Consider the following 115,343-nt stretch of genomic DNA (forward strand, 5'->3'; position numbering starts at 1 on the left):
TGAGCGAGTACGCGGAGGACTGAGCAAGCCCCGCCTGTCAGGCGCAGCCGGACACCCGGGGCGGCGCCAAAGCGCTATGCTCAGGGCACGCCCACATTCGCGGCGTGCCCTGAGCGGAGACCTCTTTCATGTGGCATCTCGAAGCGCCCTGGTGGGAATTCGTGCTGCGCGGCCTGATTGTCTACGGCGCGCTGCTCATCCTGATGCGGATGTCCGGCAAGCGACAGATCGGTCAGCTCACGCCGTTCGACCTGGTCCTGTTGCTGATCATCTCGAATGCAGTGCAGAACGCGATGAACGCCGGCGACAACTCGGTGGCGGCGGGACTGATCCTGGCCGTGACACTGTTTGCCGCCGACGCGGGGCTCGGCTATGTCACATGGCTGAGCCGACGCGCCGAATCGTTTCTGGAAGGGAAACCGCAGATCCTGATCCACGACGGCAAGGTCTACGATGAGGTGATGCGGCGCGAGCGGATCAGCCAGCACGAACTGCACAAGACGCTGCGGCGTGCGGGCTGCGAGCACCTGCAGCAGGTGCACGTGGCGATTCTCGAAACCGATGGCAGCGTGAGCGTGATGAAACGCGAGACGCTGCCGCCGGACCGGCAAGGTCCGGGTTCGCTCTGGCGCGATCCCGGTGGTTCAGGACTGGATGCGCCGGTATAGCGTCTGACGCTACCCCACAAAAGGCCGCGCGCAATGATGGAGAACTCCCGTGGCTGTCAGCGTCTTCGATCTGTTCAAGGTGGGTATCGGCCCATCGAGTTCCCATACCGTGGGCCCGATGCGCGCCGCGCTGATGTTCGCGCAGGGGCTCGAGCGTGATGGCCTGCTGCCACAGGTGGCCAGCGTACGCATGGAGCTGTATGGCTCGCTCGGTGCCACCGGCAAGGGGCACGGTACCGACAAGGGCGTGATGCTCGGCCTGATGGGCGAGGCGCCCGATACGATCGATCCCGACACCATCGAGGCCAAGCTTGCCGCGGTTCGCCAGGCGCGCACGCTGACGCTGCTGGGCACGCACACGGTGCCGTTCGTCGAGCGCGACCACATTGCGTTCTACCGGCGCGAGGCCCTCGCCGAGCATCCCAACGGCATGAAATTCCACGCGTTCGACGCGGCGGGCACCCCGCTGCGCGAGGCGCGTTACTTGTCCGTCGGCGGCGGCTTCGTCGTGACCGCGGGCGCGCCGAACACGCAGGTGCTGGCCGCCGGCAAGCAATTGCCGCATCCGTTCACGAGCGGCCGCGCGATGCTCGATATGGCTCGCGAGAGCGGCAAGTCGATCGCGCGCCTGATGCTCGAGAACGAACTCACCTGGCGCACCGAAGCGGAAGTCATCGACGGCCTGATGCATATCTGGGACGTGATGCAGCGCTGCGTCGCGCGCGGTTGCCGCACCGAGGGCGAGTTGCCAGGGCCGTTCAAGGTGCGGCGGCGCGCGCCCGAGCTGCATCGCAATCTGACCGAGCGTGCTGAACGTACGCTGTCCGATCCGCTGTCGGTGATGGACTGGGTGAATCTGTACGCCATGGCCGTCAACGAAGAGAACGCTGCTGGCGGCCGCGTGGTGACGGCGCCGACCAACGGCGCGGCCGGCATCATTCCCGCCGTGCTGCACTACTACGATCGCTTCGTGCCGGGCGCCAACCGCGCGGGCGTGGTCGACTTCCTGCTGACCGCCGGGGCGATCGGCCTGCTGTACAAGCTCAACGCGTCGATCTCCGGTGCCGAGGTTGGCTGCCAGGGCGAGGTCGGCGTGGCGTGCTCGATGGCTGCAGGCGCGCTCACGGCCGCGCTCGGCGGCACGCCCGAGCAGGTGGAGAATGCCGCCGAGATCGGCATGGAGCACAACCTCGGGCTGACCTGCGATCCCGTCGGCGGTCTCGTGCAGATTCCGTGCATTGAACGCAATGCGATGGCCTCGGTCAAGGCTGTCAATGCTTCGCGCATGGCACTGCGCGGCGATGGCACGCACTATGTTTCGCTCGACTCGGTGATCAAGACCATGCGCGAGACCGGTGCCGATATGAAGACCAAGTACAAGGAAACCGCGCGTGGCGGGCTCGCCGTAAATATCGTCGAGTGCTGACGGGCTGGTACTGAAAGTCAGTGCCAATGGTCCGGCGCAAAAACTTGCGGATCGCGGGCGCGCGCGTATGATTTCCCCTGCGCCGTTGGCCCCGACCCACCAAGAAGAAAGCAACGCCATGCAGACCTTCCATCAGCTGTTCGACGACGTCTCGTCCACCTTCACTTACCTGCTGATCGACAAAGGCACGCGCGAAGCGCTGCTGATCGATCCGGTAGACCGACAGTTCGAACGCGATATGGCATTGCTGGCTGCGTCCGGCGCGCGGCTCGTATGGGTGGTGGAAACACACGCGCATGCGGACCACATCACGTCCGCCGGCCACGTTGCGCAGCAGACCGGCGCGGGTACCGCGGCGCCATCAGGTTGCGATATCAAGCCGGCACTCAAACAGTTGATCGATGGCGACACCCTGACCTTCGGCACCCAGGTCCTGCGCGCGATGCACACGCCGGGCCACACCGCCGGCAGCATGAGCTACCTGTGGGACGAACCCACGCCGGATGGCACCGTGCGCCGCGTGTTCACCGGCGATGCGCTGCTGATCGACGGCTGCGGCCGCACCGACTTCCAGTCAGGCGACGCGGGTACGCTCTACGACAGCCTGACGTTGAAGCTGTTCCGGCTGCCCGACGACACGCAGGTGTACCCGGCGCACGACTACAAGGGCCGCACCTCGTCGTCGATCGCGCGGGAACGCGCGCATAACAGCCGCGTGGCCGGGCGCTCGCGCGACGAGTTCATCGCGATGATGAAGACGCTCGATCTGCCGCGTCCGAAGATGATCGATATTGCCGTACCGGCCAACCAGCAGCTGGGCCTGCAGGGTCGTGAACGCGACGGCGAGCGCGTGCCGCACGGCGCCTGAACACAAGGGAACCAAGACATGTCCGAGTACACGACCGAAGTGCTGTGGGAGCGGGGCGATCAGGACTTTCTCGACAAGCGCTACAGCCGCCGGCATGTGATCCGTTTCGATGGTGGCATCGAGGTGCCTGGCTCGGCTTCGCCGCACGTGGTGCCGGTGCCGATGTCCGACCCGGCGGCGGTCGATCCCGAGGAAGCGTTCGTGGCGTCGCTCTCGACCTGCCACATGCTGTGGTTTCTCGGACTGGCGGCGAAGGCGCGCTTCCGCGTCGATCGCTATGTGGACAACGCCGTCGGCGTGATGGAGAAGAACGCCGAGGGCCGCATCGCCATCACCGTTGTCACGATGCGCCCGCATGTCACCTTCTCGGGCGAGCGGCTGCCCACGCGCGAGGAGCTCGATCATCTGCATCATGCCGCGCATGACGCCTGCTATATCGCGAACTCGGTGAAGTCTGAAGTGCGTTGCGAACCGGTTTATTGAACGCAGTAAATCGTGCTTATATCGCTTACCGCGCGCACGAATTTATTCAATTGACTTGCCTCCGGGCCGCTGCAAATACTGGCTGCGAGCGCGCGACAAGGTTCGCGCCGGGGAGCCGCCATGAGACAGGTCAGATTCTTAACCGTCGGCTTGAGCGTGACAGCGCTCGTGTTATCGACGAACGTAGCGCAGGCGCAAAGCAAGCCAGTCGCTTATCCCGCCAAGGGCCAGTCGACGCAGCAACAGGCAAGCGACGATAACGCCTGCAATGGCTGGGCGAAACAGCAGACCGGCGTCGATCCCGCCCAGCTCGCCACATCGCCGCCACCCGCGCAGGCCCAGTCCGGTCAGCGCGTGCGCGGTGCCGCGGGAGGCGCGGCAATGGGTGCGGTGGCAGGCGCGATCGGTGGCGATGCCGGCAAGGGCGCGGCAGCGGGCGCCGCCGTGGGCACCATGGCCGGTGGCATGCAGCACCGGCAGCAGCGCCGTCAGGCTGACGCGCAGAACGCACAGGTATCGGCGAACAAGGAGCAGGCCATGGGCAGCTACTGGCAAGCCTGGCGTGCCTGCATGAGCGGCAAGGGATACTCGGTGCAGTGAGGCCGGGGAGGCCGGGGGAGGCCCGGGTGGCCTCAGGCCTCCCAGCGCTCGCAGGTCAGCCGGACCGTATCGCGCAGGCTGTGCGCTTCCGCATCGGCCGCGCGTACCCAGCTCGCATCGCCATCGCGACGCTCGGCCAGCGCGCGGATATTGGCGAGCGCATCGAGCGAGCCCAGCGCCTCAGCATGCGGCACCAGGGCATCGCAGATCGAGACGATGTGCTCGGCAATCGGCATACGCGTCAACTCGTTCGGGTGGACGTATTCGCCATCGAGCCCGAACCGGCATGCCTGGAAGCGATTGAACGTGTAGACGAGGTAGTCATCTTCCTGCGGCATAAACGGCCGCGACAGCAACAGATACCGCGACAGCGCCTGAATATAGGCGGCGATATCGCACGCGCGCGTCACCGTGAGCGGCGTGTCCATGACGCGGACCTCGATCGTGCCGAACTCCGGCTTGGGACGAATATCCCAGTAGAAGTCCTTCATGCTCTCGATCACGCCGGTCTTGCGCATTTTCTCGAAGTACGCGCCGAAGCCCTCCCACGTCAGCACGTGCGGGGCGCGGCCGCTCATCGGAAACGCGGCCACCGAATTCAGGCGTGCCGACGCAAAGCCGGTGTCGACGCCCTGCACATAGGGCGACGAGGCGGCCAGCGCGATGAAGTGCGGTACGTAACGGCCAATCGCGTGGAGCAGGAACAGCGATTCGTCGGCACTCGGACAACCGATATGCACGTGCTGGCCAAACACCGTGAACTGCTTGGCCAGATAGCCATAGAGTTCGGAGATGTACTGGTAGCGCGGCGAATTGGAGATCGTGCGATCCGACCATTGCTGGAACGGATGCGTGCCGCCACCGCAGATGCCGAGATTCAGCGATTTCGATGCGGTGCTCATGAGGTCGCGCATCGTCGTCAGTTCGTCGAGCGCCTGCGCGTAATCGCGACAGATGCCCGTGCTGATCTCGATCATCGACGGGCTGAGCTCCGGCTTGATATCGCCGGCGTGCTGCGCGCCCTTGAGCGCGCGCAGAAGATCGGGGGCGAACGGCGCGAGGTCGTAGTCGTGACGATTGACGAGCTGCAGTTCCAGCTCGACGCCGAAGGTCAGTGCCTCGGAATGCTTGAACGGTTCGAGCGACATCAGCGCCCTCCTCCATTACTGCGTACCTCGCCCGCGAAACGCAGGGCCCAGGTCGCGATGAGCGGACTCACCAGTTGTTCGATCGCCAGCGCGCACAGGATGATCGAGGCCAGCGGGCCACCCGTGCTCGGATACAGCCGCGCGATATCGCTCATCAGCAGATAGGCGAGGCCGGACATCGGCGTGAGCGCGAGCCCGAGCGCCATGCACTGGCGCAGGCTCAGCCCCGAGAACGAGCCCAGCGACACCACACCCACGAGCTTGGCCACATGCCGCATCACCACGAGCACCAGCGCCAGCATACCGCCGACGACCCAATCATGGGCGGTGAGCGGCAGACCGAGCGAGACCACCATCACGATGATCAGCAGGCTGCCCGCGCTGCCGAAGTGCGTCGGCCAGACATGCGGCTGACGATCCTGGTGCTTGAACACGATGCCCGCGAGCAGCAGCGTGAGCGGCATCGACAGCTTGAGCAGGCGCGTCAGCGCCAGCGTGAAGAGCACGAGGCCCACGAGCACGAGGAAGCTGTAGTGATCGTCGGCCGACATGCGCGTGTAGACGGTATGGCCGAACTTGCCCACGATCCATGCCAGCAGGCACGAGCCCACCAGCAGATAGAGCGGATGCAGCAGCGCGGCGCCGAGGTTGCCGTATTCGGAGTGGAGCCAGCCGGTGGCCACCTGCACGATGGTGGCGGCATAGATACTGTTGAGCGCGGCCATCGCCATCAGCCGTTCGGTCACCTGCCCCTCCGCGCGCAGTTCGTTCTTGAGCTGCAACACGATGGTCGGCGAGGTACTGACCGCGATCCCGCCAGCGAGGATGGCCACGCCCGGCGAGGCGCCCATCCATTGCAGCACCCAGGCCACGAGGCCCCAGGTCAGCAGGCTTTCGGCGGCGCTGGTAAACAGCAGCCAGCGGTTGGCGCGCAGCCACGACAGCGAGAGCCGATGGCCCAGTTCGAACAGCGCCAGCGCGAGTGCCATGTCGATCAGCACGCGCGTCTGCGCAATCATGTTGTCATCGACGATGCTGCGTCCCAGCGTGCCCGCGAACAGGCCAACCACCGCATAACCGACGATGCGCGGGAAGCCCAGCCAGCGCCGCCCGAGTTCGCCGGCGAGACCGGCGCCGATCAGCGCCAGGCCAACCCAGAACAGGCCGCCGGGGACAAAGGGGAACGTGGGGAAAAGTTGACTCAGTCCATTCATGGGCGACATGGTAACGGAAGCACTTCAACTTGATTGTCGGGGTTTGTCCGACAGTGTTTGCATTCCGCGCGCATGTTGCGTGAACAGCAAGCAAAAAGCACCATCGTCGCCGATGGTGCTTTTGTAGTTTTTTCAGATTGGTACGCTGGCCAACCGAGCGCCAGCGCGTGGACGGCGTCTAGTGGCGGGTGCGCCGCGTGCTCAGACGCCCCAGATCTTCCACGCCGGCCGCGTCTCCTTGAGGGCTGCTTCCACCTTGACGTAGAGCGCGCGCGTGCGCCCCTTGTCGGCGTTCAACGAGCGGGCGCGGTCGAACCAGCCGAGCGCGACTTCGCGTTGCGCAAGGCCCAGCGCCGCCTGTGTGGCGAGCAGGTAGGTTTCGGCGTCCCAAAAGTCGCCGGTGTCACGCGCGGCGAGCGCAGCCGTGAAATCGGCCAATGCCTCCTCGTAGCGCTCCTGGCCCACGAGGATGCGTGCACGCTGCGCGCGCGGCGGGGCCTGATCGTAGGCATCGCCCTCGGTCAGCGCGATCGCGGTTTCGAACAACGCCAGCGCGCGTTCGGTATCGCCGAGGTCGCGCCAGATCCCGCCGAAACGATTGTGCAGCCAGGGATCCTCGACCACTAGCGCACGCCGTTGCAGGGCTTCGATCTCGTCCAGCGCATCGGCGCGATCGTGCGGATCCATGGCAGGCGAGCCCGGCGCCAGTGGCACGGCACGCAGCGCGGCATAGTGCGCGCGCGAGTGGGCCATGGCGTGGCCCGCTTCGCTGCGCGCCTCCACCGGCAGTGCATCGAGCCGCGCATCCATCTGCGCCAGCGCGTCGCCGGCCGTCGCGGCCGCCGCGCTGCCACCGATGCGCGCCCACGCGCCCATCATGCGGCTGAACGCCCAGCCCACACGCGACGGGTCGCGTTCGACCGGATAGCGTGCCAGCACCTCGGCCGCCAGTTCCACCACCTTCGGCCACTGATTCGCGCCGGCATGGGCATCGAGCATGTCGATCCAGTGCTCGACAAACTCGCTTGCCGCCATACCCTTGTGGTGCAGCGCGAGCCGCTCCTCAAGGTGGGCGGCATCGGCCGGCAGGCTGCGCGCGAGCAGTCCGCACAGCTGCGAATAGAGATGGGCATCGGCGTTGCCGCCGTGGCCGTTCGCATCGCCATCGCCAGTCGCGAAATACTGTTCGAAGCGCTCGAGGCCAGTCCGGCATGCCTGCACGAGGACCGGCTGCAGCGCGGTGCGCGCGGCGGGCACCTCGTCGATAAAGTCGCGCAGCGCCGCGGCCGCATGGTAGTAGCCCGCGCCGTCGTCGCTGTCGGCGCGCAGCGCAAAACCCTGCCACGCCGGCGGCGCGCTCGGCTCGTCCCCGTTTTTGCCTGCCGCACTGGCCTGATGGCGCCAGCTCAGTTCCCGTACCTGCGCCTGCGGGTCAGGCCGTTGGCGCAGATAGACGGCTAGGTCCTCCAGCGCACCGGCCCGGTCGTACGCCAGCCGCAGCGGCGCGCGCAGGCGGCGTGCTTCGGGATGATCGGGCGCGTCGGCCAACACGCGCGCGGCCTGCTCGGCGGCAAGCGCGTCGCCAGCATCGGCATCGAGGTCGAGCAGATCGGGGGAATCCAGAGCGATGCGCCCTAGACAGATGCGCAGCAGCGGCTCGGCCGGCGTTCCCGTGGCCTCGGCCTGGGCAAGGTGGGCCTGCACCAGCGGCAGGATGTCGGCGGCGCCGAGATCCGGGGCGCGATAAAGCAGGTCATGCCAGTAACGGCCCGCGCGCGCGAAGTCCTCGAGTTCGTAGGCGGCCAGGCCGGCATAGAAATGCGCGGCCCATTCGCCGGTGGCCAGCCCATTGCGCTGCGCGGCCTCGTGCAACCAGGGCTGCGCCTCGCGCCGGCGCTCCGCGCGCAGCAGCAGCGTGCCGTACTGATGCGCGATCAGGCCGAGCGAGGCCAGCCGGTGCACGGGCGCCAGTGTGGTGGCTGCCGTGGCGTCAGCAGACGCGTCATCGGATGAAATGGGGGCCAACGCGGAGGCCAACGCGGGGTCGCCGGCGGAGGCGCCAAAGCGCGCCACGGCTTCGTCGAGCGCAGCCAGCGCGGCCGGCAAGTCGCCGGCATCGGCCAGCAACTGCGCGCGCAGCGTCGCATGATCCACCACGTCCGGCTGGTTCTGCCAGAGCTGCCCGGCAATTCGGAGCGCTTCATCCTGGCGTCCCGCCTCGGCCAGCGCCACCGCGCGCTCGTAGCTCACATCCTGCACCGACGGCTCCTTCGGAGAAAATTTCAGCAAGTGCGGAATTATGCGCCAGCCGCGCCTTGTCTTAGCGAGAGAACAAGAGGGAAAAGGCGCCTGTTTCGGCTTGCCATCGGCCCGGGAACCCGCACACCCGCACCGCATTTGGACGGTTGGCGATTTCGGCACGGGTCGGTGCCGGGCTATAAAGAGCGCTCCGTTTCAGGGGAGATCGCCATGCTTCGATGGGTTGCCAAGGGCCTGCTGCTCTTGATGTTAGGCGGCGCGACCGTCGCCGTGGTCGTGCGTCTGCACCGGTCCGCCGCACCCGATGCTGCGCCGCCGGCGGACGGGAATCAGGCCGGTGGCGCCCGGGATCAGGCAGCACAGGGGTTGCCCCCGATTCAGTCTCCGATGCCAGCGCCAGTCCAGCCGCCCGGCGCGAACGACCTCGGCGATGTGCAGGCCATCGGCCACGCGCTGGTGGCCGCCACGCATCCGGCCGAACGCGGTGCGCTGCTCGCGCGGCTCGATCCGTCCCAACTGCGCGCGGTGCGCCAGTTCCTGACGCTGAATCCGCCAACGTTCGACGGTCCGCAGCACCACATCGCCATCTTCGACGCCGAGCGGTACGGCAACTGGCTGACCGCGCGTGCCGACGTCGATGCCCACCTGCGCAATGGCGCCATGGTCGAATTGCTGGCCGACTATATGCTGCAGTCGAGTCGTGGCGCGTCGAGCCCCGGTGACGCGCTCGATGCCCGCGCGGTGGCCACGCTGGCGACCTTGCCCGATGCAGTGGAAGTGGCGGAAGTCCTGGTGGCGCGTGGATTGCGCGCGACGGTAGAGGAGCGGCTGAACGTGCTCGAGCACGGCGCGGCGGGTGACGAAGGCACCCTCGATACGCTGGAGCAGGCGCGTCTCGCCCTGATGATCGCGGCGGACGACATGGAAACGACGCAGCACGCCGATTAAGCGAGAGACAGAAAGGGACGAAAAAAAAGAGCGGGCACAAGGCCCGCTCTCTTCATGACCCGCGGCGGTGACTTACTTGCCGCCAACCGTTTCCAGCACGGTCCACTTGCCGTCCGCAACCTTGTAGACGGTAATGCCGCCGTCCTTCAGGTCGCCACGCGCGTCATAGGCCAGCGTCTTGGTGGTCACGCCAGGCATGCTGGTGGCGGCCAGCACCGGCAGATAACGCGCCGGATCGGCCGAACCGGCCTTGATCATCGCGGTCATCATCGCGGTGGCGCCGTCATAGGCGTACGGCGAGTACGTCTGGACCTTGCCGCCAAAACGCTTCTCGTACTTCTTCTCGTAGGCGCTGCCACCGGGCATCTGCTCCAGCGGCAGACCCGCCAGCGATACCACGGTGCCGTCCGACGACGTGCCGGCGAGCTTCAGGAAGTTGTCCGTCTTGGACATCTCGCCCGACACCAGCGGCGCCTTCATGCCCAGTTCCTTGATCTGCTTCGCCATCGGCGCCGATTGCGTTTCCGCGCCGCCATAGAAGATCACGTCCGGGTTGCTGCGCTTGATGTTGGTCAGCACGGCCTTGAAGTCCACCGCCTTGTCGTTGGTGTACTCGCGGCGCACGATCTTGCCGCCGGCGGCCTTGGCGGCCTTCTCGAACTCGTCGGCCAGACCCTGGCCGTACGCGGTGCGGTCATCGACGATCGCGATGTTCTTCGCGCCGAGCTTCTTCACCACGTACGCACCGATCACCGAACCCTGCTGGGTGTCGGACGTCATCATGCGGAACGTGGTCTTGAAACCCTGCTTGGTGTACTCGGGCGCCGTCGCCATGGCGATCTGCGGAATGCCGGCGCGGTTATAGACCATCGACGCCGGAATGCTGGTGCCGGAGTTGAAATGGCCGAGCATGCCCTGAATGCCGGCGTCGACGAGCTTCTGCGCGACGACCGAGCCAGTCTTCGGATCTGCCTGGTCGTCTTCCGAGACCAGAACGAACTTCACTTCCTTGCCGCCGATCTTCGGCTTGGTGGCATTCATGTCCTCGATCGCGAGGACCACGCCGTTCTGCATATCCTTGCCGTACTGCGCCTGGCCGCCGGTCATCGGTGCGGCAAAGCCGAGCTTGATTTCCTGTGCCTGGGCGAATGCGGCCGAGGCCATGGTCAGGCCGGCAACGGTCATGGCGATCGTCATGGCCGTCTTGTGGAAGGTCGTGTTCATCAGTTCTCCTTGGTCCCATCTGTGCCGATGTGGTCGGCGTTTATTGCGGTCCGAGGTGGCAGCCCCAAACCGTTCCCTGGTTGCGCGACGGCGGCGGGATCACCGCGCCGTCACCCCCTTAGACATGCCGACGGCCGAGGATCTCAACCGATCGTCATCAAGCTTGCATTGCCTCCGGCCGCCGCCGTGTTGACCGACAGCGAGCGCTCGATCAGCAAACGCTCGAGCGCGATATTCGGTTCACCGTGCGCCAGCCCCTGCACACCGACGATCGGACCCGGGCGCGCAGCCACCTGCTCGCAGACGGTGCGCAACTGATCGGAGTCGCCGTGGTGCAGTACAGCATCGAACGTGGCATCGGCGGACGACCAGTCGCCACGATCGGCAACGAGGCGGACGCGCGATTGTACTGCCTTGGGCAGCCGTGCCAACAGCCCCTTCGCCAGCGGGATATCGGCCCAGGTGGCTTCCGCGCCAACGGCCAGCACCGCCGCCAGTTGCAGCGCCAGATCGGACTCCTGTTGCGCAAGGCAGAGCACGCGCTCGCGCGGCAGCAGCGAGTAGGTATTGCGTTCACCGGTCGGTCCGGGCAGCGTGACCGAGAGGCCCGCCGGCGATGCCGCGGCAAACTGCACGCAGGCAGCCGCCAGTGCCGACTCGCCCGCACCCTGCGCCCACACCTGCAACGCGTCCAGCGCCTCGCTTCCCAGGCGCGGCACATCGGGCGCACCGTTTGCATCGGAGCCGCGCACCGTACGCGCTACCGCGTCCTGCGGGCACACCGACAGCAGGCGGTGCAGGTATAGCGGGCCACCGGCCTTGGGGCCGGTGCCGGACAGACCCTCGCCACCGAACGGTTGCACGCCAACGACGGCGCCGACGATATTGCGGTTGACGTAAAGATTGCCGACGTGCGCGCGATCGACGATGCGCGCGATGGTTTCATCGATACGCGTATGGATGCCGAGCGTCAGGCCGTAGCCGGTGCCGTTGATCTGGCCGATCAGCGTGTCCAGCGCGGCGCGCGGATAGCGCACCACATGCAGTACGGGGCCAAACACCTCGCGTTGCAGTTCCTCGATGCTGTCGAGCTCGATCAGCGTCGGCGGCACGAAAGTGCCATGACGGCATGCGGCGGATTCGATGACGGCGGCATCGGCCTGATGCACGCGGCGCCCCTTGGCACGCATCGCATCGATATGGCGCACGATATTGCCGCGCGCTTCCTCGTCGATCACGGGACCCACGTCGACCGACAGGCGGTCCGGATTGCCCAGCGTGAGTTCGCGCATCGCGCCCTTGAGCATCTCCAGCACGCGGTCGGCCACATCTTCCTGCAGGCACAGCACGCGCAGCGCCGAGCAACGCTGACCGGCGGAGTCGAAAGCCGACGACACCACGTCGCCCACCACCTGCTCGGCCAGTGCCGACGAGTCGACGATCATCGCGTTCTGGCCGCCGGTTTCGGCGATCAGCGGAATCGGACGGCCGGCCGCGTCGAGGCGGCCCGCCACGTTACGCTGCAACAGGCGCGCGACCTCGGTCGAACCCGTGAACATCACGCCCTTCACTCGCGCATCGCCCACCAGCGCCGCGCCCACGGTTTCGCCGCGGCCCGGCAGCAGTTGCACGGCACCAGCCGGCACCCCGGCCTCGCGCAGCAGGCGCACGGCCTGCGCGGCAATCAGCGGCGTCTGTTCGGCCGGCTTGGCCAGCACCGGGTTGCCGGCAGCCAGCGCAGCTGCCACCTGGCCGGTAAAGATCGCGAGCGGGAAATTCCACGGGCTGATACAAACCACGGGACCCAGCGGACGATGCGTATCGTTGGAGAAACCTTCGCGCACCTGCACCGCGTAGTAGCGCAGGAAGTCGACGGCCTCGCGCACCTCGGCGATGGCGTTCGAGAACGTCTTGCCGGCCTCGCGCATGATCACGCCCATCAGCGACTGCATCTGCGCTTCCATCAGATCCGCGGCACGCTCGAGCGCGGCGGCGCGCACGTCCGGCGGCGTCGCCTGCCAGATCGGCGCGGCGTTGACCGCGGCCGCCAGCGCGGCTTCCACCTCTGCCGGCGTGGCCTCGCTCACGTGGCCCACGACGTCGCGATGGTCGGCCGGATTCAGCACCGGCGCGAACGCGGCATCTGCGCGCGCTGCGTCGTTGCCCAGCAGCGGCTCGGCGCGTACCTGATCGCTCGTGCTGGCCAGCAGTGCCGAGGACAGCGAGGCAAGGCGATGCTCGTTGGACAGGTCGATGCCCGCGGAATTGGCGCGCGCATTGCCGTACAGCGTGCGCGGTTGCGGAATGCGCGGATGCGGCTGGCCCAGCACGCCTTCGTCGCGATGCATGGCTTCGACCACGGCCACCGGGTCCGCCACCAGTTCGTCGAGCGCGATCGTTTCGTCGGCGATGCGGTTCACGAACGACGTGTTCGCGCCGTTCTCGAGCAGACGACGCACCAGATACGCGAGCAGCGTTTCGTGCGTGCCCACCGGTGCATAGATCCGGCACGGGCGGCCAAACTTGCCGTCGGCGAGCGGCCCTACCACCTGGTCGTACAGCGGCTCGCCCATGCCGTGCAGGCATTGAAACTCATACTGGCCCGGATAGTAGTTCTGGCCCGCAATCTGATAGATCGCCGACAGTGTGTGCGCGTTGTGCGTGGCGAACTGGGGATAGATCGCATCGGGCACCGACAGCAGCTTGCGCGCGCAGGCGATGTACGACACGTCGGTGTAGACCTTGCGCGTATAGACCGGATAGCCCTCGAGGCCGTCCACCTGCGCACGCTTGATCTCGCTGTCCCAGTACGCACCCTTGACCAGACGGATCATCAGGCGATGGCGGCTGCGACGCGCGAGGTCGATCAGGTAGTCGATCACGAACGGGCAGCGCTTCTGGTAGCCCTGTACCACGAAGCCGATACCGTTCCAACCCGCGAGGTCGGGCTCGAAGCAAAGACGCTCGAGCAGATCTAGCGAGATCTCGAGGCGGTCCGCCTCTTCTGCATCGATATTGATGCCGATGTCGTACTGGCGCGCGAGCATCGTCAGCGATTTCAGGCGGCCATACAGTTCGCCGATCACGCGCTCGTGCTGCGCGCGGCTATAGCGCGGATGCAGCGCCGACAGCTTGATCGAGATGCCCGGGCCTTCATAGATGCCACGGCCGCGCGAGGCCTGGCCGATCGCGTGGATCGCCTGCTCGTACGACGCCAGGTAGCGCTGCGCGTCGGCCTCGGTCATCGCGGCCTCGCCAAGCATGTCGTACGAATAGCGGAAGCCTTCGGCTTCGTACTTGCGCGCGTTGGCCAGCGCCTCGGAAATGGTTTCACCGGTCACGAACTGCTCGCCCATCAGGCGCATCGCCATGTCCACGCCCTTGCGGATCAGCGGCTCGCCGCCCTTGCCGATGATGCGCGTGAGCGCCTTCGACAGCCCGGCCTCGGTATGCGTGGCCACGAGCCGGCCGGTCAACAGCAGGCCCCAGGTGGCGGCATTGACGAACAGAGACGGGCTCTGGCCCAGGTGCGACTGCCAGTTGGCGCCGCTGATCTTGTCGCGAATCAGCGCGTCGCGCGTGGCCTTGTCGGGGATGCGCAGCAGCGCCTCGGCCAGGCACATCAGTGCCACGCCTTCCTGCGACGACAGCGAGAACTCCTGAATCAGGCCCTGCACGAGGCCTTCACGGCCGGTGCCCACCTTCTGCTCGCGCAGGCGGCTCGCGAGCGTCTTGGCCATCTTGATGGCGGCCTCGCCCTGCTTCTGCGGCAGGCGAGCCTGCTCGAGCAGCACCGGGACGCATTCGGTTTCGGGACGGCGATAGGCCGAAGTGATGGCGGCACGCAGCACCGATTGCGGCTGGATGCTCTGCGCGAACTCGAGGAACGGTTGCGGCACGGCGTCGCCGCCCACTTCAGCGCCATCGACGCCGTCGGCCTCGCTCACGCTGGCGGCACCCGCGTCGCTCGGCTGATAGCCGCGCTCCACCTGCTCCAGGTAGGTGAAGATGGCCTGCTTGATCAGCCAGTGCGGGGTGCGGTCGATGGATTGGGCGACGCGCTTGAGGCGTTCGCGCGATGCGTCGTCGAGTTTGACGCCGAGCGTGGTGGTGGCCATGCGAGGAATTCTCCGAGGAATGCACGAGCAGGCCGGCGACAGCATGAGACAGCCTGCGGAATTTCCCGCATGTTACGCGCGTCGCGTCCTGAGGTGCAACCTAGTGCAACCCCTTAGTTGCAACCACGGTCTCCGGGTTGCACTTTCGCCACACAGATAGTGTCGGTCAGATACGCAACGGGTCGATTTCCAGCTGCCAGCGCACGCCGCGGCCGGCGTCACCGAGGTCGTCGAGCGATGGCAGCCATCCGGCCACGAACCGTTGCAGCAGCGGGCGGGAGCCCGCTTCGATCAGCATCTGCGCGCGCTCCTTGTTGAACACGCGCACCATCGACATCGGCACCGGATCGTGGAGTTGCACCTCCTCACCACCGGCGCAACCCTCGGCCCTCTCGCGCGCCGCGCGCAGAAAGGTCAGCGAGCGCTCCAGCTCGCGGTGCTCGGCCGTCAGCAACACCTGGTACGCAAACGGCGGCAGGCAGGCCTGGCGCCGCTCGCGCAGCTGGCTTGCGGCAAAGCCGTCGTAGTCGTGGCGCGCCAGCGCCTGCAGCGCCGGTGCGTCGGGATAGCGGGTCTGGATCAGCACCTCGCCCGCCAGCCCCGCGCGGCCCGCGCGCCCGGACACCTGCATCAGGGACGCGAACAGATGCTCGGCTGCGCGAAAGTCGTGGCTGAACATCGCCGCGTCCGGATGGACGATACCGACCAGCGTCACGCGCTGGAAATCGTGGCCCTTGGCGACCATCTGCGTGCCCACAAGGATATCGACCTCGCCCGCGTGCACGCCGTCGAACATCGCCTGGGCACTGCCCTTGCGGCGCGTCGAGTCAGCATCGATACGGGCCACGCGCGCCTGCGGAAAACGCGCGGCCAGCGCCTCTTCGATACGTTGCGTGCCACGCCCCAGCGGGGCGATATCCACATTGCCGCAGTCCGGGCAATGATGCGGCACCGGCGACTCCAGGCCGCAGTGGTGGCAACGCAGACGCCGCTCGGGGCGATGCAGCACCAGGTACGCCGAGCAGCGTGGGCAGCCGGACAGCCAGCCGCAGCTATCGCATGCGAGCACCGGCGCATAGCCGCGCCGGTTCAGGAACAGCAGGCTCTGCTCGCCGCGCGCCAGACGGGCGTCGATCGCCTCGAGTAACGGCTGCGACAGCCCCTCGTGCATGGGCCGCTGCCGCTGTCGCTCCACGTTCAGATCGATCAGGCGAACGGTGGGCAACGCGGCGTCGGCCTGCGCGCGGGCGCGCAGCACGAGCTTGCGATACGCGCCCTGCTCCGCGCGCCACCATGTTTCCATGGACGGCGTAGCCGAACCGAGCACGACCGGGATCGACAGTTGCTTGGCGCGCCAGACCGCAAGATCGCGCGCCGAGTAACGCAGGCCTTCCTGCTGCTTGTAGGACGTGTCGTGTTCCTCATCGACCACGATCAACCGCAGGTTTGGCGCCGATGCCATGATCGCCATGCGCGTGCCCAGCACGATGCGCGCCTCGCCCGTGTGAGCGGCGAGCCATTGCAGGCTCCGCTCCTGATCGGCCAGGCCACTGTGGAGAACTGCCAGCGGCAGCGCCGGAAACCGCGCCGCGACACGCGCCTGCAGCTGCGGCGTCAAGTTGATCTCGGGCACCAGCATCAGCACCTGCGCGCTGGGGTCGGCGGCCAGCACCGTCTCCATCGCGTGCAGATACACCTCGGTCTTGCCGCTGCCGGTCACGCCGTGCAGCAGGAACGGCGCATAGCCGGTGGCGTCGCCGATCGCCTTCACCGCGGCGAGCTGTTCGTCGTGGAGCGCGGGACGCGCGGACGGCGCCTGCGCGGGCGCGACCTCGAGCAACGGCCCCAGCGATCGCGAGACTTCCACCCAGCCGGCCTCTACCCATTCGCCGAGCCGGGCGGGCGCGGCGCTGCAAAGGGTACGCGCGACCGAGAGCGGCATCCAGCCATCGGCGCTCTCGGTGTCGGTGTCGGGACCGGCCGCATCGAAGTGGGGAGCCGCGGCAATCAACGCTTCGGCCAGCGCCTGTACGGTCTTCGCGCGCGGCGGCAGTGCGGCGCGCAGCGCTTCGGCCTGACCGGGCCGCACGCGGTAGCGCACGGTCCTTGCGCGGTCACCGAGGCGCGACCACGTGTCGGGATCGCGCAGCGATGGCGGCAACGCCGGCAACATCACTTCGCCAAGGCGCCGCTGGTAGTAGCCTGCGGCAAAGCGCGCGAGCGCGAGCCACGCAGGCGCCAGCGGCGGCAACCAGTCGACACGCGCCGCGATCGGACGCAGGCGGTCGGCGGGCACGTCGGTGCTGTCAGCCAGCGCGACCACCACACCCACCGCGCTGCGGCGGCCGAACGGCACCACTACGAGTTCGCCGGGGGCGATCGAGGCACCCGCCGGGTCGGCCGCGAGGTAATCGAAACAGTCGTCCGCAGGCGTGTCGATCGCAACACGCGCGATCGGCAAATGTGTGCCCATTGTCTGTGGTCCGGCCGCGACGCACGCCGCGTCGTCAGCCTTGTTGGTCACCATGGAATTGTCCGCGGCGGTGCAGGTCTGGTGCGCGGTCATTGTGCATGGCGGTGAGCGACAAATCCTGTGTGCGGCGCAACATCAACTTAAAGTAAAACTTCAAATGTGACCCTAAGTCGATGATAGATGAACGGTTTTGCCTGCCCATCCGCCTGCCTGTGGATAACTTTGTTGAAAAGTCGGGCGATCTACCCGCCAAGCCTCGCGAAACAAGGCTTCCATCGCTTTCCAAGGCCCGTTTGAAGAACATGCAAAGCCTTTAAAATCAATGGGTTGCCCATATCCCCCGACAGGGCTAAGGGGTAACCCGCTCGTGCACTGCCGCAAACCTATCGGTGTGCATAAGTCAAGCCTTGACACGCGCTGCGGGGCACCTTTTTGGCGAATGCGGACGAAAATAGTTTACTTGACACCGCGTAGGATGCGCCTCTCAGGCTACCAACGCCCGACATGTGCACGTTTCGCTGCGGCGCGGGGTAACGCAATACATCGCGCGCCCCCGTGCGGTGCCCGCTTTCCGGCTTCAGGACTGGGCGCGCAGCGCGCGGCTGTACGTGTGCACTTCGTCGGCGAGGATCGCCACGTTCTCGGGAGGCGTGAACTGCGAGATGCCGTGCCCGAGGTTGAACACATGGCCATCGCTACCGCCACCGGCCGCGTAGCTGTCGAGTACGCCACGTACCTGCGCGCGAATCGCCGCTTCCGGCGCAAACAGCACGGTCGGATCGATATTGCCCTGCAGCGCCACGCGGCCTTCGGTGCGGCGACGTGCCTCAGCCAGATTGACGGTCCAGTCGAGCCCGATCGCATCCGGTCCAATCGCGGCAATCTGCTCGAGCCACAGCCCGCCACCCTTGGTGAAGACGATTGCCGGGATCTGCTGGCCGTCGTGCTCGCGCCGCAGGCCCTCGAGCACCCGGCGCATGTAGGCCAGCGAGAATGCCTGGTACATACCGTCCGCCAGCGCGCCGCCCCAGGTGTCGAAGATCATCACAGCCTGCGCACCAGCCTCGATCTGCGCATTTAAATAGGCCGCCACGGCCTGCGCGTTGATCTCGAGGATGCGGTGCATCAGGTCGGGCCGCCCATACATCATGCTCTTGACCGTGCGGAAGTCGTCGGAGCCGCCGCCCTCGACCATATAGCAGGCGAGCGTCCACGGGCTGCCGGAAAAGCCGATCAGCGGCACACGTTGCTTGCCATCCTGCACGAGCGCGCGTCGGATCTCCGACACCGCATCGAACACATAGCTCAGCGAATCCATATCGGGCACCGCCAGGCGAGCGACATCGGCCTCGTTGCGGACCGGATGCGCGAAACGCGGACCTTCGCCCTGCGCGAACGACAGCCCCAGGCCCATGGCATCGGGCACGGTCAGGATGTCCGAAAACAGGATGGCGGCATCCAGCGGGTAGCGGTCGAGCGGTTGCAGCGTGACTTCGGTCGCGTAGGCCGGGTTCTTCGCCAGTCCGAGGAAGCTGCCCGCGCGCGCGCGCGTGGCGTTGTACTCGGGCAGATAACGGCCAGCCTGACGCATGAGCCAGAGCGGCGTGTATTCGGTCGGTTCCCGGCGCAACGCGCGCAGGAAGGTGTCGTTCTGCAGTGCGGTCATGTTGATCCTCGTGAGACCGCCATTCTACGGGACACCTCGCGCGCGGACACCCTCCGCTGCACCTGCTGTCGTGCCGTTACCGCAGTGACCCCGTCACGGCATCAAGGTCATTCCTCGTCGGCGATGGCGCGGAACGCTTCGGCCGCGCGCCGCATCCACTCGCGCGCACGCGGTGCCTCGGACTGCAGGCGCGCGAAACCATGGGTCATGCCACTGGCCTCGATCGTGACCACCGGCGCGTCGTGGCGAACAAGGAAGTCCGCATAGGCGAGTCCATCGTCGCGCAGCACGTCATTGGCGGCCACCAGCACCACGCTCGCGGGCGGCTGGCGCAGCGGCGCCGCAGCCATCAGGTACATGCGCGCGTCAGTGTTGTCGGCGCCGCGCGCCAAGGCTTCCGCCCCGATGAATTGGGTCCAGAACCAGTGCATCTCGTCGTGGGTAAGCCCTACGCCTTCGCCAAACGCGCGGTAGCTTTCGGTAGTGAGCACCGGCGCCGCTACCGGATAGATCAACAACTGGGCCTTTACTACGTCCGCACTCGCGGCGGCATTGACTTCGGCCGCGGCCTGCGCGGCCAGATGCGCGCCAGCGCTATCGCCCGCGACCGCCAGAAAGGACGGCGCGAGGCCGAGTGCCTGGCGCTGCTCCGCGAACCATTGCACCGCTTCCGTGGCGTCGTCGCACGGTGCGGGAAATGGCGATTCCGGTGCCAGCCGATAATCGACGCTGGCCACGGCGCACCCCGTATCGGCTGCCAGCAGCGCCGCCACCGTATGGTGCGTGCGCGGAGATCCGACCACCCAGCCGCCACCGTGGAAGTACACGATCAGTCGGGGAGACTCGATGCCAGCCGGCCGGAACAGGCGTGCCGCCAACGCGCGCCCCGCAAGCGGCACCACGAGTTCACTGACAGTCGTCCCCTCGGGATCGGGCAATTGCGACAGGGCGGCCACTTCCTCGAAACGCGCGCGCCGCTCTGGTGGCGTCACCGGTGCTGGTGCCCCCGCAAAGTGGGCCGACATGCGCTGGTAGTAAGCGAGAAGCTGGGGATCGATCGCCATGTGAAAGTGAAAATCGCGTGTGAATGTAGAGTCGAACTGTCGTAATAGGTCGCTGCGCGCCAATATGTGGCGCGTGACCGTTTCGAATCGTAACGCTGAATGCGGTACCGAACACAATTACCGCCAGGCGAAATGCGTATCCCCCAAAAGTAGGGAATGCATATAATCGCGGCCTGAAAAACGTAATGCATTCAGGACACTAGCTTGCAAGTGATCACTTATTACCGCTGGCACAAAATACAACTGCAAGTGGCGTACACGTAGCGGGAACCGCTCAAAAGTGTTTAAAACGCCGTATTTTTCGCTGGCGCCCTTTCATCTACTTGCAAAAGGATACATTTTGTTACTGCCTTCCCCTAAAGTTTCCCCCACAATGCATTGACACACCCGCAGTTGGGCGGCGTAGCTGCCGGTAAAACAGTGGGAAATAAGAAGAAAGCTGCGGCGGAAGATATTTAATCGTGCCGTGAGCTAAGAGTGTGAAGCAAGAGTGTGAAGAAAGCCCGTACCCAGATTCACCGGACCAGCGGCATGTGACGATGTGCTGGCCCGGCTCACCAGGAAGACCGTTGACGCTCGCTGATCGGCGTCTTTGTACATCCTGAACCGAACCCGTTCCTTCGAATTGACCCCTCGAAGGGATTTTCCCGTCCGCGCGGAGCCTCCCCGGCCCGCGCGCTTTTTTTTGCGGCTCAGGAAACGAAATATATCGTCGCTCCGACAAAAAAGGCAGCCGTGTGGCTGCCTTTTTTGTTCCGCTCCACGTTCCGCACCAAAAAAACAACAGGCACGGACCGCGAGGCGTTTTACTTCTTCCGGCGCAGACGTGCGATCGCGGCCAGCTGAGCGGCGGCCACGGCCAGTTCGCTCTGTGCGCGGGCCAGATCCAGGTCGCTGCTTTGGTTCTGCATCAGCTCTTCCGCCGCGCGCTTGGCTTCCTGAGCCTTCGCTTCGTCCAGATCGGTACCGCGAATCGCGGTATCTGCCAGCACGGTGACGTGCTTCGGCTGGACTTCGAGAATGCCGCCGGCCACGAATACGAATTCTTCGCTGCCGTCTTCCTTCTCGATACGCACCGGACCAGGCGCAATGCGCGTGATCAGCGGCGTGTGACCGGGCAGAATGCCCAGCTCGCCGGCTTCACCGGGCAGCGCCACGAACTTCGCCTGACCGGAGAAGATCGACGCTTCCGCGCTGACGACGTCTACAAGAATGGTTGCCATGTGAACTCCTATGTCCAATCGCGTTGCCGCCCCGCACGTATGCGGGGCGTGTAGCAATGCTTACTGGAGCTTCTTGGCCTTCTCGAAGGCTTCGTCGATCGAGCCGACCATGTAGAACGCCTGCTCGGGCAGGTGATCGCACTCGCCGTCCACCAGCATCTTGAAGCCGCGGATGGTTTCCTTCAGCGGTACGTACTTGCCCGGCGAACCCGTGAACACTTCGGCCACGTGGAACGGCTGCGACAGGAAACGCTGGATCTTCCGTGCGCGGGACACCGACAGCTTGTCTTCCGGCGACAGTTCGTCCATGCCGAGAATCGCGATAATGTCGCGCAGTTCCTTGTAGCGCTGCAGCGTTTGTTGAACGCGGCGGGCCACTTCGTAGTGCTCGGTACCAACGATTTGCGGGTCCAGCTGGCGCGAGGTCGAATCGAGCGGATCGACGGCGGGGTAGATACCCAGCGCGGCGATGTCACGCGACAGCACGACGGTCGAGTCAAGGTGGAGGAAGGTCGTAGCGGGCGACGGGTCGGTCAAGTCATCCGCAGGCACGTACACGGCCTGGATCGACGTGATCGAGCCAGTCTTGGTGGACGTGATGCGTTCCTGCAGCTTGCCCATTTCTTCCGCCAGCGTCGGCTGGTAGCCCACGGCCGAAGGCATACGGCCCAGCAGTGCCGACACTTCCGTACCGGCCAGCGTGTAGCGGTAGATGTTGTCGACGAAGAACAGGATGTCGCGGCCTTCGTCGCGGAAGCGCTCGGCCATCGTCAGGCCGGTCAGCGCCACGCGCAGACGGTTGCCCGGCGGCTCGTTCATCTGGCCGAACACCATGGCCACCTTGTCGAGCACGTTCGAGTCCTTCATTTCGTGGTAGAAGTCGTTCCCTTCACGGGTACGCTCGCCCACGCCGGCGAACACCGACAAACCGCTGTGCTGCTTGGCGATGTTGTTGATGAGCTCCATCATGTTCACGGTCTTGCCCACACCGGCGCCACCGAACAGACCCACCTTGCCGCCCTTGGCGAACGGGCAGACCAGATCGATCACCTTGATGCCGGTTTCGAGCAGGTCAACCGACGGCGACAGCTCGTCGAACTTCGGTGCCTTCTGGTGAATGCCGCGCTTCTCGTCGGCGACGATCGGGCCGGCCTCGTCGATCGGGCGACCCAGCACGTCCATGATGCGGCCCAGCGTACCGTGGCCAACCGGCACGGAGATGGGAGCACCCGTGCCCTTCACGGCCATGCCGCGGCGCAGGCCGTCGGACGAGCCCAGCGCAATGGTACGGACCACGCCGTCACCGAGCTGCTGCTGAACTTCGAACGTCAGGCCCTTCTCGGCAAACGACGCATCGCCGGATTCTTCCAGCGTCAGCGCGTCGTAGACCTTAGGCATGGCGTCGCGCGGGAACTCGATGTCCACCACGGCGCCAATACACTGCACAATATTTCCGATACTCATTTCGTATCTCCGATAGCTTGAATACTTGACGCCTTAAACCGCCGCGGCACCGCTGACGATTTCCGACAGCTCCTTCGTGATCGCTGCCTGACGGGTCTTGTTGTAGACCAGTTGCAGTTCGCCAATCACGCTCTTCGCGTTGTCGGATGCGGCCTTCATGGCCACCATGCGCGCCGATTGCTCGGACGCCATGTTTTCGGCCACGGCCTGGTACACGAGCGCCTCGACGTAGCGAACGAGCAGTTCCTCGATCACGGTCTGGGCGTCCGGCTCGTAGATGTAATCCCACGAGTAGGCGCGCTTTTCGTCTTCGGTCTGGGTCAGCTTGTCGGCCGAGAGCGGCAGCAGCTGCTCGACCACCGGTTCCTGCCTCATCGTGTTGATGAAGCGCGTGTACGCCAGGTACACGGCATCGACCTCACCATTGGTGAAGGCGTCGAGCTGAACCTTGATCGCACCGATCAGCTTTTCCAGATGCGGGGTGTCGCCAAGATGCACGACGTGCGAAATCACCTTTGCGCCGACACGGCCCAGGAACTGCATGCCCTTGGTGCCGATCGCGGTGGACTGCACATCCACACCGCGATCCTGCAGGCTCTTCAGCTCGTTGGTCACCGCACGCAGCACGTTCGTATTCATGCCGCCGCACAGACCCTTGTCGGTCGTCACCACGATCATGCCGGCGCGCTTGATGTCGCGTGCCTGCAGGAACGGGTGCTTGAACTCGGGGTTGGCCGAAGCCAGGTGCGCCGCGATGTTCCGTACTTTCTCGGCATAGGGACGGGCGTTACGCATCCGCTCCTGCGCCTTGCGCATCTTGGACGCGGCGACCATCTCCATCGCCTTGGTGATCTTGCGCGTGTTTTGCACGCTCTTGATCTTGGTTCGAATTTCTTTCGTTCCGGCCATATCTTCCTCTCCATTCGTGCCGTGCCGCGCGCCGTTACCGGCAGCGCGGCACGATCCGTGGAATCACGCGGTTAGAACGCGGCGGACTTCCTGAAATCCTCGATCGCGGCACGCAGAGCGGCCTCGTCGTCCTTCGAGAGATCCTTCGTATCCTCGATGCGGCCAACGAGATCGGCGAACTTGGTCTTCAGGTGGTCGTGCAGGCCCTTCTCGAAAGCCAGGATGTCCTTCACGTCCACGTTGTCCAGGAAGCCGTTGTTCGCTGCGTACAGCGACGCGGCCAGCTGCCATACCTGCAGCGGCTGGTACTGCGGCTGCTTCAGCAGTTCCGTCACGCGGCGGCCACGCTCGAGCTGCTTGCGGGTCGCGTCGTCGAGGTCGGAAGCGAACTGCGCGAACGCGGCCAGCTCACGGTACTGCGCCAGATCGGTACGGATACCGCCGGACAGCTTCTTGACGACCTTGGTCTGAGCGGCACCACCAACGCGCGACACCGAGATACCGGCGTTGATAGCGGGGCGGATACCGGCGTTGAACAGATCGGTTTCCAGGAAGATCTGACCGTCGGTGATCGAGATCACGTTGGTCGGCACGAACGCGGACACGTCACCGGCCTGCGTTTCGATCACGGGCAGCGCGGTCAGCGAACCGGTCTTGCCGGTCACGGCGCCGTTCGTGAACTTGGCCACGTAGTCTTCGTTCACGCGAGCTGCGCGCTCGAGCAGACGCGAGTGCAGGTAGAACACGTCGCCAGGGTAGGCTTCGCGGCCCGGCGGGCGGCGCAGCAGCAGCGACACCTGACGGTAGGCCCAGGCCTGCTTGGTCAGATCGTCATAAACGATCAGCGCGTCTTCACCGCGGTCGCGGAAGTACTCGCCCATCGTGCAGCCGGCGTAGGCAGCCAGGTACTGCATGGCGGCCGAGTCCGAAGCCGCGGCGGCCACGACGATCGTGTACTCCATGGCGCCGTGCTCTTCGAGCTTGCGCACCACGTTGGCGATCGTCGAAGCCTTCTGGCCGATTGCCACGTACACGCAGAAGACGCCCTTGCCCTTCTGGTTGATGATCGCATCAACCGCCACGGCGGTCTTGCCGGTCTGGCGGTCGCCAATGATCAGCTCGCGCTGGCCACGGCCGATCGGCACCATCGCGTCGATCGACTTCAGACCGGTCTGCACCGGCTGGCTCACCGACTGACGCGCGATCACGCCCGGTGCGACCTTTTCGATCACGTCGGTTTCTTTCGCGTTGATCGGGCCCTTGCCGTCGATCGGCTGACCCAGCGTGTTGACCACGCGGCCCAGCAGTTCCTTACCAACGGGCACTTCCAGAATGCGGCCGGTGCACTTGACCGTATCGCCTTCCGAAATGTGTTCGTACTCGCCCAGCACCACAGCGCCGACCGAGTCGCGCTCGAGGTTCAGCGCGAGGCCAAACGTGTTGCCCGGAAATTCCAGCATCTCGCCCTGCATCACGCCGGACAGGCCGTGCACGCGGCAGATACCGTCGGTCACGGAAATCACCGTGCCGGTGTTGCGCACTTCAGCGTCGGCGCCAAGACCCGAGATGCGGGACTTGATCAGCTCGCTGATTTCTGAGGGGTTCAGTTGCATCACAATGCTCCTAATTCTTCAATCCGTCGGCCGTAGCGATCAGGCGGTCAGCGTGGTCTGCATGGCAGCCAGGCGCGCACGCACGGAGGTGTCGAGCACTTCGTCGCCGACCTTGACGCTTACGCCGCCGATCAGGGACGAGTCCACGGTCACGGTCGGATACAGCTTGCGGGCGAACTTGCGTTCGAGCGCGGCGACCAGGTCCTTCAGTTGCGAGTCGTCCAGCGGGAAAGCACTGGTGATCTCGACATCGGACGAACCTTCGCGGGCGTTCTTGAGCGCATGGAACTGTTCGGCAATCTCCGGCATGACCGTCAGGCGGTTGTTCTCCACCAGCAGGTTGACGAAGCGTCGGGCTTCGTCGTTGACCGGAGACTTCAGCACCGACAGAAACACCTCGGCCAGCTTCTGGCCAGGGACGTTCGGATCGTCGGCAAGCGCCTTCATGTCGGGATTGGCGGCAACCTGCCCCATTTCCGACACCAGCTCGGACCATGCACCCATGCTGCCTGCATCCGCCTGGCTTGCGACGCGAAACAGCGCCTCTGCGTAGGGACGGGCAATGGTTGCGGATTCAGCCATGATTAGAGCTCAGCCTTCAGTTGATTGAGCAGGTCTGCGTGCACCTGCGCGTTCACTTCACGCTTGAGGATCTGCTCGGCGCCCTTCACGGCCAGCGTTGCCACCTGGTCGCGCAGTTCTTCGCGCGCGCGGGTGACTTGCTGCTCCGCCTCGGCCTTGGCCTGGGCGATGATGCGTGCGGCTTCCGCCTGGGCGTTCTGCTTGATCTCGTCGGCCGTCAGCTGAGCGCGCTTTTCGGCGTCAGCGACGCGTTGGGCACCCTCGGTGCGGGCTTCGGCCATAGCCTGGTCCACACGCTTGTTAGCCAGTTCGAGCTCGGCCTTGCCCTTTTCGGCAGCGGCGAGGCCGTCGGCGATCTTCTTTGCGCGTTCGTCGAGCGCCTTCACCAGCGGCGGCCAAATGAATTTGGCAACAACCCACCACAGGATGAAGAACACGACCATCTGCGCAAAAAACGTTGCGTTCAGATTCATGGTGTGTTCCTTTCGGTAATCAAACTACAGATAAATGCACAAGGGCGGCCGGGCCATCAGACGTAGGCCAGATCCGCCCGTCAGCATCATGCAGACCGAAAAGACTTACTGAATGACAGCCAGCAGCGGGTTGGCGAACGCGAACAGCATTGCCACGCCCACGCCGATCAGGAATGCGGCGTCGATCAGGCCGGCCAGCAGGAACATCTTGGTTTGCAGCGGGTTCATCAGTTCAGGCTGACGTGCGCACGCTTCGATGTACTTGCCACCCATCAGTGCGATACCGAGGCAGGCGCCGATTGCGCCCAGGCCGATGATGATGCCGATACCGATTGCGGTCAGACCTTGGATGTTGGCGAGATATGCTTGCATGATGACTCCTTAAATTTAGAGAGACTTAGAACCAAAAAACCAAAAAACTAAAACTTAAAACCGGAAAAATCAGTGGTGATCGTGAGCCTGGCCGATGTACACCAGCGTCAGCATCATGAAGATGAACGCCTGCAGCAGCACGATCAGGATGTGGAAGATCGCCCAGACCGCGCCTGCGATCACATGGCCGACGAAGCCCAGCGCGGAAAGGTCCGCACCAAACGTCCACATGGAGCCCAGCAGCGCGATCAGCAGGAACACGAGTTCGCCGGCGTACATGTTGCCGAACAACCGCATGCCGAGCGAAACGGCCTTTGCCAGGAATTCGATGACGTTCAGGATCAGGTTGAACGGGGCCAGATACCACTTGGCGCCGAACGGGGCCGAGAACAGTTCGTGTGCGAAACCGCCCACGCCCTTGATCTTGAAGCTGTAGTAGATCATCAGCACGAGCACCGATGCCGACATGCCCAGCGTGCCGTTCAGGTCGGCGGTGGCCACGGCGCGGTGGTGCGGCAGATGCAGATGGAACAGGCCCAGCAGATGATTCAGGCCGGTGACCCAATCCACGGGGATCAGATCGATCGCGTTCATCATGGTGATCCAGCAGAACACCATCAGCGCGAGCGGGGCGATGAACGAGCGGTCACCATGGATGATGCCCTTGGCCTGATCGTCCACCATCTCGACGACCATCTCCACGAAGGCCTGGAAACGGCCCGGCACGCCAGGCGTCACGCGGCGCGCGGCGATGTACAGGACGAACAGGACGATGGCGCCGCACAGGACGGACCAGAAAATCGTGTCGTAGTTGAGGATGCTGAAATCGACGACGGAATGCTGCTTCCCGCCCACCGAATTCAAGTTCTTCAAGTGTTCGGCGATATAGCCTGAGGGTGTGAGCGCATGCTCGGCTGCTTGGGTAGCTTCTGACATGTCGGAGCGAACGGTATATTGCGAAATTTTTACACCGCACCCGCGCAGTGCGCGGATGTCGGTATGCGTCTTGCTTCGCCTTCGGCCACTTGGCCGGTCACCGCGAAGCAGGCACGCCTGGTTGTTGTTCGGGCCCGATTTTCAGACCGGGCATCACCTTGGCCGCGCGGCGCGTCACTGTCGTGACAGGCCGTACGGAAAAACTTGATATTGCGTATGAGAACCCCACCGGAGGCGGAAGCCCACTTGCATGACGCTCCAGAATGAAACTCAGCGAATCGCGAGTGCCACCCAGTATGTCTTGAGCGTCAGCAGAAACGTGACGAGCATCGGCACCCAGCGCAGATCGCGGTACAGCACGATGACCAGCACAAATAGTGCAAGGGTCGCGAATACCTTGATCGCCTCGCCGGCCACCAGTCCACCGACTGTTGGCCGCGCACGCGACATCCACAGTCGCAATGCGAAGAAGCCGCTAGGAATCACGCACACGGCGCCGCCAAAAAAGGCCGACCATCCCGACGGGCCCTGCTCGCGCGCAAACACGGCCCAGGCAATCGCCGACAGCAGCGTTACCACTGCCTGTGCCAGCACGACCTTGGCCGGTGTCATCCGCGACGGACGCAATGCGCGTTCGCCAAGCAGTTTCACCGCGTCGGCATGCGACAGCGGATCGACAACCTGTTCTTCACTCTCAGCGTCGTCATCCCATGGATCGGGCGTGCCGACGCGCTGCTGACGGTCTCGAACCACCACCTGCGCACCACCTACGTTAGCCTTGTTTCAGACTGGAACCACTCGCGGAACCACTCGAATCCGGCCAGAATTCAAACCGCACGATTCTACGAGCAATAGCCAATGCGAGTCAATCTGCTTTCAGTTAGCTTGCATTGAATTTCGCACAACGGTTGCTATCACGCATCGATGATGGCAGTGCTGAAATTGCGCGACGTTGACGCCTGACGTCATCGAATTGCTTCGTGGGAGATGCTGGCGCACCCGCGTTCGCACGTATCTACATCGTGCCCACGGACGCCGCGCATGCACACCGGTTACCTCGATGTCCGACTATCGCCCACGATTTTCATACCACTGCCCCGAAGCTGAAATCTTATCCGGCCGAGGGCTGGCCTTCGGTCGGTTCGCGCAGGCGTACCAGCACGCCATCGAGTGCATCGTTGCTCGTGAAGTGAATCGTCAGCTGGCCCTTGCCACGCGCGCCGAGCTTGATCTGCACGGCCAGGCCGAGGGCGTCCGATAGTTCTTCCTCGAGCCGCGCCACGTCGCGCATGCCGGAACCAGCCTTCTGCTTGAGCGATTTGAGGTCGAATGGCTTGAGCGTCGAAGCGACGAGCTTCTCCGTTTCGCGCACCGATAACCGCTTGTTGATGATCTGGTTCGCGAGCGTGATCTGATGCGCGCCATCGACGGCGAGCAGCGCGCGTGCATGACCCATGTCGAGGTCGCCAGCCATCAGCATCGTCTGCACCGGTGTGGCCAGATTGAGCAGGCGCAGCAGGTTGGACACCGCGCTGCGCGAACGGCCGACCGACTCGGCGGCCTGCTCGTGCGTGAAGCGGAATTCGCGGATCAGACGCATGATGCCCTGCGCCTCTTCCAGCGGGTTCAAGTCCTCGCGCTGGATGTTCTCGATCAGCGCCATCGCCGCCGCGGCTTCGTCCGCAACTTCCTTCACCAGCACCGGCACGCGATCGAGGCCCGCGAGCTTCGAGGCGCGGAAGCGGCGTTCGCCGGCGATGATCTCGTAGCGATCGGGCTCGGCCACGCGACGCACGAGAATCGGCTGCATGAGGCCCTGCGCGCGAATGCTCGCGGCCAGCTCCTGCAAGGCGCCCTCGTCCATGCGCGTGCGCGGCTGATACTTGCCGGGCTGCAGCTGCTCGAGCCGCAGCACCGACGGCGCCCCTTCCTGCCTCGAGGTCTCGACGATCTCGGCCGGTCCGCCCAGCAACGCTTCCAGCCCGCGGCCGAGGCCCTTCTTCTTTGCGGTACTCATGTCCCAGTCCTTCGGATGTTGGCGCTCAGCCGAGCTGCCTGACGCGGGCAATCATCTCCGCGCCGAAATCGAGATAGGCCTTGGCCCCTTTGGAAGACACGTCGAATGCGACGCCGGGCATGCCGTAAGACGGTGCCTCCGCGAGACGCACGTTGCGCGGAATGACGGTCTTGAACACCTTGTCGGCGAAGTGGGCCTCGAGCTGGGCCGACACCTGCTGCTGCAGCGTCACGCGCGGGTCGAACATCACGCGCAACAGGCCGATGACCTTGAGGTCCCGATTGAGGTTGGCGTGGACCTGCTTGATCGTGTTGACGAGGTCGGACAGCCCTTCCAGCGCGAAGTACTCGCACTGCATCGGCACGATCACGCCGTGCGCCGCACACAGTCCGTTGAGCGTGAGCAGCGACAGCGATGGCGGGCAGTCGATCAGTACGAAGTCGTAGTCGGCATCGACCTCGACCAGTGCCTGCTTGAGCCGGCGCTCGCGCTGGTCGAGGTCGACCAGCTCCACCTCGGCACCAGCCAGCTCTCGATTGGCCGGCAGCACGTCGTACTTGCCGGCTTCCGAACGCTGACGTGCCTGGGCAACCGTCGACAGCCCCACGAGCACCTGGTACACGCTGTGTTCGAGCGACTGCTTGTCGATGCCGGAACCCATCGAGGCATTGCCCTGCGGATCGAGGTCGACCAGCAGCACGCGCTGTCCCTGCGCGGCGAGGCCGGCGGCAAGATTGACCGTTGTGGTGGTCTTGCCAACGCCGCCCTTCTGGTTGGCGATCACGAATACCTTGGCCATAGGCTCCCGAAGCTCCTGTGTGTGTCCCGATGCGTTAGTCGCATCAGACATGTGCTTAATTATCCACTCGACGCGACAGCACCACGAGGTGCCGCTCGGCGTCCAGTTCCGGCACCGTCAGGCGCGGTACCGCTTCTACCTGCCACGCGGGCATCAGGCCCGCGGCTTCCATGCGATCGAGCTCGGCCTGTGGATAGACGCCCTTCATCGCGATCAGCCGTCCGCCCGGCGCAAGCAAATGGCCCGACAGCGTGACGAAGTCAGTCAGTTCCGCGAACGCGCGCGACGTGATGACCGCATAGCCGTCCGCGTCTTCGAGCTTTTCCACCGGGCCCCAATGCGCCGAGGCATTGGTCAGGCCGAGTTGCGCGCGGCATTGCGTGAGAAACGCCGTTTTCTTCTGCACGATATCGACCATGCGCACCGAGACGTCCGGATGGGCGATCGCCAGCGGCAGGCCGGGCATGCCGCCACCGGAGCCGACGTCGAGCACCCTGCCCCGCGCCCCGGTGCCTACCGACGTTTCACGTGCCGCCTGCGCGAGCGCGGGCACGGCGGCCAGCGAGTCGAGCAGATGGTGCGTGAGCATTTCGTCGGGGTGACGGATCGCGGTCAGGTTATAGACGCCATTCCATTTGCCAAGCAGCGTCAGGTACGCCAGCAGCGTATCGACCTGCGCGGGCGTCAGCGGCAGGCCAATGGCGTCGAGGCCTGCCTCCAGCCGCGGGCGCTGCGCGGCTACGTCGAGTACACCATGTCGGGAGCCGCCCACTCAGGCTGCCTCCTGGCCACCGGTCGCGGCTCCGCGACCCATGCCCTTCTTCTTGAGGTGCACCAGCAGCAGCGAGATCGCGGCCGGCGTGACGCCCGAGATCCGCGAAGCCTGACCGAGAGTCTCGGGCCGGTGCTGGTTGAGCTTCTGGCTGACCTCGAAGCCCAGGCCACGGACCTCGGTGTAATCGAAGTCGGCTGGCAGGCGCGTCGACTCGTTGGCCTCGAGCTTGTCCACTTCCGCTGCCTGGCGGGCGATATAGCCGTGGTACTTGATGCCGATCTCGATCTGCTCGCGGATCTGCGCCGCCAGCAGCGCATCGGCGTCGAGCGTGTGCTCCGGCGCATAGCGCCCCGCCTGCAATGCCATCAGGGCATCGTAGGTGACCGCCGGACGGCGCAGCAGATCGGCCAGCGAATACTCGCGCTCGATGGCCTTGCCCAGCAGCGGCACGGCATCGGCTTCGGGCAGGATTGACGGGTTGACCCAGGTGCTTTTCAGGCGCTCTGTTTCACGTGAAACAGCGTCGCGCTTGCGGTTGAACGCATCCCAGCGGACGTCATCGACCACGCCAAGCTCGCGCCCAGCCTCGGTCAGACGCATATCGGCGTTGTCTTCGCGCAGGCTCAGGCGGAATTCCGCGCGGCTGGTGAACATCCGGTACGGCTCTGTCACGCCACGCGTAATGAGATCATCGACCAGCACACCGAGGTATGCCTGATCGCGTCGCGGCGCCCACGCTTCGCGCTCGCGCGCAAAGCAGCCAGCGTTGATACCCGCCAGCAGGCCCTGTGCCGCGGCCTCTTCGTAGCCCGTGGTGCCATTGATCTGACCGGCGAAGAACAGGCCCGCGATGGCCTTGCTTTCCAGCGAAGACTTGAGCGCGCGCGGGTCGAAATAGTCGTACTCGATCGCATACCCGGGGCGCAGGATATGGGCGTTCTCCAGACCGCGGATCGAATGCACGAGGTCCAGCTGCACGTCGAATGGCAGGCTCGTCGAGATGCCGTTCGGGTAGAACTCGTTGGTCGTCAGCCCTTCCGGCTCCAGGAAAATCTGGTGGCTTTCCTTGCTGGCAAACCGATGGATCTTGTCTTCGATGCTCGGGCAGTAGCGCGGCCCTACCCCTTCGATCACGCCCGTGTACATCGGCGAGCGGTCGAGACCGCCACGAATGACTTCATGCGTGCGCGCGTTGGTATGCGTGATCCAGCATGGCAACTGCTGCGGGTGCTGGCTCGGGTGACCGAGGAACGAGAACACCGGCACCGGATCGAGATCACCCGGCTGCTCTTCCATGGCCGAGAAGTCGATGGTGCGACCATCGATACGCGGCGGCGTGCCGGTCTTCAGCCTGCCCTGCGGCAGCTTCAGCTCCTTGAGCCGAGCCGACAACGAGACCGATGCCGGGTCACCGGCACGGCCACCGGTGTGGTTTTCCAGGCCGACGTGGATCTTCCCATCCAGAAACGTACCGGCGGTAAGCACCACGGCACGGGCGCGGAAAGCGATGCCGACCTGCGTCATGGCGCCTACCACGCGGTCCCCTTCGACCATCAGATCGTCGACGGCCTGCTGGAACAGCATCAGGTTCGGCTGGTTCTCGAGCCGGGTACGGATGGCCTTGCGATACAGCACGCGATCCGCCTGGGCGCGCGTAGCACGCACAGCCGGGCCCTTGCTCGAGTTCAGGATACGGAACTGGATGCCGGCCTCGTCCGTGGCGGCGGCCATGGCACCGCCCATGGCGTCCACTTCCTTGACCAGATGCCCCTTGCCGATGCCGCCGATCGACGGATTGCAGCTCATCTGCCCCAGCGTTTCGATGTTGTGGGTCAGCAGCAGCGTCTGGCACCCCATACGGGCGGCGGCAAGTGCTGCTTCGGTGCCGGCATGGCCGCCACCAACGACGATGACATCGAATTCTTTGGGGTAAAGCATGGGACACCTCCTCCGGGAGGTCGTGAGCGGAAAATTTGGGATGCCGAATTATAGCGGCAATCGGCTGCCGCACTTTGACCGGTTCAATGTTTCACGTGGAACATGACGCCGAACTCTCCTCGGAAGAGGCACTTGTGTTTCACGTGAAACACTTCTGCGTGGAAGGCGCTCAGGCCGCGCTGCGCCGGCCGAGACCGAGGTACGTCTCGACAACTTTCGGGTCGTGGGCGAGGTCGTTCGCCGGCCCTGCCATGACCACATCACCGGTCTCGAGCACGTAGCCGTAGTCCGCCACCTGGAGCGCGGCGCGGGCGTTCTGCTCGATCAGCAGTGTGGCCACGCCGCTCTGGCGCAGGCGATCGATGATCTGGAAAATCTCCCGCGCGATCAGCGGCGCCAGCCCGAGACTGGGCTCGTCCAGCATCAGCAGACGCGGACGCGCCATCAGGGCACGGCCAATTGCCAGCATCTGGCGCTCCCCGCCCGACAGCGTGCCGGCCTCCTGTCGCGCCCGCTCACGCAGACGCGGGAACAGGTTGTAGACCACGTCCATCTGATCGAGATAGGCGCGCTCCCCTGCCCGCTTGCGCCGGAATGCACCGAGCACGAGGTTGTCCTCGACGCTCATCGAGCCGAAGAGTTCACGGCGCTCCGGCACCAGGGACATACCGAGGGCGACCCGCTCCTCGATCGGCAGTGCCGTCACGTCGTCGCCGAACAGGCGAATGGCGCCGGCCGCCACGCCGTAGGTCGGCAGCGCACCCATGATCGCGTTGAGCAACGTCGATTTGCCCGCACCGTTCGGGCCGATCACGGTCACGATGCTGCCAGCTTCCACGCGCAGACTGGCACCGTGCACCGCTTCGATCTTGCGGTACCGCACATGGAGGTCGTCGATCTCAAGCACCATGGCGATCTCCCGTGCCCAGATAGGCCTCGACCACCGCGGGGTCGCGTTGCACCTGCTCCGGCGTCCCCTCGGCGATGCGCGTGCCAAACTCCATCACTACCAGGCGATCGGTCAGGTTCATGACGAAGTCCATGTCGTGCTCGACCAGCAGCACGCTCATGCCCTCCCCTCGCAGCTTGCGGAGCAGCGCGGCCAGCGCCTGCTTCTCGAGATGGCGCAATCCCGCGGCGGGTTCGTCGAGCAGGAGTAGCGCCGGATCGGCGCACAGTGCGCGCGCGATTTCGAGCACGCGTTGCTGACCGAGCGCCAGGCTACCGGCCTCGTCGTACAGGCGGTCGCCCAGACCGACCCGCTCGAGCTGGGTACGCGCCTCGAACAGCAGCTTGCGTTCCTCTTCGCAATTGAGCCGCAGCATCGCCGCAGCGACGCCCCCGTGCGCGGCAAAGTCGCCACGCAGATGCGCGCCGAGCGCGACGTTCTCGAGCACCGACATGGATGGCAGCAGATGCACGTGCTGGAAGGTTCGGCCAATACCGCGCCTGACGATTTCACGTGAAGGACGATTCGAGATGACCTCGTCGCCATAACGCACCTCCCCTGCCGTCAGCGTCGCCACGCCCGTGATCAGATTGAAGGTCGTCGATTTGCCGGCACCGTTAGGACCGATAAGCCCGACGATCTCCCCAGCGCGCACCTGAAAGCTGACGTCGTTCACGGCGACGAGGCCACCGAACTCCTTACGTACGTTACGCACGTCGAGCAGCAACGTACCGGCATCGGGCTTCTGCCGCATCGGCAATGGCAACGCGTGGTCGGGTGCGTATACGCGCGGTCCATCCGGAAACCATCGCGCTAGGTAATTCCATATCCCATCCGGCGCGTACTGCAACAGCGCCACCATAAGTACGCCGAATACGATGATCTCGAAATTTCCGGCGGTACCCAGCAAATGTGGCAACAGCCCTTGCAGCATGTCCTTGAGAATCGTGAGCACCCCCGCCCCGACGATGGCGCCCCACACATGGCCCACGCCACCGACCACCGCCATGAACAGGTATTCGATACCGTGGTTGAGTCCGAACGGGGTCGGATTCACCGCGCGTTGCAGATGCGCGTAAAGGAAGCCAGATATGCACGCGAACATTGCTGCAAGCACAAATACGACAGCCTTCATCCATCCGGTGAATACGCCCATCGATTCAGCCATCGTCACCCCGCCCTTGAGCGCGCGAATCGCGCGCCCCGGGCGCGAGTTCAGCAGGTTGGCCGAGAGCAGCATGGCCAGCAGCACCACGCACCAGATCGCATAGAACATCGCGCGTCCCGACTGCAGCGGCACGCCGAACACCGACAGCACCGGGATGCCGGTGAGCCCGTCGTACTTGCCGAGGAACTCGAGATTGCCAAACAGGTAGAACAGCGAGAGGCCCCACGCGATCGTCGCGAGCGGCAGGTAATGACCGGACATGCGCATGGTGATCGCGCCGATCAGGCTCGCGCAACACAACGTAACCGCGAGGCCCGCGAGCAAGCCGATCCAGGGCGACAGCCCGAACTGCGTGGTCAGGTACGCGGTACTGTACGCGCCGAGCCCGACAAACGCGGCCTGCCCGAAGGACGTCATGCCGCCCACACCGGTCAGCAGCACGAGGCCGATCGCCACGAGACTATAGAGCCCGATGTAGTTGCCAAGCGTGATCCAGAACTCGGGGGTGGGCAGCGCCGGCATGGCCGCGAGTGCGAGCACGAACAGCACCGCAAGCACACGATGCCACGGCAGGCGCGCACGCACCCGATCACCGCTCGCGGTCGCACGCGCGACAGGCTTCTCGGTCAGCATCGTCACCGCCTACTCCTCGTCTTCGACGCGCTTGCCCGACAGCGAGCGCCACAGCAGGACCGGAAGGATCAGCGTGAACACGATCACCTCCTTGAACGCGCTCGCCCAGAACGACGAGTACGACTCTAGCAGGCCCACCAGCAACGCGCCGGCGGCCGCTACGGGATAACTCACGAGACCACCGACGATCGCGCCGACAAAGCCCTTGAGCCCGACCAGGAATCCCGACTCGTAGTAGATCGTCGTCATTGGCGCGATCAGGATCCCGCACAACGCACCCATCGCGGCGGCCAGCGTGAACGACAGCCTGCCGGCCTGCGCCGTGCCGATACCCACCAGGCGCGCGCCAAGCCGGTTCACCGCGGTGGCGCGCAATGCCTTGCCGTGGATCGTGTGTTCGAAGTACCAGTAGAGCGCTCCGATCAGCAGCGCCGATACGCCGATCACCCACAGACTCTGTCCCGACACGGTGAGCGTACCCGTGCCCATGCCCAGCTCGAACCGCGCGTCGGAGAATGCGTCCGTGCGCGAGCCTTCGGCGCCGAACATCGCGAGACCGAGTCCGACCAGCGCGAAGTGCACGGCCACCGAGACGATCAACAGCACAAGCGTGCTCGCCTCTGCCAGCGGCTCATACGCGAGCCGGTACAGCATCGGGCCCAGCGGAATCACCACGAGCAGCGTCAACGCGATTTGTGCGAGCATCGGCAGCGCCTGCGTGCCATAAAGGCGAACAACGCCGTGCACCGCGAGCGGAAACAGCAGATACTTGCCCACGAGCACAGCCAGCGTTCGAACGGTATCGGTGTGCGTACCGCGCCGGCGCAGCAGCAGCACGATCTCGCGTACAAACGTGAGCGCGCCCATCGCCAGCAGCAGCCACGTCGTGCGCGGCGCGTGGCCGGCCTGCATGGCCGCCAGCGTCAGCGCGCCATACGCGACGAACTCGCCCTGTGGGATGAAGATGACGCGCGTGACCGAAAACACCAGCACCAGCGCGAGGGCAAGCAATGCGTAGATCGCGCCGGACGTGATGCCGTCCTGCGCGAGGATCGCGGCAATCGAGAGGTCCATGGCGGTGGCGCCTGTATCAGCGCGACTGCAGCTTCCACTTGCCGTCGACGATCTGCACCATCACGCGCGCGCGCTGATCCATGCCGAGGTGGTCGGTGGCGCTCATGTTCATGATCCCGTGCGACACCGGCAGATCTTTGGTCTGCTCGAGCGCGTCGCGCAATGCCTTGCGGAACTCCTTGCTACCGGGCTGCCCTTTCTTGAGCGCTTCCGGTATCGCGTGCTGCAGCAGCAGGCCGGCATCCCATGCATGTCCACCGAAGCCCGATACCTGACCGCCGAAGGCCTTCTCGTACGCGAGCTTGTACGCCATCGCGGGCTTCTTGACGGGGTTGCTGTCGGGCAATTGTTCGGCCACCAGTAGCGGGCCCGCCGGGAGGAACGTGCCTTCGCAATCCTTGCCGCATACGCGCAGGAAATCGGCATTGGCCACGCCGTGCGTCTGGTAGATCTTGCCCTTGTAGCCGCGCTCCTTGAGCGTCTTGGCCGGTAGCGCCGCTGGCGTACCCGATCCTGCGATCAGCACCGCGTCGGCATTCGCGCTCATCATCTTGAGCACCTGCCCCGTCACCGAGGTATCGGTGCGCGCGAATCGTTCGTTGGCCACCACGCGGATCTTGCGCAGCTCGCCGACCTTGATGAATTCCTGCGCCCAGCTATCGCCGTACGCGTCCGCAAAGCCGATGAATGCCACCGTCTTCACGTTGTTGTTGGTCATGTGCTCGGCAATGGCGGTGGCCATATGCGAGTCGTTCTGCGGCGTCTTGAAGATCCACGCGCGCTTCGTGTCCATCGGCTCGATCAGACGCGCCGATGCGGCCATGGTGATCATAGGCGTACCGGTTTCGGCGGCGATGTCGATCATCGCGAGCGAGTTCGGCGTCACGGTGGAGCCGACGATGACGTCAACCTTGTCCTCGCTGACGAGCTTGCGGGTGTTCTTGACCGCGGTGGTGGTGTCCGAAGCATCGTCGAGCACGATGTACTCGACGGTCTTGCCACCGATCTGCTTCGGCATGAGCGTGAACGTGTCCTTTTCCGGAATGCCCAGCGATGCGGCGGGGCCGGTCGCGGATACGGTAACCCCGACCTTGATCTGCGCATGGGCGACCCCGGCAACTGTGACTCCGGCAAATAGGCAGGCGGTGGCAAGCGCCAGCGAGCTGGCACGCTTCAATGACATGTCCTCTCCTTAGGTTCAGAAACGAAAAAAGGCATCCGCCGCCTTCCGGCCGGCGGATGCCTCCAGTCCTGATATCGGCCCGCTGCGCAACCGCATTCGCCGACCGTGCGGTCGGGAATGCGAATCGAGTCTAACCCAGCGTTTTGTGGCGAAGAAGCGGGATTAACCCGCAGTGTCGGGCGATGAAAGCGAACATGCGCACCGTTAGCCGAGGGACTTCGCCGCCGGCACGCAGTCGCGCCGCCAAAGACCGCTGGTGTCGCGCATGAACCCGGTAGCAGGATCGCTGCCGGACAGCAGCGCGGGCGCCGCCAGCACGTGCCGGATGCCATGCGCGCGGCACCAGTCGTCCAATAAGGCCACACACGCATCGAACTGCGAGCTCGCCGAGGCAGGGTTCGCCGCCGCGCACCACCACTCGGTCACCATAGCCACGCGGCCGGCATGTAGGAGGCTGTGGACCAAGGTCACGGGAAGCAAGGCTTGCACCGTCATGGTGCCATCGCTGCTATCGATCATGACGCAGGCGCCCTGTCCGCCCTGTGCAAGCAACGCCTCGAGCGCCAAACGGCGTGCGCGGGCGTCCGGCACGGGCAGCGGACGCAGCGCGGCCAGCCACACATCGAGGCGATTGGCGTCGTGAGACTGGGCAAGGCGGGGGGCGTACTGCGGGAGAGAAGACATCGAGATAGGCGAGGTTGGAGCGATATGCGGACACCAGGAGCATGCCACGGCGATGTTACGACGGTGCCAAACCGTGGAGCAAATAAAAAAGGCGTTGCCGGAATCGTCCAGCAACGCCTTTTATGCTTATTGGCACTTGCTACCCGTAGTCGGGTGCGCGCCTTGTCGTCTCCTCGCTTCCGCCTCCAAGTAACCTGCGAAAACCGTATATGCAATGTAACTAAGCGGTGCGTCCGAGACAAGCTAGAAGAAACCCTAGCCCCAAAAGCGGGCAAGCGCGCGCCGCATGGGTGCCGTCAGTGCTTTTTCCGGCTCGTCAGCGCGATCAACTCGCCCATGATGCCGCGGCGGAACGTCAGCACGCAGATCACGAAGATGATGCCGGTGACCATCGTCACGGACTCGCCGAGCACGCTGAACCAGCTGATGCCGGTGGCCGAGGCGAGGAACGCGCCGATATCGCCCAGCTTGTTCTCCAGCGCGACGATCACGAACGCGCCGACCACCGGGCCCGACAGCGTACCCAGACCGCCCACCAGCGTCATCAGGATCACCGAGCCCGACATCGACCAGTGCACGTCGGTCAGCGTCTCGAAGCCCAGCACCAGTGCCTTGATCGAACCGGCCAGGCCCGACAGCGCGGCCGACAGCACGAAGGCCATCAGCTTGAACTTGTCCGTGTCGTAGCCGAGCGAGATCGTGCGCGGCTCGTTCTCCTTGATCGCCTTGAGGATCTGGCCGAACGGCGAATGCACCGTGCGCACGATCAGCGCGAATGCGGCCACGATGATCACGAGCGCCACGTAGTAGAGCGTCAGGTCATTGGACAACGACAGCACGCCGAACAGCTTGCCGCGCGGAATGCCCTGCAGACCATCCTCACCACCCGTGAACGGCGCCTGCAGGCAGATAAAGAACAGCATCTGCGCCAGCGCGAGCGTGATCATCGAGAAGTAGATGCCCTGGCGCCGAATCGCGACCGAGCCAACCACATAGCCGATCGCCGCGCCCGCGGCGGTACCGAGCAGCAGGCCGATCTCGGGCGTCACGCCCCACACCTTCATCGCCTGGCCAGCCACATAGCCCGCGCCACCGAAGAATGCAGCGTGGCCAAACGACAGCAGGCCCGTGAAACCGATGAGCAAGTTAAAAGCACAAGCGAACAGCGCGAAGCACAGCACCTTGAGCACGAACACAGGATATGCGCCCACCATCGGCGCGGCGATCAGGGCCAGCAGCAGCAGGCCGTACAAGACTTTCTTCTGCACGCCGCTTCCTTGCTTGGTGCCGTTGGCGCTGTTGGCGACGGCGGGTTGTCCCGCCTGTCCGGTAACTCCACTCATTATTTCTCCCTCCCGAACAGACCGGCCGGGCGCAGCAGCAGCACGATCACCATGATGAAGAACACCACAGTGGACGAAGCTTCAGGATAGAACACCTTGGTCAGGCCCTCGATCACGCCGAGGCCCAGACCCGTAAGAATCGAGCCCATGATCGAACCCATGCCGCCGATCACCACCACCGCGAACACGACGATGATCAGGTTCTGGCCCATCAGCGGCGAGATCTGGATCACCGGTGCCGCCAGCACGCCTGCAAACGCGGCCAGCGCCACGCCGAAGCCGTATGTCAGCGTGACCATCAGCGGCACGTTGATACCGAACGCTTCGACCATCTTGGGGTTTTCGGTACCGGCACGCAGGTAGGCGCCGAGCTTCGTCTTCTCGATCACGAACCAAGTGGCGAAGCACACGATCAGCGATGCCACCACGACCCAGCCGCGATAGTTCGGCAGGATCATGAAGCCGAGATCGGTCGCGCCCTGCAGCGCTTCTGGCGGCGAGTAAGGCAGGCCCGACACGCCGTAGATCGAGCGCAGCACGCCTTCGATCACGAGCGTGATGCCGAGCGTCAGCAGCAGACCGTAGATATGGTCGAGCTTGTAGATCCAGCGCAGCATGCTCTTCTCGATGATCACGCCGATCACGCCGACAAGCAGCGGCGCAAGCGCGAGCATCACCCAGTAATTGAGCCCGGCGTACTCCATGCCGGCCCACGCGAGCACGGCGCCGAGCATGAACAGCGCACCGTGGGCGAAGTTGATCACGTTGAGCAGGCCGAAAATCACGGCGAGCCCCAGACTCAACATCGCGTAGAACGCGCCATTGACGAGGCCCAGCAGTAGCTGGGACAGCATGGCGGGAAGGGGAATACCGAAAATATCCATGGCAACCGACTGTCTGCTCTCCGGGTCATCGGAGAGCGCAAGGTGGAGTCGGGGTCGGGGCGCATCTCCCCTTCCCCCCACCCTCCCCCGACGGGGAGAGGGCGTACTGCGTTGTCAGCGGTTCACGCCAGCAACGATTACTTCTTCAGCATCGCGCACTTCGATTCGGCAACCGTGGTGAAAGCCTGGTCGCCCGGGATCGTCGTCACGACCTTCATGTAGTCCCACGGCTTCTTCGAATCGGCCGGTGCCTTCACTTGCATCAGGTACATATCGTGGACGTAACGGCCGTCCTGGCGAATCTGGCCCTTGCCGTAGAAGTCGTCGAGCTTCATCTTCTTCAGTTCGGCCATGACCTTGTCCGGATCATCCGTCTTGGCCGCTTCGACTGCCTTCAGGTAGTTCGACACCGACGAGTAATCCGCGGCCTGCAGCGAGCTCGGCATCTTCTTCATCTTGCCGAAATAGCGGTTGGCGAACTTGCGCGTCTCGTCGTTGGTATCCCAGTACCAGCTGTCCGTCATCAGCAGGCCTTCGGTGTTCTTCAGGCCCAGGCTGTGCACGTCGTTGATGAACATCAGCAGACCCGCGATCTTCATCGTCTTGGTGATGCCGAATTCCTTGGCCGCCTTGATCGAATTGATGGTGTCGCCACCGGCGTTGGCCAGACCCAGGATCTGTGCCTTCGACGCCTGCGCCTGCAGCAGGAACGACGAGAAGTCCGACGCCGACAGCGGGTGACGTACCTGACCGGCCACCGTGCCGCCGTTGGCCTTGACCACGGCTGCGGTATCAGCTTCGAGCGAATGACCGAAGGCGTAATCCGCGGTCAGGAAGAACCACGACTTGCCGCCCTGCTTGACCACCGCGCTGCCGGTACCCTTGGCCAGAGCCACCGTGTCATACGCGTAGTGCACCGTGTACGGCGAGCACTCTTCGTTGGTCAGGCGCGCGGTGCCGGCGCCGATGTTGATGTACACGCGCTTCTTCTCGGAAGCGACCTTGTTCATCGCGAGCGCGGTACCGGAGTTGGTGCCGCCCACCAGCAGGTCCAGGCCCTGTTGGTCCATCCATTCGCGCGCCTTCGAGGCGGCGATGTCTGCCTTGTTCTGGTGGTCGGCGGACATCAGCTCGATCGGCTTGCCCAGCACCTTGCCACCGTGGTCCTCGATGGCCATCTTGATGGCTTCGAGACCGCCCTGTCCGTCGATGTCGGCATACAGACCCGACAGATCGGTGATGAAGCCGATCTTCACGGTGTCGTTGGATACCTGCGCCGAAGCAGCCGTCGAGACGGCACCCAATACAGTCGCTGCTACCGCGACCGCCAGCCGAGTCATCTTCATGTTTTGTCTCCTGAGTTTCGGCGGCGCAAGGCCACCCGTTCCTGCCTACAACAATCGTTCGATCCCCACGGCATGCATGCCGCGCGCGATCAGACCCCAAGCAGTTCGTTGAGCACCGGCATCTTGGCCTGCAACTCGTCCGCGGCAAAGCGCTCGACGATGGTGCCGTGTTCCATGACGTAGAAGCGGTCCGCGAGTGGCGCGGCAAAGCGGAAGTTCTGCTCCACCATCACCACCGTGTAGCCCTTCTTCTTGAGCATCAGGATCATGCGCGCGAGTGCCTGCACGATGACCGGCGCGAGCCCTTCCGAAATCTCGTCGAGCAGCAGCAGGTTGGCGCCCGTGCGCAGGATGCGGCCGACGGCCAGCATCTGCTGCTCGCCACCCGAGAGACGCGTGCCCTGGCTCTGCCGGCGTTCGGCGAGGTTTGGGAACATCTCGTAGATCTCGGCCTCGGTCATGCCCGTGCGCGAGGCATCGCCGCCCACCACCTTCAACTGCGGCGGCAGCAGCAAATTCTCTTCGCACGACAGGCTCGAGAAAATTGCGCGTTCTTCGGGGCAGTAGCCAATACCGTAGTGCGCGATCTTGTGCGTGGGCAGCCCGATGGTCTCGTGGCCGTTCACCTGAATCGAGCCTTTGCGTGTGCCGGTCAGACCCATGATCGCGCGCAGCGTCGTGGTGCGGCCCGCGCCATTGCGGCCCAGCAGCGTGACCACCTCGCCGTGATTCACGGTCAGGTTCACGCCATGCAGGATGTGCGACTCGCCGTACCATGCATGCAGGTCGCGGATCTCGAGCGCGGCGGTGCCCTTGGGAGCGTTCGTGTTCGTCATATCGTAGCGATCCGGTGGCTCAATGGCCCTGCAGCTCGGCGTCCGCCGTGCCCATGTAGGCTTCCATCACGCGCGGGTCCTTCGACACCTCCGCGTACGGTCCCTCGGCGAGAATCGCGCCACGTTGCAGCACGGTGATCTTGTCCGCGATCGACGAGACCACGTTCATGTTGTGCTCGACCATCAGGATGGTGCGGCCGGCGGAGACCTTCTTGATCAGCTGCGTGACGCGGTCCACGTCCTCGTGACCCATGCCCTGTGTGGGTTCGTCGAGCAGCATCAGTTCCGGTTCCATCGCCAGCGTGGTGGCGATCTCGAGCGCGCGCTTGCGGCCATACGGCAGGTTCACCGTCACCGTGTTGGCGAACTCGGTCAGACCCACCTGTTCGAGCAGTTCCATCGCGCGCTCGTCGAGCACGTCGAGCGACCGCTCGCTGCGCCAGAACTGGAACGCGGTGCCGAGCTGACGCTGCAGGCCGATGCGCACGTTCTCGCGCACCGTCAGGTGCGGAAACACGGCCGAAATCTGGAACGAGCGAATCACGCCACGGCGCGCGATCTGCGGAGGCTTCTCACGCGTGATATCGATGCCGTTGAACAGGATCGTACCGGTGGTCGGCTCGAGAAATTTCGTCAGCAGGTTGAAGCACGTGGTCTTGCCGGCACCATTGGGGCCGATCAGGGCGTGGATCGATCCACGCCGCACGCGCAGGTTCACGTCGCTGACCGCGGTGAACCCCTTGAATTCCTTGGTGAGGTTCCTGGTCTCCAGGATGTTGTCCTCAGTGTTTTCCGGCCTCATAAGTCTCCTGCCCGCCCTCTTGCTGCGCCACCGGGTTGTGCCCGGCACTGACAATGGTTGGATCCGCGGCGCGTGTCGCCATGCTGCCGCTTGTAGTGCCCTCGCGATAACGCCATGTACAGCGTTCGTCCGGGTGCCGATGGATCGGCATATGTGTGCGGTGCGGCTACCGCTCGCATACGGGCGCCGCACCATGGATGTGCAGGCTCGGGCCCGTATACCGGCGACTATTGTGTGCGCCTGTTGCGTCGCAAAACATCGGGGTTTGCACTAGGCACAAGACATGGCCGCCACAACGCCTGGCGCGCGTGACGCAGTGCGGCCATGATGCGCTTATGCCTGCACGCTCGTGGTGCGCGAGTCCTGCGCGACGGCTTTCTGATTCGTGGTCGCGGCACTCGTCGTTGCCTCGCGCGCCGCATCGTCGACGACGTCGCTGCCACCCCGGCGCGCCTTGCGGTCCGCGCGAATCATGTCGCTCGCGCGCTCGGCAATCATGATCGTCGGCGAGTTCGTGTTGCCCGACGTGATCAGCGGCATCACCGATGCATCGACCACACGCAGGCCATCGATGCCGATCACGCGCAGACGCTCGTCGACCACCGACGTGCGATCGTCGGCGCGGCCCATGCGGCAGGTACCCACCGGATGGAAGATCGTGGTGCCGATCGCGCCGGCCGCTTCGGCGAGCTGCTCGTCGGTCTCGAACGCCGCACCCGGCAGCCATTCGTTGGGACGATACGGGGCCAGTGCCGGCGATGCCACGATGCGCCGCGTGAGGCGAATCGAATCGGCCGCCACCTTGCGATCCGCCTCCGTCGACAGATAGTTCGGCGCAATCGCGGGCGCGCGACGGAAGTCGGCATTTTCGATATGCACACTGCCGCGCGACGTCGGCCGCAGATTGCACACGCTGGCCGTGAACGCATTGAATGGATGGAGCGGATCGCCGAACTTGTCGAGCGAGAGCGGTTGCACGTGATACTCGAGGTTGGGCCGCGCCTGGTTCGCATCGCTGCGCGCAAACGCACCGAGCTGCGAGGGCGCCATGCTCATCGGCCCGCTCTGGTTGAACGCGTATTGCAGCCCGATGCCGAGCTTGCCCCACCAGCGCGCCGCGCGCGTGTTGAGCGTGCGCACGCCATCGACCTTGACCACGGTGCGCAACTGCAGATGGTCCTGCAGGTTCTCGCCGACGCCCGGCAACGCATGCCGCACGCGAATGCCGAGCGCCTGCAGGCGCTCCGGCTGGCCGATGCCCGACAACTCCAGCAACTGCGGGGAATTGATCGCACCCGACGCGAGGATGACCTCGTCGTTGGCGCGCGCCTCGCGCTCGACGCCACCGCCGACATAGCGCACGCCCGTGCAACGGCGGCCGCCGGCGTCCTCGTCGAACGTCAGCGCGCTGACCTGTGCGCCAGTGACAATGGTGAGATTTGGCCGATCGGCCGCGCGGCGCAGGAATGCCTTCGACGTGTTCCAGCGAATGCCGCGACGCTGGTTGACCTCGAAATAGCCCACGCCAAAGTTGTCGCCGCGATTGAAATCATCGGTGCGCGGAATGCCGGCCTGCTCCGCTGCATCGATAAATCGCTCCAGGATGTCCCAGCGCAGACGCTGCGCTTCCACGCGCCACTCGCCACCCGCGCCGTGAAACTCGCTGTTGCCGCGGTAATGATCCTCGCTGCGCTTGAACAGCGGCAGCACGTTGTCCCAGCGCCAGCCGTCGTCGCCGCTGAGGCGCGCCCAGTCATCGTAATCTTCGCGCTGGCCGCGCATGTAGATCATGCCGTTGATCGACGATGAACCGCCCAACACGCGGCCGCGCGGATAGCCGAGCGAGCGGCCGTTCAGTCCCGCTTCCGCCACCGTGCGATAGAGCCAGTCCGTGCGCGGATTACCGATGCAATACAGATAGCCGACCGGGATATGAATCCAGTGATAGTCGTCCTTGCCGCCCGCTTCGAGCAGCAGCACGTTGACGTCGGTGTCCTGCGTCAGGCGATTCGCCAGTACGCAGCCAGCTGAGCCGGCACCCACGATGATGTAGTCGTATGTCTCCATGTCCCTTTGGTCCAGCATCGGTTTGTTATCGGAATGCGGAGATCATCGCACGACTGGAGAGAGGCGGCCGTCAGGGTCTTAACGGAGGCGCCGTGGACTCGATCGGCACGAGGTGCTGCCGCAGCCAGTCCGTCATGGCCGCGAAGGCCTCGCCGCGCCGGGGCTCGGTTTCGTTGAACAGCTCGTGATAGCCGTCCGCGAACCACTCCATGCTGCACAGGTCGTCGGGGGCGTTGTCGTGAAACCGGCGGCTGCCGGCGGGATCGACGATGCGATCGGCGCCGGCCACCAGCATTAACGTAGGGGCTTCGAGCCGTGGCGCGTCGGCCTGAGCCTGCGCCATGCCGCGCACGAAAGTCTCGAGCGCGCCCGCGGTAATGGTGGCCTGCACCAGTGGATCGGTGCGATACGCGCGCACCACCTCGGGATCGTGCGACAGGCCGCTGGCATCGAGTTTCGTGGGCACGCGCAGACGCGGCACAAAGGCCATCAGCACGCGCTGGAGCCGCAGCATGCGCGGCGACAGATACAGCGCAAGCGCCGGAGAAGAGAGGATCAGCGCGCGGATCGGCCGCACGCGCGCGGTGGCAAACCGCGCCGCGACCAGACCGCCCATGCTGTGGCCCAGCACGATCGGCAGTTCATTCCACTGACGCACCGCGCCGTCGTAGATCTCCGCCAGGTCGTCGACGTAGCTATCTGCATGCGGCGCCACCATGCGCGGGCCACCGCTGACGCCGTGGCCGCGATGATCGTAGGCCCGCACGCGCAGCCCCAGTGCGCACAGCGCCTCGACCACATGTTGATAACGGCCGCAGTGTTCGCCGAGTCCGTGCACGAGCAGCAGCGTACCAAGTGGCTCCTCATAGCGCTGCGCATCGGGCAGCCAGGTGCGCAGCAGCAGCTCGGTGCCGTCGCGCATGCGCTGGCGGCTCTCCACCGGGGCAATCGTCATATTGGGCTCAATCCTGATGACAGCATGCAGAGGCTACATTGCCCTCCTCGCGTGCGAAATCGGTGAGGATCGGGCAATCGGGGCGGTCGTCGCCGCTGCACGACTCGGCCAGTCCGCGCAGCGTGTCGCGCATCGCGCTCAGTTCCGCGATGCGCGTCTCGAGTTCATCCAGGTGACGCAGGGCCAGCGCCTTCACGTCGGCACTGGCACGGGCACGATCGTGCCACAGCGACAGCAGTCCGCGAATTTCATCGAGCGAGAAGCCGAGATTACGGGCCCGCCGCACGAAGCGCAAGGCGTGCACAGCGCGCGCATCGTAGCGGCGGTAGCCGCCCTCGCTGCGCGGCGGCGTCTCCAGCAATCCAATCGATTCGTAGTGGCGGATCATCTTGGCGGTAACGCCCGATGCGTTCGCGGCTTCGCCGATGTTCATGACGTGGCCTCCTGTGCGGAAGATGCGGGGTTGAGAGGTTTTGCTACGCGCGCCGGCAAGGCATGCGCGCCCTGCGACGCGGCCGCGCGCCAGCGGCGCAGCAGCAACGCGTTGCTCACGACGCTCACGCTCGAGAACGCCATTGCCGCGCCGGCGACCACCGGGTTCAGCAGACCGGCCGCCGCGAGTGGAATGCCGACCACGTTGTAGATGAAGGCCCAGAACAGGTTCTGCCGAATCTTGCGCACGGTGCGATCGGACACGACCAACGCATCGGCCACCAGCAGCGGGTCGCCACGCATCAGCGTGATGCCGGCCGCGTGCATCGCGACGTCGGTACCGGTGGACATCGCAATGCCGACATCGGCCGCCGCCAGTGCGGGCGCATCGTTGATGCCATCGCCGACCATCGCCACCACCGCCCCGCCCTGCTGCAGTGCCTGCACGCGCGCGGCCTTGTGCTCGGGCAATACTTCAGCCTGCACCTCATCGAGCCCGAGCGCGTCGCCGATATGACGCGCCGCGCCCGCGTTATCGCCGGTCAGCATCACGGTACGGATGCCGGCGGCGCGCAGACGGGCGACGGCTGCTACGGCGGTGGGCTTGAGCGCATCGCCGAACGCGACCAGACCGAGCACGCGCCGCGCGCCGGCATCGACGAGCCACGACACCGTACGGCCTTCAGAACGTAACTTGTTGGCGGCCGCTTCGAGCGCGGCACCGGCTTCGGCACCCAGCGATGCGCGCAAGCCTTCGCTGCCGAGCTGCAGTGCGATGCCATCGACCTCGCCTTCGATGCCACGGCCCGGCAGCGCGCGTACGTTCGTTGCGACGAGCACCGCAATCTCGCGCGCCTTCGCCGCCGTCAGCACGGCACGGGCCAGCGGATGTTCGCTGCCGGCCTGCAGCGCCGCCAGCTGCGCCAGCAACGCCGCTTCGTCACCATCTACCGCATGCAGTGCGACGACTTCGGGCTTGCCGACCGTCAGCGTACCGGTCTTGTCGAATGCCACCACCGACACGCGATGCGCGACTTCGAGCGCTTCGGCATCCTTGATCAGAATGCCCGCGCGCGCGCCCGCTCCGGTACCCGCCATGATCGCGGTGGGCGTAGCCAGGCCCAGCGCGCACGGGCAGGCGATCACCAGCACCGCCACCGCGTTGAGCAAGGCCGCGGACCAGTCACCGCCCGCAAAGCCCCAGCCGAGCAACGTGGCCAGCGCAATCACCAGCACCACGGGCACGAACACCGCGCTCACGCGATCGACGAGCCGCTGGATCGGCGCCTTGGCCGCCTGCGCATGCTCGACCATGCGGATGATGCGCGCCAGTACCGTCTCCGCGCCGACCGCGGTGGTGCGTGCCACCAGCAGACCTTCCGCGTTGATCGCGCCACCCGTGAGCGCATCGCCGACGCCGCGCGCGACCGGCACCGATTCGCCCGTCAGCATCGATTCATCGACATGGCTGCTACCCTCGACGATCTGTGCGTCCACCGGCACGCGCTCGCCGGGGCGCACCACGATCTCGTCGCCGACCCGCACCTCCGCCAGCGGCACCGTTACGACCTGTCCGCCACGGCGCAACTGCGCGGTATCGGGACGCAGCGCCGCCAGCGCGCGAATCGCATCGGCGGTCTGGCGCTTGGCGCGCGTCTCGAGCCATTTGCCGAGCCGCACGAGGGTGATCACCACCGCGGCGCTTTCGAAATAGAGATGGCCGCCATGACCCTCGTTGCCGCCTGCCATCATCCACAGCGAGAGCCCGTAGGCAGCCGAGGTGCCGAGCGCCACCAGCAAATCCATATTGCCGGCGCCCGCGCGCACGGCCTTCCAGCCCGCCTTGTAGAAGCGCCAGCCGAACACGAACTGCACCGGCGTGGCCAGCAGCCACTGCACCCATGCCGGCAGCATCCAGTGCACGCCGAACCATTCGAGCACCATGGGCGCGATCAGCGGCAACGACAGCAGCGCCGGAATGGTGACCGCATAGGGGCTCGACCAGAAATCGAATGGCTTCGGCGCTTCCGTGCCGACCGGTGCGGTCACGGGCGCGGCGCCGTACCCGGCACGCGTCACAGCCTGCGCCAGCATGTCGGCGGACACTGCGTCGCGCAGCACCGTCACCGCGGCACGCTCGGTGGCGAGGTTGACCTGCGCCTCGACCACGCCGGGCACCGCGCGCAAGGCACGCTCCACGCGGCCGACGCACGATGCGCACGTCATGTCGGCCACGGACAGCTCCACGGTATCGCGTGGCACGTCGTAGCCGGCGTCGGTCACCGCCTGCGCGGCCGCCGTCAGCACGGCGCCGCTCTCCGCGCGCAACGTGACGCGTTCGGTAGCAAGATTCACGGACGCGTCGCTGACGCCGGGCACATCGGCCAGCGCATGCTCGACGCGACGTACGCAGGATGCGCAGGTCATGCCCTCGACGGGAAAGCTCCACTCCGCGCCGGTGGCGGCGTCGAAAGCGACAGAAGGTTCAGCGGAAATCGACATGATGGGATGGGATTGGCAGTAGTGACGACTGCATCGTGGACCTTACCATCATTGGAAGGTCAAGGTCGGCCAGCGAAATATTGCCGCGATCAGATTCCGCTTGCGCTTCCCACGGTGGGAAGGTTCACACTACGTTCCGTGTTTCCCTTGCACCGGAGTTCAAGATGATCCAGTTCGAAGTCGAAGGTATGTCCTGCAACCATTGTGTCGGCGCGATCACGCGTGCGGTGCAGGCCGTCGATCCGGCCGCCCAGGTGGCGGCGGACGTACCCACCCAGGCCGTCAAGGTCGAGAGCAACGCCGATCAGGCGGCGCTGCGGCAGGCGATCGAAGCCGCCGGTTACCCGGTGAAATCGGCGAAGTAAGCCACCAAATAAGAAAGGGCGCCCGCAGGCGCCCTTTTTTCTGAACCTCGCTCCGCGTCAGAAGCGGTAGCCGACGCTCAGGTACGTCACCACCGGATCGATGCTGATCTTGGTATGCGACTTCACCACTGCGCCGTTGGCCAGCGTGGTCTCGAAGTTGCCCCTCGTCGAGATGGGCACATACGACACCGACAGGCCCACCGACCAACGGTCGGTGATGTTGTAGTTGGCGCCGATGTTGAACACCGGGTTCCACGACGGCGTGGCGCTGGCGGTCATCTTCGAACCGGGCCCGAACTCGTTGTTCACGAAGTTCTGGTTCGTGACGGTCTCGCCGGTGAACCACGTGTAGTTCACACCGAGACCCACGTACGGACGGAACTTGGTCGTAGCTTCGAAGAAGTGCCACTTGAAGACGATAGCCGGGCTCCACTGGCGCACTTCACCCAGCTTGCCGTACTTGTCATAGCCACGATCGCCGCTGACGTCGTGCTTCGGCGGAATGCCGAGCACGAAGTCGGCCGAAATGTTGTCCGTAAAGAAATGGTCGATCGCCAAGCCGATGGTGTCGGCCGAGTCGATCTTGGCGCCGGTATTCGGACGCTGCTGACCAACCGGACGGCCTGCGATGCTGTCGATCGTCAGGTTTTCGCTCGACCCGGTGGGCATCACACGGAACCAGCCCGCGCTGACCACCGTACTGCCCGCGGCTTGTGCCTGGGCGAAGCCGGCGAACGTCATGGCCGCGGCTGCCACCAGCATCTTTTTATAGATTGTATTCATAGCTCCTCTTTACTCCTCACGATGTGACCAACTCCATGGCACGCATTATCCCGTGGCGACAACCCGGACTGTTTCAAACATGAAAACGATGCGTAGAAGGAACGCCCTAAAGACCGGGTTAACCCAAGAAAACATCGGAAAATTGCGGGTGTTTCTTAAATATCCGCTGCATCCGCGCAACGGTTTTTGTGGAAACCGCAAAGACCCCTTCGGGTGAGTGGGATTGCGCGCGCCATGCTGCATACGCACATTTGAAACAAAAGTGCTGCATTGCGGAATTCAGGGCTGGCGCGGCTTTCCGGTCGGCGATGCCGCGTTCTTCACGCTCGCGCCGCGCACCTCGATGGCGATGTGATCGACGACTTTCCCGGCGGCATCGACAAGCTCGATGCGGTGGCGTCCCGGCCATGGCAGCCACCCGGCCTCCCCACCGCGCGCGAGTGGCTTGCCGTCGAGCCGCCAGCTCACGCCGGTGGCGGCTTCCCCCGTCGGCGCCGTGGCATGAAACCAGACCCGCTGGGCGTTCGGCGGGATATCGGGATCGAGCGCAAAGACAGTGCCGTCGGCCGGACTGGCGATCGCTGCGCGCGCATTGCCCCGTGGTGCGGCCGCCGCGACACTCACACGCGGCAGTTCGGTGCCGGCGAGAAACACTTCCTCGCGCGCCGGCTCCAGGTTCTGGTCGAAGCTGAGGCTGATACGACGCACGCCTGCGGGAAGTTCTGGTGCGCGGCTCGGCGCCGACCCATGCAACGCGTCCATCACGTCATGCCAGATCGGCGCGGCGCCGGTCACGCCAGACACATCGTGCATCGCGGCCCCGCTGGCGTTGCCGACCCACACGCCCACGGTGTAACGCTGCGACCACCCGATGCACCAGTTATCGCGCATGTCCTTGCTGGTGCCGGTCTTCACCGCCGTCCAGAAGCGCGTGGTCAGCGGACTGTCGAGCCCGAACGTGCGGGCACGCGCGTGGCGGTCGGCGAGCACGTCACCGATCACGTAGGCAGCCGCCGGCAGCATCACCGTGTGTGCGGCGGGAGCTGCATCCCCCGCACGCAAGCGCGGCGGGCTGTAGGCGCCGCCGTTGGCGAACGCGCGATAGGCATTGGTCAGCGACAGCAGCGAGACATCGGCGCTGCCGAGCGCGAGGCTGTAACCGTAGTAATCGCCAGACTGCGGGAGCGGCAGCCCGAGTGCCACCAGCCGCCGGTGAAAACGATGCGGCGTCACCATCACCAGCGTTCGCACGGCGGGTACGTTGAGCGACGCGCCCAGCGCCGCGCGCAGGCTGACCCAACCCGCGTACTGGTGATCGTAGTTCTGCGGAATGTAGAGACCGCCGCCGGTCGGCAGGTTCACCGGTCGATCGTCGAGCAATGAGGCCGCGGTGACGCGGCGCTCTTCGAGCGCCTGCGCGTACAGGAACGGCTTGAGCGTCGAGCCGGCCTGGCGCAGCGCCGCCGCATGGTCGACCTGCGCGGCAGCCGACAGCGTGCCCGACGATCCGACATAGGCGAGCACGTCGCCGCTGGCGTTGTCGATCACGATGACCGCGCCATCCTCGACGTTGCGACCGGCGAGTTCGCGCAGATGGCGATCGAGGCTCGCCACCGCCGCGCGCTGCACGCGCGCGTCGAGCGTAGAGACGATGCGCGCGGGGGGTGCTGCGTTGCCGCCCGCTGCCTGCGCCACGAGCAGACGACCCAGATGCGGCGCGAGATTGGCGCCCGCGGGCTTCATTGCGCCCGCGCCGCTCGCGCGCAGTAGCGCCAGTTCGGTAAAACCGTCGAGCCCATCGCATTCGCGCGGCAACTGCATCTCGCGCAGGATGCCGCAGGCGCGTCGCGCAACCTGTGCGGCGCTGGCATTGGGCGCGCGCACCAGCGCGACGGCCAGCGCCGACTCGCGCGCGTCGAGCCCGCTCGGCACCTTGCCGAACAGTGTCTGCGACATCGCCGACAGCCCGACCAGTTCGCCGCGAAACGGTACGAGATTCAGATACGCCTCGAGGATCTGGCCCTTGCTCCAGTTCCGCTCGAGCGATGCCGCACTGACGGCCTGACCCACCTTCTGGCTCATGCTGCGGCCGCGGCCCGCGCGCAGATCGTCGTCGAGCAGGCCCGCCAGCTGCATCGTCAGCGTGGACGCGCCACGCGTGCGCGTGTTCCACAGGTTGGCCCACGCGGCCGCCGCCACGCCCTGCCAATCGACGCCACTGTGTGCATAGAAACGGCGATCCTCGGACAACACGATGGCCGTGCGCAGCGCCGGCGAGGTCTCGGTGAGCGCGACCCAGTCGCCACGTCGCGCGCGGAAGTCATCGCGCACACGCGCCACCGTTTCGCCATGCCGATCGACAACCACCACATCGGCACTGCGCCATGCTTCGCGCACGGTGCCGAACGTCGGCACCGCCAGCGCGGCCGGCATGGTGAGCACAGCCACCACGGCCAGCGTAAGGCGTGCCAGGCGACGGGAGCGCGGGGCGTGTGGCATGACCGTCTACGCGCCGTCGGTGGCCGCCGGCGCGGCGTCCGTGTGCCGATGGCCGACGATGCCCGCGACGATCAGCACCTGCGCGGCCGCATAGAACCACCAGATGCCCAGCTGATACGTATCGAACGCCGACAGGAAGCGCGCGGTACCGATCAACGCATCCGAGATCAGGAAGCAGATCGCACCCAGCGCGGTAAGCGGCGTGGGCAGCCGCGCCAGCAACGCCGCGCACGCCATGGCCGCGAGCACGCCGATGTACACCACCACCGGCAGCGTAAGCTCGCCGAGATTGGGCCAGAAGCGGCTGAGCAGCGTGCCCGCCGCACCGATGATCAAGCCGCAACCGATCAGCCGATGCGCGCGCAGATCGGCGCCGAGCGGTACGAACAGACGCAGATATGCAAGATGCGCGAGCAGGAACGCGCTCAGCCCGCCAATAAACGAGATGCGCAGCCCCGGCATCGCCAGCAGGAGGTCACCGATTGCGGAGAACACGAGTGCCACGACCAGCCAGCGGCGCTCGCCGAGTGGTCGATGGAACCACGCGGCGCGCGCCAGCAGCAGCGCCATCGCGCACTTCCACAGCGGCTGATACGAAACCTGCCCGGTCAGCGGCGCGCCAGGCGGCAGCACCATCGCAGCCTGCAACAGCAACACACCATAGATGATGCCCGCGACCGCACCCATGAACCACCACTCGCGCACGCGCGCGGGAATGTTGACGGCAAAGCGAATCACGGGCGCGCCCCCACAGTCAGGCGTTCCACCGGCAAAGCACCGAACACGTCTGGCGCGTACATCGCTTCCGCGCGTACCGGTGGCAGCGCGAACTCGCCGGCATTGTTGAGCCGCACCGTGTACTCGACCGTAAAGCCGCCCTTCGGCACGTAGTCGTAGTAAGCACGATAGGCCTCGGGCGTGCGCTCGACAAACGTCGCATAGGTGCCGCCCTGCTGGCCACGCGTGGCAATCTCCGAATCGCGGCCGAGGCCACTGCCGAGGATCGTCGCGCCGGTCGGCACGGGATCGCTGACCACCACCCACGTCATGTCGGCCTGCGCGTCGACATCGAGCTTCACGCGATAGGTATCGCCGCGCGACCATTTACCCGCCACCGCCTGCTCCACCGGCGTCACCGTGCGACGAATGCGATAGCCCGCTGCGATGGGTTCGCGTAACGGTACCGCGGCCAGCGCGCGCACCGTCGCCCATGGGCGTCCGCCGCCCGCGTGTTCCACCTGCAATGGGGCGGACGCGCCGGCAGCCGGCCACGCCAGATCGACGCTACCGGTGGCAATGCCATCGCGTGTGGTCGCGCGGGCCCAGTCGAATGCGCGCGACTCCGCGCCAAGCGTGGCGCGTGTGGTGCCGTTGACGGGCGTGCGCTCGTAGGTCTGCGCATAACGCGCAATCGCCAGCACGCCCCACGCGTTGGCCGTGGTCGTACTCCACGCGCCGCGCGCCTGACGTCCCAGCAGGCCCGTCACCAGTTGCGGCACATCGTCCTTCCATGCCGGCAGTTGCGAGGCCACTGAGAGCAGCCGTGCCGCATTGACGTCGCCATTGGCCATCACCCACCACCAGTTGTCGTCACGCTCGGTGGAGAACACCAGACGCGTGCCCTGCACCGTCAGCCGGCTGCGCAACAGTTGCTGTGCCTCCGCCACGCGCGCGTCGTGCTGCGGGATATCGGACACGCGCGACAGCAGCGACAACCAGTCGATCAGCGCAGAGGTCGGCCATTGCGCGGGCAGGATCTGGATCGAGCCAAGCATGCGCGCCTGCGCATGCCCCGAGCGCGACAGCGCCTCGAGCGCCGCGAGCTTGCGAACTTCGAGGTCCATCGTCGCGGACTGCGGTGCCCAGCGCGGCGGCGTGATGCGACCTTCGACGAAAGCGGTCAGCCCACGCTCCATCTGCGCGCGCAGCGCATCGGGCACGCGCATCGGCAGCCCCGCGCGCGCGGCCTCGTCGGTGAGCGCCAGCAGGTAGGCGGTCAGCGTGACGCTGCCTGCCGTGGCATCGCTCGACAGCGGGAAGTACGACGCTAGCCCGTTGCCATCGAGGTACGACGGTAGCTGCGCCATCAACGCATCCCATGCGGCCGCGTCGCCAAGGCCGATGGCTTTCGACGTGCGTTGCTCGAGGCACGAGAACGGATACGCGCGGAACCACTCGCGCACGCCCGGCATGCCGCCCGCAAGCGACGACTGCAACGACACCTGCAGGCCGCCGCGCAGCTTGCCAGTGGGATCGGTCAATGCCTCGGCCGGCGCCTGGACCGGAATCGACAGTGAAGGCGACAATTGCGCGAGCGTGGCCTGTTGCACCGTGACCGGCACGGCAGGCACGATCTGCTGCGACAGCTTGAGGCGATCGCTGGCACTACCGGTGCCCTTTTCTGCCGCCTGCACTTCCCACTGGATCGTGCCGCTGCGACTGTAGGCGAGCAATGCGGGCGCGGTCACGTCCCAGCCGATCTCGCGCGCTTCGCCGGGCGGCAGCTGCACCGTCTGCGGCGGCAGCGTTTGCGTATCGACCAGCGTGGCGCGCGCCGTCGCTTCCACCGTCATGGCACGCTGCGTGGTATTGCGCAACGTGAACATCGCGCGATAACGATCGTCCTCGCGCACCAGCAGCGGCAGGCCCGCAATCATCTGCAGATCCTGCGTCGCCGCGATGCTCGCGCTACCCGTGCCGAAGCGGCCCACACCAAGGTCCGCCACCGCGACGATACGGAAGCTCGTGAGCGAATCGTTGAGTGGCACCTCGAGCGATGCGCGACCCTCCGCATCGAGCTGCACGCGCGGATTCCACAACAGCAGCGTGTCGAACAGCTCGCGCGTGGGACTCTTGCCACCACCACCGCCCGCGGGCACGGCCTTGCGACCATAGTGACGCCGGCCGATGATCTCCATCTGCGCGGTCGAGGTCTCCACACCATAGCTGCGCCGCTGCAACATGGCATCGAGCAAATTCCAACTCGTGTTCGGCATCAGTTCGAGCAGCGCCTGATCGACCGCCGCGAGCGCGACTTCCGCATTGGCGGCGGGCTTGCCATCCGGCAGCTTCACCTGCAGCGCGACGCGCGCCTTGCCACGTACCGGATAGGTGGACTTGTCGGGCGTGACGGTGACGTCGAGGCGATGCGCCTCGTTGCCCACGCGAATCTCGGCGAGCCCGAGGCGAAACGCCGGCTTCGACAGATCGACCAGCGGCGATGGCGCCACGTACTCGCGTCCTTCCGCGCGGAACGCGCGCCACCAATCGACGGGCTGGCGCCAGCCCCACGTGAAGAACGAATACCAGGGCACGTCGCGCAGGCGGCCACGTAGCGACAGCACCGAGACGTACACGTTCGGTCCCCACTCGGGCTTTACCTTGAGGCGCACCGACGGATCGTCGCCGCGCAGCTCCACGACCTGCGTCTCGATCACGCCTTCGCGTTCCACCGCCACCAGCGCGGTAGCGCGACGGAACGGCATGCGTACCTGGAACACCGCGGTCTCTCCGGGCGCATACGACTTCTTCTCGGGAATCACGTCCATGCGGTCGTGGTTCTCGCCGCCGAACCACAATTCGCCCGCGCGCGTGACCCACACGGTGGTGGCGGCACGCGACATGCGCCCATCGCCGTCGCGCACGATCGCGGTCAGCTCGACCTCGCCTGCCTGCGTGAGCGCCACGTTGCAGTTTGCGCGACCCTGCGCGTCGGTGCGGGCCTCGCACACGGTGCCAAGGTCCTTCATCTCGCTGCGGTTGTCGTATTGATAGAAGCCGCCGACCACGCGTTTGCGCGCCGAGGTGTTGATGCGCAGGCGCGCCTGAATCTGTATCGGCATGTCCGCCAGCGCCTTGCCTTGCGTATCGAGCGCGAGGCCCTGCACCGCGATCTTTTGCGTAACGGAGACCCAGTTGCCCGCGCGAATGCCCGCCACCACGCCAGCCGGCCACACCGGCACGGTTTGACGCAGCGTCTGGATCTCGCCGTTCGGGTCGGCAAAGCCGGCCTCGAGCACGAGGTCGGTCGGCAGTTCGATTTTCGGCAGATCCTTGAGCGTGGTCTTGGCGGCGCCGTTGCGATCGAGCGTCACACGCACCTTGTCGGCGATCAGGCGTTCCGGCTGCGAGGCGGTGTCTTCATCATCGGCATCCTCGTCACCGGCCCCGGCCTGCTTGCGCTGCCGCGGCGGCTCGAACGAAAAGTCGTCGTAGTCCGCAAAGTTCACCGACTTCTGCCGCAGCAGCGCGGACAGTTGCACGGGCAGGCCCGCGGCCCCGCCGCCGGAGAGGTAGTGGATTTCCATGCCAACCGGCACCGACGACGGCGCGATCAACGCATTGCCCTTCGCCTTCGGATCCTTGTCCGCCTGCAGCGTGCCCGCGAGCACGGGCAGACGGAAAGCTTCGGCGCGAAAGCCACCGGTGTCCAGCGACTGCCCGCTCGCATAGACCAGCGCGGTTGCATACTGTCCGAGCTTGGCGGCCGGTGGAATCTGGAACGTGTTCTCGGCACTGCGGCCACCGGTTGCCGTGGCGCGCCATTGCAGCGGCATCTCGTAGGTCTGGCCGCTGCCCTCATGCGTGATGACGAGTTTCACGGGCATCGCCTTGTCACCCGCGGGCAGGCCGAAACCCTGCAGGGTCTCGGTGCGCAGCAGATGCTTCATCGATACGGTCTCGCCCAGGCGCAGCAGCGTGCGATCGAACACGGTGTGCGCGCGCAGCGTCTGCGTCGCGCTCATATTGGTGGGCACGTTGAAGCGCCATGTTTCGATACCGCGATTCCAGTCCGACAGCACGAACGCCATGTCGGCCTTGCCGCGCGCCTGCGGATGATCGGCGCCGATACGCGCGGAAGCAAAGTAGCCGGAGAGGCCGTTGGCGCAATCGTCATGACGCGCTTCCGGCAGCTTGTCGAAGCGCGCGACGCCGCTGGCGTCGGTACGCGCTTCGCCGTACAGCTTGCCCTCGCAGTCACGCACAGCCACCGCAGCGTTGGCCACCGGTTTGCCATCGTCGAGCGACGTCACCCACACCAGCCCACTCAGATCGCCATCGGTCGCGCCACGCGCGATCTTCAGATGCACGCCGAGGTTGGTGACCAGCGCGGCGGTGCGCACGTACATCGGCGCCTGACGGCCGAGCAGCGCGGCACCGAGTCGCGGCGACGCGATCTCCACCACGTGGAAGCCCGGCTCGGGCAGCGGAATACCCACCACCTCGAACGGCCGCGGATCGCCGCCGGTCAGCTTGGGGATATCGAGTCTGCGCACGCCCGGCGCCTTGTCGAGCAGCGAGACCGAACGCGTTTCGATGGACGGTGCATTGCGCGGATTGCGCACGCCATACGGCGAGTTGCCGGCGAGCACCGCATCGAGCTCGCCGCGCGTCCACGATTGTTCGTGCATGCGCTTGACCAGACCGAGCCAGCGCAACACCGCGCCATCGTCATCGACCTTGAGGCGCGCCACGATCCCCGCCTGTGCGCGCACGGTGCTGGCAGGCAGATCGGCTTCCACGTTGCGCAGTGTGACGGGCAGCAGCGGCGGAAAATCCTCCGACGATTTGTTGCGCGGCACATCGGCGAAGCGCTCGACCACACCGAACGGTGCCGCCGAGAACTTCGCGAGCGGCGGTAGCGCGGCCATGGTGACCTTGAGCGGGAACAGGTCGGCGTTGGTCAGCGTGCGGCCGGCGTCGTCTTTCAGATCCTTCGGCGCCTCGATCGTCAGCGCGGCATTCTCCGCGAACGGCGGCGGAAACGATATCGACTCCACCGCGGCATCGGGCGACAGATCCGGATCGAAGGTCGGCGCGCGATCGCCCGATGGCGTCTTCAACACCACGCGCTCGGCCACCTTGCGTGGCACCGGCGCCGTGAACGTGACGCGCAGCGGCCGCAGCGGCGTGCACGGTGCCTCGGCACGTTCGCGCTCGCAGGTGAAACCGGCCGCAAAGGCCTCGCGCACGGTGAAGTCGAAACGGCGCGCATCGCGCGTGGCCACTCCCGACGGCGTCGCAATACCAGCATCGAGCACGAGCTGCATGCGCGCACCCGACGGCAGGCGCTGCTGGCAGGCGAGCAGATGAATCGCTTCCGGCGTCTGCTTCGCGAAGTCGGCCCAGCGAATCGCGCCGAGCACCGTCTCGCGATCTTTGCCGGACAGCAGGCGCACGGGAATGCGTTCGCCAAGGCCTTCGGCCTGGCACCATGCATGAGACTGGATCGAGCCCGCCGTGGCCGCGCCATTGAAGCGCAGCGCAAAGACCTGATCCTCCTCGATCTGGCCGCCCGACGGCCGTGCCGAGAGCACCGTGGGCCCGCCGGTCTCGAAGCGATACTCGGGCTTGCCGCTGTAGGCCTTGCCCGCCACGCTCTTGAGCCCGCTTGTCATCCGCACCCCGCAGCGCACGCCCGGGGGCAGATCCTGCTCGAAGTCGAACACCCAGTTGCTGGCATCGACCCAGCGGCCCTGGCCATTCGTGCCGCCTCCCTGACAGGACACCGCGGCAGGCGGTGCCGCCTTGAGGTCGCCCATCGGCACCATCGGTTCGTCGAAGCGGATGGCCACCTGCCGCACACGCGGCACCACCCCCTCCGGCGAAAAACGCGTGATCTGCGCGGCAAACGCCTGCGCCGCACTCAGCGCGGCCAGCGACGCGAACCCGACGGCGACGATTCCCCTCATCCCTGCCCCTCCCGGTTTTAGCTCTCCGGCGAGCGTGACATGGGCCGATTGCAAGCGCAAGCCTGCGCACATTTCGGCACGACGGACCGCGCCGGGACTTGTGTTTTCAGCGCAGATGGGACAGTGGCAACTGGCCTTCGCGCTTGAGCGCGGTCAGCACGATATTCGAGCGCACGCTCTCCACACCCGGCACGCGCATCAGTTTCTTCATCGTGAAGTCGGCGAGCAGCGGCAGATCCGGCACCACCACGCGCACCAGGTAATCGGCCTCGCCGGCCACCGCGTAGCACTCCTGGACTTCGTCGAGCAGCAGGATCTCCTCGCGGAAGCGCTCCACCGCAGTGTCGCCGTGATGCGCAAGCTTGATGCTGATAAACACGACCACACCGAGTCCGAGTGCCTGATGCGACAGATTCACGCGGTAACCGGTAATCACGCCATCGGCCTCCAGCCGCGCAATGCGCCGGCCGACCTGGCTCGGTGACAGGTGCACGCGATCGGCAAGCTGCTGGTGCGTGGAGCGTCCATCGGTCTGCAGGGCCGCCAGCAGCGCCAGATCATAGGTATCAAGCTCGACCATACGTATTTTCCGCATCCATCGCCGTAGACATGCGGATTATATGCATACGATCGGCATTCATCCCTGAGATTGCGGCCGAATTGCAGCACCGGATCGATAGACTGTGCAGTATTCCCGCATCGCTGGAGCAGCACACATGATCACCATGACCGAGAAACTCAGGGAGCAGTTCGACGCCGGCCTGCTGTCCGGGCAGGAGTTACGCGACGACTTCACCATCGCGCAACCGGTCCATCGCTATACCGAGACCGATCATGCGATGTGGCGCACGCTGTACGAGCGCCAGGCCACGATGCTCAAGGGACGCGTGTGCAACGAGTTTCTCGAGGGGCTGGAGACGCTCGGTATGGACAAGCACCGTGTGCCCGACTTCGAGGCGCTCAACGAACGGCTCATGCGCGCGACGGGCTGGCAAGTGGTGGCGGTGCCCGGGCTGGTGCCGGATCAGGTGTTCTTCGAGCATCTGGCCAACCGCCGCTTTCCCGCGAGCTGGTGGATGCGCAAGCCCGAGCAGCTGGACTACCTGCAGGAGCCCGACTGTTTCCATGACGTGTTCGGCCACGTGCCGCTGCTGATCAACCCGGTCTTCGCGGACTACATGGAAGCCTACGGCAAGGGTGGCCTCAAGGCGCACGGCCTGGGCGCGCTCGACATGCTCGCGCGGCTCTACTGGTACACGGTGGAGTTCGGCCTGATGCGCACGCCCGAGGGGCTGCGTATCTACGGCGCCGGCATCTTGTCGAGCCAGGGCGAATCCATTTACAGCCTCGATGCGGCGAGCCCCAATCGCATCGGCTTCGACGTGCGACGCATCATGCGCACGCGCTATCGCATCGACACGTTCCAGAAGACGTATTTCGTGATCGACAGCTTCGAACAGCTGTTCGACGCCACCGGTCCGGACTTCACTCCGCTGTACGACGCGCTGCGCGACCAGCCCACGCTCGGAGCCGGCGATATCGCCGCGGGGGATCGTGTGATCCACACCGGCACGCGCGAAGGCTGGGGCGACAGCGAGGACATCTGAAGCACAGCCCCCTTTGTGAAACAATCCCCTTGCGCCAATCCGACGCTATTTCGATCGAGCCCATCATGACTCCTCTCTCGCAAGACGCGCGCGCAAGCCTGCTGGCCGGCCTGCCCGGCTGGACGCCGGTACAGGGCCGCGACGCCATCCAGAAATCGTTCCGCTTCGCCGACTTCAACGCGGCCTTCGGCTTTATGACGCGCGTCGCGCTGCATGCGGACAAGGCGGACCACCACCCCGAATGGTTCAACGTGTACAACCGCGTGGACATCACGCTGTCGACCCACGATGCCGATGGGCTGACGCAACGCGATATCGACCTGGCCACGTTCATCGAGAAAGCCGCTGCGGGACTGACGCGCTAGCCGTCGGCGTCCTTCGACGCCTGTTAGGTCGCTGAAAGCAACGTCCCTGTACAATCGGCGAGATTGCCGACTTGCACGATGGTTGGCAGCCGAGCCTTGCCTAACCAGACGTCATTACGTACAGAGCCATGCGCATCCTGCTGATCGAGGACGACCGTCAAATCGCCAGTGGCGTGGAAGCTGGCCTGTCGCGGGCGGGCCATCAGGTCCGCGTCGTGCATGACGGCGTCTACGCCACCGACCACCTGCTGCGCGACCAGCACGACCTCGTCATCCTCGACCTCGGCCTACCCGGCATCGATGGCATGACGCTGCTGGCGCGCTACCGCGCGCGCAATCGCACCACGCCGGTGTTGATCCTGACCGCGCGCGACGAACTCGAAGACAAGCTATCCGGCCTCAATGCCGGTGCCGACGACTACCTCGTCAAGCCCTTCGCACTGCCCGAACTCGAAGCGCGTGTGCGTGTGCTGCTGCGCCGCAGCCAGCATGGTGAGGCCGCGCCGGAACGCGATGTGCGGCTGGGTCGGCTGCGCCTGTCCGGCAACGATCGCCGCATGTTCGTCGATGGCCGCCCGCTGGAGTTGTCGCCGCGTGAGTTCGCGGTGCTCGAACTGCTGTTGCAGCGTCAGGGCCGCGTGGTCAGCAAGGCGCAGATGCAGGATCACCTCGCGACGTTCGCACATCCCGCCGGCGAAGGCGGCGATACGGTCGGCGACACCGCGATCGAAGTGTATGTCCACCGCGTCCGCAAGAAGCTCGAGGACAGCGATGTGGAAATCGTCACGGTGCGTGGCTTTGGCTACCTGCTGCAGATCCGCGCCGGACACTGATGCCGCGGTGCCCCGCGCGGGCGCCATGAGCATCTGCACCCGCTTCGACTGAGCCGCCCGCCATGTGGCCGCGCCAACCACCGCCCCCGTCCGCATCCGGCTCCACGCCTGGCACCACGCCGGGTCACGGCGCGCGCGCGCGCGGCGGCAGCCGCGGTGCGACCAATCAGAGCCTGCGTATCCATCTGCTGCGCGCGCTCGCAACACCGCTGTTCGCGCTGGTGCTGACGAGCGGCTCGCTTTCTTACTGGCTGGCCGCGCACTACACCACGCAAGTGTTCGACCGTGCGCTGTATGGCGTAGCCAATAACATCGCGCAGCAGATCCGCATTGCAGGGCCACGCCTCGAGCAGGACATTCCGATGATCGCGCAGACGCTCGTCGAGGCCGAGGGCAGCGACCGCATCTACTGGCGCATCCACGGCCCCGACGGACTGATCGGCGGCATGGACACCTGGCTTGGCTACGGCACGGGTCAGACCTCGCTCCATGACGCGCGGCTGTTCTATGCATGGTTCAGTGGCCGTCAGGTGCGCGCGGTGCGCCTGCCGGTGACCTTGCCGAGCCCCGCCAACGACGAATACGGAACCTCCACCAGCGCCGGTGCGTCCGGCGGCGCCAGCGCGCCCGAGGCGACAGCGCCGCGTGGGCCGATCGTGGTCGAGGTGGCGGAACTGCTCGACCGGCGCGAGACCGCGGCCAACGAAATCCTGCTATCGGTGTCGGTGCCGCTGCTGCTCCTGCTGCTGCTCGGCAGTCTGATCCTGTCGCACGTGCTCAAGGAAGAGCTCGTGCCGCTGCAGATCCTCACCGACAAGCTGAACCGTCAGACCGCGCGCTCGCTGGCCGCCCTGGACGAAACGCAGGTACCGGCCGAAGTGGAGCCGCTGATCCGCGGTCTCAATGCGCTGCTGTCGCGGCTACGCGATGCGCTCGACGCCCAACGCAAGTTCATCGCCGATGCCGCGCATCAACTGCGTACCCCGCTCACGGCCGTCAAGCTGCATGCGGACCGCGCGGTGGAGGCCGATACGCTGGACGTGGCGCGTCATGCGCTGCGCGAAGTGCAAACCGCCGCCGATCGCGCCGTGAGGTTGTCGAATCAGTTGCTGTCGCTCGCGCGCGCCGAGCCGGGTCTGTCGCTGGAGAGACTCGGGCCAGTCGAGCATTTCGATCTGGCCGAACTCGCGTTCGAGATCGGCGCGGAATGGGTGCCACAGGCGCTCGCGCGTCGTATCGACCTCGGCTTCGAGATCCTGCCCGGCCCAACCTTCACGGGTGGCGCGCCCGCGCACGTACGCGGCAATCGGTTGCTGCTGCGCGAGGCACTGAGCAACCTGATCGACAATGCCGTGAAGTATGTGCCGGCCGGCGGACGCATCACGGTGCGCGCCGGTGGCGAGACCATGGGCCATCGCGGCATGGCCGTGGTGATGATCGAGGACAACGGCCCAGGTATTCCGCCCGCGCGCCGCGACGAAGTGTTCAAGCGCTTCTTCCGCGGGGACGACACGCCGGGCGTTGCGCGTCAGGCCGCGCCGAGCGGTGCCGGACTGGGCCTGGCGATCGTGCACGAGATCGTGACGCTGCATCAGGGCACGATCCGCATCGAGGACGTGCCGGCGCCCGTCCTGCCGCCCGTGGTGGAGGTCGCTGTGGAACGCGCCACTGCGCAGGGCGACGGTGGCACCACCGACGCCCCTGACCCCGCCAACGCAGCCAGCACGGCAGCCAACATCAGCGTGCAGCGCCGCCCGTCGATGCGCTTCGTGATTCGCATCCCGTGCGAACCCGCGCCCGCGCCAACGGGCATCCCGCTGTCGCAGGTCACCCGTCGCGTCTGACGACGACCGCCTCGCTTACTTTCCTCGCTTACTTTCCTCGCTTACTCTGCTCGCCTACTCTGCTCGCCTACTTGCCGCGCTTTTCCTTCGGCGCGAGCATCGTGCCGCGGCAGTCCGGGCTGCCGCAACGGCATTCGAACTCTTTCTTGAGCTTCTTGGTGTAACGCGCATCGAGCACCAGGCCGTAGTCGTAGAAGAGCTCTTCGCCTTCGGCAATGTCGCGCAACGCGTGAATGAACACGCGCCCCTTCTTCTCGCGCGCCTCGCAGTTCGGCGCGCACGCGTGGTTGATCCAGCGCGCGCGGTTGCCGCCAAACTTGGCGTCGATCACGCTGCCATCTTCAAGACTGAAGTAGAACGTGTGGTTGGGATCGTCGGGATCGTGCGGATGGCGCTTGAGCGCTTCCTTCCACGAGATGTGCTCGCCCTTGTATTCGATGATGCGCGTGTCCTCGCCGATGGCCCCGATCGCATACACGCCGCGACCATGTACCCCCGACTGCCGCACCTCGATGCGATCGCTCGCGGTCTTTTTCTTTCCGCCCTTCTTTTCGGGCTTCTTGTCGCCCTGCTTCGCCTTCGCGTTGTCCGCCATGTTCCTTCCCGAATGGAAAATCGCCCGGAGTATCCCGCGCGAACGGAATGATACCCGCGTGTCGTGACAATGGCGGCATCGCGCAGACACATTCACCATGCATAGGTCACGCCGGCGCGCACAGCGTATTGATGGAAGTCGTTCGCGCCCCAGCTGCCCGATACATGGGTCCAGCCAGTCCATCTGCGGCCCAGCACCGCATCGAGGCCCAGTTTCGCCTCATAACGACTGGATGGAAACAGGTTGCCGACCGGCATCTGATTGAACGACACGCTGCCATCGGTGCGTCCATGCCACCAGTTGAGCGTGAGCGATGGTTCGAGCCTGCGCGTGCCGCCGTCGGCCGCCGACCGTGACAGCGGCACAGGCCATGCGATTCGCACGCCCAGCCGCGTGATCACGCCATCGCTGCCGGTGCCCTGCACGCGCGTGCCGTTGTGCTCGGTAAGGTCGTCATCCGTAACGTTGGCGTAGAGCCATTGCACCTGCGGCTGCACCACCCACCCTGCCGGCATCGGCAATGCGTAACCGGCCTCCGCCGACACGTTCCAGCCGCTGCCATCGTAGTGGACCGATGGCAACCGGTCGCCATCGACGCGCTGGCGAAACCAGCCATGGCCAAACCATGCATCGACGTAGCCGCCCAGACGGCTGTCGTCGTGCTGGTACCAGGTGCCATAGGCGCCGACCTGCCACCCTTCGACGTTCCCGCGTGCGCGCGCCGCGTTGTCCTGCGCCTCGGCCTGACTGCTGGTCTGACCGTATGCGGCCATGACGCCGACATGTAGTGCACCGCCATCGCTGGTGCCAGCCGGCAAGGCCGGCCAGCGCGCGAGTTCGGCGCCACCGTGCAACAGAAAGCCGTCCGCGGTGACGTGCAGGCTTGCATCGTTGCTGGTGCTACCGGTCCATTGACCCGCAGCACGTAACCACGCGGCGCCACGGCGGCCAGCGCCGGGCGTGGCGATAACCGGGAGCTGGTCTGTGGGGCGGTCATGCAGGCTGTGCACGAACATCGTGGCCGCCATGTGCTGGTTCGCCAGGTACGCGCCGACCTCGGGCCGATAAAGCGGCAGGGGGACTGCCGATGGGCTCAGTGTGCGCGACGGTGTGGGAGCCGGGTCGGCAATGGGTGGCGCAGGCGTGGGTACGGGGGCCGGCGCAGGTGTCGGTACCGGTGCGGGCGCAGGGGTGGGTACGGGAGCAGGCGGCACCGGTCGTGCCGAGCGCAGATACCACTGGCCGTCCGCGGCATCCGCCACGCCGCCCTGATGAAGCTGATATTCGTACGGCCCCGCCACCACACGGCCATCGAGCACGAACGTGCCAGCCGCGGAGAGATCGCGACTGCCGACTGCCACGACCCGAATGCCATCGCCAGGCGTCACGGCACCAACCCCACCCACCGACTGCACGCTCAGACGCGTGGCGCCGCCGCTGGCGAGTTGCGTGCCATCCGCCACGAGCATATCGCTGCGCGACGCTGGGCCGCCCGCGTCGAGGATGGTCTCGATGCGCATCAGGCCGCCGTTGGAGATATACGATCCGCCGCTGACCACCAGCCGGTCCTCGGCCACGCCATTGATCATCGTCACCGTGCCGCGATGATCGAGTGTACCCACGATCGTGAACACCGCATCCGGGCCGCCTGCGAGAGCCGGTAGCGCATTGCCGACGCCGATCAGTCCAGCGTTGACGACCGGGCCCACGACCTTGCCATAGCCACCGAGCGCGCCATTGGTGCCCACCGACACCGATCCTCCACCCGCGAGCTCAGCCGCCACCTCGGGACGATCGCCGACCACCAGCGTGCCGGTCTCGACCGTGGTCCCACCGCTATAGGTGTGGACGCCGCGAAACACTAGCTTGCCGGCACCGGCCTGCGTGACCGAGCCCGTGCCGCTGACGGCCGCATCCTGGATCACGGTATCCGCGCGCCGGTACACCAGCGCCGCATGATTGGCGATCGGTCCGATGACGCTACCACTGGTGCCGTCGTTGCCGATCTGCAGCACGCCGCCCAGAATCGTCGTGCCGCCCGTGTAGTTGCTGTTGCCGGTCAGTGTGAGCGTACCCGCCCCCGTCTTGGTGATGCCCCCCACACCGGTCATCACGCTGCGCAGCTCGGTCGAGTAGCCGTTGCTGTCGAACGTGCCGCCGCCCGCGCGCACCGTGACCGGCCGGCCGATAAAGCCGAAGGAACCGTTCAGGTAACGCAGGGTGCCACCATCGAACACGATGCCATTGCCGAGCGTGCCCAGATTGTTGGGGCTTGAGAACGCCAGCACGCCGCCTTCGAGGATCGTGAGGCCCGTATAGGTATTGTTGGCGGTCAGGCGCAATTCGCCGGCGCCGCGTTTGGTCACCGTGCCGCGGCCGCTGATCACGCCACCGACGGTCAGCGCATCGCTGCGATCGAACACGAGCGCGCCGCTGTTGGCGATGTTGCCCGCCAGGCTGCCGAAGGTCGCACCGTTGCCGACGCGTAATGTGCCCGCGACGATCGTCGTCCCACCGGTATGGGTCGCCGCGCGCGAAAGCTGAAGTGTTCCCTCACCGGTCTTCTGCAACGCGCCTGCGCCGTTGATGCCGCTGATCACTTCGAGCATGGCACCCGAGGCAATGTCCGCGGTAACGGCACCGGTTAGCACCAGATTGTGCGTGTTGGCCAGCGTCCCAGTGCCCGTCAACCTGGCGCCGCCCTGCAGTTCGGTCGCCAGCGCGTCGAGCGTGAAACGTCCTGCCGTGACGGCAAGCGTGCCGCCATCCTGCACGGTCACACGCCTTCCCCGCAGCACCGCTTCGTTACCACCGCGTACCGTGGCAGTGCTGCCCACCGAGAACAAGCCGGCTGTGGTGGCGGATATGCCATCGATACGGCCAAACCGCGCGCCATCGGCGAGCGTAAAGATGCCACCCGTGACCGACGTATTGGCATGGATCGGCGAATCGAAAGCGCCCTGCCCGGCATTGCCGTGGAAGATCACCTCGCCCGCGCCGGACTTGGTCACCGCCACCAAGGCGTTGTCCGCCGAGTCGATCGGATCGTGAAATACGATGCGTTGTCCCGCCGCGGCCTGAAGCACCAGGTTCGCGTTGCCGGCGAAATGGATCGCATTGGGACGCGCGGGACCCGGAGCCGCGCGATCGCGATTACCCGCGAACTCGAGCGACCCGGCCTGCGCGTCGAGTACCAGCGTGCCGGATCGAACGAAGGCGCTGCCGCCGCGGCCAGTCGCCGTATTGCCGGTAAACATCCCGCCGCCCGGGCCAGCGACGACCCGCAGCATCGTGCCTCCGGTACTGGGGCCAGCGCGAGCGCCGTCCAATTGGTACCGCTCAACCCGGTAAACGTCACACCATCGAGTCTGACCTCGAACAGGCGACCGCTGCCCAGGTCATGAACGACGGCATCGCCAGCGCCGCCAGTTTGCGTGAAGGACAGATTGGAGAGCGATACGACAGCGGCATCCACGGTGGTCCCGTCGAGATAGACGGCGGCGTTCCGACCCCGCGTGACGGTGTGCCCATTACCAAGAATCTCGAGTCTCGCGCGTTCCCCGGTGTTTGACTGCACCGGTATTTGCCATGCCGCATTGCTTTGCAGCGAGAAACTGAAGCGCGCGGCATTCCAGTTGGCAATACCGGCCGGACTCGCATTCAAATAGGCACCAATATCTTCTCCGGCGGGCACGACAACCTGTGCAGAAGCCGTGGAAGCCAACAGGCACGCGCCAAGACGAGGTGCCATGCTTGTTTTGATACTGACTGCTTTCATACCTACCCTCCCGCGCCAGGTGCTGATGGCGAAAATACTCAGGGGCGTAGGGGTATTAAATACGGAAAGCGGTTTCACGCGCTATCGTAATTAGCGCCAATATAATCGGAAAATAGATTTTCGATTTTCAGATATTTACGATGCACATCGAGGTGGACACACGCCGTCTGTGGATAACCCGGCCTCCGGCGGTGGATAAGCCTGCGGTTACGTTGTGGGTTTGCTGGGGCTGACATGGGGACGTATACGGAACAACTTCGACGTATACCTCGGGTGGTCTCATGCAAAAGGCTGAGTCATCCCCACTCACCAACACTTCGTCCCGATGCTTTTGGTATACGCAAACCTCTGATTCGATTGACGTATACGTGGTTATCCACAGAAACAGGTGCCCCTTATCTATCACTACTATCTGTATACATGAAAGAAAGATGTAAACAGAAAGCATGGGCCTCGCCCGTGGACCTGAAACAGCGCAACACCTCCATGCGTATACCCCTCGACGCACAGCGCGCTCTGTACGCTCAGCGACCTTAAGGACGTCCCGAGGCACACACGAGCCCTGCCAGCCCCGTAGAGCGCCTCTGAGCGCCCCGGAGGGCCTCGCAGGACGCGTATACGCCCCCAGCACCTCCGGAGCCGCATACGGCCGCGCAGGCGGTTTACGCCCGTCTGCGGAGTGTCACAGGAGCCCGCCGATACCAATCGGTAACATTCTCGTTCCGGTGCGCCTTGCCCGACACGGTATGATGTTGCCCGCGGCGTCTTTGCCGGAGCGGGTTCCAGCCGGATCCGCCAGGGCAGGACGTCTGTGTTTTTTCAACTCGATACGGAGTGAAGCATGACGAAAACCGAACTGATCGACGCGATTGCAGCAGGCGTGGACGGTCTGACCAAGGCCAAGGCCGAGCAGGCGCTCAACGTAACCCTGAACGCCATCATCGAAGCTGTGGCCAAGGGCGATACGCTGAGCCTGATTGGCTTTGGCACGTTCAGCCAGGGCGAGCGCGCCGAGCGCATGGCCCGCAACCCGCGCACCGGTGAGGAAATCAAGGTCGAAGCAGCAAAGACTGTGAAGTTCAAGGCTGGCCAGAAGTTCAAGGACGCCGTCAATCAGTGATAGCGGCTGGGCTGCGGTTGATGCCCATTCGCATGACCCCGCCATGCCGCCACCGGACGCGTCTCCGGCGCGGGTGCGCGCCAGGCGGGGGAACGTTATCCACAGTGGTGGCCCGTGCTCCGCACGCGGTCTATCGCACAGGCGGCAGCTGGGTTTCGATGGCTGCCTGGACATGCTGAAAAACGGCGCTCGGACAAGGCCAGCACACGCCTCGCCGGGGGCCGCGCCTGACGTACCTCCCATGCCGCAGCGCCGTCTCGTTCGCATCTTTCCAAAGCGTTATTCACAGCGCTTTCCACACCGCATTCCACAGCTTTCTCCACAGGCTGCGCGACTGCCGTTGCGCCCCCCTTTGCGTACCATATTGCAGGGCCTTACCGCAGCCGTCGCGGTGGCCGTTCTGTGTGGCTGCGCCACCGAGATCAAGCCCGCGCGGCCACAGGCCGCGGCGCTGCCGGACACCGAACGCGTGCGTACCACGCCGGGCGCTACACAACGCGAACGGATCGTGGAAATCGCGCGCCAGGAGTGGCAGCGCTGGGGCGGTCAGGTGGTTCGCATCGGCCGCGACGATACGGCCTGCGTGACGCGCAGTCCGCTGCCGGCGCCCGTCATGCCGCAGGCCGGCGTGGCCGGCGACCGTCCGAATGGTAGCGGGACCGCTTCCGCCGATACCGAAGCGGACGCGTCGGGCGATGCAGACTGCCTGCGCTTTCCCGACGGCACGGGGATGGAAGCCACCGCGCAGGGTTGCGCGCTGGCGCAGCGTTACTGGCATATCGTGGGCCAGTCGCCGAACTGCCAGCAGATCACGCAGGGGGCATGGGCGTGGTCAGCGGTATTCATTTCGTGGGTCATGCGCAAGTCTGGGCTCGACGAGCGCCAGTTCCTGACCGGCGAGTCACATTCGATGTACGTGGTGGATGCGCGAGACGGAGTGCTACCCGCACCGGCGTTTCATATCGAGCCGGTGCCCGCCCTGCCCCGCCCGGGTGACGTCATCTGCGCCGTGCGCGGCCGCGACAAGTTTCTCGAGGATCCGGCCGAGATCGGGTTCGGCACGACGCCGATGCATTGCGATATCGTGGTCGAGGTGGATCCTGCCGCGCGCGAAGTCCGCGCAATCGGTGGCAATGTGCAACAGTCGGTGTCGATGGATGTGATCGAGCTGGGCGATTCGGGCAAGCTCGACGCGTTCACCAACTCGCATATGCCGTGGATACTGGTCATGCGCAACGACCTGCAGTAAAAAATTATTCGCGTGAATAATCGATGTGTTTGATATCGGATGCAGTCGATAATTCGCATCGATAGTCAGGAGAGCAATTCAATCATGGCTTCCATCTGTATCGTCGGTGCCGGCGCGGTAGGTGGCTTTATTGCCGCGCGCGTGGCGAAGGCTGGGCACACGGTCAACGTGCTGGCGCGGGGCAAGACACTCGAGGCATTGCAGGCGCACGGCATCACGCTGATCGACCGAGACGGGCGCGCATCATATCCGGTGCACGCGGAGGCCGATCCGGCGCGGCTCGGGGTGCAGGACATCGTGATCATCACGGTCAAGGCACCCGCACTGGCCGATCTGGCCGAGCGCCTGACGCCGCTGATCGGTTCCGCCACGGTCATCGTGCCGGCCATGAATGGCGTGCCATGGTGGTTCTTCGAGCGGCCGGGACCGTTGTCCGGCCAGCGTCTGCAGACCGTCGATCCCGATGGCCGTATCGCGCGAGCCCTGCCGGCATCGCAGGTGATCGGGGGCGTCGTGCATCTGTCGGCATCGAGTCCGGAGCCGGGCGTGGTGCAGCATGCCTTTGGCGACAAGCTGATCCTCGGCGCCCCGGCCGGTGGCCCGGACCCGCGCGTCGATCGTGTGGCGGACCTGTTGCAGCAGGGGCTCGAGGTGGAACGCAGCGCGGCGATCCAGCGCGACGTCTGGTTCAAGCTGTGGGGCAACATGACGATGAGCCCGGTGTCCGTGCTGACCGGCGCCACCTGCGACCGTATTCTCGACGACCCGCTGGTCTATCGTTTCTGCCTCGATGTGATGGCCGAGGCGAGTCGCATTGGTGCGGCCATCGGCTGTCCGATCGCGCAGAGTGGCGAGGATCGCAGCCAGGTCACGCGCAAGCTCGGCGCTTTCAAGACATCGATGCTGCAGGATGCCGAGGCCGGGCGCACGCTCGAGATCGACGCGCTGGTCGCGTCAGTGCGCGAAATCGGCGAACGCGTCGATATTCGTACGCCGAACCTCGATGCGCTGCTTGGCCTCGTGCGGTTGCACGCGCAGACGCACGGACTGGCCTGACGTCAGCGGCCCACTCGGCCGCGTAACTCATTCCTCGGCCGCGAACGGCAGTTCTTCCTGCACCGGTTCGTGGCCGACCGCACTCGCTGGCAGCAACGCGCTCACGCGTACGCCCAGCAGCCGAATCCGGCGTTCGAGCGCGATGCGCTTCAGACATTCGGTCGCACCGCGGCGGATGGCGGCCCCGTCGGCGGTGTACGCGGTCAGGGTCAGATCGCGTGTCACCGTCCGAAAATCGTCGAAGCGCAGCTTGATGCCGACTGTGCGGCCCACATAGCCCTTGCGGCGCAGGTCTTCGCCCACGCGCAGGCATAACGTCGTGAACGCTTCCGATAGCACCGGACGGTCGTTTCTGGGATGCAGGTCGCGTTCGAACGTCGTCTCGCGGCTCATCGACTTCGGCTCCGAACGCACCACCACCAGCCGCTCGTCGTGGCCTTGCGCCACGCGCGCGAGCCATTCGGCATAGTTGCGGCCAAAGTGGGTCTGCAGCAGGCCGGGATCGGCCTGCGCGACATCGCCCACGGTATGGATCCCCAGCGCACTCAGCCGGTCCGCGGCTTTCGGGCCGATGCCATTGACCTTGCGCGCGGCCAGCGGCCAGATCCGGGTGGGCACATCTTCGGCTGTCAGGATGGTCAGGCCATTGGGCTTGTCGAGCTCGGAACCGATCTTGGCCAACAGCTTGTTGGGCGCGACGCAGATCGAGCAGGTCAGGCCGGTCGAGGTATGCACGGCATTCTTGATCTGCGCGGCCACCTCGCGCACCTCGCCCGGAATATTCGTCAGATCGATATAGATCTCATCGATACCACGGTCTTCAATCTCTTGCGTGAATGCCCGCACCGCCGCCTTGAAGCGGCCGGAGTAGTGGCGATAGGCCTCGAAGTCGGTTGGCAGCAGGATGGCGTCGGGCGCGAGCCGCGCGGCCTTCATCATGCCCATGGCCGAGAACACGCCGAGTGCGCGTGCCTCGTAGGTGGAGGTGGTGACCACGCCGCGACCCACGTAGTCGCGCAGACGCGCATAGCGTCGCGAACCGTCGGGCAGGGTTTGCGGGATGGCATCGCGGCCGCCGCCAATCACGACGGGCTGCCCGCGGAGTTCCGGGTAGCGCAGCAGTTCGACCGACGCGTAGAACGCGTCCATGTCGAGATGAGCGATGCGGCGGGCGCCGAGGGTCATGACGATATCACCGAATACTGTATGTCCGTACAGTGTAGTGCGCGATGATATCGCCGGGATCGATCATCTGGCAACCACTGAATGTCGTCTCATTCCTTCGGTCGATAATTACCGTCGGTGGCAGCAGCGGCCGGAGCGGTCACCAATGGGACGCGCCGGGACATCCAGAAGCTTTCAAACGCATAAATCACCAGCGAGACCCAGATCAGCGCGTAGCCAATCTGCTTCTGCTCCGGAAACGGTTCATGCCAGAGCCAGATGCCCAGCAGCAGTTGCAGCGTCGGGCCGGTGTACTGGAGCAGACCCAGCAACGAGAGCGGGATCCGGCGCGCGCCCGCGGCAAAGAACAGCAGCGGCACGGCGGTGACCGGGCCCGCCATCAACAGCAGGAATTGCGTACCTGGTGCTGCGTGGCGCGTGGTGTCCTGCCCGGTCATGATCAGGTAGCCCAGCGCGATGGCCGCCACCGGGAACAGGATCAGCGTTTCGAGCGACAGGCCCTCGAGCGCGCCCAGCGCGCCGGTCTTGCGCAGCAGCCCATACCCGCCGAAGGTGCCTGCCAGCGCCAGCGCGATCCACGGCAGTTGTCCCGCGCTCAACGTGAGCCAGAGCACGCCGGCGGCGGCCACGGCAATCGACAGCCACTGCCCGGGGCGCAGCCGCTCATGCAGGAACAGCACGCCGAGCAGCACGCTGAACAGCGGATTGATGAAGTAACCGAGGCTCGCATCGACCACGCGATTGGCCGAGACCGCCCAGATATAGATAAACCAGTTGCCGCACAGCAGCGCCGCGCTCGCGGCGAAACCGAGGATCAGCTTTGGATTGGTCGCGACCTGGCGCAGCCAGCTGAAGTGCCGGCGCCAGAGCAGGATCGCGCCGAGGAACACGAGCGACCACACCATCCGGTGCAGCAGGATCTCGAGCGGCGCTACGCCGTGAACGGACTTGATGTAGAGGGGCAGGAGGCCCCAGATGATGTACGCGAGCAGCGCGTAAAGAATGCCGAGTTGCATGGAGGGTGTACTTTCTCCCCTCGCACGAATGTCGATGAGGGGATGGTGTCTGTGCGGGCTCGATTGTCGCCCAGAAACGGTGCAGGGGTTGCACCGTCTCACCATCCCCCGGAGCCCGTCAGGGCTTACAGCTTGTGCGAGAAGCTGAACTGCGCGAACGCCTGCTCGGCCACGTTGAACCACTGCGCTTCGTTGTTGCGGAACACGCGCCAGTCGTCATAGATCTTCTTGAACGACGGGTTCTTGGCGACCTCGTCCGCATACGCGCCCTGGGTGGCCTTGAAGCAGGCTTCCAGGATTTCGCGCGAGAACGGACGCAGCTTCACGCCGTTTTCGAGCAGACGCGCAAGTGCCTGCGGGTTCACGGTGTCGTACTTGGCCTGCATCGACGTGTGTGCCTCGATGGTCGCGGTCTCGAGCGCGGCCTTGTACAGCTTCGGCAGCTTCTCGTACTCGGGCGAGGACACGTAGAACGACAGCTGCGCGCTGCCTTCCCACCAGCCCGGGTAATAGTAATAAGGCGCCACCTTGTAGAAGCCGAGCTTCTCGTCGTCGTACGGGCCCACCCACTCGGCCGCGTCGATCGTGCCCTTTTCCAGCGCGGGGTAGATGTCGCCGCCGGCGATCTGCTGCGGCACCACACCCAGGCGCGCGAGCACCACGCCCGCGAAGCCGGCCACGCGGTACTTCAGGCCCTGCAGGTCGGCTACCGACTTGATCTCCTTGCGGAACCAGCCGCCCATCTGGGCGCACGTATTGCCGCCCATGAAGTTGACGATGTTGTATTCCTTGAAGAACTCGCGCATCAGCTTCATGCCGTTGCCCTGCATCATCCAGGCGGTCTGCTGGCGCGCGGTCAGGCCAAACGGGATCGTCGTGTCGAAGCACAGCGTCGGGTTCTTGCCGAAGTAGTAATAGCCCGCCGTATGGCCGATTTGCACGGTTTGATTCTGCACGGCGTCCAGCACCTGCAGGCCCGGCACGATTTCACCGGCCGCGAAAACCTTGATGTTGAACTTGCCGTCGGTCAGTTCCTTCACACGCGCGGACAGCGTCTCGGCACCGCCGTAGATCGTGTCGAGCGACTTCGGGAAGCTCGAGGCCAGACGCCATTCCACGGCAGGGTTGCTGCCGATCACGGCCGGTGCGGCGGGACCGCTCGCCGCGGCTGCCGGCGCTGCGGCCTTTTCTTCCTTGCCGCATGCGGCAAGACCTGCCCCGGTGGCGGCAACAGCGCCCGCCTTCAAAAGGAAGGAACGACGTTCCATCAGATATCTCCTCGTTATAGATCTGTATGACTGACTGTCCGATGCACGAGACATCTAAAGCACGTGACGGGCAGGGCCTGCCGATTATAGCGGTGGCTTTTTGGGCACGGAGCCCCGCTTCGATGGGGGTTTTCGCCTACTTGCGACACCCCTGAAACGGGCGCTCGCGCACCCATGCCAGGCAGTTGTCGCATACAAAGGGCCAAGAGTTTCGTATCGTGAGAAGACACACGGCGAGCGGATTTTGTAACCCGGCTTGCGGTCCAATCGGTCGCCTGTTAAAAACTGAGCCCGGTCTCGGACTTCGTCCTGCGGGCCTGAACGAATTCATGCAGCTTTCGGCACCTATCCCCTCTCGTTTGCGTACCAATCGCCTCACGTTCGCCATTTTGGCGGCGTGGAGTGTCGGCGCCTGCGCGCAGGTCGTGCCGGACGTGGCGCGGCCACCGCAGGTGGCGCATGCGACGGTGCCGCCAGTAGCCATGGCCTCGGCGCAGCCCGCTGTGGCGGCTGAGATCGTGCCCGCCAAAGGATTGCCCGCCGAGTTGCCCGCCGGATTGCCCGCCGGAGTACCCGCCGAAAGCGTGGCGGATCCGCTTGCAGCACTGATCGGGGCGCAGGAGGGCCAGCCCTCGATCGAGCCGTCCGCGGAGGCCGTGTCGTCCGCGTCCAATATCACGCCCGCGGCCGTACCCACCGCTGCGCCGCTTGCCCTGAATCCGGACTTTGTCGGTCCGCCCGACGAGCTCGCACCGCCCCCGCCTCCACCGCCCCCGCTCGTGCTGTTCCCGAATCGGCTCGGAGAGTTTCCCGCGCATCCCGATACACAGCCCGCGCAGGGGACCGCGGAAACGACCCTGGCGAGCGACGGTGACAGCAATGCCACGCCTTCGGACAAGCCGCCCGTGCTGCGCTCGCAATTGCCGGCCGACGACCCCGCCGGCGCTTCGGTCTGGCGTCTCGGCTACAGCGGCCGCGCGGCCGTGGACCAACCGCGTAACGAGCGCGCCTGCACCGGCGGCGGTACGCCTTCCGCGGGTGTCAATGGCGGTCTGGCGTGTAGCAGCACCGGCGAGGTGAAGGTGCGCGAATCGCTGATGGACCTCGATGGCGGCGCACAGGTACAACTCGTCGCCCAGGCCAAAGGCACCGAGGCCACGTCGGTCAACGGCCGGCCTGCGGCCGTGGATCCGTACGCGTTGTTGCCGCAGGTGTACACGTCGGTCAGCGGATTCTCGCGCGGTGGCCTCAAGGTGCTCGACGATGCCAGCGTATGGGCCGGCCGTCGCGATACGAATCCGTTCCTGATGTCGTCGGGTCTGCTGCCGCCGAGTTCACCGTCGATGCGATTTGGTGTCGACAACGCCAAGGTGGGCAACTTCGGCCTCAACTATCAGTACACCGCGCGCAGCGATTTCAACGGTGCCAACCTGCCGAGCTACCACTCGGTACGCAGCGCGCCGATCGGTACCAACGACAAGGGCGCCGTGCAGGTAGGCTTTACGCGCGTGGAGCCGCTCTCCGCGATGGAAAATACCGGCAGCGCCTGGTGGGCCTCGGCCATGCATGAACAGAAGGACGTGCTACTGGGCACCAATCGCTTCGGCGTGCAGTACGGGCAGGGCTCGCGCACTGCTATGACCGGCTATAGCGGCATGGGCAACGATCTCTCGCGCGTGCGGATGGCTGAGTCGATGGAATGGAAGAGCGCGTCGGGCATCGGCGGTTCCGTCGAGTCGAGCCTGCAGCTCGATCGTTCGGCGATCGGCACGCTGCAGTGGGCGGCCACGCGCGTACGTCCTACCTATGTGGCCAGCGATCAGTTCAAGCTCATGTTCGAGGTGGCGCACGACCAGATTTCGTCGGGCTTTGGCGTAGGTGGCCAGCGTACCGCAGTGACCGTGGCGCCGACGCTGACGCTGGGCAAGTCGGCCGGCAATGCCAACCTGCGCGCGTTCTACACGTACAGCCGCGCCAACGACGTTGATGGCATCACGTTCGCGGCGCCCGCCGAAGCGTGGGCATCGCAGGCCAGCGGCTCGATCTTCGGCGTGCAGCTCAATCGCCGCTGGTAATGCACCAGACGGAGGCACGCGGGGACGATTAACCCCGTGCCAGCCAGTTTATTGGCCCGCGCGTAGAATCGCGCTTCCTCAGTCTTTTTCGATGCGGCCGTTCCGATGTGCGACGCGAGATCGCCCACGGCAGTCTCTCCGCGCAGTTTCGATCTCCACCCATCGATGACCACCGCCACGTCTCACACCGCCGCCGTCAGGCAGCCGGCCTGGATCACGCCATTGCTCGCCGTTGCATGCGGCATGGTCGTGGCCAACCTCTATTACCCCCAGCCGCTGGTTGGCCCCATTGCGCATGCGCTGGCGCTATCGCCCGAGATCGCCGGACTCATCGTCACGCTGATCCAGATCGGCTATTGCGTCGGCCTGCTGCTACTGGTGCCGCTTGGCGATATCGTCGAGAACCGGCGCTTGATCGTCGCGCTGATCGGCGGCAATGCGGTGGCGCTGGTCGCGGCCGCGTTTGCCACGCATGCCAGCGTGTTCCTGATGGCCGGTGCCGCGATTGGCCTGTGCTCGGTGGCGGCGCAGGTGCTCGTGCCCTTCGCCGCGCATCTCGCGCCGGACCATGCGCGCGGCCGCGCGGTGGGCAATGTCACGAGCGGCCTGCTGATGGGCATCATGCTTGCGCGACCGATTTCGAGCCTGTTCGCGGATGCCTTCGGCTGGCACACGATCTTCGCGGTGTCCGCGGTGGCGATGGTGCTGCTGGCCATCGTGCTCGCGCGCAAGCTGCCGCGGCGTCAGCCACCACCTTCCGCCGGCTACCTGCCGACGCTCGCCTCGATGTGGGCGCTCGTGCGTACGCAACCCGTGTTGCGACGGCGCGCGTTGTACCAGGCAAGCCTGTTCGGTGTGTTCAGCCTGTTCTGGACTACGTCGCCGCTATATCTCGCAGGCCCAACCTTCCATATGTCGCAGACCGGCATTGCCGTGTTCGCGCTGGTCGGCGTGGCCGGTGCGATCGCCGCGCCGATGGCGGGCCGCTATGCGGACCGCGGGCACAGCCGGCAGATGACCGCGCTCGCGTTGGCAATCGGTGCGGGCGCTTTCCTTCTGAGTCGCATCGGTGCGGAGGGCTCGCTGCTGTCGTTGCTGTCGCTGACCGCGGCCGCGATCCTGCTCGACTTCGGCGTGTCGACGAATCTCGTTATCAGCCAGCGCGCGATCTTCGCGCTCAGCCCTGAACATCGCAGCCGCCTGAACGGGCTCTTTATGGCGATCTTCTTTATCGGCGGCGCGATCGGTTCCTGGGCCGGCGCCTGGGCGTTCGCGCACGGCGGCTGGAGCCTCGCGAGCTGGATCGGCTTTGCCCCGCCGCTGCTGGCGCTGCTTTATTTCCGTACCGATCGCGCCTGACGCTGAGGTAACGCCGGCACGGCCGGGCCGCCCCTCGCGCATGCGCGTATCCTACACTGAGCCGACGGGCACGCGCCGACCGGCCTCACCGATCGCGCGCCTATCGCCGACGCCCGCGGCGCTGCCGGGGTCCACCGGACCTCCGCATCGGGAGTCCACTCGATGGTCTGGCGCAAACTTGTGCCGCAGCCACGCTGGCTGCCGCGTGCGGCAATCCTGTACCCGCAACGCGTGGTGGTGATCTGCTTTGCGATAGTGATGCTGTTGATGTTCGTGATCGGCGCACGCGAAGTCTGGAAGGAGGACGAGCGCGCGCTCGCGGAACGTCAGCACAGTCTGGCCCTGCGCGCGCTCGGCGTGGGCGCGGTGTTTGCCACTGAGCGGCAACGCCTTGAGTTTCTGCGCGACTCCGCCACGGAGCACTATGCGCTGCTGGCGGATGCGGCGGTAGCTGCGGCCACGGCTGCGGAAGATCCCGCGCTCGATCGCGCCTATGCCGCGCGCAACGACCCCGTGTGGACGTTGTCGGCCGGGCCTGGCGTCGCGCCCGTGATCGGTGTCGGTGAGAAAGAACTCGAGGGATTGTCGGGGTTTGCGCGGCGCGACGATGACCTGCGCGACGACCTGCGCGTCGCGCGCGCATTGAGTCCGCTGCTGGGGCTGCTGGCGCGTCAGGACCGCGTACACCTGAACGTGCTGTTTATCTCGGCCAATGGGCTGTACGTGGTCTACCCCGAGCAGGATCGCGCGCTGGTGCCGGCGCTCGTGCGCCGCTTCGATGCGATGCCCTACTATCGCAGCATGCTGCCCGATCGCACAGAGGGCGACGAACCACGCTGGATCTCCAACTACACGCAGTTCGGCGATGGCCAACTGATCAGCACGTTGAGCATACCGATCCATGCCGGCAGCCGTTCTGGCGCGCAATCGAGTACCACATTCCGTGGCGTGATTGCGGTGGACGTCGCGCAGACGCGCCTGCAGGGGTTGCTCAACGAAGGCAACGCGCCCGACGACACGGTCTATCTGATGGGTCGCGATGGCGCTTTCGTGTCCGCTTCGCAGGGTGCGGTGGCAAGCGGGCAGCGCTGGCCCGCGGGCGTGCCCGGCGACTGGCGCGATGTCCCACCCACACGCCTGTTCGAGGATCGCGCGGGCGCGCTGCGCCACGGTGCCTACACGCTGGTGTACCAGCAGGCCGCCAATGGCAACTGGGTGCTGTTCGAAGCGATCTCGCCGCGTCAACGCTTCGATGCCATGCTGGCGCGCATGAGTCCGGTGCTGCTGGCGGTATGGTTGCTGCTGCCGCTTCTGCTGTGGGTCACGCTGTTCGTCGTCACGCACCTGTTCGATCACTACCTCGCACTAGGCGAGAAGCTGCAGGAACTCGCCGAGTACGATCCGCTGACGGGCCTGGCCAACCGGCGGCACTTTCAATTGTTGTTCGAGCAGGAGACCGAACGTCGGCTGCGCCATCGGCATCCGCTCGCGCTGATGATGGTCGATATCGACTTCTTCAAGCGCGTCAACGACAAGTGGGGTCACGCGAGCGGCGACCGCGTGCTTGCGGGGATGGCCACGCTGATGCGCGAACAGCTACGCACGATCGATGTCCCGGCGCGCCTCGGCGGCGAGGAGTTTGCGGTGCTGCTGCCCGGGGCCACGTTGGCCGACGCCGTGCTGGCCGCGGAGCGACTGCGCGTGGCGATCGAAGGGTTTGCGGTAACGCCCGCGCCCGATGCAGCGGCCGCGGCGCGTGCCGAGCGCGATGGGCGCATCCACTTCACGATCTCGATCGGCGTGGTGGAGGCTGGTCCTCGTGATGGCACCACGCTCGATGTATTGCTCGCCAATGCCGATCGTCGCCTCTACGCCGCCAAGGCAAGCGGCCGCAATCGCACCGTCAGCACGGACGATGCGATGGCGACAGGCGCATGAATGGCGCTCAGCGCAGCAGGAACGTAATGTCCTCGACGGTGATCACCGAGACCGGAATCCCCTTGCGACGCTGAAAGAGGATGTGTTGCTGCACGCGGCTGCGCTGCTCGGCAAAGATCGCCGGCTCGATGACCGCACCGGTCCGCGCGTAATGCTGGACCAGCAGCTTGTACGCGCGATGGCGGATCTGCAGCGTCTCCGACTCGGCGCGCAGCCGCTGCCATTCGGCAGGGCTCAGGTCGAGCGTCTGGTTGAGTTCATCGACGGTGCGCGTATGCAGGTCGCGATACAGGTCGCGTTCCGCTTCCGCGCGATGCAGCTCCTCGCGCAGCGCCATGATCTTGCGCTGCAGCTTGAGCGTCTGCCCCACGGTCTGGTGCATGCCCTTGGCAGCCTCGAGCGCCTGGCTCGCTGCCGCTACCGTGCTTTTCCAGATGCCGCGATCCCCATCGGCCATCCCCGCCGCATCGAGCTCCGGCGGCCAGCCATCGGCCGCTCTGATCGTTGTGTCCATGCTTGACCCCTGAATGACATCCAATTGGCCACCCGCTTTTTTATGCGTTGCGGATGTTCCCAGAACTGTAACTAAGTGTTGCAGTCACGGAGCAATCCTAGTGAGTTGTCTATCGGACGCCAAGTCAAAGATGTTTAGATCTGCCTTGCTATCGCGCTCTGTGGCAAAAACGCGAAATGACAGCGAAATGACCGAATGCATGCAGTCATTGGCGCACGCATGGCCAGACAAAGCAGACAACCGCAGGTAAACCCCGAGCACGTTGCAAGCAAATTGACAGGTGTTTGACAGTTTGTCGCTCCTAGAATCGGGCCATTCGAATCGCCCCATCAAAAAAGACACAGGAGACCGCGATGAACAAGTCGCTGCACCACCGTCATTCCCTGCAACGCCTGGCCCAGGTCGCGCTCGCATCCGCCACGTTCGCGATGGCCGCTGTGGCATCGCCCGCGTTCGCGCTCGACAACGTCAAGGTGATGATCGGCGCCAATCCCGGCGGCGGTTATGACCAGACCGGCCGTTCGCTCGGCGCGGCCATGATTGCAGCGGGCGTGGCCAAGGGCGCGTCCTACGACAACAAGGGTGGCGCGGGTGGCACCATCGGCCTGACGCAGTTCGTCAACAGCGACAAGGGCAACCCGAATGCGCTGGTGGTGACGGGCGCGGTGATGGTCGGCGCGATCGAGACCAGCCATCCGCCGGTCACGCTCAAGAACGCGACGCCGGTCGCGCGTCTCTACGCGGACACGATGGTGCTGACCGTGGCGGCCAATTCGCCGATCAAGACGCTCAAGGACCTGACCACGCAGCTCAAGGCCAATCCAGGCAGCGTGAGCTGGGGCGGCGGCTCCAAAGGTTCGATCGACCACATCCTCGCGGGCCTGATCGCCAAGGACATCGGCGTCGATCCGAAGAAGATCAACTACGTGCCGTTTGCCGGCGGCGGCGAGGCATCGGCATCGATTCTCGGCGGTCACGTGACGGTCGGTATCGCGGGCGTGTCCGAGTTCCTGCCGTTTATCAAGACCGGCAAGATGCGCGCGCTGGCCGTGACCTCGAAGGATCGCACCGCCGATCTGCCGACGCTCAAGGAGCAAGGCGTGAACGTCGAGATCTACAACTGGCGCGGTGTGTACGGCGCGCCGGGCATCACGCCCGACCAGCGCAAGGCGCTCATCGATGCCGTGGTGAAGGCCACCGAGAACAAGGTGTGGAAGGACGCGCTGCAGAAGAACGACTGGACGCCGTTCCTGCTGACCGGCGACGAGTTCGGCAAGTTCGTCGATGCCGAATCCCTGCGTCTGGGTACCACGCTGCGCGAACTGGGCGTGGCGAAGTAAGTCACCTCCCGTCCCACGAGCCCGGGCGCACCCACCAGCCCGGGCTGTCTTCGTTTTCTTGCAGGAAGCTCACATGAAACCGTCCCATGTCGTCATCGGCATCGCCGTGCTGGCAATCTCGGCGTTCTTCTTCGCCGGCATTCCTGGCATTTCGGGCGAAGAAGGCTACGCCGGTCTCTCGCCGCGCTTTGTGCCCACGCTGGTCGGTATCGGACTGGCGGTATGCGGTGCCCTGCTGACCTGGCAAGGCGTGCGCGGGGGCTTCCGCAACATGCCCGAGGAAGATGCCGAGCTGCCGTCGGCGCCGCACAACTTCAAGGGCTTCCTGTGGGTCGCGGCGGGCCTGGTTGCCAACATGGCGCTGATCGGCACACTCGGTTTCGTGTTCGCGTCGACGCTGATGATGATCTGCGTTGCGCGTGGCTACGGCAGCCGCCGCATCGTGCGCGATGGCCTGATCGGTCTGGCCATTACGGTGCCCATGTGGGTGCTGTTCGATTTTCTGCTCGGCATCAATCTGCCGTTGCTGCCCGTGGCCGGCTTCTGAGCGCGCCAGAGAAGAACAGGAGAGGACACTGACATGGACACACTGAACCAGTTGATGCACGGCTTTGCCGTGGCCATCACGCCCATCAACCTGCTGTGGGCGCTCGTGGGTTGCTTCCTCGGTACCGCGATCGGCGTGCTGCCCGGCATCGGCCCCGCGCTGACGGTGGCGATGCTGCTGCCGCTGACCGCGAAGGTCGAACCCACTGCCGCGCTGATCATGTTCGCGGGCATCTACTATGGTGCGATGTACGGTGGCTCCACCACCTCGATCCTGATGAACACGCCGGGCGAGTCCTCGACGATGGTCACAGCGATGGAGGGCAACCTCATGGCCAAGAATGGCCGTGCGGGTCCCGCACTCGCGACCGCCGCGATCGGGTCGTTCGTGGCTGGCACCATCGCCACGGTCCTGCTGTCGCTGTTCGCGCCGGTGGCCGCCGACGTGGCGCTGCAGTTCGGTCCGGGCGAGTACTTCATGATCATGCTGCTCGCGTTCACGACGGTGTCGGCCGTGCTCGGTTCGTCGCTGCTGCGCGGCATGACCAGCCTGTTCCTCGGTCTCGGCATTGGCCTGATCGGCATGGACTCGCTGTCGGGCCAGACGCGTTATTCGATGAACGTCCAGGAGCTCTACGACGGGGTGGATATCGTCGTGGTGGCGGTGGGTCTGTTCGCGGTGGGCGAGGCATTGTTCAACGCGTTCTTCCCGCAACCCGATGGCTCGTTCAACAAGCTGAGCTCGGTGCATATGAACAAGTCCGACTGGCGCCGTTCGGTGCCGGCGTGGCTGCGCGGTACGCTGATCGGCTTTCCGTTCGGGCTGATTCCGGCGGGCGGCGCGGAGATCCCGACGTTCCTGTCCTATGCCACCGAGAAGAAGCTGTCGAACCACAAGGACGAGTTCGGCAAGGTGGGCGCGATCGAAGGCGTGGCGGGTCCGGAGGCTGCGAACAATGCAGCCGTGACGGCGACGCTCGCCCCGCTGCTCACGCTCGGCATCCCGACCTCGAACACCACCGCGATCCTGCTCGCCGCGTTCCAGAACTACAACCTGCAACCGGGCCCGATGCTGTTCCAGACCTCGGGCGATCTGGTCTGGGGTCTGCTGGCCTCGCTGTATATCGGCAACGTGATGCTGCTGGTGCTGAACCTGCCGGCGATCGGCCTGTGGGTGCGTATGCTACGCGTGCCTACGCCGCTGCTGTACGGCGGCATCCTGATCTTCGCGGGGCTGGGCGCCTACGGCATTCGCCAGTCGTGGTTCGACCTGTTCCTGCTGTTCGTGATCGGCCTGCTTGGCATGGCGATGCGTCGCTTCGACTTCCCGACCGCGCCGGTCATCGTCGGCCTGATCCTCGGCCCCATGGCGGAGAAGCAACTGCGCAACGCGCTGTCGATCGGCCAGGGCGACTGGAGCCTCTTTGTGAAGCAGCCGATCTCGGCAACGATTCTCGCGATGACCGTGGCCGTGGTGGTGGTGCCGCGTCTGCTGCGCTGGCATGCCAGTCGCTCGTCGGCGCGCGCCGAGGCCGACAACGCCGCCTGAGTTTCCCTTGAGGGTTCCCTGAGGGCCGCCTCAGGGGCCGCCTGAGGGGCCGCCTAAGCGCGGCCCGACCCCAAACGGATTCATTCGAGAAGAGTCCGGTATGATGGCGCAAGCCCGGTTCCCGACGAGGAAGCGCCATGACACCAGCTGCTGTTTCGCACATCGCACCGCACGCTGCATCGCACCTTAGTGCGTACCCCGGCGCAGGTGACGATCGTCTCGCGCGTGAGGCAGCGTCTGGCGCATTCGATCAGATCGTCTTTGCCGGCGGCGGCAATCGCTGCTGGTGGCAGGCTGGATGGTGGGACGTCGTGGCTCCGGAGCTGCGGCTCGCGCCACGCGTTATCGCGGGCATCTCCGCGGGCGCCGCCACCGCGTGCATGGTCTACACGCACGACTCGCACCAGACCATGGCGTACTACCGCCGCGCGCTTGCGGACAATCGCCGCAATGCCTATTGGGGCAATCTGCTGGGCCGCGAGCGTGTCTTCCCCCACTACGGTATCTATCGCGGCGCATTGCTGTCACTGCTGGGCGACGATCGTTTCGCGCGACTGCGCCATGCGCCCGAGATTCGTATCGGTGTCGCGCATATCCCGCGCTGGAGCGGACCGCGATTGGCCGTTGCGGCGGGGCTGCTCGCGTACAACATCGACAAGCACCTTCTCAAGACGCTGCATCCGCGGCTCGGTCGCAAGCTCGGCTTTCGCCCCGAGTTCGTGCGCGCGCAGGACTGCGCCTCGCCGGAGGCGCTGGCCGATCTGCTGCTGCAATCGGCCTGCACGCCACCGTTCACGCCGGTGTTGCGCCGCGATGGACGCGCGGTGCTCGACGGTGGCATGGTGGACAACGTGCCGGTCGATGCGCTCGACGACACGCCGGGCAATGTGCTGGTGCTGGTGACGCGGCTGTATCCGCGTCCGCGGCGCTTTGTGGTCGATCGCGTTGTCGATCATGGCCGACAGCGCCGCCTGTATCTGCAACCGTCGCAACGCGTGCCGATCTCGAGTTGGGACTACACCCGGCCCGATGGCATGCGCGACGCGTATGACCTTGGTCGACGCGATGGGGAAACTTTTCTACGCGATTGGCCCTCAATTGTTGAGCAGGATCTGTTGCCGGTGTCCTGACATCGGCGTCGTCGTGTTTTTCCGAGCCGTCGTCGCACGCGCGTCCGCGCGTCTTTAAGCCGGCGCGGCCGCCAGACAAGGGAGATATGCATGCCCAAGCGTCAGTCATCCGCGCAAGCCGAAACCATCGCCAGCACCGCCGTGGCACCCGTCAGGGAAAAGCGCCGGGCGCGCGAGGTCGGCGCCGAGACCCCGATCGAGAACGTGCCGCGTCGCACCCGCGCGCGCCGGCCTGCGAAGCCGCGTGAGGTGGACCTCGTCGTGATCGGTGGCGGCTCGGGCGGCGTGGCTACGGCGCGGCGGGCGGCATCGCTCGGTGCGCGCACTGTGCTGGTGGAGCGCGATGCGATCGGCGGCACCTGCGTGCATCGGGGCTGTGTGCCCAAGAAGATGCTGTCGTACGGTGCGAGCTGGGCGTCGATTCTGTCGACGTGTCTTTCCCACACTGGTGGCAAGGAAGACTGGTCCGATGCGATCGTGCGCGTGAATGCGGAGGTGGCACGCCTGACCGCATCGTTCTCGCAGCGATTGCACGAGTCGGGCGTTGAGATCCTGCATGGTGATGCCGAGATTGCCGCGCCCGGCGAGGTTCGCATCGGCAACGAGACCATTCGCGCGCGCAAGATCGTGGTGGCCACCGGTGCGCATCCGCGTCCGCTCGAGGTTCCCGGTGGCGAACTCGTGAGCACGTCCGACGATGTGTTCACGTGGCAATCGGTTCCCGGCTCGCTGGTGGTGATCGGCGGCGGTTACATCGCCGTGGAGCAGGCCTCGATCCTGGCGCGGTACGGCGTGAAAGTCGATTTGCTGGTGCGCGAGGATCGCCTGCTCAGTCGCTTCGATCACGACATTGCGCAGTCGCTGGCGGAGGCGCTGACGCGCAAGGGCGTGCGCGTGCATTTCAACACTGCGGTCACGCTGATATCGCAGGCCAATGGCGCGTACGAGGTTTGCTACACGCAGAATGACCGCAAGCAGAGCGTGCGCGCGCAGGCGGTGCTGGCCGCGATCGGACGCGATCCCAATGTGCAGGGCCTCGGCCTCGAGGCTCTTGATATCGAGTTCGGCGATAACGGCGGCATTCGCGTCGATCGGCAGTTTCGGACATCGGTGCGCGGGTTGCATGCGATTGGCGATTGCACCGACAGTCTGCAACTGACGCCGGTGGCGGTGGCGCAGGGGCGCTGGCTGGCCGACCGACTGTTTGGCAAACGCGGCGACATGGCGGACCTCGAGGTCGTGCCGACGGCGGTGTTCAGCGAGCCGGCCGTCGGGGCGGTGGGACTGACCGAGGCGGAGGCCATCGAAGCCGCGGGCAAGCCCGAGCGCATTCGCACCGAGATCCGACGCTTTGTATCGCTCGAGAATCGCTTTGGCGGCATGGCGCAACCGTCGGTGTTCAAGCTCGTGTTCAACGCGCGCAGTGGGCGCGTGCTGGGCGCGCATCTGCTGGACAATGCTGCACCGGAAATCGTCCAGGTGTTCGCGCTTGCGTTGCGACTGGGGGTCAAGGCGTCGCATCTGAAAACCACGCTGGCCCTGCATCCGACCGTGGCCGAGGAGTTATTCGGCTGAAGCCTCCGGAAAGTATGGTCGCCAGCATGGGCACATCGTGTTTCAGCGATCTGCCCGATAATGCGACCTCTCCCGCCCCTCCTTTAACCTCATGCCTTCGAGTGCCAGCGCCAGTACCAGACGTATCGACGGGATCACGCTGCTCCTGCTCACCTTCCCGCCGCTAGCCTGGGCCGGCAACGCGATCGTCGGACGCATCGCGGCGGGCGTGGTGCCGCCGATCACGCTGAACCTCGTGCGCTGGGCGCTCGCCGGGCTGTTGCTCGCGCCGTATGTATGGCGCGGCGTGATCGAGCATCGCGCCGCATTGCGCAAGCACGCACGCGTGCTGATCGCGATGGGCGTGCTGTCGATCGCGAGCTACAACTCGTTTCAGTATCTGGCACTGACTACGTCGACACCGATCAACGTCACGCTGATCGGTGCGTCCACGCCGCTGTTCCTGCTGCTGATCGGCGCCACGTTCTTCCGCGAACGCGTCAAGGCATGGCACGTCGCGGGCGCGCTGTTGTGTCTCGTCGGCGTGTCGTTCGTGCTGCTGCGCGGGGACCTCGTCCACCTCGCGCAACTGAACTTCGTACCAGGCGATCTGTTCATGCTCGCCGCGACGGTCGCGTGGAGTGCCTATACGTGGCTGCTGCGCAAACATCGCCCCGACCTGCCATTGCCGACGCTGCTGTTCGCGCAGATCGTGATCGGCGTGCTGGTGAACATTCCGATGTCGTGGTGGGAGCTGTCACAGCTCGACCATCCGCTTGCATGGAACACCAAGGTCGCCGGCATCCTGCTCTACGTCGCGACCGTCCCCTCGCTGCTCGCCTACTTCGCGTGGGACCGCGCAATCGCCCGCGCGGGCGCGCAGCTGCCAGTGTTCTTCATCACACTGACCCCGATCTTCGCAGCCCTGCTCTCATCGCTCATCCTCGGCGACCCACCGCGCTGGTACCACTTCGTCGGCATGGCGACGATCGGTGTCGGGATCTGGCTCGCACAGCGGCGTTAAACGTGGTGCCGCATCGGACAAACAAAAACGGACGCCAGAGCGTCCGTTTGTTGTTTCGAGCTCGACCTCAAGCCGCCGCGCGTTCTGCCTCGTACGGTGCGTAATCGATGTATCCCTTTGCGCCGCCACCATAGAACGTCGTGCGGTCCGCGGGGGCCAGTTCCCAGTCGTTTTGCAGACGCGCCACGAGGTCCGGGTTGCTGATGAAGCTGGCGCCGAATGCAGCGAGGTCGATCAGGCCGTCTTCGATCATCTGCTCGGCGCGCTCACGCGTCATGCCGCCGGCGAGGATCAGCGCGGTGTGCGGCAGGTACGTCTTGAGGTTGCGTAGCAGGCCGTTGAACCCCAGTGCGGCGCCGGCGTCCACCGTGGTCTTGCCGACGATAAAGCCCGACTGGTCCATCAGGTGCACGTAGGCCAGCTTGCGTTGACCGATCTCCTTGGCTAGCGCGGTGTAGGTGGCGTCGATCTCCGGATGCAGCGGCATGTCGAACAGCTGACCATACGGCGAGATGCGAATGCCGACGCGCGAGGCGCCGATGCGGGCCACTACGGCATCGATCACCGCGAGCGTGAAGCGCAGCCGGTTCTCCATCGTGTGCGCCGAGAACTCGTCGTCGCGATCGTTGACCAGCGGGTTCAGGAACTGCTCGTGCAGATAGCCGTTGGCGCCGTGAATCTCCACGCCATCGAACCCGGCCGCAATGGCGTTCTCCGCTGCTTGAGCGAACTCCTGCACGATGCGATGGATCTCTTCGGTTGCCAATTGGCGCGGTGCCGGCGGCGCGATCAGATTCGGTTGCCCTTGCTCGTCGTAGCCATATGCCTGCGCGCCCACCGGTTGCTTCGAACTCGGGCTCACCGGCAGTTTGCCGTCCGCCTGGATCGACGGATGCGAGACGCGCCCCACGTGCCAGATCTGCGCGAACATGTGACCACCAACGGCGTGGACGGAATTGGTCGTCAGGCGCCAGCCAGCGATCTGCGCTTCTGTAAAGATGCCGGGGTTGAACAGATAGCCCTGCCCTTCACGCGAGATGGGCGTGCCCTCGGAGACGATCAGGCCGGCGGTGGCACGTTGGGTGTAGTAGAGCGCGACGCGTTCATCCGCGACATCCGCGGGGGCACGTGAGCGGGTGAGCGGAGCCATCACGACGCGGTTGCGTAGCGTTAGGCCGGCGAGGTCAAAGGTATCGAAAAGGCGGGTCATGGAGTGCTTCCTTGCATTGTGGACAGTCTTGGACGATCGCTTTGATGCGAGTGCCGACTGATTGAGGACCATCATAGGCAGATGCGAAAATCGCTACAATCCGGTCGCTGAGCAATTCAACTTTGTCCAAATCGCAACCGAGCGCTTCTAACGCCACGCGGAGAGACCGATCATGAACCTGCAGGCGATCCGCTACTTTCTGATGGTGTCCACCACCGGCAGCTTTCAGGCGACCGCGCGTCACTATCAGGTGCCAGCGTCGTCGGTATCGCGCTTCGTCGCCGCGCTCGAGAAGGAACTGGGGCAACAGCTGCTGTACCGCAACACGCGCGCGGTGCGCCTGACTGAATCGGGCGAGCAGTTCTATCTGCAGGTGCGCGATGCCATCGACCTGCTTGATCAGGCGGCCGAGGGACTGGTCCATCGGGACGCGGATATCAACGGCCTGGTGCGCATCAACGCGCCGGAGACGCTCGGACGTTTGCACATCGCGTGCATCGTCAACGCGCTGCAGACGCGATACCCCGAACTGATCGTCGAGCTGACGTTGACCGATGCGTATATCGATCCGGTGCAGGAAGGCGCTGACATCACCATTCGCGTGAGTCCTCTGCTCGACTCGGGATTGATCGGCAAGGTCATCGGCTCCCTCCGACATGTGGTCGCCGCGAGCCCCGCGTATCTCGCCGCGCACGGCAGGCCGAAGACGCCGCAGGATCTGCTTGAGCACCGATGCCTGGTCTACAAGGGGCAACTGGGTGCGCAGCGCTGGTATTACCGCAGCGAGGCCACCGAGCCCTTCAACACGTTGAACGTCAGCGGGCCGCTACGCAGCAACAACGCCGAGGCTTTGCTCGCCGCGGGCGCGGCGGGACGCGGCATCGTGCTGTTCCCAACGTGGGTGTATCGCCCCGAGGCATTCAAGCAAGGCGAGCTGGTGCCGCTGCTCGAAGAATGGGAATTCGCGGCATCGCCGGACTCCACCTACATCCAGATGCTGTCGCCAGAAAACCGTCTGCGCTCCCGCAAGGTGCGCGAGGTTTCCGCGTTCATCATCGAGGCGATCGGGACGCCGCCTTATTGGGACGTTATGGGGGACGTTATGGGGGACGTTATGGGGGACGTTATGGGGGACGTTATGGGGGACGGCGCGTCGTAAGCGAATACAAATCAACTTGTGTATTCTCAATTTACAAACTACGATTTGTAAATCCGAAATACAGCCTATAGTTTGTATGACCGATTTCACCGTGCGCACCGCAGAACAGCTTCCGGCACTGCTGCAGGGGTTCCGCAAGCAGGCCGGCCTGACGCAGGAAGCAACAGCAATGCGACTGGGTGTCACGCAGCAGACGCTGTCCGCGCTGGAGCGCAACGCGGAGAAGGTCAGCGCGGACAGGTTGCTGCAACTGCTCAGTGTCCTCGGCGTTGAACTCGTTCTGCGCCAGCCCGAGATTGCGCCGGTGGCGAAGGCGCGCGGCGGCATTGGCCCGAAGTGGTGAAGTCATGGGACGACGATCTCACGCACAGGCCCTCGGGCTCTGGATGAATGGCGCGTTCGTTGGCACATGGAGCATGCAACCCCAAACCGGCGAGGTCTTGCAGTACGCCGATGAATGGGTGTCCTCCGAACAGGGACGGCCACTGTCACTGTCCCTCCCCTTCACGCCCGGCAATCCGCCTCACCGTGGCGACGCGGTGCGCACCTATTTCGAGAACCTGCTGCCAGACAGCAAGGACATCCGCGAACGTGTCGCGCGACGATTTCAGGCCGGCTCGACGGATGCGTTCTCCCTGCTGACCGAAGTCGGGCGTGACTGTGTGGGGGCGCTGCAAATCCTGCCTGCGGGAGAAACCCCCGTCAATGCGCAGACACTGAACGCTACGCTCCTGAGCGAGGCTGACGTGGCGCAACTGCTGCGCAGCACCGTGGCCGCACCCGCATTGGGCGGCACGGGTCTGACCGAAAGCGACGACTTGCGGATCTCGATCGCCGGCGCACAGGAAAAGACCGCTCTCCTCTGGCACGACGACAACTGGTGGCTGCCGCATGGCGCAACGCCGACCACGCACATCCTCAAGCTACCGCTGGGCCTGGTCGGCAATATGCGCCTTGACCTCAGCGAGTCCATCGAAAACGAATGGCTATGCGCGGAGATTCTGGCCGCCTATGGCATGCCCATCGCACGCACTGCGCGATTGCAATTCGAGGACATCAAGGTGCTGGCCGTCGAGCGATTCGACCGCGAGTGGTGGCAGTCTACTAATCGGAAACGCTGGCTCATCCGCCTGCCGCAGGAAGACATGTGCCAGGCCACCGCCACGCCGCCGCATCTCAAGTACGAGTCAGACGGTGGCCCCGGTATCGATCGCATCATGGACTTGCTGGCAACCTCACGCGAAGCCGAACGCGACCGCCGCACGTTCTTCCAGGCACAGGTTCTCTTCTGGATGCTGTGCGCACCCGATGGCCACGCCAAAAACTTCAGCCTGTTCCTGCGCCCCGGCGGCGCCTACGAACTGACGCCGCTCTACGACGTGCTGTCGGCCTACCCACTACTCGGCGAAGGCCCCGGCAAGCTCTCACCGTTCAGAGTAAAAATGGCGATGGCCGTGCGCGCAAAGAACGCGCACTGGCGCATGCGCGACATCCTGCGCCGGCATTGGCTAACCATCGGGCAACGCCACGGCATTGTCACCCCCGACGGCCGCGGCGCGGCATTCGTCATCGATGACCTGATTGCCCGCACACCACAGGTCGTGCGCGCGGTCCGCACCAACCTGCCGAAGGGCTTCCCCCGAGGGTTGGCCGACAGCATTCTGAACGGTCTGCAGACTGCGGCCGACAAGCTGGCGGCATAGCAGTCGCCACAGGCATAGGGAAGCGCGTGGGTGCGCGGATTTCGTAGATCTGCGCTATGCCCGCATCTATCGCCGCCCTATCATCGCGCGATGCAAATCAAAGCTCTCCGCTTCACGAAAACCGTCGGTGTCGCGCATATCTCTGTCGCCGCAAGCCTATTGGCAGAGGCCGGCCTCAAGGATGCGGAGGTGGCGAGACATGTGGACCTTGCTCGCGAAATTCTTCGTCGCCGCCGTCTAATGTTGGCAAGGCATCCATTCTTGAGCGTTCATTGTGTGCCGGGGTTGCTCAAGGCAATCACTTACGTATTTCCCGTGCGCCTATCCAGCGATCAGACCTTTCAGATGAACTGCGAGTTGGCCGACGCTGAGGCACGCGCGAACGTCAAGCGGCACCCATATTTCGATATCGCGTTCGTCGCGGCATGATTTTCAGCGAGGAGAAATCGCAATGGGCAAGAAGGCACTATCCGTTGCGCGCTATATGCTCGAGCAGCGCAAGCGCGCCGGCGAAGCCGTTACTGCGATGCAGTTGATCAAGCTGGTGTACATCGCGCAGGGCTACATGCTGGGTCGTCACAGACGCCCATTGTTTGACGACGAGGATGTCGAGGCTTGGCAATATGGCCCCGTGGTGCCTAGCGTCTATCACGCAGTGAAGGCATTCCGCAGCGCGCCAGTGCAGGAAGTACGTGGTGCCGAAGATGCGCACTTCACGGATGCTGAGACCGCAGTGATGGAGATGGTAGCGACGCTCTACGGCTCCTATGATGGCGTCGCACTGTCAACCGCAACGCATCACGCCGGCACGCCATGGACGGTGACACGGGACTGGTTCGGCCGCAACGCACCAATCTCCAACGACATCATCGCGAATTTCTATACCGACCTGCTGGGGCGGAGCTCCCATTCGGCACTGTAAGCCCATAGGCAATGTCTCGCGAACTCACGATCTAGTATGCGAAGAACAGGAAGTACAAATGAAAAAACCCCATGTCAGCTACATCAATGTCCCAAGTGGAACTTGGGCGTTCGCTGAGCACAGGGCTGTTGACAGTGTACTGAACCAAAGGATGATCGTCATGGCCTTTTTGAAAGTCGACCAACACGGCGATTGCGTCGTGCTTCCGGGCCTAGCGATGTCCGCATGAATCGACAACCGAGCTAGGCGGACCGACTCTGGGATAACCAATTGCCCGCACACCGGAAGTAGTGCGCACGGTCGGCACCAAGCCACCGAGAGGTTTTCCCCGAGGGTTGACCGGCATCTAGCATGGTCTGCAGGATGCAGCCGACAAGCTGGCTGCATAGCGATCTCCACAGGCATAGCGAAGCGCGTGAGTGCGCAGAACTCGTAGATCTGCGCTATCCCCGCATCTATCACGGACCTATCATCGCGCGATGCAGATGAAAGGTATCCCTCTCATGAATTCACATGACCGGACATGCGTGCCCGACGGCGTGGAATCGCTTGACCTGAGTGAAGCACCAACACGACCGCGAACGAAAGCCGAGGAATATGCAGAGATGAAACGCCGCCGCGTGTCCTTCCGAAAAATGATTGCGGATTACGAAGCGAGCAGGGGTGAATACGACGAGAGTTCGTACCAAGTGTGGTGGTGAGACACAGTAGCCCCGCCGAAATCGACAATTGGAGGAACATCTGACATGAAGCTTTGCGACAGGACGCAAACGACCGGCGGCGTGGAAGCATTAGTTCTGCCCAGTGCACTGGCAAGGCCGCAGACGAAGGCGGAGGAGTTCGCTGAACAACATCGGCGCCGAATTTCCTTCCGCAAATGGATTGCGGATTACGAAGCGCGCCAGAGCGAGTGCGACGAGAGTACGCACGAGGTGTGGTATTGACAGGGGACGCAGAGGCCGCAGGCCAATGAACCCGGAAGCTAGCATGAACCCACAGATCCAATTGCCACTGGACTTCGAATCGTCTAATGACTTCCGTGAAGTTATGCCGCGTGACACCTGCACTCAGGGAAGCAATAGCGGCGGTGCGAAGGTGCTGCAATTCCCGCTATCGCGAAAGCGCTCAGTGGAGCAGGAGCACGAGGCGATGTTGCTCGAGCGAATTCTTCGGCGCTCTGCGCGGTTTGGAGCCTTGCTGTAGCCAACGACTACCATCCCGAGGCAAGGGCGCATGAACATCAATACACCGCCCCAAAAACAAAAACGGACGCCGAAGCGTCCGTTTTCTTAATGCTGGTGGCCTGGGACGGAATCGAACCGCCGACACAAGGATTTTCAATCCTCTGCTCTACCGACTGAGCTACCGGGCCAAAGAAGCGAAACTATATCAGCGCTTTTTGTCTCGGTCAAGCGTCCCGCGCTTCACTGCTCGGTGGGCTCGGGCTTGTTGCGGCCGAGCTCGACGCCGAGCTGTTTGAGCTTGCGGTACAGGTGGGTACGCTCGAGGCCGGTCTTCTCGGCCACGCGCGTCATGCTGCCGTGCTCGCGCATCAGGTGGTACTCAAAATAGGCACGCTCGAACAGGTCGCGCGCTTCGCGCAGCGGCATGTCGAACGAGAAATGCATCTCGGCTTCGGGCACGCGCGTCGCGTTGCCGTTGGCGGCCGCGTCCACCGGGATCTCGGTGGGGACGGCTGGCGACGCTGCATCGGGTACGGCCGTCGCGGCGGGCGCGGTGCTGGCTGCGGGCGGTGCCGTGCGCGGGCGTTCGATGCCGCGGGCGAGGCCCTGCTCGACTGCGGACAGCAGCTTCTGCAGCGCAATCGGCTTCTCGAGGAAGTTCAGTGCGCCGATCTTCGTCGCTTCAACAGCCGTGTCGATCGTCGCGTGTCCGGACATCATGATCACCGGCATCGTGAGATAGCCCTGTGCGGACCACTCCTTGAGCAGGCTCACGCCATCGGTGTCCGGCATCCAGATGTCGAGCAGCACGAGGTCAGGCGTGCTGCCCGCGCGATACTCGCGGGCCTGCTGCGCGTTCTCCGCCAGTTCGACCACATGGCCTTCGTCGCTCAGGATCTCCGAGAGCAACTCTCGAATACCCATTTCGTCATCGACTACGAGGATGGTTGCCATACTTGCCCTCTTAACCCCACCATGGCGCCGCCATGAAGGACGGAACCTGATTGACTATGCCAGTTTAACGAACAGGATCGAGATCTGTGCTCCGACGATCTCGGCGCCGTCCATGCGGTTCCGCAACTCGATGCGGGCGCCATGTTCGTCAATGATCTTTTTCACCATCGCAAGCCCCAGGCCAGTGCCCTTGGCTTTGGTGGTCACGTACGGTTCGAACGCACGACTCAGAATTCGTGGCGCGAATCCCGGACCGTTGTCCGCGATGGAGAGCTTGACGGCCTGCCGGTCGTCGCCGGCAGAATCTTTGTATTCTACAGTCTCGGTCCGGAGAGTGATACGGGGCGCCGCCCTGCCCGCCGCGACGTTATCGGCGACCGCATCCTGCGCATTCTGCAACAGGTTGTGGATAACCTGGCGCAGCTGGGTCGGATCGCCCTTGATTTCAGGCAGGCCCTGACCCAGCGTCGACTGAATCACGGGATGTTCATGCACGGCCGGATCGTCGATCCCGTACAGATGCAGCACCTCGGACACCAGGCCATTGAGCGGCAGCAACTGCACCACGGCCGGCGGCGTACGCGCGTAATCGCGGAAATCATCGACCATGCGCTTCATTGCCGCTACCTGGTTAACGATCGTCGCAGCCCCGCGCTTTAGGACGTCAGCGTCTGTTTCTGCAAGTTTTGGTGATAATTTCATCTGCAGACGCTCGGCGGACAGCTGAATCGGCGTCAGCGGATTCTTGATCTCGTGTGCCAGCCGCCGTGCCACCTCGCCCCAGGCGATCGAGCGCTGGGCGGAAATCACGTCGGAAATATCGTCGAACACCACCACATAGCCCGGCTCGTCGCGGTTCGCCGCGGGCAGCCGCGCACCGCGCACCAACAAGGTGAGCGGCTGTTCCTCATCGCCCTGTGGCAGCTCGATCTGCTTCTGCCAGTGCTGCGCGCCGCCCAGCACCTCGCTCGTGTTCTGCTCGGAAAACGCCTGCCGCACGATCTCGCCAAACTCGGTCAGGTTTTGAATCTGATCGAAACACTGCCCCAGCACCGACGAGAACGGCTGGCGGAAAATGCGCTCCGCGCCCGGATTCGCGGTCAATAGCACGAAGCGGCGATCGAACACCAGCACGCCCGCGGTCAGGTTCTGCAGCACGCTTTCCAGATACGCCTTCGATTGCTCGAGCGCGGTCCGGTTCTGCTCCACCGCAAGCCGCGCGTCCGAGAGCTGGCGCGTCATCTGGTTGAACTGCTGCGTGAGCATGCCGAGCTCGTCGCGGCTCTTCAGCTCGCGCTTGGGCGACAGATCACCCTCCGCCACTTCCTTGGTCCCCTGCAGCAGCATCAACAGCGGCCGCGCGAGCTGCCCGCCAAGCAGCAGCGCGAGCATCACCGCGATAAACACGGCCAGGAACAGCGTAAGCGTCAGTGTGCCGATATACATCTTGCGCAGGCCGGTGCGGCCCAGCGCCTTCTCCTGATACTCCTGATAGGCGCGCTGGACTTCGTCGGCATTGCGCGCCAGCGCCGCGGGCACCGGCTGGATGACCTGCAGATAGCGCTCCTCGCGCACGGTGTCGCCCACCAGCCCGAAGCCCGCGGGCGCCGCATCCTCGGGCCGGCGTTCGACCGACAGGCCGGATCCGGCCCACTTGTCGCGCGCGGGGGCGAGCGCGACGCGCGGCGGTCGCTGCGTCGGGACACTGCTCGCGCCACTGGACTGGGCACTGTTGGCATCCTGCTGCGGCACCGATGCCACGCCCAGCGGAATGATGACCCGTACCCGATAGAGCGGCGTGCCCTCGACGTGCCGCGTGCCCACGCTGGCCGGTTCGGTACCGCCCTCCACCGACGCATACCCACCAGCCAGTCGCGCCTGCTCGGCGAGCGCACCCGAAGGCAGGTCCGGCACGAGCGATGCATAGCTGCTCGATGCGGTGGCCAGCACGCGGCCGCTGCCCGTGAAGATCGCGGCTTCCTGCACGCCATACTGCTCGCGCAGACGATTGAGCTGTAGCGATGTGGCCATGCCGGACGAGCCGGTGAGCTGGTCGGCCATCAGGCGCGCGCGGCTCTGCACGTCGTTGAGCGTGCCGTCGATCGTGGTGCGACCGAGGTTCAGGCCGGCTTCGAGCGCGGTTTCCACGCGCACGTCGAACCACGATTCGATGCTGCGCGAGACGAACTGCAACGACACGAGGTAGATCAGCACGCCGGGCAGCACGCCCACCACGCCGAAGAACACCGCGAGCTTGGTCATCAGCCGCGTGCCGAACTTCCCGCGGCGGTAGCGCAGCCACAGCGTGAACGCGAGCGCGCCGATCGTGAGGATCAGCAATATCCCGACGACCAGGTTGATCTTGAACAGCAGCGTGAAGTAGCGATCGAAGAATTCGGTGTTGGCCGACGCGCCGGCCAGCAGCCCCACCAGCACGAGCGCGAGGAAAACGATGATGCTCGCCACGACGCGATACAGCACGCGGCGGAACCTGCTATCCCAGAGACTTCTCTTCATGGCTGGCTCGCTGACGGCTGGACGAGCTGGCTCGGAGACAGCACGGTGGACACGGTCTGCGCGAACGGCGTACCGCGCGCATCGCTGCCGCCGCTGCTTGCGGCAGGCGCGGACGATGGCGCCGATGCCGGAGCGGCCGGCGACGTCGGCGCGGCGGGAGGCACGGGAGGCACGGGAGGCAGCGCGGGAGGTAATGAAGCAGGCGGCACGACAGGTGTGGCAGGCAGCGATACGGGCGCGGGCGGTGCCGGCGGTGCATCGAGATTGGTCGGCACCGTGTAATTGAAGTGCCGCCAATCGGACGACAGGTTCCACTCGCGCGTATTCACCGCATTGATCTGGAACGGCTTGGGCAATTGCGACAGATCAAGCCGCATGCGCACCTGGGCCTGGTAGGTCTCGCCGGGCCTCACGGTATTGCGTTCGAATACGCGCCATCCACGCACATGCTGGATGAACTGCAGCGCGCTCTTCAGCCGCGTGAACGGCAACTGCAGCCCACCGGTGGAGACACGATACTGCCGCGTGAGCGGTTGATAGGACAGCCGCACGCTGCGTGCGGTGTTGACGGGCTTGTCATCGAACCAGTACCAGCGCGGCCGCGTCAGCTGAAACTCGACGACGAAGTACAACGAGATGCCCTTGTGCAGGGCATCCTCGAGCGCGGGTGGCAGATCGAAATCGAACGAGGCGGCGAGGTCGAAGCCGCCGTCCTGGTATTCGATGCGATTCTCGGTGGTCTCGATCAGCTGCGCGTCGCCACGTCCGGGATGGCACAGCAGCGCGAGCAGCAGGCAAAACGCGACCAGCCACCAGCGCAAGGCCCGTGATATCACAGGCATTCCCGCGTGAAGCTCGCGCGCTGCGTGGCCATGGGCACGGAGTACGGACTGGCGCGGCGAGCTCGGCATCGGTCAGGTTTCAGGCGCGTTTCTGGAAGCGGGCGTAGTAGAAGCCATCGTGATCCGATGGCAGGCTTGGCTCGCCGGTGGTCGTCGCGGTATTCACCGCGGTGCCGCCGGCCGGTTCGGGCGCCTTCACGCCGGGCAGCAGTTGCCCCGGCGCCTGCAATCGTATCGCATCTGGTAGCTGCGCACCAAACCAGCGCGCCTGCTCTTCCCCCTCCGTTGGGAAAATCGAACAGGTTACATAGACCAGAATGCCGCCTGGCTTGAGCAGCGGCCAAAGCTGCGACACGATGCGCCGCTGCTCGTTGACGAGCCGCGCAATATCTGTTTCGCGACGCAGCCAGCGGATATCGGGATGCCGGCGCACGATGCCGGACGCCGAACATGGCACATCGGCGAGGATGCGATCGAACGGCTGACCATCCCACCAATCGTTCGGACGGCTCGCATCGCCGGTGATCACGTTGGCTTGCTGTCCCAGACGCGCGAGGTTGTCATGGATGCGCGCCACACGCAGCGGATCGCTCTCCACGGCGGTCAGGTCGATCTTGGCAAGCTCGAGCAGATGACCGGTCTTGCCACCGGGCGCCGCGCACGCGTCGAGCACGCGCATGCCATCGGATACATCCAGCAGTTGCGCGGCCACTTGCGCGCCGGCGTCCTGCACCGATACGTCGCCCTCGGCAAACCCGGGAATCTGCGAGACCGGAAACGCGCGCACCAGCCGCACAGCCTGCGGCCCCACCTTCACGCCGGCAAAGCCGGCATTGGCCAGATCGGTCAGATACTGCTGCACGGTACCGCGCGCGGTGTTCACGCGCAGCGTCATCGGCGGGCGCGCATTGACACTGGCGGCCAACGTCTCCCATTGATCGGGATACGCGTCACGTAGCATGCGTACCCACCAGTCCGGCAGGTTCCAGCGCGCTTCGTCCTCGCGCACGATGCGCGCGAGCAGCGCCTTGCGTTCGCGCAGAAAACGGCGCAGCACCGCGTTGACGAGGCCACGCGCATGCGCGGTCTTGGGTTCGGACGCGGCCGCGCTGACGGCCTGGTCCACTACCGTGAAGTCGGTGTAGCCACGGCCAGGCTGGTCGGCATCGGCCTGCTCGCCATCGAGCAGCAACGCGAGCGCGACGGCCAGCAGCGAATCGACGAGCGCGCCCGGCGGACGCGTGACGAGGTGGGTGACCAGTGCCCGGGTGGCGCCGAACTGGCGCATCGTGCGATAGGCCAGATCCTGGATGGCGCCGCGCGAGGCCGCATCGCGCACGCGGTCGAGCCGCAGGTGCGTCGCGGCATCGTCGATGGCCTGCGGCAGGGCCATGCCTTCATTGACGCCGCGTACCGCGGCGGCGGCGCCAAGCATCTGGAAGGCGAGCGAATCGGGAGGCAGGCGCATACGATCGAAAACTCAAAAAGCGGAAATCAGGACGGCAGAATACGGGACGGCGGCGGTGGAAAAAAGCCCGCCGGTCCCAAGGAACACGGCGGGCAGTTTACCCGTTGGCGTGCATGCGCCGGATTTTACAGCGCAGCGGCGGGTGCCCCGGCGAAGCGAGCGGAGTGATTGACCCGCCGCGACCAGCCGCGACCCGCCCCGATCAGGCCCGATCAGGCCCGATCAGGCCGGATAGGCGCCGGTCTGTGCCATCTGCATCAGCCGGGCAATGCGCTCCTCGGTGGACGGGTGCGTCGAGAACAGGTTGGCGATACCGCCACCGGCCAGCGGATTCATGATCATCATCTGCGCGGTGGCCGGATGTTCCTCGGCCGCCTGGAACGGAATGCCCTGCGCATAGCGATGGATCTTGTCGAGCGCGCTCGCGAGTGCCTGCGGATCGCCGCTGATCTCGGCGCCGCCGCGGTCGGCTTCGAATTCGCGCGCGCGGGAGATCGCCATCTGGATCAGCGAGGCCGCGAGCGGCGCGAGAATCGCCACCGCGATGCCGGCGATCGGGTTGGTACGGTTGCCGTTCTCGTCGCGGCCACCAAAGAACATCGCCATATTGGCGAGCGCCGAGATCGCACCGGCCATCGTCGCGGCGATGGTCGAGGTGAGGATGTCGCGGTGACGCACGTGCGCGAGCTCATGCGCCATCACGCCGCGCAGTTCGCGATCGGACAGCATGCGCAAGATGCCGGTGGTCGCGGCCACCGCGGCGTTCTCGGGATTGCGGCCCGTGGCGAACGCATTGGGTGCATCCTCGTTGATCAGGTACACGCGGGGCATCGGCAAACCCGCGCGCTGCGCGAGTTCCTGCACCATGCCGTAGAACTGCGGCGCGGTGCCGGCGTCGACTTCCTGCGCGTTGTACATGCGCAGGACCAGCTTGTCCGAGAACCAATACGAGAAGAAATTCATCCCCAGCGCGATCAGCAGCGCGATCATCATGCCGCCGCGTCCGCCGATCATCCCGCCGATGACGATGAACAGCGCCGTGATGGCGGCCATCAGCATGAAGGTCTTGACCCAGTTGAACATGGCAATGAGCTCCGTGGAAATTCACCAACGCGTCAGATACGCGTACTCCCGTTAGATAGGGCCAACGGGCCGGAAATTCAATGTCCGCGGCAGGGTTTTTGCGCCGGCTGCGAGCACCGCGGTCAGCGCGGCAGCAGCGCCAGACGCGCGCCCAGCCCGATAAAGGCGGTGCCCACCACGCGATCGAGCCAGCACTTGAGGCGCGGCGCCTGGCTGACGCGGCGCGTGAGCGTGCCCGCGAGCCACGCCACGAGCGTGTTCCAGATTGTGGTCATGACGATCATGATCGCGCCAAGCACCAGAAATGCCGCCGCCTGATGCCCGGCCTTCGGATCCACGAACTGCGGGAAGAACGACAGGAAGAACAGGATGACCTTGGGGTTCAGCACGTTGGTCAGGAAGCCCTGCATGAACAGGGCCCGCAAGCCGCGCGTGCTGGTATCGGCGGGTGCGGGGGACGTGGCGGTGCCGTCGCCCGGACCCGGCCGGAATGTCGTCAGGATCATGCGCAGCCCCAGCCAGACCAGATAGGCCGCGCCAGCGTACTTGATGATCGAGAACGCGATCGGCGAGGCCGCCAGCAGCGCGGTGAGCCCGAATGCCGTGGCCAGCGCATGCACGCAGCAGCCGGCGCTGACGCCGAGCGACGACATGACGCCGGCGGCGCGCCCCTGCGCGACGCTGCGGCCCACGATATAGGCGGTGTCGGGGCCAGGCGTGACGTTGAGCAGGAATACCGCACCGACGAAAAGTGGCAGGTCCGTGATGCCGAGCATGAGGGGCGTGAGCGTGAAGGTGGATCCTCGCGTTGGCAGGCGGCGGCCGTCAACGTGACAAGGCCGCGCGGCTTACCCGCGAGTATGGATCGGTCATACCGCCCGATTATGCCTGCGCGCCCGCCCGCGTGGCGATCTCCGTCGGCAGCAGGCAGCGCGTGCCCGGCACCAGCGGCATCGACTGCAGGAACTGCTGCGCTGGCTGACGGCGTCCGCCCGGTTTCTGCAACTCGGTCACCTGCAGCGCGCTGCCGTCGCCGCACGCGATGATCACGCCCGCGGCGTCGGCCGACAGCACCGTGCCGGGCGGATACGGCAGCGGCGTGCGACCCGCCGCCAGCGGCAGCGCCTGCCAGCACTTGATCACGGTTTCGCCCACCTGCACCGTGGCGCCCGGGAACGGATTGAACGCGCGGATCTGGTTCGCCAGTTGCGCGGCCGGGCGCGACAGGTCGAGCGGTGCCTCGTCCTTGCCGATCTTCTCGGCATACGTGATACCGGCCTCGGGCTGTGGCGTGGCGGCCAACGTCCGGCCGGCGGCCAGCTCATGCAGTGCCTCGACGATCAGGCGGCCGCCGAGCGCGGCCAGCGCGTCATGCAGCGTGCCGGTGGTGTCGTGCGCTGTAATGGGTACGGTGCCGCGCGACAGCATCGCGCCGGTATCGAGTCCTTCGTCCATCTGCATCAGCGTGATGCCGGTCTCGGCGTCGCCGGCCTCGATCGCGCGATGAATCGGCGCGGCGCCCCGCCAGCGCGGTAACAGCGAGGCGTGGATGTTCAGGCAGCCGTGGCGCGGCAGCGTCAGGACCTCGGACGGCAGGATCAGCCCGTACGCGGCCACCACCATCACATCGGGGGCGATCTCGGCGAGCGTATCGACGGCGGCGCCGGCTTCCTCGGGATACTTGCCCTGGCGACGCAGCGAGCGCGGCTGGAGCACCGGCCCCAGATTCTGCGCCAGAGCGAACTGCTTGACCGGGCTGGCCTGCAGCTGCATGCCGCGGCCGGCGGGGCGGTCGGGCTGGCTCAGCACGGCAACTACCGGAAAGCCGGCGGCATGGATGGCCTCAAGGGCGACGCGCGCGAACTCGGGCGTCCCGGCGAAGGCAACGCGCAGTGGCTGGGCTTGGGTCATGGCAATGTTCCGCTATAAAGCATTACCGGCCGCAGCGCGGCCGGTAATGGATCGATGGTGTATCGAACAGTCTCATCACGATAGCAGACCCGGCGCGGGGGCCGGGCCGCCAGGGCGGACTTGTTACATCCGCGTGCGTCCGCGCTTCTGCAGCTTGGACTTGATGCGAGTGATCTTGAGGGGAGACAGGTATTCGACGAACACCTTGCCCTTCAGGTGATCCATCTCGTGCTGTATACATACTGCCAGCAGTTCGTCGGCGTCGAGCTCGAACGATTCACCCTTTTCGTTGAGCGCGCGCACGCGCACACGGTCCGGCCGCTCCACGCGGTCGTAGATCTCGGGCACCGACAGGCAGCCCTCTTCCCACACCTTGCGGTTGTCGCTGGCCCAGACGATTTCCGGGTTGATGAACACCTGGAGCGCGTCGCGGGTCTCGGACAGATCGATCACGATGACCTGTTCGTGCACGTCCACCTGGGTCGCGGCCAGGCCAATGCCCGGCGCTTCGTACATGGTTTCGGCCATGTCCTTCACCAGTTGGCGGATGCGGTCGTCCACCACCGCGACAGGCTTTGCAACGATGTGTAGACGAGGATCGGGGTAGGTCAGGATGTCCAGTTTTGCCATGATGCTCGGGCGCAACGCCGGCTGCGTGCAACGTAGACGCCGCGTTGCGGCGACGGATGTTTACATGCAGAATCGGGGCGCTAGTACAAAAATTCAAGGCGCGCCGCAGCAGGCACGCTCTATCCAGGGTCAATCCGGTCGTCACGCCGACCGGTCAGGAAAATGCGCGATCTTACCAAAGAACAGGCGGCGTTCGGCCGCAAGCTGCACGCGTTCACCTTCGCCATGCTGAGTGTCGCCGGCGTCACAGCCGGCCTCAGCACGGCCGTCCAGGCCGCAGAACGCACGGTCACCCCCACCCAACAGGCCGAAGCCGACCGCGTTGCCCAGCAGGGCATCCCGGTGGCGGACCTCGCCAAGGACGCGCCGTCGCAGTACACGGTCAGCCGCGGCGACACGCTCTGGGGCATTTCGGGCCGCTTTCTGCGGCAGCCCTGGCGCTGGCCCGACCTGTGGGGCATGAACAAGCAGCAGGTCCGCAATCCGCACCTGATCTATCCGGGCCAGGTGCTGTATCTGGTGCAGCGCGACGGCCGCGCGTTCCTGTCGACCACGGCACCGGGCGGCGCGGGCAGCGACACCGTTCGCCTGTCCCCGCGCGTGCGTGGCGATGAAGGCGATGGCGGTGCCATCCTCAGTTTTAACGCCAAGGATATCGAGCCGTTCCTGATTCGTCCGCTGGTGGTGGACGAGGGCACGCTCGCCACTTCGGCGCGTGTGGTGGCCCTGCCAGAGTCGCGGGTCTACATGGGCCGCGGCGAGTCTGCCTATGCGCGTGGCATCAGCCCCGAGGACGCGCGCCTGGGTAGCGACTGGCAGGCCTTCCGGCCGGTGACGCCCGTGCGCGACCCGATTACGCAGAAGGTACTTGGCTACGAGGCCGAATACCAGGGCAACCTGCGCGTGACGCATGGTCCCGAAGGTCCTGACGCCGTGACCACGGTCGAGGCGACGCAGGCGCAGCAGGAAATGGGCATCGGCACGCTGATGCTGCCGCAGCCGCCGCGCGAACTCGTGCGTTATGTCCCACGCGCGCCCGAGGCCGAGATCGACGCGCGCGTCGCCAAGGTCTACGGCGGTGTGCAATACGGTGGCGCCAAGCAGGTGGTGGTGCTGAACGTCGGCGGCAACGCGGGACTCGAGCCCGGCCACGTGGTGGCGTTATCGCGCGACGGTGGCCGGGTGCCGGACCGTACCGAGAACAATCGCACGATCACGCTGCCGGACGACCGTTATGGTCTGGCCTTCGTGTTCCGCGTGTTCCCGGGCCTGTCTTACGCGCTCGTGACCGATGCGTCGAACACCATCATGGTCGGCGATCGGGCCCAAACCCCTCACTGATTGCCTGACTGACTGCCGCGCTGACGGCATCCTGACCTCCCGACCGCTTGTCCGGACGGCCGCCCTGGCGGCCGCGCCGGCTTGCGGCACCGCCATTCCGGCATCTCTCATTGCGTGACCATCGCGCGGGCTCGCCCGTGCTCCCCATCCCGGCGACATGCCCTGCGCCGTTCGTCTCCGCCTCCCGCCTCGACACCATGTCCGATGCGGAGGTCGCGGCGTGGCTGCGACTGGTCGCCACGTCGGGGCTCGGCCCCGTCGGCGTGCGGCAGCTGCTGTCCGCCTTCGGGCTGCCCGAGTGCGTGCTCGCGCAGGAGGCCGCGAATCTGGGCCGTTACGTGTCGCCCGACGTCGTACGCGCGCTGCTGGCGCCGCCCGACGACCGGCTGGCCGCGCTGATCGAGCGCACGCTGGCATGGCGCACGGCGCCCGGCCACCATCTGCTGACACTGGCCGATGCGGCGTACCCGGCGCGGCTGTTCGATCTGCACGATCCGCCGCCGGTGCTGTACGTCACCGGGCAGCTGACGGCACTGGCACGGCCCGCGTTGGCCGTGGTTGGCGCGCGCAAGGCCACCGCGCAGGGGCGGCACGATGCCGAGTCGTTCGCGGCGGCATTCTCACGCGCGGGGCACGCCGTGGTGTCGGGACTGGCGCTCGGCGTGGACGCCGCCGCGCATGCGGGCGGGCTGCGCGAGGCGGGTGGCACCATCGCGGTCATCGGCACCGGCGTGGACATCGTCTATCCGGCCCGCCATCGGGACCTTGCGCATGCGGTGGCTGCCCATGGCGCGATCGTCAGCGAATTCCCACTCGGTACGCGTGCAGTGGGCCATCACTTCCCACGGCGCAACCGCATCATTGCCGCGCTCGCGCGTGGCGTGCTCGTGATCGAGGCGGCCGAGCGCTCCGGATCGCTGATCACCGCACGTTTGGCGGCGGAACTCGGGCGCGACGTGTTCGCGATTCCGGGATCCATCCACTCGCAGCTTTCACATGGCGCCCACCGCCTGATCCGTGAGGGCGCCAAGCTGGTGGAGGTGCCGCAGGACGTGTTCGAGGAGTTTCCGGACCTCGCCCCACAGGCAGGGAACGCGCGGAGCGCAGGTGCCGCCGGGCGTACCCAGCCGGCCGATACGCTCGGTGCGGCGCTGGCCTATGATCCTGTGACGCTCGACGAGATCTGCGCGCGCAGTGGCAAGCGCCCGGATGTCGTGACGTCCGCACTGCTGGAACTGGAACTGGCGGGGGTCGTCGAGCGTCTACCGGGAAACCTGTACCGACGGCTGGGGCGATGATGACGTTGGAGTTCCAGGGGCCCGTTTCGAAAGCACCGATACAATGTGTCGCATTGTGTGCGCCAACAGGCTCATGTTTACATCGTCATGACCGTTTACTTTCCCGAGAGGGATGCTTCCGCCATCCGCCAGGCACTTCAGGACCGTCCGGACGGACGACTCGTCGTCTGCCTGTGCGCGGAATGGTGCGGCACGTGCAAAGAGTACGAGGCCGGGTTTGCGGCATTGGCCGCGCGCCACCCGGCCGATTGTTTCGTGTGGATCGACATCGAAACCCATGCGGATTATTTGGGTGAAGACGTCGATGTTGAGAATTTTCCGACGCTGCTGGTGCAGCCGGTAGCCGGAGGCGCGCCCGACTTCTACGGCACGTTGCTACCGCATATCGAAGTTCTGGAGCGCATGTTGGTGCGCGGGGGTACGATGCCGACGCCCACCGCCGACGTGCCGGAAGTGCTCGAATGGCTGCTTGGAAAAGGTGCCGTTCGGTAGGAATCAAAGCCCGACGCGCGTTCGAGGTCGGTCAGGGCTGGCTTGCACGGCCGTCTGAGTCGCGCTTATTATTGGCGCCTCAAAGCCCAGGCCCGCCGTTTACATCGTTTGTAGTGCATTTTCAAGAGGCGCTGGCTTCTCATTCATGAAGCCATGCCCGCAAGGACCGCTCAATGTCAAAAGCTCTCATCATCGCGGAAAAGCCGTCGGTCGCCGCCGATATCGCGCGCGCCCTCGGTGGCTTTACCAAGCACGACGAGTACTTCGAGAGCGACGACTACGTGCTGTCTTCGGCCGTGGGTCACCTGGTCGAGATCGCGGCTCCCGACGAGTATGAAGTCAAGCGCGGCAAGTGGAGCTTCACCAATCTGCCGGTGATTCCGCCCCATTTCGACCTGCGCCCGATCGCCAAGACCGAGTCGCGCCTGAAGGTGCTCAATCGCCTGATCAAGCGCAAGGACGTGACTGGCCTGATCAACGCCTGCGATGCGGGGCGCGAGGGTGAACTGATCTTCCGCCTGATCGCGCAGCAGGCCAAGGCCAAGCAGCCGGTGCGCCGGCTGTGGCTGCAGTCGATGACGCCGCAGTCGATTCGCGACGGCTTTGTGGCCCTGCGCGAGGACGAGGACATGATGCCGCTGGCCGATGCGGCCCGCTGCCGTTCCGAAGCCGACTGGCTGGTGGGCATCAACGGCACGCGCGCGATGACCGCGTTCAACAGCAAGGGCGGTGGCTTCTTCCTGACCACGGTCGGCCGCGTGCAGACGCCGACGCTGTCGATCGTGGTGGAGCGCGAAGAGAAGATCAAGCACTTCGTCTCGCGCGATTACTGGGAAGTGCACGCCGAGTTCATCGCTGCCGCGGGCCTCTACGAAGGCCGCTGGTTCGACCCGAAGTTCAAGAAGAACGAGTTCGATCCGGAAGCGCGCGAGGTGCGGCTGTGGAGCGAGGCCGAGGCCAAGAGCATCGTGGCGGCATGTCGCGACAAGCCGGGCACCGTGACCGAGGAGTCGCGCCCGTCCACGCAGCAGTCGCCCGCGCTGTTCGACCTGACCACGCTGCAGCGCGAGGCCAACGGACGCTTCGGCTTCTCGGCCAAGAACACGCTCGGCCTGGCACAGGCGCTGTACGAGAAGCACAAGGTGCTGACGTACCCGCGTACCGACGCGCGCGCGCTGCCCGAGGACTACATCGACACGGTCAAGCAGACCATGGACATGCTGGCCGAGAGTTCGCCGAACTACCTGACGCACGCGAAGAAGATCATGAAGAACGGCTGGGTCAAGCCGAACAAGAAGATCTTCGACAACAGCAAGATCAGCGATCACTTCGCCATCATCCCGACGCTGCAGGCACCGAAGAGCCTCTCGGAGCCCGAGCAGAAGCTGTATGACCTGGTGGTACGTCGCTTTCTCGCGGTGTTCTTCCCGGCGGCCGAGTTCCAGGTGACCACGCGGATCACCGAAGTGGCTGGCCATCATTTCAAGACCGAGGGCAAGGTGCTCGTGAATGCGGGCTGGCTCGAGATCTACGGTCGCGAGGTGCAGGGCGCCAAGGAAGACGGCAAGGAAGGCAAGGACAGCAAGGATGCCACGCTGGTAGCCGTGGGCAAGGACGAGAAGGTTCGCACCGACAAGGTCGAGTCCGTGGCATTGGCCACACGGCCGCCCGCCCGCTACAACGAAGCGACGCTGCTGTCGGCGATGGAAGGCGCGGGCAAGCTCGTCGATGACGACGCGTTGCGCGAAGCGATGGCAGGCAAGGGCCTGGGCACGCCGGCGACGCGCGCGGCCATCATCGAAGGTTTGCTCGGCGAGAAGTACCTCGTGCGCGAGGGCCGCGAGTTGATTCCGACGGCCAAGGCGTTCCAGTTGATGACGTTGCTGCGCGGCCTTGGCGTGCTGGAACTCACGCAGGCCGAACTGACTGGCGAGTGGGAACACAAGCTGTCGCAGATCGAGCGCGGCCGCCTCAAGCGCGACGAGTTCATGCGCGAGATCGCGCAGATGACGCAGCAGATCGTCAAGCGCGCGAAGGAATACGACAGCGACACGATTCCGGGCGACTACGCGACGCTCGACACCCCGTGCCCGCAGTGCGGTGGGCAGATGAAAGAGAACTACCGCCGCTTTGCGTGCACCGCGTGCGAATTCTCGATGAGCAAGATTCCGGGTGGTCGTCAGTTCGAGATCGCCGAAGTCGAGGAGCTGCTGCTCAAGAAGGAGATCGGTCCGCTGCAGGGGTTCCGCAGCAAGATGGGCCGGCCGTTCGCCGCGATCCTCAAGCTCGTGAAGGGTGACGAGGGCCTGTGGAAGATGGAGTTCGACTTCGGCCAGAACGACGACGATGGCGATGGCGAGCCGGTGGACTTCAGCGAGCAGACGCCAGTCGGCACTTGTCCGAAGTGCGGCGGCTCGGTCTACGAGCACGGCATGAAGTATGTGTGCGAGAACGCGGTGGGCAGCGCCAAGTCGTGCGATTTCACGAGCGGCAAGATCATCCTGCAGCAGGAGATCTCGCGCGAGCAGATCGGCAAGCTGCTGACCGATGGTCGTACCGACTTGCTGACGGGCTTCAAGTCGTCGCGCACGGGCCGTAACTTCAAGGCATTCCTCGTCAAGCAGCCGGACGGCAAGATCGGCTTCGAGTTCGAGGTGCGCGAGCCGAAGGCGGGTGCGAAGGGCAAGCCGGCGTCGAAGACCGCTGCGAAGGGTGCGGCGAAGGACGAGGCCGATGCACCGGCGGAAAAGGCCACGACCAAGACGAGCAAGCCCGCAACGAAGGTCGCAACTAAGGTCGCCGCGAAGAAGGCACCGGCCAAGAAGGTAGCGGCCAAGAAGGCGCCTCCCAAGGCTGTCGCGAAGAAGACCAAGGCGACCGCCGAGGTTGACGAATGAGGCGACGGGTGAGGCGACCAATGACAGCGTGATCGTCTAAGCGAGACGAAGATCGTTGCGGTACCAGAATGCCGTTCAGTCAAACGACTGAACGGCATTTGTCTTTCTGGCGTTACGTAACACGTAACAGCAACGATGCCTGAAAACACCCCGTCGCCGCATTGAGCAGAAACCCGCAAAGCCATGACTGGCGCGGCTTTCGGGGAAGCATGGATGATTGTTTTCTGATTGGCACATCGATTGCAGATGGGTGCCGCCTGACTCGTCGAGTCAAGCCACACACCCATCGAACTGCCTCAGAAAAAAATCAGCCATGAAAAAACAAATTCTCGGTTACGCCTCGCTTGCGTCATTGATGCTCGTCGCAGCGTGCGGTGGCGGCGGTAGTGACGCCGTTGGTACTACCTCGGTCGCTCCCAACGCCGCGGGCAGCGTTTCCATGAGCATCCCCCTCAAGACCGCCACCTCCACCACCCGCGCGCCACAGTCGGCGGACAGCAGTGGCACGACGATCAGGCCGAAGTTTATCGACGGCGCCAGCAACGGCATGTTGACGGTGTACTTCGATGGTGTGGGCGTGATCAACTTCCCCACCGACGCCAATGTGGCGGCCGGTCCCGGCCCCAGCGGCACGCTGAACATGAATCATGGCGGTACGTTCACGTACACGTCGGTCATCAGCTTTGTGAATAGCCAGCCGGTAGCAACGATCACCGGCAATTTCTCGGTCATTCCCGGCCCCCACAAGATCGGCGCCGTGCAGACCAACGGTCCGTGCCCGACGCCTGTCGCGGGCCAGACTGGTCCGTGCATTCCGGAGAACAATGGCTACGTGCTCGCGCAGGGTGAGACCGAGGTCATGCTGCAGGCGGGTAGCAATCCGGCCGCCGAACTCATCCTGCGAGGCGTCATGCAGTCGGCGTATATCTGCGACGATCCCGGCTGCAACGGCAGCAACCTGAAAGTCGATGAGGACGGTTACTACAACCTCTACGTCGTGGTTGCCGACGAAAACGGCACGGCGATTACGCGGCAGCTCGACAGCGAAGGCGAAGTGGTGCCGTTCGATAATGGCAGCTACCAGATCAAGGAACAGCCGGTCACGCGTTCGCCGGGCTATATCCTGACCATCCTCGACAAGGACGACGAGGACCTGAAAGACAAATCGTTCTTCACGCCGGGCAGCGACCGCGCCAGTGGCGGCTATGGCGAGTCGATCAAGGTCAAATGCAACAACGTCGGGACGACGTACATCGTGGCTCAGCTCGACGCGAACGGTGCAACGCCGACGTCGCCGGTCACGGGATTCACGGTGCGACCAGGCATCGATTACCCGCAGGCCGGTCAGGTGCTGAGCTCGGTGGGCGTCGATCAGTGGTTCGGCAATCGGCTCGAGCTGAACTGCACGGCCACGGGCCAGCTCACGATCAAGTAAGGCGCGTCAGCGTCCCTCGCCCGCAAGCGCGCTCGCGCGCTTGCGGGCTTCCGCTTCCGCCGCGCGCTGCTTGCCTTCCTCGAGCAGGAAGTCGATGAACGCCCTGACCTTTGTGGGCAGAAACTTGCGGCTCGGGTAGACCACGCTCACATCGCGCCGGGGCAGTTGGTACTGCGGCAGGATATGGGTCAGATGGCCGGCCTCGATATTGGGCCTCGCCAGGTACGAGGACAGCATCGCGATGCCCATGTCGGCCAGCGCGGCCTGATGGGCCAGCTCGGCATTGCTGCATAGCAGGCCCGGGCGGATCGGCACGGTCACCTCGCCTTCGGGACCCGACAGCGTCCATTCATGCTCGGCGTTGGGCAGGCGCATGGCGATGCAGCGGTGATGCGTGAGGTCGTGCGCATGGCGCAGCGGCGAATGCTCGCGCAGATAGCCGGGCGAAGCGCACAGGATGATCTCCGCGGAGATCAGCGGGCGTGCCACGAGGTGTGAGCCAAGGCCGAGATCGGACAGCATCACCGCGACGTCCCTGCCCTCCTCGACGATATCGACGTTGCGATCGGAAAGCAGCACGTCGAACACCACATCGGGATAGAGCTGCTGGAAGCGCGCAAGGATACTCGGCAGCAGATGCAGGCCGAACATCACTGGCGTGACAAGGCGCAGCGTGCCCGACAGTGACTGGCTCCGCGCGGTGACCACCGCCTCCGCCTCCTCCACATCCTCGAGAATCTGGTTGCAGCGTTGCAGGTATGTTTCGCCGGCGTCTGTCAGCGACAGGCTGCGCGTGGTGCGGTTGAGCAGCCGGGTACCGAGATGGCTCTCGAGATCGGCCACATAACGCGTGACGACGGCATTGGACATTTCCAATTGCTGCGCCGCACGGGCGAAGCTGCCAAGTTCCACTACCCTGGCGAACACGCGCATCGATTGAAGCCGATCCATGACACAGTCTCCCGAATCTACCGTGGACTTTTACACGATCCGCGTGATTTATTGTTGAAATCACAATCAATCATTGTAGATCGGCCGGTTTATGCATATCCGGAGAAGGCCTAATACCGGTGGCGCGCCGCAGCACAATGAAAAAGGGCCGTACCCAATGGGTACGGCCCCCTCGATCTGTTCACCGCCGCGCATCAGTGTATCGGCGCGTCAGCGCATCGGCACATCAGTCGTGATGGTGATGGCGACGATGCTTGCTGCGCTTGTAGTTGCGACGATCGTCGTCGTAGGAGTTGCTGCGCGACACGTTGCCGCCGAGCGCCGCGCCTGCCGCGCCGCCCAGGCCCGCGCCGACGAGGCCGCCGGTACGGCCGCCCATGGCATTGCCGGCTGCCGTGCCTGCACCGCCGCCCAGCGCGCCACCGAGGATCGCGCCGGTACGCTCGCGCTTGTTCGACGTGATGGCGCCACCGGCACCACCGCCGACCGCGCCGCCGATCACGGCACCGGTGCTGCCACCGAGCGCGCCGCCGACTGCCGCGCCGGCCACGCCGCCGAGACCGCCGCCAAGTGCATTGTTCAGGTCGCCGCCAGCAAGGGCCGGCAGTGCGGAAGCCGAAAGAATCAGAGCCAGGCTCAGGTTGCGAACGGTCTTGATAGACATCGTATTTTCCTTAATTGATTGTCTGGAACGGAGTGTAGAGAACGAGCCAATTCGTTGCTGTAACGGGGTGTAAGCCCTGTAACCCTGCCCCAGAAACGTTGTTTCCGCGCCGCTTTGCGCATGGATGTCCACACAAAAAAACAACGGCGGCCCCTATAGAGGGCCGCCGTGATGCCGGGCGAGCAGGTTACCAGATCAGTCGGGGTTCAGCCGCAGCTCACCATTCCTTCAGCAGCACTTGCCTTGCCCGCCGCCGTAGCGCGCTTCCTGCCGTTCGCGGAAAAACTCCTCGTACGTCATTGGCGCGCGGTCCGGATGCGTCGTCTCCATGTGGGCGACGTAGGTCTGGTAGTCGGGCAGGCCGACCATCAGGCGCAGCGACTGGCCCAGATAACGTCCCATGGTACCGATCTGCTCGAGCATGGCCGGTCTCCGTTCAGGATTGCGCCGAAGCCGCCGCGGGCAGCGGTTCGAACGGCGTCTCGCTGTCGGTCGGGCGCGCGGCCTGACGGGCCTGCAACGCGGTCTTGAAGCCGTACGCGACGATCGACAGCACCACGAACATGAACAGCGCGCACAGGCCGGCGTCGAGGTAGTCGTTGAACACGATGCGGTGCATCTGTTCCATCGACTTGGCCGGCGCGAGCACCTTGCCCTGCGCGATCGCGTCGCTGAACTTGGCCGCGTGCGTCAGGAAGCTGATCTTGGGATCGGCGTGGAACAGCTTCTGCCAGCCGGCGGTCAGCGTGCAGATCAGCAGCCAGACGGTCGGCACCAGTGTGACCCACGCGTACTTGCCGCGCTTCATCTTGACCAGCACGCACGTGCCCAGCACCAGCGCCACCGCGGCCAGCATCTGGTTGGAGATGCCGAACAGCGGCCACAGCGTGTTGATGCCGCCGAGCGGATCGACCACGCCCTGGTACAGGAAGTAGCCCCAGGCCGCTACCGTCAGCGCCGTGGCGATCAGGTTGGCCGGCAGCGACTCGGTGCGCTTGAGCGACGGCACGAAGCTGCCCAGCAGATCCTGCAGCATAAAGCGGCCGGCACGCGTACCCGCGTCGACGGCGGTCAGGATAAACAGCGCCTCGAACAGGATCGCGAAGTGGTACCAGAACGCCATCATGGCCTGGCCGCCCACCACCTGATGCAGGATGTGCGCGATGCCGACGGCGAGCGTCGGGGCACCGCCCGCGCGCGAGATGATGGTGTGCTCGCCGACGTCCTTGGCGGTTTGCACCAGCACGTCCGGCGTAATCACGAAGCCCCAGGAGGATACG

At 65.2% G+C, this 115,343-nt stretch carries 96 protein-coding genes and 1 tRNA gene (2 of these 97 running past the window's edge); 37 read left to right on the forward strand and 60 right to left on the reverse strand.

Annotated features, from left to right (window positions below; all coding sequences use genetic code 11):
• The 6 genes from gcvP to LDO41_RS15960 all read left to right on the forward strand — a co-directional run.
• A protein-coding gene (gcvP, locus tag LDO41_RS15935) for an aminomethyl-transferring glycine dehydrogenase (RefSeq protein ID WP_223989851.1) crosses the window boundary here: on the forward strand, positions 1-23 show its final stretch. Its footprint begins 2,899 nt before the window's first position; the window shows 23 of its 2,922 coding nt (coding positions 2,900-2,922); its start codon lies beyond the left edge, outside the window; the stop codon is at positions 21-23.
• 105 nt (positions 24-128) lie between these two features.
• Positions 129-668 (forward strand): DUF421 domain-containing protein, encoded by a 540-nt coding sequence (locus tag LDO41_RS15940; protein WP_223989853.1) that lies wholly within the window; start codon positions 129-131, stop codon positions 666-668.
• A 49-nt stretch (positions 669-717) separates the two neighbouring features.
• Positions 718-2,094, forward strand: a complete 1,377-nt coding sequence (locus LDO41_RS15945; RefSeq protein WP_223989855.1) for an L-serine ammonia-lyase — start codon at positions 718-720, stop codon at positions 2,092-2,094.
• 118 nt (positions 2,095-2,212) lie between these two features.
• Positions 2,213-2,962 (forward strand): MBL fold metallo-hydrolase, encoded by a 750-nt coding sequence (locus LDO41_RS15950; protein ID WP_223989857.1) that lies wholly within the window; start codon positions 2,213-2,215, stop codon positions 2,960-2,962.
• Positions 2,963-2,980: 18 nt separating this feature from the next.
• A complete protein-coding gene (locus LDO41_RS15955; protein WP_223989859.1) occupies positions 2,981-3,445 on the forward strand; it encodes an OsmC family protein in 465 nt (154 codons plus the stop codon).
• 120 nt (positions 3,446-3,565) lie between these two features.
• Positions 3,566-4,045: a YMGG-like glycine zipper-containing protein gene (locus LDO41_RS15960; protein WP_223989862.1), complete on the forward strand. Its 480-nt coding sequence runs from the start codon at positions 3,566-3,568 to the stop codon at positions 4,043-4,045.
• A 32-nt stretch (positions 4,046-4,077) separates the two neighbouring features.
• Here LDO41_RS15960 and LDO41_RS15965 read toward each other — a convergent pair whose 3' ends face one another.
• The 3 genes from LDO41_RS15965 to LDO41_RS15975 all read right to left on the reverse strand — a co-directional run bounded on the left by LDO41_RS15965 (position 4,078) and on the right by LDO41_RS15975 (position 8,696).
• Positions 4,078-5,193, reverse strand: coding sequence for a YbdK family carboxylate-amine ligase (locus tag LDO41_RS15965; protein ID WP_223989863.1), 1,116 nt, complete (start codon positions 5,191-5,193; stop codon positions 4,078-4,080).
• A complete protein-coding gene (locus LDO41_RS15970; protein ID WP_223989865.1) occupies positions 5,193-6,407 on the reverse strand; it encodes a cation:proton antiporter in 1,215 nt (404 codons plus the stop codon). Before LDO41_RS15970 ends, LDO41_RS15965 begins: the two co-directional genes overlap by 1 nt.
• Before the next feature lie 201 nt (positions 6,408-6,608).
• A complete protein-coding gene (locus LDO41_RS15975) occupies positions 6,609-8,696 on the reverse strand; it encodes a hypothetical protein (RefSeq protein WP_223989868.1) in 2,088 nt (695 codons plus the stop codon).
• Positions 8,697-8,876: 180 nt separating this feature from the next.
• On the opposite strand from LDO41_RS15975, the gene LDO41_RS15980 reads away from it, so the two are divergent.
• Positions 8,877-9,614, forward strand: a complete 738-nt coding sequence (locus tag LDO41_RS15980) for a hypothetical protein (RefSeq protein ID WP_223989870.1) — start codon at positions 8,877-8,879, stop codon at positions 9,612-9,614.
• A 72-nt stretch (positions 9,615-9,686) separates the two neighbouring features.
• Here the strand turns inward: LDO41_RS15980 and LDO41_RS15985 are convergent, their stop codons facing one another.
• From LDO41_RS15985 to LDO41_RS16140, 32 genes are all read right to left on the reverse strand, one after another.
• A complete protein-coding gene (locus tag LDO41_RS15985) occupies positions 9,687-10,838 on the reverse strand; it encodes a branched-chain amino acid ABC transporter substrate-binding protein (protein WP_223989872.1) in 1,152 nt (383 codons plus the stop codon).
• 143 nt (positions 10,839-10,981) lie between these two features.
• Entirely contained in the window at positions 10,982-14,956 is a 3,975-nt protein-coding gene (putA, locus tag LDO41_RS15990; protein WP_223989874.1) for a trifunctional transcriptional regulator/proline dehydrogenase/L-glutamate gamma-semialdehyde dehydrogenase, read from the reverse strand.
• A gap of 166 nt (positions 14,957-15,122) precedes the next feature.
• Positions 15,123-17,483, reverse strand: coding sequence for a primosomal protein N' (locus LDO41_RS15995; protein ID WP_455423705.1), 2,361 nt, complete (start codon positions 17,481-17,483; stop codon positions 15,123-15,125).
• 523 nt (positions 17,484-18,006) lie between these two features.
• On the reverse strand, positions 18,007-19,095 hold the full coding sequence (gene hemE / locus LDO41_RS16000; protein WP_223989876.1) for a uroporphyrinogen decarboxylase: 1,089 nt from the start codon (positions 19,093-19,095) through the stop codon (positions 18,007-18,009).
• Between the two features lie 107 nt (positions 19,096-19,202).
• A complete protein-coding gene (locus LDO41_RS16005) occupies positions 19,203-20,159 on the reverse strand; it encodes an alpha/beta hydrolase (RefSeq protein WP_223989878.1) in 957 nt (318 codons plus the stop codon).
• 806 nt (positions 20,160-20,965) lie between these two features.
• Complete coding sequence (locus LDO41_RS16010; RefSeq protein ID WP_223989880.1) at positions 20,966-21,382, reverse strand: F0F1 ATP synthase subunit epsilon; 417 nt, start codon at positions 21,380-21,382, stop codon at positions 20,966-20,968.
• 60 nt (positions 21,383-21,442) lie between these two features.
• Complete coding sequence (gene atpD / locus LDO41_RS16015; RefSeq protein ID WP_223989883.1) at positions 21,443-22,846, reverse strand: F0F1 ATP synthase subunit beta; 1,404 nt, start codon at positions 22,844-22,846, stop codon at positions 21,443-21,445.
• Between the two features lie 33 nt (positions 22,847-22,879).
• Entirely contained in the window at positions 22,880-23,755 is an 876-nt protein-coding gene (atpG, locus tag LDO41_RS16020) for a F0F1 ATP synthase subunit gamma (protein ID WP_223989885.1), read from the reverse strand.
• A gap of 71 nt (positions 23,756-23,826) precedes the next feature.
• Complete coding sequence (gene atpA, locus LDO41_RS16025) at positions 23,827-25,368, reverse strand: F0F1 ATP synthase subunit alpha (RefSeq protein WP_223989887.1); 1,542 nt, start codon at positions 25,366-25,368, stop codon at positions 23,827-23,829.
• Between the two features lie 39 nt (positions 25,369-25,407).
• Positions 25,408-25,950 carry a F0F1 ATP synthase subunit delta gene (locus LDO41_RS16030; protein WP_223989888.1) on the reverse strand — a complete coding sequence of 181 codons (543 nt, stop codon included), beginning with the start codon at positions 25,948-25,950 and terminating at the stop codon, positions 25,408-25,410.
• 2 nt (positions 25,951-25,952) lie between these two features.
• Positions 25,953-26,423 (reverse strand): F0F1 ATP synthase subunit B, encoded by a 471-nt coding sequence (locus tag LDO41_RS16035; RefSeq protein ID WP_223989890.1) that lies wholly within the window; start codon positions 26,421-26,423, stop codon positions 25,953-25,955.
• Positions 26,424-26,528: 105 nt separating this feature from the next.
• Entirely contained in the window at positions 26,529-26,795 is a 267-nt protein-coding gene (gene atpE / locus LDO41_RS16040) for a F0F1 ATP synthase subunit C (RefSeq protein ID WP_092138471.1), read from the reverse strand.
• Between the two features lie 69 nt (positions 26,796-26,864).
• Complete coding sequence (gene atpB, locus LDO41_RS16045) at positions 26,865-27,731, reverse strand: F0F1 ATP synthase subunit A (protein ID WP_223989892.1); 867 nt, start codon at positions 27,729-27,731, stop codon at positions 26,865-26,867.
• A gap of 270 nt (positions 27,732-28,001) precedes the next feature.
• On the reverse strand, positions 28,002-28,487 hold the full coding sequence (locus LDO41_RS16050; RefSeq protein ID WP_223989894.1) for an ATP synthase subunit I: 486 nt from the start codon (positions 28,485-28,487) through the stop codon (positions 28,002-28,004).
• 355 nt (positions 28,488-28,842) lie between these two features.
• The gene (locus tag LDO41_RS16055; RefSeq protein WP_223989896.1) at positions 28,843-29,748 is read right to left on the reverse strand and encodes a ParB/RepB/Spo0J family partition protein; all 906 of its coding nucleotides are present in this window, start codon (positions 29,746-29,748) and stop codon (positions 28,843-28,845) included.
• Positions 29,749-29,773: 25 nt separating this feature from the next.
• The gene (locus LDO41_RS16060; RefSeq protein WP_223989898.1) at positions 29,774-30,547 is read right to left on the reverse strand and encodes a ParA family protein; all 774 of its coding nucleotides are present in this window, start codon (positions 30,545-30,547) and stop codon (positions 29,774-29,776) included.
• Between the two features lie 55 nt (positions 30,548-30,602).
• Positions 30,603-31,319 carry a 16S rRNA (guanine(527)-N(7))-methyltransferase RsmG gene (gene rsmG / locus LDO41_RS16065; RefSeq protein ID WP_223989900.1) on the reverse strand — a complete coding sequence of 239 codons (717 nt, stop codon included), beginning with the start codon at positions 31,317-31,319 and terminating at the stop codon, positions 30,603-30,605.
• The gene (gene mnmG / locus LDO41_RS16070; protein ID WP_223989902.1) at positions 31,320-33,260 is read right to left on the reverse strand and encodes a tRNA uridine-5-carboxymethylaminomethyl(34) synthesis enzyme MnmG; all 1,941 of its coding nucleotides are present in this window, start codon (positions 33,258-33,260) and stop codon (positions 31,320-31,322) included. It lies immediately after the preceding gene.
• 169 nt (positions 33,261-33,429) lie between these two features.
• Positions 33,430-34,170, reverse strand: a complete 741-nt coding sequence (locus LDO41_RS16075; RefSeq protein WP_377741605.1) for an ABC transporter ATP-binding protein — start codon at positions 34,168-34,170, stop codon at positions 33,430-33,432.
• Positions 34,160-36,016: a branched-chain amino acid ABC transporter ATP-binding protein/permease gene (locus LDO41_RS16080; RefSeq protein ID WP_223989904.1), complete on the reverse strand. Its 1,857-nt coding sequence runs from the start codon at positions 36,014-36,016 to the stop codon at positions 34,160-34,162. Before LDO41_RS16080 ends, LDO41_RS16075 begins: the two co-directional genes overlap by 11 nt.
• 3 nt (positions 36,017-36,019) lie before the next feature.
• The gene (locus LDO41_RS16085) at positions 36,020-37,084 is read right to left on the reverse strand and encodes a branched-chain amino acid ABC transporter permease (protein ID WP_223989906.1); all 1,065 of its coding nucleotides are present in this window, start codon (positions 37,082-37,084) and stop codon (positions 36,020-36,022) included.
• Positions 37,085-37,100: 16 nt separating this feature from the next.
• On the reverse strand, positions 37,101-38,267 hold the full coding sequence (locus LDO41_RS16090) for an ABC transporter substrate-binding protein (RefSeq protein ID WP_223989908.1): 1,167 nt from the start codon (positions 38,265-38,267) through the stop codon (positions 37,101-37,103).
• Positions 38,268-38,471: 204 nt separating this feature from the next.
• Positions 38,472-38,951, reverse strand: coding sequence for a hypothetical protein (locus LDO41_RS16095; RefSeq protein WP_223989910.1), 480 nt, complete (start codon positions 38,949-38,951; stop codon positions 38,472-38,474).
• Between the two features lie 296 nt (positions 38,952-39,247).
• Positions 39,248-40,294 (reverse strand): branched-chain amino acid ABC transporter permease, encoded by a 1,047-nt coding sequence (locus LDO41_RS16100; protein ID WP_223989912.1) that lies wholly within the window; start codon positions 40,292-40,294, stop codon positions 39,248-39,250.
• On the reverse strand, positions 40,294-41,178 hold the full coding sequence (locus tag LDO41_RS16105; RefSeq protein ID WP_223989914.1) for a branched-chain amino acid ABC transporter permease: 885 nt from the start codon (positions 41,176-41,178) through the stop codon (positions 40,294-40,296). Before LDO41_RS16105 ends, LDO41_RS16100 begins: the two co-directional genes overlap by 1 nt.
• A gap of 137 nt (positions 41,179-41,315) precedes the next feature.
• Positions 41,316-42,524, reverse strand: coding sequence for an ABC transporter substrate-binding protein (locus LDO41_RS16110; protein ID WP_223989916.1), 1,209 nt, complete (start codon positions 42,522-42,524; stop codon positions 41,316-41,318).
• Between the two features lie 89 nt (positions 42,525-42,613).
• Complete coding sequence (locus LDO41_RS16115; RefSeq protein WP_223989918.1) at positions 42,614-43,360, reverse strand: ABC transporter ATP-binding protein; 747 nt, start codon at positions 43,358-43,360, stop codon at positions 42,614-42,616.
• Positions 43,361-43,379: 19 nt separating this feature from the next.
• The gene (locus LDO41_RS16120; RefSeq protein WP_223989920.1) at positions 43,380-44,162 is read right to left on the reverse strand and encodes an ABC transporter ATP-binding protein; all 783 of its coding nucleotides are present in this window, start codon (positions 44,160-44,162) and stop codon (positions 43,380-43,382) included.
• Between the two features lie 333 nt (positions 44,163-44,495).
• Complete coding sequence (locus tag LDO41_RS16125; protein ID WP_223989923.1) at positions 44,496-46,229, reverse strand: GMC family oxidoreductase; 1,734 nt, start codon at positions 46,227-46,229, stop codon at positions 44,496-44,498.
• A 70-nt stretch (positions 46,230-46,299) separates the two neighbouring features.
• Entirely contained in the window at positions 46,300-47,184 is an 885-nt protein-coding gene (locus LDO41_RS16130) for an alpha/beta hydrolase (protein ID WP_223989924.1), read from the reverse strand.
• 7 nt (positions 47,185-47,191) lie between these two features.
• Positions 47,192-47,617: a Cu(I)-responsive transcriptional regulator gene (cueR, locus tag LDO41_RS16135; RefSeq protein WP_223989925.1), complete on the reverse strand. Its 426-nt coding sequence runs from the start codon at positions 47,615-47,617 to the stop codon at positions 47,192-47,194.
• The gene (locus LDO41_RS16140) at positions 47,614-50,118 is read right to left on the reverse strand and encodes a heavy metal translocating P-type ATPase (RefSeq protein WP_223989926.1); all 2,505 of its coding nucleotides are present in this window, start codon (positions 50,116-50,118) and stop codon (positions 47,614-47,616) included. The genes cueR and LDO41_RS16140 overlap by 4 nt, the downstream gene beginning before the upstream one ends.
• 164 nt (positions 50,119-50,282) lie before the next feature.
• On the opposite strand from LDO41_RS16140, the gene LDO41_RS16145 reads away from it, so the two are divergent.
• On the forward strand, positions 50,283-50,483 hold the full coding sequence (locus LDO41_RS16145; RefSeq protein ID WP_223989928.1) for a heavy-metal-associated domain-containing protein: 201 nt from the start codon (positions 50,283-50,285) through the stop codon (positions 50,481-50,483).
• Positions 50,484-50,540: 57 nt separating this feature from the next.
• Here LDO41_RS16145 and LDO41_RS16150 read toward each other — a convergent pair whose 3' ends face one another.
• The 5 genes from LDO41_RS16150 to LDO41_RS16170 form a co-directional block, all read right to left on the reverse strand.
• A complete protein-coding gene (locus tag LDO41_RS16150) occupies positions 50,541-51,266 on the reverse strand; it encodes an OmpW/AlkL family protein (protein ID WP_223989930.1) in 726 nt (241 codons plus the stop codon).
• 279 nt (positions 51,267-51,545) lie between these two features.
• Positions 51,546-53,699 carry a penicillin-binding protein 1C gene (gene pbpC / locus LDO41_RS16155; protein ID WP_223990467.1) on the reverse strand — a complete coding sequence of 718 codons (2,154 nt, stop codon included), beginning with the start codon at positions 53,697-53,699 and terminating at the stop codon, positions 51,546-51,548.
• Positions 53,700-53,771: 72 nt separating this feature from the next.
• Positions 53,772-54,452: a lysoplasmalogenase gene (locus LDO41_RS16160; RefSeq protein WP_377741618.1), complete on the reverse strand. Its 681-nt coding sequence runs from the start codon at positions 54,450-54,452 to the stop codon at positions 53,772-53,774.
• A gap of 47 nt (positions 54,453-54,499) precedes the next feature.
• A complete protein-coding gene (locus tag LDO41_RS16165) occupies positions 54,500-60,457 on the reverse strand; it encodes an alpha-2-macroglobulin family protein (RefSeq protein ID WP_223989934.1) in 5,958 nt (1,985 codons plus the stop codon).
• 106 nt (positions 60,458-60,563) lie between these two features.
• Positions 60,564-61,037, reverse strand: a complete 474-nt coding sequence (locus tag LDO41_RS16170; protein ID WP_223989936.1) for an Lrp/AsnC family transcriptional regulator — start codon at positions 61,035-61,037, stop codon at positions 60,564-60,566.
• Between the two features lie 136 nt (positions 61,038-61,173).
• On the opposite strand from LDO41_RS16170, the gene phhA reads away from it, so the two are divergent.
• From phhA to LDO41_RS16190, 4 genes are all read left to right on the forward strand, one after another.
• Positions 61,174-62,064 (forward strand): phenylalanine 4-monooxygenase, encoded by an 891-nt coding sequence (gene phhA / locus LDO41_RS16175; protein WP_223989939.1) that lies wholly within the window; start codon positions 61,174-61,176, stop codon positions 62,062-62,064.
• 65 nt (positions 62,065-62,129) lie between these two features.
• Entirely contained in the window at positions 62,130-62,429 is a 300-nt protein-coding gene (locus LDO41_RS16180) for a 4a-hydroxytetrahydrobiopterin dehydratase (protein ID WP_223989941.1), read from the forward strand.
• A 128-nt stretch (positions 62,430-62,557) separates the two neighbouring features.
• A complete protein-coding gene (locus tag LDO41_RS16185; protein WP_109582532.1) occupies positions 62,558-63,262 on the forward strand; it encodes a response regulator transcription factor in 705 nt (234 codons plus the stop codon).
• A 62-nt stretch (positions 63,263-63,324) separates the two neighbouring features.
• On the forward strand, positions 63,325-65,106 hold the full coding sequence (locus tag LDO41_RS16190; RefSeq protein WP_223989943.1) for a sensor histidine kinase: 1,782 nt from the start codon (positions 63,325-63,327) through the stop codon (positions 65,104-65,106).
• Between the two features lie 67 nt (positions 65,107-65,173).
• Here the strand turns inward: LDO41_RS16190 and LDO41_RS16195 are convergent, their stop codons facing one another.
• A complete protein-coding gene (locus LDO41_RS16195; RefSeq protein WP_223989945.1) occupies positions 65,174-65,701 on the reverse strand; it encodes an SET domain-containing protein in 528 nt (175 codons plus the stop codon).
• A 92-nt stretch (positions 65,702-65,793) separates the two neighbouring features.
• Complete coding sequence (locus tag LDO41_RS16200; protein ID WP_223989947.1) at positions 65,794-68,991, reverse strand: autotransporter family protein; 3,198 nt, start codon at positions 68,989-68,991, stop codon at positions 65,794-65,796.
• Between the two features lie 110 nt (positions 68,992-69,101).
• On the opposite strand from LDO41_RS16200, the gene LDO41_RS16205 reads away from it, so the two are divergent.
• From LDO41_RS16205 to LDO41_RS16220, 4 genes are all read left to right on the forward strand, one after another.
• Positions 69,102-69,272: a hypothetical protein gene (locus LDO41_RS16205; RefSeq protein ID WP_223989949.1), complete on the forward strand. Its 171-nt coding sequence runs from the start codon at positions 69,102-69,104 to the stop codon at positions 69,270-69,272.
• A gap of 1,048 nt (positions 69,273-70,320) precedes the next feature.
• Complete coding sequence (locus LDO41_RS16210; RefSeq protein ID WP_223989951.1) at positions 70,321-70,599, forward strand: HU family DNA-binding protein; 279 nt, start codon at positions 70,321-70,323, stop codon at positions 70,597-70,599.
• Between the two features lie 241 nt (positions 70,600-70,840).
• Positions 70,841-71,848, forward strand: coding sequence for a DUF2272 domain-containing protein (locus LDO41_RS16215; RefSeq protein WP_223989953.1), 1,008 nt, complete (start codon positions 70,841-70,843; stop codon positions 71,846-71,848).
• An 84-nt stretch (positions 71,849-71,932) separates the two neighbouring features.
• Positions 71,933-72,904: a 2-dehydropantoate 2-reductase gene (locus LDO41_RS16220; RefSeq protein WP_223989955.1), complete on the forward strand. Its 972-nt coding sequence runs from the start codon at positions 71,933-71,935 to the stop codon at positions 72,902-72,904.
• Positions 72,905-72,931: 27 nt separating this feature from the next.
• On the opposite strand, the gene dinB is transcribed toward LDO41_RS16220, so the two are convergent.
• The 3 genes from dinB to LDO41_RS16235 form a co-directional block, all read right to left on the reverse strand.
• Positions 72,932-74,089: a DNA polymerase IV gene (gene dinB, locus LDO41_RS16225; protein ID WP_223989957.1), complete on the reverse strand. Its 1,158-nt coding sequence runs from the start codon at positions 74,087-74,089 to the stop codon at positions 72,932-72,934.
• A gap of 89 nt (positions 74,090-74,178) precedes the next feature.
• Positions 74,179-75,105, reverse strand: coding sequence for an EamA family transporter RarD (gene rarD, locus LDO41_RS16230; RefSeq protein ID WP_223989959.1), 927 nt, complete (start codon positions 75,103-75,105; stop codon positions 74,179-74,181).
• Positions 75,106-75,230: 125 nt separating this feature from the next.
• On the reverse strand, positions 75,231-76,373 hold the full coding sequence (locus tag LDO41_RS16235) for a TRAP transporter substrate-binding protein (protein WP_223989961.1): 1,143 nt from the start codon (positions 76,371-76,373) through the stop codon (positions 75,231-75,233).
• 329 nt (positions 76,374-76,702) lie between these two features.
• Here LDO41_RS16235 and LDO41_RS16240 point away from each other — a divergent pair, with 329 nt between their 5' ends.
• From LDO41_RS16240 to LDO41_RS16250, 3 genes are all read left to right on the forward strand, one after another.
• Positions 76,703-78,448: a carbohydrate porin gene (locus tag LDO41_RS16240; RefSeq protein WP_223989963.1), complete on the forward strand. Its 1,746-nt coding sequence runs from the start codon at positions 76,703-76,705 to the stop codon at positions 78,446-78,448.
• A gap of 165 nt (positions 78,449-78,613) precedes the next feature.
• Positions 78,614-79,807: an MFS transporter gene (locus LDO41_RS16245; protein WP_223989964.1), complete on the forward strand. Its 1,194-nt coding sequence runs from the start codon at positions 78,614-78,616 to the stop codon at positions 79,805-79,807.
• 162 nt (positions 79,808-79,969) lie between these two features.
• Positions 79,970-81,745: a diguanylate cyclase gene (locus LDO41_RS16250; protein WP_223989966.1), complete on the forward strand. Its 1,776-nt coding sequence runs from the start codon at positions 79,970-79,972 to the stop codon at positions 81,743-81,745.
• 7 nt (positions 81,746-81,752) lie between these two features.
• Here LDO41_RS16250 and LDO41_RS16255 read toward each other — a convergent pair whose 3' ends face one another.
• Positions 81,753-82,259: a hypothetical protein gene (locus LDO41_RS16255; protein WP_223989968.1), complete on the reverse strand. Its 507-nt coding sequence runs from the start codon at positions 82,257-82,259 to the stop codon at positions 81,753-81,755.
• A gap of 353 nt (positions 82,260-82,612) precedes the next feature.
• Here LDO41_RS16255 and LDO41_RS16260 point away from each other — a divergent pair, with 353 nt between their 5' ends.
• From LDO41_RS16260 to LDO41_RS16285, 6 genes are all read left to right on the forward strand, one after another.
• The gene (locus tag LDO41_RS16260; RefSeq protein ID WP_377741606.1) at positions 82,613-83,599 is read left to right on the forward strand and encodes a Bug family tripartite tricarboxylate transporter substrate binding protein; all 987 of its coding nucleotides are present in this window, start codon (positions 82,613-82,615) and stop codon (positions 83,597-83,599) included.
• Positions 83,600-83,672: 73 nt separating this feature from the next.
• Entirely contained in the window at positions 83,673-84,146 is a 474-nt protein-coding gene (locus tag LDO41_RS16265; RefSeq protein ID WP_223989970.1) for a tripartite tricarboxylate transporter TctB family protein, read from the forward strand.
• Positions 84,147-84,179: 33 nt separating this feature from the next.
• A complete protein-coding gene (locus LDO41_RS16270; RefSeq protein ID WP_223989972.1) occupies positions 84,180-85,694 on the forward strand; it encodes a tripartite tricarboxylate transporter permease in 1,515 nt (504 codons plus the stop codon).
• A gap of 137 nt (positions 85,695-85,831) precedes the next feature.
• Positions 85,832-86,824, forward strand: a complete 993-nt coding sequence (locus LDO41_RS16275; protein WP_223989974.1) for a patatin-like phospholipase family protein — start codon at positions 85,832-85,834, stop codon at positions 86,822-86,824.
• A 90-nt stretch (positions 86,825-86,914) separates the two neighbouring features.
• Positions 86,915-88,399 carry a dihydrolipoyl dehydrogenase family protein gene (locus LDO41_RS16280; RefSeq protein WP_223989976.1) on the forward strand — a complete coding sequence of 495 codons (1,485 nt, stop codon included), beginning with the start codon at positions 86,915-86,917 and terminating at the stop codon, positions 88,397-88,399.
• Between the two features lie 91 nt (positions 88,400-88,490).
• Positions 88,491-89,402: a DMT family transporter gene (locus LDO41_RS16285; RefSeq protein WP_223989978.1), complete on the forward strand. Its 912-nt coding sequence runs from the start codon at positions 88,491-88,493 to the stop codon at positions 89,400-89,402.
• 67 nt (positions 89,403-89,469) lie between these two features.
• Here the strand turns inward: LDO41_RS16285 and LDO41_RS16290 are convergent, their stop codons facing one another.
• Complete coding sequence (locus LDO41_RS16290; RefSeq protein ID WP_223989980.1) at positions 89,470-90,612, reverse strand: alkene reductase; 1,143 nt, start codon at positions 90,610-90,612, stop codon at positions 89,470-89,472.
• A gap of 172 nt (positions 90,613-90,784) precedes the next feature.
• Between LDO41_RS16290 and LDO41_RS16295 the strand changes: the two genes are divergently transcribed.
• The 7 genes from LDO41_RS16295 to LDO41_RS16325 all read left to right on the forward strand — a co-directional run bounded on the left by LDO41_RS16295 (position 90,785) and on the right by LDO41_RS16325 (position 95,599).
• Complete coding sequence (locus LDO41_RS16295) at positions 90,785-91,771, forward strand: LysR family transcriptional regulator (RefSeq protein WP_223989982.1); 987 nt, start codon at positions 90,785-90,787, stop codon at positions 91,769-91,771.
• A gap of 76 nt (positions 91,772-91,847) precedes the next feature.
• Entirely contained in the window at positions 91,848-92,114 is a 267-nt protein-coding gene (locus LDO41_RS16300) for a helix-turn-helix domain-containing protein (RefSeq protein ID WP_223989984.1), read from the forward strand.
• 4 nt (positions 92,115-92,118) lie between these two features.
• Positions 92,119-93,474, forward strand: a complete 1,356-nt coding sequence (locus tag LDO41_RS16305) for a type II toxin-antitoxin system HipA family toxin (RefSeq protein ID WP_223989986.1) — start codon at positions 92,119-92,121, stop codon at positions 93,472-93,474.
• A 90-nt stretch (positions 93,475-93,564) separates the two neighbouring features.
• Positions 93,565-93,903, forward strand: a complete 339-nt coding sequence (locus tag LDO41_RS16310) for a hypothetical protein (RefSeq protein ID WP_223989988.1) — start codon at positions 93,565-93,567, stop codon at positions 93,901-93,903.
• Between the two features lie 22 nt (positions 93,904-93,925).
• Positions 93,926-94,396, forward strand: a complete 471-nt coding sequence (locus tag LDO41_RS16315; RefSeq protein WP_223989990.1) for a Panacea domain-containing protein — start codon at positions 93,926-93,928, stop codon at positions 94,394-94,396.
• A gap of 746 nt (positions 94,397-95,142) precedes the next feature.
• Positions 95,143-95,340 (forward strand): hypothetical protein, encoded by a 198-nt coding sequence (locus tag LDO41_RS16320; protein WP_223989992.1) that lies wholly within the window; start codon positions 95,143-95,145, stop codon positions 95,338-95,340.
• A 43-nt stretch (positions 95,341-95,383) separates the two neighbouring features.
• On the forward strand, positions 95,384-95,599 hold the full coding sequence (locus LDO41_RS16325) for a hypothetical protein (RefSeq protein ID WP_223989994.1): 216 nt from the start codon (positions 95,384-95,386) through the stop codon (positions 95,597-95,599).
• A gap of 93 nt (positions 95,600-95,692) precedes the next feature.
• Here the strand turns inward: LDO41_RS16325 and LDO41_RS16330 are convergent.
• The 9 genes from LDO41_RS16330 to def form a co-directional block, all read right to left on the reverse strand.
• A tRNA-Phe gene (locus tag LDO41_RS16330) sits at positions 95,693-95,768 on the reverse strand.
• 52 nt (positions 95,769-95,820) lie between these two features.
• Positions 95,821-96,534 (reverse strand): response regulator, encoded by a 714-nt coding sequence (locus tag LDO41_RS16335; protein ID WP_223989996.1) that lies wholly within the window; start codon positions 96,532-96,534, stop codon positions 95,821-95,823.
• A 54-nt stretch (positions 96,535-96,588) separates the two neighbouring features.
• On the reverse strand, positions 96,589-99,051 hold the full coding sequence (locus tag LDO41_RS16340) for a sensor histidine kinase (RefSeq protein WP_223989998.1): 2,463 nt from the start codon (positions 99,049-99,051) through the stop codon (positions 96,589-96,591).
• Positions 99,048-99,962: a DUF4390 domain-containing protein gene (locus LDO41_RS16345; protein ID WP_223990000.1), complete on the reverse strand. Its 915-nt coding sequence runs from the start codon at positions 99,960-99,962 to the stop codon at positions 99,048-99,050. Before LDO41_RS16345 ends, LDO41_RS16340 begins: the two co-directional genes overlap by 4 nt.
• A 10-nt stretch (positions 99,963-99,972) precedes the next feature.
• The gene (gene rsmB / locus LDO41_RS16350) at positions 99,973-101,361 is read right to left on the reverse strand and encodes a 16S rRNA (cytosine(967)-C(5))-methyltransferase RsmB (RefSeq protein ID WP_223990002.1); all 1,389 of its coding nucleotides are present in this window, start codon (positions 101,359-101,361) and stop codon (positions 99,973-99,975) included.
• Between the two features lie 222 nt (positions 101,362-101,583).
• Positions 101,584-102,444, reverse strand: a complete 861-nt coding sequence (htpX, locus tag LDO41_RS16355; protein ID WP_223990004.1) for a zinc metalloprotease HtpX — start codon at positions 102,442-102,444, stop codon at positions 101,584-101,586.
• Positions 102,445-102,566: 122 nt separating this feature from the next.
• Positions 102,567-103,220 carry a LysE family translocator gene (locus tag LDO41_RS16360; RefSeq protein WP_223990006.1) on the reverse strand — a complete coding sequence of 218 codons (654 nt, stop codon included), beginning with the start codon at positions 103,218-103,220 and terminating at the stop codon, positions 102,567-102,569.
• A 106-nt stretch (positions 103,221-103,326) separates the two neighbouring features.
• Entirely contained in the window at positions 103,327-104,355 is a 1,029-nt protein-coding gene (gene fmt, locus LDO41_RS16365; protein ID WP_223990007.1) for a methionyl-tRNA formyltransferase, read from the reverse strand.
• Between the two features lie 123 nt (positions 104,356-104,478).
• Positions 104,479-104,985: a peptide deformylase gene (gene def / locus LDO41_RS16370; protein ID WP_223990010.1), complete on the reverse strand. Its 507-nt coding sequence runs from the start codon at positions 104,983-104,985 to the stop codon at positions 104,479-104,481.
• A 162-nt stretch (positions 104,986-105,147) separates the two neighbouring features.
• Between def and LDO41_RS16375 the strand changes: the two genes are divergently transcribed.
• From LDO41_RS16375 to LDO41_RS16395, 5 genes are all read left to right on the forward strand, one after another.
• On the forward strand, positions 105,148-106,326 hold the full coding sequence (locus tag LDO41_RS16375; RefSeq protein ID WP_223990012.1) for a LysM peptidoglycan-binding domain-containing protein: 1,179 nt from the start codon (positions 105,148-105,150) through the stop codon (positions 106,324-106,326).
• A gap of 197 nt (positions 106,327-106,523) precedes the next feature.
• On the forward strand, positions 106,524-107,624 hold the full coding sequence (gene dprA, locus LDO41_RS16380; protein ID WP_223990014.1) for a DNA-processing protein DprA: 1,101 nt from the start codon (positions 106,524-106,526) through the stop codon (positions 107,622-107,624).
• An 87-nt stretch (positions 107,625-107,711) separates the two neighbouring features.
• Positions 107,712-108,116 carry a thioredoxin family protein gene (locus LDO41_RS16385; RefSeq protein WP_223990016.1) on the forward strand — a complete coding sequence of 135 codons (405 nt, stop codon included), beginning with the start codon at positions 107,712-107,714 and terminating at the stop codon, positions 108,114-108,116.
• A 173-nt stretch (positions 108,117-108,289) separates the two neighbouring features.
• Positions 108,290-111,013 (forward strand): DNA topoisomerase III, encoded by a 2,724-nt coding sequence (locus LDO41_RS16390; protein ID WP_223990018.1) that lies wholly within the window; start codon positions 108,290-108,292, stop codon positions 111,011-111,013.
• A gap of 439 nt (positions 111,014-111,452) precedes the next feature.
• Positions 111,453-112,448, forward strand: a complete 996-nt coding sequence (locus LDO41_RS16395) for a hypothetical protein (RefSeq protein WP_223990020.1) — start codon at positions 111,453-111,455, stop codon at positions 112,446-112,448.
• Between the two features lie 6 nt (positions 112,449-112,454).
• Here LDO41_RS16395 and LDO41_RS16400 read toward each other — a convergent pair whose 3' ends face one another.
• The 4 genes from LDO41_RS16400 to LDO41_RS16415 all read right to left on the reverse strand — a co-directional run.
• A complete protein-coding gene (locus tag LDO41_RS16400; protein WP_223990022.1) occupies positions 112,455-113,399 on the reverse strand; it encodes a LysR family transcriptional regulator in 945 nt (314 codons plus the stop codon).
• 226 nt (positions 113,400-113,625) lie between these two features.
• A complete protein-coding gene (locus LDO41_RS16405; RefSeq protein WP_223990024.1) occupies positions 113,626-114,063 on the reverse strand; it encodes a hypothetical protein in 438 nt (145 codons plus the stop codon).
• A 228-nt stretch (positions 114,064-114,291) separates the two neighbouring features.
• Entirely contained in the window at positions 114,292-114,486 is a 195-nt protein-coding gene (locus tag LDO41_RS16410) for a YbdD/YjiX family protein (RefSeq protein ID WP_223990026.1), read from the reverse strand.
• A 13-nt stretch (positions 114,487-114,499) separates the two neighbouring features.
• Positions 114,500-115,343 carry the end of a carbon starvation CstA family protein gene (locus LDO41_RS16415; protein WP_223990028.1) on the reverse strand. It continues 1,229 nt past the right edge of the window, so 844 of the gene's 2,073 nt are visible here — the last part of the coding sequence; the start codon falls outside the window, past its right edge — the gene reads right to left on this strand; its stop codon occupies positions 114,500-114,502.

It is taken from the genome of Cupriavidus pampae (assembly GCF_914271485.1).
Lineage (GTDB): Bacteria > Pseudomonadota > Gammaproteobacteria > Burkholderiales > Burkholderiaceae > Cupriavidus > Cupriavidus pampae.

Excerpts from the sequence above, each read along its gene's own strand:
- LDO41_RS16260 (WP_377741606.1), top strand. The coding sequence starts at position 82,613 with ATGAACAAGTCGCTGCACCACCGTCATTCCCTGCAACGCCTGGCCCAG.
- LDO41_RS16385 (WP_223990016.1), top strand. The coding sequence starts at position 107,712 with ATGACCGTTTACTTTCCCGAGAGGGATGCTTCCGCCATCCGCCAGGCA.
- LDO41_RS16270 (WP_223989972.1), top strand. The coding sequence starts at position 84,180 with ATGGACACACTGAACCAGTTGATGCACGGCTTTGCCGTGGCCATCACG.
- LDO41_RS16215 (WP_223989953.1), top strand. The coding sequence starts at position 70,841 with ATGCCGCAGCGCCGTCTCGTTCGCATCTTTCCAAAGCGTTATTCACAG.
- LDO41_RS16275 (WP_223989974.1), top strand. The coding sequence starts at position 85,832 with ATGACACCAGCTGCTGTTTCGCACATCGCACCGCACGCTGCATCGCAC.
- LDO41_RS15965 (WP_223989863.1), bottom strand. The coding sequence starts at position 5,193 with ATGTCGCTCGAACCGTTCAAGCATTCCGAGGCACTGACCTTCGGCGTC.
- LDO41_RS16100 (WP_223989912.1), bottom strand. The coding sequence starts at position 40,294 with ATGAGTGGAGTTACCGGACAGGCGGGACAACCCGCCGTCGCCAACAGC.
- pbpC (WP_223990467.1), bottom strand. The coding sequence starts at position 53,699 with ATGCCGGCCGCGCTGGCGGTGCCGACGTTCGGCACCGTGCGCGAAGCA.
- LDO41_RS16245 (WP_223989964.1), top strand. The coding sequence starts at position 78,614 with ATGACCACCGCCACGTCTCACACCGCCGCCGTCAGGCAGCCGGCCTGG.
- LDO41_RS16360 (WP_223990006.1), bottom strand. The coding sequence starts at position 103,220 with ATGCTCGGCATCACGGACCTGCCACTTTTCGTCGGTGCGGTATTCCTG.
- LDO41_RS16320 (WP_223989992.1), top strand. The coding sequence starts at position 95,143 with ATGAAGCTTTGCGACAGGACGCAAACGACCGGCGGCGTGGAAGCATTA.
- LDO41_RS16170 (WP_223989936.1), bottom strand. The coding sequence starts at position 61,037 with ATGGTCGAGCTTGATACCTATGATCTGGCGCTGCTGGCGGCCCTGCAG.
- atpB (WP_223989892.1), bottom strand. The coding sequence starts at position 27,731 with ATGTCAGAAGCTACCCAAGCAGCCGAGCATGCGCTCACACCCTCAGGC.
- atpG (WP_223989885.1), bottom strand. The coding sequence starts at position 23,755 with ATGGCCGGAACGAAAGAAATTCGAACCAAGATCAAGAGCGTGCAAAAC.
- LDO41_RS15955 (WP_223989859.1), top strand. The coding sequence starts at position 2,981 with ATGTCCGAGTACACGACCGAAGTGCTGTGGGAGCGGGGCGATCAGGAC.
- LDO41_RS16310 (WP_223989988.1), top strand. The coding sequence starts at position 93,565 with ATGCAAATCAAAGCTCTCCGCTTCACGAAAACCGTCGGTGTCGCGCAT.
- LDO41_RS16315 (WP_223989990.1), top strand. The coding sequence starts at position 93,926 with ATGGGCAAGAAGGCACTATCCGTTGCGCGCTATATGCTCGAGCAGCGC.
- LDO41_RS16410 (WP_223990026.1), bottom strand. The coding sequence starts at position 114,486 with ATGCTCGAGCAGATCGGTACCATGGGACGTTATCTGGGCCAGTCGCTG.
- LDO41_RS16195 (WP_223989945.1), bottom strand. The coding sequence starts at position 65,701 with ATGGCGGACAACGCGAAGGCGAAGCAGGGCGACAAGAAGCCCGAAAAG.
- LDO41_RS15995 (WP_455423705.1), bottom strand. The coding sequence starts at position 17,483 with ATGGTGACCAACAAGGCTGACGACGCGGCGTGCGTCGCGGCCGGACCA.
- LDO41_RS15980 (WP_223989870.1), top strand. The coding sequence starts at position 8,877 with ATGCTTCGATGGGTTGCCAAGGGCCTGCTGCTCTTGATGTTAGGCGGC.
- dinB (WP_223989957.1), bottom strand. The coding sequence starts at position 74,089 with ATGACCCTCGGCGCCCGCCGCATCGCTCATCTCGACATGGACGCGTTC.
- LDO41_RS16120 (WP_223989920.1), bottom strand. The coding sequence starts at position 44,162 with ATGAGGCCGGAAAACACTGAGGACAACATCCTGGAGACCAGGAACCTC.
- LDO41_RS15985 (WP_223989872.1), bottom strand. The coding sequence starts at position 10,838 with ATGAACACGACCTTCCACAAGACGGCCATGACGATCGCCATGACCGTT.
- LDO41_RS16130 (WP_223989924.1), bottom strand. The coding sequence starts at position 47,184 with ATGACGATTGCCCCGGTGGAGAGCCGCCAGCGCATGCGCGACGGCACC.
- LDO41_RS16325 (WP_223989994.1), top strand. The coding sequence starts at position 95,384 with ATGAACCCACAGATCCAATTGCCACTGGACTTCGAATCGTCTAATGAC.
- hemE (WP_223989876.1), bottom strand. The coding sequence starts at position 19,095 with ATGACCGCACTGCAGAACGACACCTTCCTGCGCGCGTTGCGCCGGGAA.
- LDO41_RS16090 (WP_223989908.1), bottom strand. The coding sequence starts at position 38,267 with ATGTCATTGAAGCGTGCCAGCTCGCTGGCGCTTGCCACCGCCTGCCTA.
- LDO41_RS16345 (WP_223990000.1), bottom strand. The coding sequence starts at position 99,962 with ATGCCGAGCTCGCCGCGCCAGTCCGTACTCCGTGCCCATGGCCACGCA.
- LDO41_RS16200 (WP_223989947.1), bottom strand. The coding sequence starts at position 68,991 with ATGCTGCGGGTCGTCGCTGGCCCGGGCGGCGGGATGTTTACCGGCAAT.
- LDO41_RS15940 (WP_223989853.1), top strand. The coding sequence starts at position 129 with ATGTGGCATCTCGAAGCGCCCTGGTGGGAATTCGTGCTGCGCGGCCTG.
- phhA (WP_223989939.1), top strand. The coding sequence starts at position 61,174 with ATGATCACCATGACCGAGAAACTCAGGGAGCAGTTCGACGCCGGCCTG.
- LDO41_RS16395 (WP_223990020.1), top strand. The coding sequence starts at position 111,453 with ATGAGCATCCCCCTCAAGACCGCCACCTCCACCACCCGCGCGCCACAG.
- LDO41_RS16085 (WP_223989906.1), bottom strand. The coding sequence starts at position 37,084 with ATGGACCTCTCGATTGCCGCGATCCTCGCGCAGGACGGCATCACGTCC.
- LDO41_RS16125 (WP_223989923.1), bottom strand. The coding sequence starts at position 46,229 with ATGGAGACATACGACTACATCATCGTGGGTGCCGGCTCAGCTGGCTGC.
- LDO41_RS16005 (WP_223989878.1), bottom strand. The coding sequence starts at position 20,159 with ATGGCGATCGATCCCCAGCTTCTCGCTTACTACCAGCGCATGTCGGCC.
- LDO41_RS16305 (WP_223989986.1), top strand. The coding sequence starts at position 92,119 with ATGGGACGACGATCTCACGCACAGGCCCTCGGGCTCTGGATGAATGGC.
- LDO41_RS16160 (WP_377741618.1), bottom strand. The coding sequence starts at position 54,452 with ATGGGTGCGGTCGCGGGCATCATCTATGGTGTGTTGCTGTTGCAGGCT.
- LDO41_RS16375 (WP_223990012.1), top strand. The coding sequence starts at position 105,148 with ATGCGCGATCTTACCAAAGAACAGGCGGCGTTCGGCCGCAAGCTGCAC.
- dprA (WP_223990014.1), top strand. The coding sequence starts at position 106,524 with ATGTCCGATGCGGAGGTCGCGGCGTGGCTGCGACTGGTCGCCACGTCG.
- LDO41_RS16285 (WP_223989978.1), top strand. The coding sequence starts at position 88,491 with ATGCCTTCGAGTGCCAGCGCCAGTACCAGACGTATCGACGGGATCACG.
- LDO41_RS16280 (WP_223989976.1), top strand. The coding sequence starts at position 86,915 with ATGCCCAAGCGTCAGTCATCCGCGCAAGCCGAAACCATCGCCAGCACC.
- LDO41_RS15960 (WP_223989862.1), top strand. The coding sequence starts at position 3,566 with ATGAGACAGGTCAGATTCTTAACCGTCGGCTTGAGCGTGACAGCGCTC.
- LDO41_RS16055 (WP_223989896.1), bottom strand. The coding sequence starts at position 29,748 with ATGAGTACCGCAAAGAAGAAGGGCCTCGGCCGCGGGCTGGAAGCGTTG.
- LDO41_RS16400 (WP_223990022.1), bottom strand. The coding sequence starts at position 113,399 with ATGGATCGGCTTCAATCGATGCGCGTGTTCGCCAGGGTAGTGGAACTT.
- LDO41_RS16180 (WP_223989941.1), top strand. The coding sequence starts at position 62,130 with ATGACTCCTCTCTCGCAAGACGCGCGCGCAAGCCTGCTGGCCGGCCTG.
- LDO41_RS16290 (WP_223989980.1), bottom strand. The coding sequence starts at position 90,612 with ATGACCCGCCTTTTCGATACCTTTGACCTCGCCGGCCTAACGCTACGC.
- LDO41_RS16075 (WP_377741605.1), bottom strand. The coding sequence starts at position 34,170 with ATGGTGCTTGAGATCGACGACCTCCATGTGCGGTACCGCAAGATCGAA.
- atpA (WP_223989887.1), bottom strand. The coding sequence starts at position 25,368 with ATGCAACTGAACCCCTCAGAAATCAGCGAGCTGATCAAGTCCCGCATC.
- LDO41_RS16340 (WP_223989998.1), bottom strand. The coding sequence starts at position 99,051 with ATGAAGAGAAGTCTCTGGGATAGCAGGTTCCGCCGCGTGCTGTATCGC.
- cueR (WP_223989925.1), bottom strand. The coding sequence starts at position 47,617 with ATGAACATCGGCGAAGCCGCGAACGCATCGGGCGTTACCGCCAAGATG.
- LDO41_RS16010 (WP_223989880.1), bottom strand. The coding sequence starts at position 21,382 with ATGGCAACCATTCTTGTAGACGTCGTCAGCGCGGAAGCGTCGATCTTC.
- LDO41_RS16185 (WP_109582532.1), top strand. The coding sequence starts at position 62,558 with ATGCGCATCCTGCTGATCGAGGACGACCGTCAAATCGCCAGTGGCGTG.
- fmt (WP_223990007.1), bottom strand. The coding sequence starts at position 104,355 with ATGACCCAAGCCCAGCCACTGCGCGTTGCCTTCGCCGGGACGCCCGAG.
- LDO41_RS16095 (WP_223989910.1), bottom strand. The coding sequence starts at position 38,951 with ATGTCTTCTCTCCCGCAGTACGCCCCCCGCCTTGCCCAGTCTCACGAC.
- LDO41_RS15970 (WP_223989865.1), bottom strand. The coding sequence starts at position 6,407 with ATGAATGGACTGAGTCAACTTTTCCCCACGTTCCCCTTTGTCCCCGGC.
- LDO41_RS16295 (WP_223989982.1), top strand. The coding sequence starts at position 90,785 with ATGAACCTGCAGGCGATCCGCTACTTTCTGATGGTGTCCACCACCGGC.
- atpE (WP_092138471.1), bottom strand. The coding sequence starts at position 26,795 with ATGCAAGCATATCTCGCCAACATCCAAGGTCTGACCGCAATCGGTATC.
- LDO41_RS16110 (WP_223989916.1), bottom strand. The coding sequence starts at position 42,524 with ATGAAGATGACTCGGCTGGCGGTCGCGGTAGCAGCGACTGTATTGGGT.
- rsmB (WP_223990002.1), bottom strand. The coding sequence starts at position 101,361 with ATGCGCCTGCCTCCCGATTCGCTCGCCTTCCAGATGCTTGGCGCCGCC.
- htpX (WP_223990004.1), bottom strand. The coding sequence starts at position 102,444 with ATGTTCAACTGGGTCAAGACCTTCATGCTGATGGCCGCCATCACGGCG.
- LDO41_RS16205 (WP_223989949.1), top strand. The coding sequence starts at position 69,102 with ATGAACGACGGCATCGCCAGCGCCGCCAGTTTGCGTGAAGGACAGATT.
- LDO41_RS16335 (WP_223989996.1), bottom strand. The coding sequence starts at position 96,534 with ATGGCAACCATCCTCGTAGTCGATGACGAAATGGGTATTCGAGAGTTG.
- LDO41_RS16235 (WP_223989961.1), bottom strand. The coding sequence starts at position 76,373 with ATGGAACGTCGTTCCTTCCTTTTGAAGGCGGGCGCTGTTGCCGCCACC.
- LDO41_RS16255 (WP_223989968.1), bottom strand. The coding sequence starts at position 82,259 with ATGGACACAACGATCAGAGCGGCCGATGGCTGGCCGCCGGAGCTCGAT.
- rarD (WP_223989959.1), bottom strand. The coding sequence starts at position 75,105 with ATGCAACTCGGCATTCTTTACGCGCTGCTCGCGTACATCATCTGGGGC.
- LDO41_RS15950 (WP_223989857.1), top strand. The coding sequence starts at position 2,213 with ATGCAGACCTTCCATCAGCTGTTCGACGACGTCTCGTCCACCTTCACT.
- LDO41_RS16405 (WP_223990024.1), bottom strand. The coding sequence starts at position 114,063 with ATGTCTATCAAGACCGTTCGCAACCTGAGCCTGGCTCTGATTCTTTCG.
- LDO41_RS16115 (WP_223989918.1), bottom strand. The coding sequence starts at position 43,360 with ATGACGAACACGAACGCTCCCAAGGGCACCGCCGCGCTCGAGATCCGC.
- LDO41_RS16265 (WP_223989970.1), top strand. The coding sequence starts at position 83,673 with ATGAAACCGTCCCATGTCGTCATCGGCATCGCCGTGCTGGCAATCTCG.
- LDO41_RS16035 (WP_223989890.1), bottom strand. The coding sequence starts at position 26,423 with ATGAATCTGAACGCAACGTTTTTTGCGCAGATGGTCGTGTTCTTCATC.
- LDO41_RS16150 (WP_223989930.1), bottom strand. The coding sequence starts at position 51,266 with ATGAATACAATCTATAAAAAGATGCTGGTGGCAGCCGCGGCCATGACG.
- LDO41_RS16390 (WP_223990018.1), top strand. The coding sequence starts at position 108,290 with ATGTCAAAAGCTCTCATCATCGCGGAAAAGCCGTCGGTCGCCGCCGAT.
- LDO41_RS16220 (WP_223989955.1), top strand. The coding sequence starts at position 71,933 with ATGGCTTCCATCTGTATCGTCGGTGCCGGCGCGGTAGGTGGCTTTATT.
- mnmG (WP_223989902.1), bottom strand. The coding sequence starts at position 33,260 with ATGCTTTACCCCAAAGAATTCGATGTCATCGTCGTTGGTGGCGGCCAT.
- LDO41_RS16210 (WP_223989951.1), top strand. The coding sequence starts at position 70,321 with ATGACGAAAACCGAACTGATCGACGCGATTGCAGCAGGCGTGGACGGT.
- LDO41_RS16240 (WP_223989963.1), top strand. The coding sequence starts at position 76,703 with ATGCAGCTTTCGGCACCTATCCCCTCTCGTTTGCGTACCAATCGCCTC.
- LDO41_RS16060 (WP_223989898.1), bottom strand. The coding sequence starts at position 30,547 with ATGGCCAAGGTATTCGTGATCGCCAACCAGAAGGGCGGCGTTGGCAAG.
- LDO41_RS16190 (WP_223989943.1), top strand. The coding sequence starts at position 63,325 with ATGTGGCCGCGCCAACCACCGCCCCCGTCCGCATCCGGCTCCACGCCT.
- LDO41_RS16140 (WP_223989926.1), bottom strand. The coding sequence starts at position 50,118 with ATGTCGATTTCCGCTGAACCTTCTGTCGCTTTCGACGCCGCCACCGGC.
- atpD (WP_223989883.1), bottom strand. The coding sequence starts at position 22,846 with ATGAGTATCGGAAATATTGTGCAGTGTATTGGCGCCGTGGTGGACATC.
- LDO41_RS16105 (WP_223989914.1), bottom strand. The coding sequence starts at position 41,178 with ATGGATATTTTCGGTATTCCCCTTCCCGCCATGCTGTCCCAGCTACTG.
- LDO41_RS16250 (WP_223989966.1), top strand. The coding sequence starts at position 79,970 with ATGGTCTGGCGCAAACTTGTGCCGCAGCCACGCTGGCTGCCGCGTGCG.
- LDO41_RS16145 (WP_223989928.1), top strand. The coding sequence starts at position 50,283 with ATGATCCAGTTCGAAGTCGAAGGTATGTCCTGCAACCATTGTGTCGGC.
- LDO41_RS16030 (WP_223989888.1), bottom strand. The coding sequence starts at position 25,950 with ATGGCTGAATCCGCAACCATTGCCCGTCCCTACGCAGAGGCGCTGTTT.
- putA (WP_223989874.1), bottom strand. The coding sequence starts at position 14,956 with ATGGCCACCACCACGCTCGGCGTCAAACTCGACGACGCATCGCGCGAA.
- LDO41_RS16165 (WP_223989934.1), bottom strand. The coding sequence starts at position 60,457 with ATGAGGGGAATCGTCGCCGTCGGGTTCGCGTCGCTGGCCGCGCTGAGT.
- def (WP_223990010.1), bottom strand. The coding sequence starts at position 104,985 with ATGGCAAAACTGGACATCCTGACCTACCCCGATCCTCGTCTACACATC.
- LDO41_RS16300 (WP_223989984.1), top strand. The coding sequence starts at position 91,848 with ATGACCGATTTCACCGTGCGCACCGCAGAACAGCTTCCGGCACTGCTG.